The organism is Sphingobium sp., from assembly GCF_035511395.1.
In the GTDB taxonomy this organism is placed as follows: domain Bacteria; phylum Pseudomonadota; class Alphaproteobacteria; order Sphingomonadales; family Sphingomonadaceae; genus Sphingobium.
This window is the reverse complement of record NZ_DATKFP010000441.1, coordinates 1-102,180: the sequence shown is the minus strand read 5'-3', so window position 1 is coordinate 102,180 and position 102,180 is coordinate 1. Positions and strand designations below refer to the sequence as shown.

The following is a 102,180-nucleotide window of genomic DNA, read 5'->3' as shown; positions in this document are numbered from 1 at the left end:
AGCCTGCCTCGCGGTCAGCATCGCCTCCACCTTCAGCCTGCGGCGGCGCTGGCCAGCCCCGCCGACCCCACCGCCCGTGAGCGCGCGATGGCATCGCGACGCCTTCCGCCATGCCTGCCAGGCCGGGGTCGCGCTAGCGCTGTTGGTGGCGCTGGGCGCGGCCTTCGACCTGCCCGCCCTGGCTCAGGGGGCAATCATGGTGATGGCCGTGATGGTCCTGCCGATGGCCGGCATCGGCCAAAGCGGCCTCATCCCGGTGAGCCGCCGCATCCTCCAGCGAACCATCGGCTGCGGCATCGGCGCACTGTTCGCCGCCGCCTTCCTGCTGGGTACGGGTGGATCGCCGGCTCTGCTGCTGATCGGCACCGCGATCGGCGTAGCGCTGGGGCGGCATCTGGAAAATGGCGATCCGGCGCATCGCTATGTCGGCACGCAATTCACGCTCGCGGTGCTGGTGACATTGGTGCCGGACCGGTACGACTCCGTCGAACTCGGCCCCGCGCTGGAACGACTGATCGCCATCTTCGTCGGCATGGGCGTGCTGTTGCCGGTGCTGCTCGTCGGCCATGCGCTGGGCGTGCGCCGGCCGGTCGCACCGGCTCCCATGGAACACGAATCTGGTGGGATATGATGGAATAAATCCTTCTCGGCACCCGTATGCCGGGCATGAATCTTCCCCTCCGATTTTCGACCGACCATAATGTCATCCCCCTGCGCACCGGCTTCACCGGTCAGGAACCGATCCGCGTCGCGCTCTTTTCCGGCAATTATGATTGCGTGCGCGATGGCGCGAACCGGGCACTGAACCGGCTGGTGGCGCATCTTCTGTACCGTGTCGGCATGGAGGTGCGCATCTATTCGCCGACCGCGCCCCTTGCCGCCTTCCAGTCGGTGGGCGACATCTGTTCCGTCCCGTCGCTCACCATTCCGGGTCGTCCCGAATATCGCGTCGCCGTTGGCCTGACGCGCGGCGTGCGGCGCGACCTGGAAGAGTTCGCGCCCGACATCATCCACCTGTCCTGCCCCGACCGGCTGGGACGGCAGGCGCAGAAATATGCGCAGGCGCGGGGTATCCCGGTGGTTGCGAGCCTCCATACGCGGTTCGAGACCTATCTCGATTATTATCGCCTTTCCTTCTTGCGCGGGACGATCGAGCGCTATCTCGACCGCTTCTATAGCGATGCCGACCTGATCCTGGCGCCGACCGCGCCGATCCGCGACGAGATGGCGGCACGCCATGGCGCGGAGCGGGTGGCGGTGTGGGGCCGGGGGATCGACCCGCATGATTTCGCTACGACCCGCCGCGACCCGCTCTTCCGCGCTGCCCATGGCTATGAGGAAGGCGATATCGTCCCGCTCTTCTTCGGGCGGCTGGTGCTGGAAAAGGGGCTGGACGTCTTTGCCGATGCGGTCGCGGCGATCCGTGCGCAGGGCCATCATGTCCGGCCGCTGATCGTCGGCGAAGGCCCGGCCCGGTCCTGGCTGGCGCAGCGCCTGCCCAACGCCAATTTCATGGGCCATCTGAGCGGCAAAGCTTTGGGTCGCGCGGTGGCGAGTGCCGACATGCTGATCAATCCCAGCGTCACCGAGGCGTTCGGCAACGTCAATCTGGAGGCGATGGCATCGGGCCTTGCCGTTCTATCCGCCAATGTGCCGAGCGCCGCCGCGCTGATCGACCATGGCCGCACCGGCCTGCTGCTGCCACCGGCCGACGGACAGGCCTATGCCGATGCGGCGATCGCCCTGATGAATGACCCGGCGCGGCTCGCAGCCATGCGGCAGGCGGCCGCGGAAGAGGCGCGGGGCCATGTCTGGGACGATGTGCTGGACATCGTCGCCCATGCCTATGGCGCGCTGCTCCAGCACCGGCCGTTGCCCTTCACCGCTGTCGAGGCTTGCCCGGCACTGACCGGCACTGGATAAGCGACGGATGGACGAACGGCGCGACATGGAAGCGGACCTGCTGGCGATGCGGCGCTACGCCCGTTCGCTCGCCCGCGACGATCAGGATGCCGACGATGTCGTGCAGGACGCGCTGCTCCGCGCGATCGAGCGCAAGGCCACCTATCAGCCCGAACGCAGCCGCACCCGGTGGCTGCTGGCGATCGTCCACAATGTCTTCATTTCGGGCAAGCGACGGCAGGCGGCCGAGGCGCGCCGCAACGATCGCTTCGCCGAAACCCTGCTGTCGAGCATCGCTCCGCGGCAGGAGGAGCATATGCGGCTGGAGGAGATTGCGCGGGGCTTTGCCGCTCTGCCCGAAGCCCAGCGTGCGCTGCTGCACCTGATCGCGATCGAGGGATTGAGCTATCAGGAAGCGGCTGGCGTGCTGGGCGTGCCGATCGGCACGGTGATGTCGCGTCTGTCACGGGCCCGCAGCGCATTGCGCGAGGATCGAACAGGGAAAGCCGGGTCGCACCTCCGGCTGGTGGGAGGACAGGATGAGCAATGAGGTGAATGCGCTGGAACTCGACGCCTATGTCGACGACCAGCTGGAACTGTCCCGCCGCTTCGTGGTGGAGACGCATCTGTCGCGCAACCCCGATCAGGCAGCGCAGGTCATGGCGGACCTGTCGTCGCGCAGCGCGCTGCGACTGATGGTCCCGCGTCCCGGCGCCATGCCTGATGCGATGGCCGATACGGCGGTGAAGTTGCAGGCGATGCCGCCCCGGCCCGCCCGCCCGTTCTGGCGCCGGTCGCTGCCGGCCGTGGGAGGCATGGCGGCGGCCGCCGGTCTGGCGATGGTCTTCCTGCCTCCCTCCGGACCGCCTGACTATGTCGATTATGCGGTCAATTCGCACCGCATCGCGATGATGCGCGCCGCCATGGTGTCGCAGGTCGAAACACCCCACTACAATGCGCGCGAGATCGCCTCCAACACCCATATCGCCATGCCGCATCTGCCCGAAGAGTGGCGCGTGACCGACGTCCAGCTCTTCCCGACCGAACGCGGTCCGGCGCTGGTGGTGGCGGTAAAGACCGAGGCCGGGCAGAATTTCTCGCTGTTCGCCGTGCGCGATCGCAGCCATGCGCCGGAGCGGCCCGATGCCGTGCAGGAAGGCGCCGAATCCGTCGCCTATTGGCGGCGCGGCGACATGTCCTATGCGCTGACCGGCCGCACCGAACCCCGCCTGATCGACGCCACGGCGGAGGCATTGGCGCGCGACTGGTCCTGAAGGCTGGAGAGGGATCGCGTTAACAGCTATCGCTCTCCCCATGACCCAGAATCATCTCTATCTCGTCGACGGCAGCGGCTATATCTTCCGCGCCTATCACCAGCTTCCGCCGCTCACCAACCAGCATGGCCAGCCGGTCGGCGCGGTCTATGGCTATACGACGATGCTGTGGAAGCTGGCCGAGGAGCTGGGCAAGGCGACCGGGCCGACGCATCTGGCCGTGGTGCTGGACAAGGGGTCGCACACCTTCCGCAACGACATGTACGACCAGTATAAGGCGAACCGCCCGCCAGCCCCCGAGGATCTGGTCCCGCAATTCCCGATGATCCGCGACGCGACACGCGCCTTCTCCCTGCCCTGCATCGAGGAAGCCGGGTTCGAGGCGGACGACATCATCGCCAGCTATACCAGGGCGGCGGTCGCGGCGGGATGGCATGTCACCATCGTCAGTTCGGACAAGGATCTGATGCAGTTGATCCAGCCCGGCGTCGACATGTACGACACGATGAAGAATGAGCGGCGCGGCGCCGACTATGTCATGGGCAAGTTCGGTGTGCAGCCGGAGCAGTTGGGCGACGTGCTGGCGCTGATGGGCGACAGCGTGGATAATGTTCCCGGCGTGCCGGGCATCGGTCCCAAGACGGCGGCCAAGCTGATCACCGAATATGGCGGGCTGGAAGCCGCGCTGGAGGCTGCGCCTTCGATGAAGAAATCGAAGATGCAGGAAAATCTGATCGCCCATGCCGACATGGCGCGGCTGTCGCGGCGACTGGTGGCGCTGCACGATGCGATGGACCTGCCCGAACCGCTCGACGACCTGACGCTGAAGGGGATTCCGCCCGAACCCTTGCAGGCCTTCCTGTCGCACCATGGCTTCAAGACGCTGTTGAACCGCCTCGGCGCGCCCGCCGCCGCCGTCGCGGTGGCCGCGACCGCTGCAATCGCGACCGACAATGCGCCGCCTGCCCCTCCCGCTCCGGCGGACGAACCGGCGATCGACCGCAGCCTTTACGAGACGGTCGTGACCGAGGAGGCGCTGGATCGCTGGATCACGGCCGCCCATGCCGAAGGGCTGGTCGCGGTCGACACCGAAACCGACATGCTCGACTGCGTGTCCTGCGCACTGGTCGGCATCAGCCTTGCCACAGGTCCGAACAAGGCCTGCTACATCCCGGTCGGCCATGGCGGCACCGACATGTTCGCGGAGCGCCCGCAACAGCTCGACAAGGCATTGGTACTCGCCAGGCTGAAGCCGCTGCTGGAGGACGATGCCGTCCTCAAGATCGGCCAGAATCTCAAATATGACCTGACCGTCCTGCGCCGTCACGGCATCGAGATCGCGCCCTATGACGACACCATCGTCATGAGCTTCGACCTTGACGCCGGCCAGTCGCTCGCCGGACATGGCATGGACGAGGCGGCGCGGGTTCACCTCAATCACACATGCATCAGCTTCAAGGAAGTGGTCGGCACCGGCAAGAGCCAGATCAGCTTCGCCGAAGTCCCCCTGCCCCGCGCCACCGAATATGCGGCCGAGGATGCCGATGTCACGCTACGCCTGTGGAAACGGTTCAAGACGCGCGTCGCCAATGAGGGCGCGAACCGCGTTTATGAACTGGTAGACCGACCGCTGGTCGGCGTGATCGCGGGCATGGAGCATCAGGGGATCAAGGTCGATCGCGAAGCCCTGTCTCGACTTTCGGCGGAGTTCACCGCCGGCATCGCCGCGCTGGAAACGGAAATCCACGAGATTGCCGGCCAGCCGTTCGCGATCGGATCGACCCAGCAACTGGGCGCGATCCTGTTCGACAAGCTGGGCTATAAGGGCGGCAAGAAGGGCAAGTCGGGCGCTTACTCCACCGACGTCACCATATTGGAGCAGTTGAAGGCGCAGGGCGCGCCGATCGCGGCCAAGATCCTCGACTGGAGGCAGCTTTCCAAGCTAAAATCCACCTATACCGACGCGCTCCAGGCACAGATCAACAAGGATACGGGTCGCGTCCATACCAGCTACTCGCTGACCGGCGCGCAGACCGGCCGCCTGTCCTCGACCGATCCCAATCTTCAGAATATCCCGATCCGCACCGAAGTCGGCCGCCAGATCCGCCACGCCTTCGTCGCGGAACCAGGAAACGTCATATTGGCGGCGGACTATAGCCAGATCGAACTGCGCCTTGCCGCCCACATGGCCGATGTCCCCGCGCTCAAGGAGGCGTTCGAGGCGGGCGAGGACATTCACAACCGCACCGCGCAGGAACTGTTCGGCGAGGTCAATCGCGACACGCGCGGACGGGCGAAGACGATCAACTTCGCCATCCTTTACGGCATTTCACGATGGGGGCTGGCCGGTCGGCTGGAGATCGGCGCGGACGAGGCGCAGGACATGATCAGCCGCTATTATGAACGCTTTCCCGGCATCAGCATCTACATCAACGAGACGATCGAGAAGGCGCGCGAGCGCGGCTATACCGAGACGCTGTTCGGTCGGAAGACCTGGTTCCCGCGCATCAAGGCGGCGATCCAGCATGAACGACAGGGCGCCGAACGCGCCGCGATCAACGCCCCGATCCAGGGCACCAGCGCCGACATCATCAAGCGGGCGATGGCGCGCATGGGACCGGCGCTGGAGGCGGCTGGCCTACCGAACGTAAAGATGCTGCTTCAGGTGCATGACGAACTGGTGTTCGAACTGCCCGAGGGCGACGTGGAAGCGGCCAGCGCGGTCATTCGTCGCGTGATGGAAACGGCGGCCGAACCGATCGTGAAGCTGAGCGTGCCGCTGGGCGTGGAAATCGGCACCGGGCCGAGCTGGGGCGCGGCGCACTGAAAGCAAAAGGCCGGCCCTCATCAGGCCGGCCATTTTTCAATCGAACAGCTCTTCCAGAAAGCTCTTCTTGCGCTTCTTCTGATAGTAGCGCCCATCGTCCCGGTCCGGCCGGTAGCTTGGCTGGGCAACGGGTGCGGGTTGAGGCGCGGGCGCGCTCGCCTGCGCCGAGCGCTCTATGATCTTGTCCAGTTCGCCCCGGTCCAGCCAGACGCCCCGGCATTGCGGGCAATAGTCGATCTCCACCCCCTGCCGATCCGTCATGGCGAGGCCGACATGACAGACCGGACACAGCATCGCCGACACCGCGGCAGGATCGCGCATTATTCGCGCTCACCCGTCAGGCTGAGCAACATCTGGAACAGGTTAACGAAGTTCAGGTAGAGCGACAGCGCGCCCATCACCTGCATCTTCTGCGCCACCTCATGGCCAGCATAGTAGAAATATTCCGACTTGATGCGCTGCACGTCCCAGGCGGTGAGGCCGGTGAAGACCACTACACCGATGATCGAGATGACCATCGCCATCGCCGACGAGCCGATGAAGAGGTTGATCAGGCTGGCGACGATGATGCCGATCAGGCCCATCATCAGGAAGCTGCCCATCTTCGTGAGGTCACGCTGGGTGGTATAGCCCCACAGCGCCATGGCGAGGAACATGACCGCGGCCGAGAAGAAGGCCTGGGCGATGCTGCCGCCGGTGAAGACAAGGAAGACGCTGCCCAGCGAAACGCCCATTACGGCGGCGAAGGCGTAAAAGGCGGTGCGAGCGCCCGATGTCGTCATCTTTTCGATGCGGAAGCTGAAGAAGAAGACGAAGGCCAAAGGCGCGAAAATCGCTACCCACTTCAAGGGCGTGCCATAGATGGCGGCGGCCAGCGCCGGGGTATTGCCGACAAGGGCGGCGACCAGACCGGTGATGACCAGGCCGATACCCATATTGCGGAAGACGCCCAGCATGTGCGCGCGCAGGCCGGCATCGGTCTGCGCCGTCTGGCTGGCACCATAGCCCGGCATGCGAACGGGATTATTCATGGGTTACACTCACTCCATCCAAATGTGGTTCGAGTGGCCCGGTGCGGTCTCCTGCGGCAACGAGAGGGGGCAAATCACCGCAAAACCAGCACCGGGCTCACCCGATGCGGTCCGACATCGCGACAGGATCAGGGGGATAATCCATGTCGCCAGAGGGGCCCGGCCCGCATCGACAATATCGGGTGGGCAACGCCCGGCCGCAAGGGATCGGCCCGTCCGCAACATTTTATTACAATTGATCGGGCTTTCGGGAACACCGGCCTCCAGGAAGCATTGACCCCTGCCTTGCTTCGCGACATGGCTTGCCACCATGTCCGACGACCAGCATATCCCCGCGCCACTGCGCCTGTTCAACAGCCTGACCCGTTCGATCGAGCCGTTCGCACCGATCGAGGACAATCATGCGCGCGTCTATAGCTGCGGGCCGACCGTCTATAATTACGCCCATATCGGCAATCTGCGCGCTTATGTCTTCACCGACACGCTGCGCCGGACCCTGCTGTGGAAGGGGCTGAATGTCACCCACATCATCAACATCACCGATGTCGGCCACCTGACCAGCGACGCCGATGCGGGCGACGACAAGATGGAGGCGGCGGCCAAGGCCAGCGCAAAGAGCATCTGGGACATTGCGGCGCACTATACCGAGGCGTTCAAGTCCAACATCGCCGACCTCAACATCATTAGCCCAAGCGAATGGACGGTCGCGACCGACTATGTGCCGCAGATGATCGCGTTCGCCGAAAAGATCGCGCCGGATCATTGCTACGAACTGGAAAGCGGCCTCTATTTCGACAGCACGACCGTGCCGGACTATGGTTCGCTGGCCGGCGGGCGCGACGATGCGGCGCACGCCCGGATCGATCCGGTGGCGGGCAAGCGCAACGCTTCCGACTTCGCCATCTGGCGCAAGTCCCCGCCCGGCGAACAGCGCCAGATGGAATGGGACAGCCCGTGGGGCAAGGGCGCGCCGGGCTGGCATCTGGAATGCTCGGTCATGAGCCAGGCGCGCCTTGGCCAGCCGTTCGACATCCATACCGGCGGCATCGACCATCGCGAGATCCACCACCCCAATGAGATCGCCCAGAACCAGGCATATCACCAGGCTTTCCATAGCTGCTGCGGCGAAACCAACGCCGTGGCGGCGGGCTTCACCGGTGCGCGCTGGTGGATGCACAATAATTTCCTCGTCGACCGGCAGGGGAAGATGTCGAAGTCCAAGGGCGCCTTCACCACGCTCTTCAGCCTGATCGACGCGGGCGTGCATCCGATCGCCTATCGCCTGCTCTGCCTTGGCGCCCATTACCGGTCGGAACTGGAGTTCAGCGCGGAGAATCTGGCGGCGGCGCTGACCCGGCTCAAGCGGCTCGTCATGGGGGTGGAAGGACTGAAGGCGCGCGCCGAAGGTGTCACCTGGCAGTCGCCACGCGTCGACTATCTGCGCGCCAACCTGCATCCGAAGCTGGCGCCGCTGTTGGAGCAGTTCGACGCGGCGTTCGCCGACGACCTGATGACGCCGCGCGCGTTGCCGCTGCTGGAAGAGGCCATCGGCATGAAGAAGGTGCCGGTGGACGAGAAATTGTGCCTGATCGCCGCGTTCGACCAGGCGCTTGGCCTCAATCTGCTGACGCTCAATCGCGCCGACCTGCGCATCCAGCCCAAGGATGCGCAGGTCATGCCGGAAGAGATCGAAGCCGAACTGGAGCGCCGGACCGCCGCCCGTGCGGAAAAGGATTTCGCCTTGTCGGACGAGATTCGCGATGCTCTGGTCGCACGCGGGGTCGAGGTAATGGACGGCGATCCGCTGCGCTGGGACTGGCGGCTGACGCTGGCAGGTTGATCGTTACGCCTCCGCGACCATCTTGACGCTGGCCCGCGCGCGACCCAAGAGGGGTGCGGGTCGATTCAAGGAAGCGGGGGTGAGATGAAACTTTCCACGCGCTGGTTGACCGCGTTTGCACTGCTGGCGGTTGCGCCACCGGCTTTCGCCGCGTCGTCCACCTTCTCCACCGACAATCCGCGCTTTGCCCGTCTCTACGCACTGGAACGTCAGGCGTCGGACCTGTTCAACAGCGACGATTACGCCCTGTCGATGTCGCAGAAAACGCGCGACGCCTGGGGGCGGCTGTATGACGCAGCGGCGAAGGCAAAGGCCGGTGGCAAGCCGCATCCGCTGGCCGGGGTCGCGCTGATCAACCTGTCCTCGATGGACCAGATCGACGGGAAGAACCCGGATGCGCTGACCCGGTCGAATAACGGTTTGCGCCTGCTCGCTCCCTTTGCCGACGCCTATCCGATCGCGTGGATGCAGGGGCTGTCGATCAAAGGCTATGTCCAGATAGCGCTGGGCGACGTGGCGGGCGGAGCCGATACGCTGGCGGGGGCGAGCCGCTATATGGACGGTTATATAGCGCGCACCCCCGCGGACAGGATCGACACGGACACGCATATGCTGCGGTCCAACATCGCCTTCACCCACGCGCAGGCGCTGACCCGACTGGGTCGCAATGCCGAGGCGGTCGAGGCGCAGAAGGCCAGCATGGAGGCGCGGATCGCGGCCGCAGGACCGAACAGCGCCGACACGATCGGTTCCTATTACACGTATGCGCAAATGCTCCAGCGCGCCGACCGCGACGTGGAGGCCGAGAAATATGCGCGGCTGGCAGTGGAAATCGCCACCGACCATGTCGATCGCAACCATCCGGGCTATGCCCGTGCGCTGGAGGCGCTGGGACTGTTGCTGTCGCGTACCGGGCGGCGGGTCGAGAGCCTCGACTATCTGCAACGCGCCATTGCCATCAAGCGCGAGACAGTAGGTACGGAGAGCCTCTATTTTCATTTCGGGCTGCAAAATCTGGGATCGGTGCTGCTGCCGCTGGAGCGCTATGCCGATGCCGAGCCGCTGTTTCTGGAGGCCGAGCGCGGCTTTCGCCGGATCGAGGGCGAGAATAGCCCGCAATCGGCGCGCGCGCTGGCTTTTGCCGCCGCGGCAACTCTGGCGGAGGGGCAGCGCGCCGAGGCGATCGGGCGGCTCTATACGGCACTGGCGCGGGTCCGGGCTGGATCGGACAAGGATCGGGACATTGGCCAGCGCGTCTATCCCTATCTGATCCCGGCGCTGATCGAGGAAGGGCGCAGCGCTGAGGCGGGCCGGGCTGCGGGTGCTTTCGCCGCCGAGACCGCGCAACTCGACAACGCGCCGGCGCTGCCCCTGGCGCAGGCTGCGACGCTGTCGGCCTGGACCACGCCCGACCGCCGCGACCTTGGCGAGGCGGCACGGCGGCTGGCCGGCGTGCTGCGCGATGGAGCGGCGATGAACGCCAATGGCGAACTGACCGAGGATCAGCGCGCAGCGCTCGACACCGTGCTTGCCGTTGCAGCGCAGACGCAGGATGCCGCGCTGGCGCTCGACGCCATGGCGGTGCTCGCCGGATCGCGCATCGCGCAGGCGAACCGGTTGGTGGCGCAGCGGCTGGTCGAGGATCCGGCGCTGGCGGCGCGGGTGCGGGGATTGCAGGACCGGGTGAAGGCGCTGGAGACGGCAGATCGTCGGATGCTGACGGCGCTGGCGGTCGATGCTGAGGTCGCGGATGCGCGGGCTGATCGCGCCGCCCTGGCAGTTGATGTCGAGGCCGAGCGCCGCGCCATTGCGCGCGACTATCCCCGTTGGGTCGAAGCGCGTGGCGGGGAGCGGCCCGACCTGGAGACCTTGCGCGCCGGTCTGCGTCGGGAAGAGGCGCTGCTGGCGGTCATGCCGGCCTTTAACAGCGTCTATCTGCTGGCGGTGAGCGCGGATGGCACCCGGATCGAGCGGGCGGAGATGGATCGCGCCGCCATGGTGACGCTGGTCGATCGGTTGCGCGGGTCGCTGACGCCGACGGGCTTCGACCAGGCGGCGGCGCACGACCTGTATCGCCAGATTTTCACGCCGGGCATCCTCGCCACATTGGGCAAGGCGAAGATCTTGCGGATCGTGCCCATCGGCGCCTTCGCATCGCTGCCTTTCGCCATGCTGCCGGAACGGCCCGTTGCCGCCGTGGACAAGAATGTGCCATGGCTGGTCCGGCGCTTCGCGATCAGAGTGCAGCCCGGTTTCGCCATTCATCCGGCGCAAGAAGAACAGATGGCGATGCGCAATCAGATGTTCCTTGGCATCGGCGCGCCCCAGGCCTTTACGGACAGTCAAGACGCGGCGGCTGCGCGAGGCGCGGGCAACTTGTCGGACCTGCCGGTTCTGCCCGGATCGCTGACCGAATTGCGGGCGGTGGCCAAGCGTTTCGGGGCCGGTCATGCGACCCTAATGGTCGGGGCAGAGGCAAATGAAGCCGCACTGCGTACGCGCGACCTGTCAACCTATAACGTAATCCTGTTTGCGACCCACGGGCTGGTCGGCGGCGAGAAGGCGGGGGTGAACGAACCGGCCTTGCTCTTGTCGCCACCGACCGTCGGGAATGGCGGCGATGACGGACTGCTGACGGCATCGGAGGTCGCCGCCATGCGGATCAGCGCAGACTGGGTGATCCTGTCCGCCTGCAACACGGCGGCAGGGGAAAAGGCGCAAGCGGCCCCCTATTCGGGGCTGGCGCAGGCGTTCCGCTATGCCGGTGCCGGATCGCTGCTGGTGTCGCACTGGCCGGTCCGCGACGACGCCAGTGCCTTCGTCACGCTGGAGACGGTGAAGGGCGCGGATCGCGGCCTACCGCGGGCGGTCGCGTTGCAGAAGGCGATGCTGAAGCTGATCGCGTCCCGCCACCCCGATGCAGCGCAGCCCTATATCTGGGCGCCCTTCATGCTGATGGGCCGCTGATCCCGGTTAGAGTCTTTGTTGCCGTGATTTTCGAGTCAGCAGGTGATTTCAGCCGCTTCGAAAGCACTTTAGTGCGCAAGCAGCAACGGGACGCGGGCTGTGCGCAGCATGGCGCGGGTGACGCCGCCAAACATCAACTCACGCCAGCGACTATGGCCGAAGGCGCCCATCACCACCCAGTCGGCATGTAGCGAATCGATCGCTTCGCGCAGCGCAATCTCGATCGGGCGCTCCTTGCGCGGCCAGCTATGCAGTTGCGACTTGATGCCGTGGCGAGCGAGATATTCGGGCGCGCCCGTCGCAGGAAATACAGCCTTGCTCGCTTCCTCGACCGTGACGATGTCGACATTCTCGGCGAGACGCAGCAGCGGCACGGCGGCGCGCAGCGCGGCACAGGATTCGGCCGAGCCATCCCATGCAACCAGCGCGCGCGCGGTAATCGCGACCCGGCGCGCGGCTTGTGGCACTGCAAGAACAGGCGTGCGCCCGCCCAGCGCCAAGTCGGCGACGATCGGCAGCGGGTCCAGACTGTCGGTCCGGCGGCCTTCGGGCAGGGTCGCGACGATGAGGTCGGCAAGCCGCGCGGCGGAGAGCAACCCGCCGATGCTGTCGCCATCCACCTGCCGCCAGTCCCAGGCGATATCTTCCCGGTCGAGGCGGGATTCCACCCGGACACGGAATGCCTCGTCAATGGCGTGGAGTTCGGCCGCGATCGTGGGTGCGAAACCAGACCCGGCATAGACGTCGGCGGCGATCAGATCGGGCATTGGCGTCACCTGGACGCACTGGATATGGGCATTGCAGGCGCGGGCGATGTCGCAGGCCGCCTGGAGGCGGCTGTCAGCGCCGCGGTCGTCGTGGATATGCAGCAGAACCGACTTCATCGCGGATCTCCCGACTCAAAGCCATCGCTTCCCGATACGTCAGGCCTCGCTCCCCGAGGCGCGCCGTCAGGGATAATCCTTATAGCATTTTACGCGGACGAATCCGATCAAAAGCGGACTCAGCCAGCCTCCAGCGCCGCGCCGGCCTCCATCCAGACTTCCTCGGCGGCTTCCAGCTTCTTTTCCAGTTCGGCGCGCTTCACCATCAGCTGGCTGGTGGTCATCTTCGCCTCCACGCCGGTCGCGGTCTTCGGGTCGAACAGCGCCTGGTCGATGCGGCTGCGTTCGGTCGACAAGGCGGTCATCTCGCGCTCGGCCTTGTTGAGTGCGTTCTTGAGTATCTTCTGCTTTTCGCGCCATTCGGCCGCGGCCTTCTTGTCGGCCTTGCGATCGACCTTGGGCGCATCACCGCCGCCGCCATTACCGTCCGCCTTGCGCAGGATGATGTCGGTATAGTCATCGAGCGAGCCGTCGAACGGCTGGGCGGTGCCATTGTCGACCAGCACCAGACGGTCGGCGACCAGTTCGATCATGTGGCGGTCGTGCGAGACGATCACCACCGCGCCGCTATAGTCGTTGAGCGCCTGCACCAGCGCTTCGCGGCTGTCGACGTCGAGGTGGTTGGTCGGTTCGTCCAGGATCAGCAGATGCGGCGCGTCGCGGGTGATGAGGGCCAGCGCCAGACGGGCCCGCTCGCCACCCGACATGGAGCCGACCTTCTGCGTCGCGCGCTCGCCGGAAAAGCCGAAGCGGCCAAGCTGGGCACGCACCGCGCCGGGGGTCGCGCCCCTCATGACGCGGGTCATATGTTCCAGCGGCGTGTCGGTGATGTCCAGTTCCTCCACCTGATATTGGGTGAAGTAGCCGACATTCATCTTCGACGTGGCCTGCACCGTGCCTTCCATCGGCGCCAGCTGCGCGGCGATAAGGCGGGCCAGCGTCGTCTTGCCGTTGCCATTGCGGCCGAGCAGCGCCAGACGGTCGTCGGGATCGATGCGCAGGTTGACGCGGCGCAGGATCGGCGTGTCGGTATAGCCGACCGCCGCCATGTCCATGGTGATGAGCGGCGGACGCAGTTCGGCGGGACTGGGGAAGCCGAAATGCAGCGTCGGATCCTCGATCGCGGCGGCGATGGGCTGCATCCGGGCCAGCGCCTTGGCACGGGACTGGGCCTGTTTCGCGGTCGAGGCGCGGGCGCTGTTGCGGGCGACATAGTCCTGCAACTTCTCCCGCTCCGCCTGCTGCTTGGCGCGGGCGGATTCGAGCTGGGCGAGCCGTTCGGCGCGCTGCCGCTCGAACGCGTCATAGCCGCCGGGATAGAGCGTCACCTTCCCGCCTTCCAGATGGAGGATATAGTCGACCACATTGTTCAGAAGGTCGCGCTCATGACTGATGACGACGACGGTGCCGCGATAGGCCTTGAGGAAATTCTCCAGCCAGAGCGTGGCTTCGAGGTCGAGATGGTTCGACGGTTCGTCGAGCAGCAGCAGGTCCGGCTCGGAGAAGAGCAATGCGGCGAGCGCCACGCGCATCTTCCAGCCGCCCGAATAGCTGTCGAGCGGGCGGCCCTGCATTTCCTCGTCAAAGCCGAGGCCGACCAGGATGCGGGCGGCGCGAGCCGGGGCGGTATAGGCGTCGATCGTCGTCAGCCGCTCATAGATATGGCCGAGGCGGTCGGGGTCTTCGGTATGCTCCGCCTCCGCCATCAGTTCGGCGCGTTCCTTGTCGGCGGCGAGCACGGTGTCGAAAGGGGTCGCCGTGCCCGATGGCGCTTCCTGCGCGATATAGCCGAGACGGGTGTCGCGCGGCATGTCGCACGACCCCTCGTCCGGGTCGAGCTGGCCGATCATCACCTTCATCAGCGTGGACTTGCCCGCGCCGTTGCGGCCGATGAGGCCCACGCGGCTGCGCGGCGGCAGCGCGGCGCTCGCGCGGTCGAGGATGGTGCGGCCGCCCAGGCGCACGGTGATAGCGTTGAGGTTAAGCATGGGGGCGGCCTGTAGCAGAGGTGTAGCGGGTGGTGAAGACATGCGCGGCGCGTTTTGCAGGCGGGTGCGGCGTTGCGAAGTACATAGTGTCGCCGGCAACGCGAAACTGCGGCGGACGCACGGGTGGCATGGATTTCGCAATAGGAGAATTTCTGCGGAATGGCACGCGCCGGGAATGGATCGGCGCGGGATGCCAGGGGCGGACGGTGGGAAAGAGCCGGTCCGGTTATGGCATGAACAGGTGGCTGTAGGACAGAGGGCGGTGGCTGTCCTTCATCCCCAGGGGGCGACGCGCCGGCATCCAGTGTCGGCTGGTGTCGGCGCGCCGTCTGACCGGCAAAGGCGGACCATCCCGCAAGGGAGGATGGCCCGCCTTCGACCGGCTGTCAGTTAGAAGGACGCCTTCGCGCCGATGCGGAACGAACGACCCAGGATCGCGGACTCGCCAACCACGGGGTTGTAGAGATAGGCGCCATAGGTGGTCGCATCGATCGGCGGCTTGTTGTTGAAGACGTTCATGACGTTGGCATAGAGCTCAAACTGGTCGTTGACCTTGAGCGAGCCGGTCATGTCGACGCTGATGAACGACTTCACGCGGCAACCCTGATAGGCGTCGCCATTATAGTTGGTCGGCACCAGGCTACAATCGCCTGCCGTGCCGCCCTGGTCCTCCGCCGAATAGTCATAGCCATCGGTGTAGTAGGCCGTCGCGCTGATCGAACCCCGGCCGAAATCGACCGTATTCTGCCAGCTGCCACGCCATTGCTGCGTGCCCGACCCGGAGGTCAGGTTGAAGTTGCCCAGCGTGTCCACATAATGCTGGACCGTACCATCGGGGAACTCGGTGTTCAGCTTGATGACGTAGGTGGCATCGATCGACGTGGTGAAGGTGATGTTGTCGTTCAGGCGGAACTTGCCCATCGCGTTGAAGTCGATGCCCGACGTCTTGATCGTGTTGGCGTTGATGAAGCTGCCCTGCACGAACGCGATGCGGCGCTGCGCATCGGGATGGTTCTGGTCGACTTCGTCCTGCACGATGGTCACGCCGTCATAGCTGGTCTCGCCGGTCGCATAATAATTGCTGACGGCCTTCGAGAAATCCACCGAGGTGATCGCGCCCGTCTTCTTGATATTATAATAGTCGACGCCGAACGACAGGTTGCTGGTCGGCTGGAAGGTGGCGCCGAGGGTGATGTTGCGCGACTTTTCCGCCTTCAGGTCGGGATTGCCAACAGTCGTCTGACCGAGCGAATAGTTGGTCAGATAGGTGTTGTAGGATCCGTCTGCGTTAAGATGCTGGCTGGTGAAGCTATCCGGCAGCGCGCTCGCCGTCTGGGTCACATAGCCGGTGGTCGGCAGGGCACCCATTTCGGCAAAGCTGGGAACGCGGAAGCCCTTCGAGAAGGTGCCGCGGAACATCAACTCGCGGATCGGCTTGAACTTCGCGCCGAACTTCGGCGAGAAATTGTCCTGGCCGGTCGAATAATGGTCGTAGCGGCCAGCCGCCGTCAGTTCGAGCTGGTCGACGACCGGCGCGCTGACTTCGAAATAGCCGGATTCGACATCGCGATGCCCCTTGGCGCCGAAGGCGTTCAGGCGGAAATAGCGCTCGGTCGGGCCATTATAGTCGGGGTTCCCGCTGGGGTTATTCAGCGATTCGTAACGCGCCGCCACGCCCACGGCGATCTGGAGCGGGCCACCCGGCAGGTCGAACACTTCCTTCGAAATGCTGGCCTGGCCCTGATAGAGCTGGGTCTTGCTGTGGTTGATCTGGGTCGGGGTCAGATAGTCCAGCGTATCCTGCGAGGTCGCCGACGGGTTTATGAAATTATACGAACCGTCCGCGATCACGTCCAGCAGATGCTGGATGTAGACATAGCCCTTGGCCGTGGTCTTCAACTTGGAAACCATGGCGGTACCGTCGACCTGATAATGCCAGTCGTCGCCGAAGTCGCCCTTGATGCCGGCGGCGGCGCGGAAGACCTGGCTGACCGATTCATTATATTCGGTGCTGGTCGGCAGGCGGCCGATGATGGCGGCTTCCTGGCCCTGGGCTGCAAAGGGGTTGTTCGGGTTCAGCGTGCCGTTGGCGGCGTCGCAGGAGACAGTGCCACGGGCGCAGATATAGACCGGCAGGCGCAGCAGGGTGGATCCGGCCGAGGTCGAATAGGCCGAATAATCGATGCCGGCCGGCGCATTGGCGCGGACGGTCGAGGCAAGGCCGGTGTAGGAGGACTTGCTGTTCTCATAGTTCAGCTCGAGATAGGCTTCGCCGCTGTCGCCGACGATCTTGGTGAAGCGACCCGAAATACCCCAGCGCTGCTGTTCCGGCAGCACCTGGTTATAATCATGGGTGATGTCCTGCTGGCAGACGGTACGCGGCGCCGTGGGATTGTCCGCATATTCCTGATCGTTGAGCGTGTAGGGATTCAGGCTGCCACAGCCGGCCGCGCCGTTGAGCAGCTGATAACGCCCGGTGCCAAGGTTGGTCGACGGATCGAACGGACGAACCATGAAGACATTGGTCGCGGTCGACAGGCCGGTGAAGCCGATGCTGGGATCGACGCCATTGGCGATATTGTTCGGACCGCACACGCCGTCATGGCAGATGCCCGACTGGTCGTCGCTATTGTAGGGATAGCCCAGGTCGCGATTATAGACCGCCTTGCTCTTGAGATAATGCGCACTGATATAGGCGTTGAAGCCCTGTTCGGACAGATCGCCATAGCCGTAGGTGGCCGACAGGCGCTGGTTGGCGCCATAGCCCTTTTCGGCGACGCCCGCTTCGGCCTGAAGGTGCAGACCCTTCACTTCGCGCTTGGTGATGATGTTGACCACACCGGCGACCGCGTCGGCGCCATAGGTGGCGGATGCGCCATCCTTCACCACTTCGACGCGGTCGACGATGGCGTCGGGGATGGTGTTGAGGTCGACGAAGTTGCGCGTGCCGTCATCGGCCAGCGGATAGTAAGCGGCACGCAGGCCGTCGAACAGCACCAGCGTCGAGGAGGTGGTGAGGCCGCGCAGCGACACGGCCATGCACCGCCGGCGAAGGCGCCGTTCGCGGAGAAGCCGTTGGTGAGCGCCGGGCCGTTGTTGGCCGCCAGATTCTGGACGCCCTGCTGCACCGTCGTGATGCCACGCACGGCGAGGTCTTCGGCCGTCACGGTGGTGACGGGCGACACGCCCTGCTTGTCAATCTGACGCAGCAGCGATCCGGTAACGACGATCGTGTCTTCAGCCGGTTCAGCCGCCGCCTGTGGGGTTGCATCCTGCGCGAAGGCAGGCGCCTGGCTGATCATGGTCGCAAGAATTGCGGGCGCGACTCCACCTCGCAAGAACGCGATAAATCCAAAGTTCTTCAAAGTTTCCAGTCCCTTATCCGGATCGGCAGAATATATGCTGCCCAAAGCCAACTGCCACGCAGTGCTGCGTCCTCGTGCCGGTTACTCAGACATGATGCAAACCAGTTCGGCTTTAAGACTGGTCCTTTTTCGCAATGTGACGTAATATTGCCACATTGTACAAATGAGAAATGAACGAGAATTTTTCGGTCTATGCACCTGAATTTAAATGAATTTATATTGCTTTACGAGCGGAAAACAATTTTGAGACCTCTGTCCTAAAGGACATGACCCCGAATTTTTTCCAAAAGATGGGAACAAAAGGCACTCGAAATAAAATTCTATATATAAGTAATAAAATTACGTGATTTGGTCATGTTCGAGGCACCGAGTCGGACCAATATGGTCGGCATCATCAGCGCGCCCGTCGTCAACCCGACTCCTTCGCCGCTGCATAAAGTGTGAATTGCGCGTTCAGACCGCCCACGCTCGACTGGCCGACCCACAGGTCAAAGACGCCGGGTTCGGCGAGACGCTGGTTGCGGGCGCCGACGAACTCCAGATCGGTGCGGGAGATGGAGAAGCGGACGGTCTTGCTTTCGCCCGGCGACAGGGTGACGCGCTCCATGCGCTTGAGTTCGCGGATCGGACGGGTGCGGCTGGCGACCCTGTCCCGTGTGTAGAGTTGGACGACCTCGCTGCCCTTGCGCGACCCCTTGTTGGTGATGCGCGCGGTGACTTCGATCGCGGCGTCCCAACGCAACGCGGTGTCGGACAGTTTCAGCTGGTCGATCGCGAACTCGGTGTAGCTGAGGCCATGGCCGAAGGGGAAACGGGCGCTGTTGTCGGTGGTGGCGTAGCGCGCCTTATATTCGGTGCTGCCGCTGCCCAGCACCGGGCGGCCGGTCGACTTGCGGTCATAGTAGAAAGGCTCCTGCCCGCTTTCCCAGGGGAAGCTGACGGGCAGCTTGGCGGACGGGTCGACCTTCCCCAGCAGGATGTCGGCGATGGCGTGGCCGGCCTCGCTCCCCAGGAACCAGGTGGCGAGGATCGCGCCGGCATTGGCGACGCCGTCATGCAGGGCAAGCGCGCGGCCGTGGCGGAGCAGGACGGCAACGGGCTTGCCGGTGGCGACCACGGCGTCGGCCAGCGCCTGCTGCGCCTGCGGGATTTCGATGACGGTGCGGGACTGGGCCTCGCCCGACATGGCCTGCGATTCGCCGATGGCGAGCAGGGTGATGTCGGCGGCCTTGGCGGCTTCGACCGCCGCGGCGATGCCGCCGTCGATGGGTCCGCTGATGTCGCTGCCGCGTGTAACGGTCAGCTTCGAGGCGTCGGGGAGCGCGGCGCGCAGGCCGGTGGCGATGTCGACGCCCTTGTCGGGGTCGCCGTAAAAGGCCCAGGGGCCGTAGAGGTTGCGGACATCCTCCGCAAAGGGTCCGATGAGGGCGATGCTCTGGCCCTTGGCCGGGTCGATCGGCAGGACGCCTTCATTCTTGAGCAGCACCACCGATCGCGCGGCGGCTTCGCGGGCGAGCGCACGGTGGGAGGATGTGAAGATGCGGGTCTTTTCCGCTTCCTCGTTCAATGAGCGCCAGGGGTTGTCGAACAGGCCGATGGCGGCCTTCACATAGAGGATGCGGCGCACGGCGACGTCGATCGTGCCCATGGGGACCGCGCCGCTCTTCACCAGGTCGGGCAGGTAACGGATATAGAGGCCGCTCTGCATCGACATGTCGACCCCGGCCAGCACGGCGAGGCGTGCGGCGTCGCGCGCATCCTCGGCAAAGCCGTGGGCGACCAGTTCCTCGTCGGCGGTATAATCGGAAAAGACGAAGCCGCGGAACTGCATCTCGCCGCGCAATATGTCGGTGAGCAGTTCACTGTCGGCGGTAGCGGGGACGCCGTTGATCTCGTTAAAGGCGGCCATGGTGGTAAGGGCCCCCGCCGCGAACGCCTTGCCGAAGGGCGGGAGATGGGTTTCGCGCAGCGTTTCCTCGCTGATGTCGACATTGCCATATTCCAGGCCCGCGGCGACCGCGCCATAGGCGGCGAAATGCTTGGGGCAGGCGAGCAGGCTGTCGTCCCGGCGCAGGTCGCGGCCCTGGAAGCCGCGGATGCGGGCGGCGGAGAGCAGGCCGGTAAGGGTCACGTCCTCCCCCGCCCCTTCGACCACCCGGCCCCAGCGCTGGTCGCGGGCGACGTCGACCATGGGGGCGAAGGTCAGGTGCAGGCCGGCGGCGGTGGCCTCCACGGCCATCGCGCGGGCGGTGCGTTCGCACAAGGAAGGGTCGAAGCTGGACGCTTCGCCCAAGGGTACCGGGAAGATGGTCTTGAGGCCGTGGATCACGTCTCCGGCGAAGAGCAGCGGGATGCCGAGGCGGCTGTCCTTGACCGCGATCTCCTGCGCGCGGCGGGCGCCCGCGACGCCGATGCCGTTGAAGAGGCAACCGACCCGGCCCCGGCGCACTTCGTCGGTCAGGCGTTTCGCGTCCTGGATGCCGACCTGCGGGTTGGGCGGGTTGAAGGGGCGGAAGCTGTCGGCGAGGCAGGTCATCTGCCCGGCCTTTTCCTCGACCGTCATCTTCGCGATCAGGGCGTCGACGCGCTCGACATCGGTTTGGGCCAGGGCACGGGGCGAGACGCCAAGGGCGAAAGCGCCGCCCAGCGTGCGGATCATGAGGTCGCGACGGTCGATTATCATGCGGGGAAGGAAATAGCCTGCGAAGAATGAACGGAACTTGTCCGGTTAACATCCCGCTGGCGATTTCGCTCCGATGCGGCAAGGCGGCTGCGGTGCCTTGCCCCTGCCCCGCGATGATCAGGCCGAGAGGTCAGGCCTGCGCGAAGAGCTTGGTACCCGCGACGCCGATCACGATCATCGCCATGAAGCCGGCCTGCACCGGGTTCACCTTGTCCCCGAACAGGAAGATGCCGGCGATGATGACCCCCACCGCGCCAAGGCCGGTCCAGATCGCATAGGCGGTTCCGGCGGGCAGATCGCGCATCGCGAGCGCCAGCAGGCCCATGTTGAGGAAGCTCAAGGCGATCGGCACGGCGGATGCCTGCCAGTTGCCGAGCGTCGCGGCCCATTTGAGGCTCAAGGCCCAGCAGATTTCGGTAAAAACGGCAATGCCGAGGATCAGCCACGCCATGCGCGGTCTCCCTTTCGTCTCTCAACGGGCTCGAAAGGGAAGACAGGCCGGCCGGAAACCCGAAAGAGGCGGCATGTCGGGGAAAGGCTTGGTGGACGCACTAGGGCTCGAACCTAGGACCCGCTGATTAAGAGTCAGCTGCTCTACCAACTGAGCTATGCGTCCACACTGGCCTTCATTCCGGTCCTTGGCGGACCGTCTGCATCATGGCCTGATGCAGTGGTGGACAGGGCTGGATTCGAACCAGCGTACGGGAAACCCGGGCAGATTTACAGTCTGCTGCCTTTAACCACTCGGCCACCTGTCCAGTGCCCTACCCGGTGGAGAATTTGCGTTCCCCGCCGCGCTGGAGGCGGCCTAATGGCGAATGGAGACTTGCCTGTCAATGGCCTGATGTGAAAAGAGCGAAATCATGAAAAAGCCTAATCGCTCCACCAAGCCCAAGAGCGCCTTCCCGCGCTTCTACGGGCGCCATGCCGTCATCGCGGCGCTCGCCAACCCGAACCGCATCGTGCGCAAGATCTGGGGCACGCGCGAAGCGCTGGGCCAGCTCGACCTGCCGCCTGTGCTGCCGATCGTCTATTCCGACGTTGCCGACATGGGCCGCATGGTCCCGTCAGACGCCCCGCATCAGGGCATCGTCGCCGAAGTCGAGCCGCTGGACGATGTCTGGCTGGGTGAGGTGCTGGAGGAAGGGCAGGACGACAGGCGCCCGATCCTGGTGCTGGACCAGGTGACGGACCCGCATAATGTGGGCGCGATCCTGCGGTCGGCCGCCGCGTTCGATGCGCTGTGCATCGTGACGCAGGACCGGCATGCGCCGCCTGAATCGGGGGTGCTGGCGCGCGCGGCGTCCGGGGCGCTGGAAAACGTGCCATGGGTGCGCGTGGTCAATCTGGCCCGTGCCTTGGAAGAAATCGCCGAGGCCGGTTACTGGCGCATCGGGCTGGATGGCGACGCAGACACGACCATCGGCCAGGCGATCGGCGAATCGCGCGTCGCGCTGGTGCTGGGCGCCGAGGGCGAAGGGCTGCGCCACAATACGATCGCCCATTGCGACATCATCGCCAAGCTGCCGATCAGCCCGCGCATGGAAAGCCTGAACGTGTCCAATGCGGCCGCCATCGCGCTCTACGCGGCGACGAATCGCTAAACAAAACAAGGGGGAGCATCGATGAGCCGTCTATATCGGATCGCGGGCGCGCTCGCCGGCCTGCTCTCCCTGTCGGCCTGCCTGGTCACGCCGGGCAAGTTCGAATCCACCCTCGACATCCGCGCCGACCGCAGCTTCGCCTTCGCCTACAAGGGCGAGATCCTGGCGTCGGACATGGGCAAGGATGCCATCATGGGCGGTTCGACCTCGACCGACGGCGATGCGCAGGAGGACGAGGCGGAAAATACGCCGACGCTGATGCAGATCGCGCAACAGCAGAAGGAAGAGGATTTCAGCGACGCGGCGAAAGAGGGAACGGGCAAAAGCGACGAGGCGCAGATGCAGGCGATCGCCACCGCCCTGTCGAAGGAAAAGGGCTTCCGGTCGGCCCGCTATGTCGGCAACCACAAGTTCGAGATCGATTATGCGATCAACGGCACGCTGACCCACGCCTTCCTCTTCCCCTTCAACATCGACGCGCAGATCGTGCTGCCCTTCGTCGCGGTGGAGATGCGCGGGGACGATCGGGTGCGGGTGAAGGCGCCGGGCTTTGCCAACGGTTTCGACAAGAGCCAGGGACCGGCCGGCATGGGCAGCAGCGGAGACGACGCGACCAAGGCGCTGAACGGCACCTTCACGCTCACCACCGATGCGGAGATCGTCAGCCAGAATCAGGAAGAGGGCGCGCAGACCGTGCCCGAAGGCAAGCGGATCGTCTGGACGGTCACGCCGCTGACCAGCGACGCGCCCATGGCGACGTTGCGGGTCAGGAATTAGCCAGTAGAGAGGTGAACGATTAGATTGAATCGTTCACCTCTCTATTTGTCTTTTGATTACCGCATTCTGCGAGCCGTCGGCTGTTTCAGCCGACTTCAGAATGCTCTGGAGCCGTTCGTTTCGAGTGTGGTCGAGAAACGTCAAGCACAGCGCTGGCCGCTTCTCGACCCTTCGACAGGCTCAGGACAGGCTTCGCCCGAAGCGAACGGATGCAGAACCAGCCGCTCAGTCTTCCGGTGCGATCGTGACGCGCAGGCCGTCGAGCGCGTCGCTCATCACGACCTGACAGGACAGGCGGCTGGTGTCGTTGCGATGGTCCGAACTGTCGAGCAGGTCATTCTCGTCCTCGCTCATCGCGGGCAGCGAGTCGGCGAAGACGGGATCGACATAGACATGGCAGGTCGCGCAGGAGCAGCAGCCGCCGCACAGGGCGAGCAGTTCGTCAAAGCCGTTGTCGCGAATGACTTCCATCACCGACAGGCCATTGTCGCCATCGACAGCCTGTTCCTCGCCCGAACGGTTGACCACGATCAGTTTCGGCATCTATCCAATCCCCTAGAATTTTCTCCGCCGCTCTGACGAAGAGGAGCGGCGAAATCAAGGGCTGCTGCGCGATCCCATGGTGATGACTGCCGAACAATTGCGCGAAAGCCTCGATGCGATCGCGATTCTGGAGCCGGGTTTCGTGGCGGCGATCGGTCGCGTCGGCTATCCGCAACCGCGCGTGCGGGAGCCGGGATACGAGACGTTGCTGCGCACCATCGTCGGCCAGCAGGTGAGCGTCGCCGCAGCCGCGGCGGTGTGGCGCAAGCTGGAGGCCGAACTGGGCATGGGCTGCACGCCCGATGCGCTGCTGGCGCGCGATTTCGACACATTACGGGCTTGCGGACTGTCGCGGCAGAAGCAGGGCTATGCCCGCAGCCTGGCCGAACTGATCCTGTCGGGCGCCCTCGACCTGCGCGCGCTGCCGGAGGATGACGAGGACGCGATCGCGCAACTGGTGCAGATCAAGGGGATCGGTCGCTGGTCGGCGGAAATCTACCTGCTTTTCGCCGAGGGCCGCCCCGATATCTGGCCCGCCGGCGACCTGGCTGTGCAGATCGAGATCGGTCGCATCCTGGGCCTGCCCGAACGGCCGAGCGAAAAACTGACCCGCGAGGTCGCCGAAGCCTGGCGCCCGCATCGCGGCGCCGCCGCGATCATGGCCTGGCACCATTATAACACCGAGGTTCTCTGACAATGGCACTCCCCCACGCCCGTTACATCGTCCTCGATCATGAGGGCGCATGGAAGATCAATCTGGACAATAAATATTACGGCCCCTTCCCGACCCAGGCCGATGCGGTGGCGACCGCCACAAGCGGCGCGCAGAAGGCGGCCGGCGCGGGCTATCCCGCCTCGGTCCTGTTGATGAAGGGAACCAGTTTCGAGACGTTATGGACCAACGTCCCGGACTGACCCGACCGACATGACAGGGTCTGTCATTTTTTTCGCCGTCGCGGGAACCTGAAGGTCGAAACGGATTTTACTTTCTCCAAGTTCCACAGGCTGAGAGCATGGATAAGAAGGTACTGATCGTAGAAGACGAAATTTTCGTCGCGCTGGAAATCGAGCAGATTGTCGAGGATGCCGGCTTCACTGTCGGCGCGATCGCCGCTGACCGGTGTGCTGCGCTGGAATCGGCGGATTCCTGTGACATCGCGCTGGTCGATCTCAACCTGCGCGATGGGCCGACCGGCCCTCAGATCGGCATCGAACTGGCTCGCCGCTATGGTATCCGGGTCATCTACGTCACCGCCAACCCTTCGCAGATCGGCGAGGCATCGGTAGCGGCATTGGGCGTCATCACCAAGCCCTTCCGCGCGCAGAGCATCTCTGCCGCGCTGCAACTGGCAGCCGAGGACGAGCCGGATCTGGAAGAAACGGAGATTGCGGGCTTCACGCCCTTCCGTCAGCACGGCTCATGGAACGTGATGGAATCCAGAGGCTGATCTCCAGTCCGGCCGGACGCCAGGTCCGCGCCAGCCGCCCGCCCAATTGTCGTTCGACGCTGAGCGTCATCAGCCGGCTGCCGAAGCCTTCCGCACCGGCGGGCGTCACGACAGGACCGCCTTCTTCGCGCCAGTCGATACGGACATCCTCACCCTCTACCGACACATGCAGATGCACCCTGCCGTCCGCGACGGACAAGGCGCCATATTTTGCGGCGTTGGTCGCCAGTTCGTGGAACAGGAGCGCGAGCGGCGTGGCCGAACGGTCGTCGATGCGGGGATCATCCCCGGACAGCAGGATGCGGGTCGCCTGCCCGGTGCGATAAGGCGCGAAAATCTGGTCCAATATGCCCCAGAAATGGCCCTGCCCCTGCCCAATCTGCGGCGCCGATTCAGCGCTGTGCGGACGAACGAAGTCATGGGCGCGGCCGAGCGCCAGGATGCGGTCGCGCAGATCCTCCGCCACGTCGCCGATCGCCGGATGCTGACGCGCCGACAGGCCGATGAGGCCGGCGATCACGGAGAAGATATTCTTGATCCGGTGCGACAGTTCATGCGCGATCATCTCGCGCTCTTCCATCATCAGCCGCTGTTCGTGAATGTCGGTGCAGGTGCCGATCCAGCGCGCGACATTGCCGTCAGCGTCATAGATCGGCAGGGCACGCCCCAGCGTCCAGCGATAGTCGCCGCTATGGTGACGCAACCGATATTCGATCTCATAGGGGTCGCCCGTCGCCAGGCTGTGGCGCCAGCGTTCCCATGCGATGGGCTGATCATCGACATGGAACATGCCGTTCCACCCCTCACCATCGGTCGATCCGACCGGCACGCCGGTATATTCGTACCAGCGGGCGTTGTAATAATCATGATAGCCGTCGGGCAGCGTCGACCACACCATCTGCGGCATGGTGTCTGCCAGCGTGCGAAACATGCGGTCGCTGTCCGCCACGGCGGTAGCATCCAGCCGCTGCTGGATGATCGTGTCGCGGTCGCGGCGGCGTCCTTCCAGTTCCACCATCACCTGTCGTGCCAGCAGGGTCAGGCCCTGTCGTTGCAGCGCCGTCAGGTCGTCGCGCGAAACCGTATCGATGACGCAGAGCGCACCCAGCGGCGCGCCATCGGCATCGACAAGCGGCGCGCCGGCGTAGAAGCGGATATGCGGCGGCCCTGTGACCAGCCCATTGTCGATGAAGCGGGGATCGCGCGTCGCGTCCGGCACGACGAAGATATGTTCGCCCAGCATGGCAAGAGCACAGAAGGAGACGTCGCGGGGCGTTTCCTCCGCGTCAATGCCAATGCGGGCGAGAAAGCGCTGGCGCACATCCTCCACGATGCTGACCAGCGCGATCGGCGCGCCGCACAGTTCGGCAGCGAAGGCGGTGATGTCGTCGAGTGTGCGGAAGCCCCCGGCGTCCAGATCATAGAGCGCAAGCAGCGCCGCCCGATCCGTCGCCAGCCCCCGTCCGTCAGCCATCGCTGACGCGTTCGATGTCCGCGCCGACGGCAGAAAGCTTTTCCTCCAGCCGCTCATAGCCGCGATCGAGATGGTAGACGCGGTTGACCTGCGTCTCGCCGTCCGCCGCCAGGCCTGCGAGGATGAGGCTCATCGAGGCGCGCAGGTCGGTCGCCATTACCGGCGCGCCGACCAGCCCCGACACGCCGCGCACGACCGCCGTGCGGCCGTTGACGGCGATGTCCGCACCCATGCGCGCCAGTTCGGGCACATGCATGTAGCGATTTTCGAAGATCGTCTCGGTCAGCACCGATGCGCCGTCGGCCAGCGTCAGCATCGCCATGAACTGCGCCTGCATGTCGGTCGGGAAGGCCGGGAAGGGCGCTGTCGAGATGGTGAGCGGCTTGAGCTTGCCGTCGGAAGAGACGCGGATGCCGTCCTTGTGTATGTCCACCTGCACGCCCGCGTCCCGCAGCGCGGCGAGGATGGCGTGCATGTCGTCGGCATCGGCGCCGATCAGGTCGAGCGAGCCGCCGGTGATCGCCGCGGCGCAGGCATAGCTGCCCGCCTCGATCCGGTCGGGCATGACGCTGTAGGTCGCGCCATGCAGGCGATCGCGGCCGTGGATCACCAGCTTGTCGCTGCCGATACCCTCGATCTCCGCGCCCATGGCGACGAGCAGGTTGCAGAGATCGACGATTTCCGGTTCGCGCGCGGCGTTTTCGAGCGTGCAGGTGCCCTTGGCGAGCACTGCGGCCATCAGCGCATTTTCCGTCGCGCCGACCGACACGACCGGGAAGGTGTAGATGCCGCCGGGCAGGCCGCCGTCGGGCGCGCTGGCGCGGACATAGCCGGCGGTCAGTTCGATCTTCGCGCCGAAGGCTTCGAGCGCTTTCAGATGCAGGTCGATCGGGCGGTTGCCGATGGCGCAGCCGCCGGGCAGCGACACCCGCGCTTCGCCCGCGCGGGCGAGCAGCGGCCCGAGCACCAGAATCGACGCGCGCATCTTGCGCACGATGTCATAAGGCGCCTCGGTCGAGGTGACGCGGCCGGCGCGCATGGTCATGACGCGGCCGAAATCCTCCGGCCGGGCGCCCTCGATCATGGTCGATACGCCGAGCTGGTTCAGAAGGTGGCCGAAACTGTCGACGTCAGCCAGGCGCGGCAGATTGCGCAGCGTCACCGGCTCATCGGTCAGCAAGGCGCAGGGCAGCAGCGTCAAAGCCGCATTCTTGGCGCCGGAAATGGGAAGGCGGCCGCTCAGTGCTTTGCCGCCGCGAATATCAATGCGGTCCATCGCTCAGGGTTAATAGCGGCAAACGCGCGCCGCGCAAGGCGGCTGAGCGGACGGGACCGCACTCCTGCAACGGACCAACGAAACATTATTGCAATGGGTCACAGGAGATTGATCGAGTTTAGTGCATATCCTGAAAATGCAGCCAAAAGGCAGATGGGGCGTTCTGCCATCGTAACGAGAAATTCTGGAAAAAGGTGTTTTTGGTGGCAACGAGCTGTTTCGCGGAAAGACTGGCCAAGCAGGTGCCCCTGTCGGAAGCGGAAAAGAGCGCACTGGCCCGGCTTGAGGAAAATCCGCGCAAGGTAAAGCGCGGGTCGATGATCCAACGCGTCAACGAGACAGTGACGGAATTGTTCGTCCTGCGCGAAGGACGCGTGATGAGTTTCGTCATCCTGCCCGATGGCAGCCGCCAGATATTGCGCGTCTACTTTCCCGGCGACTTCATCGGATCAGCCAGCACCATCTATAGCAAGGCGCCCGAATCGCTGATCGCGCTTTCGGACGCGATCGTCTGTCCGTTCGACAAACAGGCGCTGCGCCGCCTGCTGGACGAATATCCGCGCGTCGCCGCCCTGCTGTTCCTGCTGTCCAACGCCGAGCGGGTGTCGATGACCGACCGGCTCGCTGCCTTGGGCCGCACCTCGGCGAAGGCGCGCGTCGCCTCCTTCCTGCTCGACATGTTCGACCGACTTCGCGTCACCGACGACAGCATTACTGACAGTTTCGAGCTGAAGCTGACGCAGGAGGAGATCGGCGATTCCATCGGCCTCACCTCCGTCCATGTGAACCGGATGATCCGACAGATGGAGCAGGAAGCACTGATCAGCCGGTCCAATGGGCGGATCACCCTGCTCGACATGGAACGGTTGGAGGATATCGGCCATTATACCAATCGGCACAAGGACATGGATCTGGATTGGCTGCCGATCGGCTGACCCTCATCTGGCGTTTTTGCGCTCCGGGGCGAAGCATGTCGTGCACCGGCGCCAGCAGGTGACGCCGGGCATGGCCAACGCGGGTTGCAGGCCGCGTTCGGGATAGAGGCCGGCCAGGATCGCGGGCGAAACGCCTTCCGGCGCGGCGCGATTGTGGCACATCAGGCAGTTGCGGACATATTTGGCGCGGGTGAGCGCGCTATGATCCTCCTGCGCGCGGACCGGGCCGGGCAGCAGGAGAAGCAGGCCGGCGAGCGCCAGCCGGCGCATCACGCCAGCAGCTCGACATCCCAGTAGAGCCAGTCGTGCCAGCTTTCGTGCAGATAGCCGGGGGGGAAGGCTCGACCATGTTCCTGCAACTGCCAGCTGGTCGGCCGGATCGGCTGAATATGCAGCTTCATCCCCGCTTCCTTCGGGGTGCGTCCGCCCTTTTTCAGATTGCAGGGCGAGCAGGCGGTCGCGACATTTTCCCAGGTCGTGCGGCCACCGGCGCGGCGCGGGACGACATGGTCGAAGGTCAGGTCGCTGGTCTTGCCGCAATATTGGCAGGCGAACTTGTCGCGCAGAAACAGGTTGAAACGGGTGAAGGCAGGATGTTCGGACGGCTTCACATATTGCTTCAGCGCGATCACCGAGGGGATCTTCATCTGAAGGCTGGGGCTATGCACCTCTCGCTCATAGGAGGAGATGATGTCCACCCGATCCAAAAAAACCGCCTTGATGGCAGTTTGCCAGGGCCAGAGGCTCAGGGGATAATAGCTGAGCGGCGTGTAATCCGCGTTCAACACAAGTGCCGGACAATTTTCCGGATGCCGTATGAGGTCGGGATGGTACATAGAAAACCTTCTACCCCCTTGTCGACGCTGCTCATCCAACAGCAACGTGACACCAGCATGACAGCATTAACGAATATCATCCGTCAAGAGCCTGTATGACTCAGCCTGCCGCACCACAGCATATAGTGACCCGCTTTGCTCCCAGCCCCACTGGTAGACTGCATGTCGGCCATGGCTGGTCAGCCTTGCTGGCCATGGACATGGCGCGCGCGGCCGGCGGAACGCTGCGCCTGCGGATCGAGGATATAGACGGCACGCGCAGCCGGCCCGAACATGTCGCGGGGATCATCGAGGATCTGCGCTGGCTGGGCGTGGAATGGGACGGGGAGATCGCCTTCCAGTCGCAGCGGCTGGACAGCTATGACGCCGCGCTGGATCGGCTGCGCGCCATGGGCCTGCTCTATCCCTGTTTCTGCACCCGCGCAGACATTCAGGCGAGCCTGACGGCACCGCACGGACCGGAGGGAGCACTCTATCCGGGGACATGCCGGGGGCTGGATGCAGCGGAGAGTGCGAGGCGGATCGCTGTAGGGGATGCCCATGCCTGGCGGATCGACATGGCGCAGGCGGCGGAGCGTGTGGGGGAATTGCGGTGGGCCAGCCTGTCTTTTCCCGAAGAGAAGCAAGGGGCTTCGACAGGCTTAGCCCGAACGGAATCCGTACAGGCTGATCCCCTTGCCCATGGCGACGTGGTGCTGGCGCGCAAGGATGCGCCGGCCAGCTATCATCTGTCCTGCACGCTGGACGACGCGGCGATGGGCGTGACCCATGTGCTGCGCGGCGACGATCTGCGCGGGGCGACCGACATCCACCGGCTGATCCAGGCGTTGCTGGACCTTCCCTCCCCCGCCTATGTCCATCATCCGCTGCTGGTCGGGCCGGACGGCCGGCGGCTCGCCAAGCGGGACGGGTCGATCGCGCTCGCTGACCTGCGCGCACGGGGGGTGGCGCCGGACGTACTGGCCGCCGACCTGCGCGCCGGACGCTTTCCCATTGGCATAAGGCTCGCAAGGGCATAGGCTGGCGCGATGAACACCGTGCTGGTCATCGCCCTCATCCTCGCCATGATCGCGACTTTGGTCGCGCTGATCCGGGGCATCATCGCCTTCCTCCAGACCACCAAGGAGGATTTGAACGCGCCCGAGGGCAACGGCCCCAGCCCCGCGCGGCTGAAGCAGAACAAGATGATGATGAACCGCATCCTGTTTCAGGCCGCCGCGATCATCATCGTCGCGATCCTGCTGATGTCGAAGGGACATGGCTGACAAGGCCGGTTTGCCAATATGGTCAAGCTGAACAAGATCTACACCCGCACCGGCGATGCCGGCACCACCGGCCTGGTCGATGGATCGCGCCTGCCCAAACATGCGTCGCGGATGCAGGCGGTGGGCGATGTGGACGAGGCGAACAGCGCGATCGGCCTGGCGATCATCGCCATGGGCGCGCGGCCAGAGACGCGCTGGCTGACCACCATCCAGAACGACCTGTTCGATCTGGGCGCGGATCTCGCCACGCCGATCCCGGAGGGCGAAGATGAACCCTGGGCGCTGCGCATCGTCGCAAGCCAGGTGAAGCGGCTGGAAGACGAGATCGACACGATGAACGCGGAACTTGCGCCGCTCGACAGCTTCATCCTGCCGGGCGGATCGCACGCCGCCGCCGCCGTCCACCTCGCCCGCGCGATCGCCCGACGGGCGGAGCGCAGTGCGACCGCCGCCGCAGTCGAGGTCGCGTTGAACCCGCAGGCGCTGGCCTATCTCAATCGTCTGTCCGACCTGCTGTTCGTGCTGGCGCGGCGGTTGAACGACAATGGCGCGGGCGATGTCAAATGGGTGCCGGGCGCTTCACGCTGATCCCGGCGGCGCGTTTCGACTCTCGCGCCGCACAACCTACCCCGTCCGCTGACATTAACCCTGTTTCTTCAGCACCCGTTTAGACGCATCCTCAAAAAGCTGCTCGCGGTCGCAATATAGACGGGGACAGCCGTGCAATTCTATCTCGCAACGTCGTTCATCTTTCCGCGTTCGTTGCGGCTGCGGCTGTTCGCGACCTGCTTCGTTGCGACGCACATGCCGCTGATCGGCTATCTGGCCTGGGGTCTGTCGACGGGCCGGATCGCGCTGGCTGAATTCGTGCTGTTGACGTTGGCGACAGTGGTCGGCACCGCCATCGCTCTGCTGGGCATCGGCGCTATGCTGAGTCCGATTCAGGCGCTGGCCGAGACCCTGCACCGGGGCGAGACGACGTCAGGCGCGCTGCCCGAAGTGGGCGACGTCATCCAGACACTCTATGCCGGATTCCATCGCGCGGCCAACGCCACCCAGGCGCGGATCAACGACCTGCACAATGCCGCGCATGAGGATCTGCTGACCGGCGTCGCCAATCGACGCGGTTTCCTGAGCCAGATCGACGCGCTGCCGATCGATCGGCGCAAGGGCTGCGTTGCGCTGATCGACATCGACTATTTCAAGCGCGTCAACGACCAACTGGGCCATGACGAAGGCGACAAGGTTCTGGGCGCCTTCGCCGCGCGCCTGTCCGCCCAGCTGCGACGCATGGATATCGTCGCCCGCTGGGGCGGCGAGGAATTCGCCATCTTCTTCCAGGACTGCATCGAGGATGAGGTGAGCTGGTCGCTCGCGCGCGTCGCCAGTCGGATGCGCAGCGACCCGATCGGGCTGGTGAGTGGGCGGCCGATCAGCTTTTCCGCCGGCATCTGCCGCTGGAAGGGGGACGATCTGGAAGACGCGCTGCGCCGCGCCGATGAGGCGCTCTATGAAGCCAAGCAGGCGGGCCGCGACCGCATCTGCCGCGCCCAGCCCCTGCTTCAGGAAGTGTGAACTTAGGGGCGATCCGGAACCGCTGGCGCTTTTGTGCGCTTTCTTCCAGAGAACGGCACAACCGTATCGGGAAGGGCATTTATGGCCAGAAGCTGGACGGACGCCCGGCAGGATGATCTGGAAGAGCGCTATCGCGCGGTGCGGGCGCTCAGCGAAGCCTTGGCTGCACCCTTGTCGGATGCTGACGCGACGGTACAGTCGATGCCCGATGCGTCCCCCGCCAAATGGCATCTGGCGCATACGAGCTGGTTCTTCGAGACGTTCGTCCTGCGCGATCATGTGACGGGATATCGCCCCTTCGATCCGCGCTACGCCTTTCTATTCAACAGCTATTATGAGGCGGAGGGCGCGCGCCACGCCCGGCCGATGCGGGGGATGCTGACGCGGCCATCGCTCGCCGAAGTGCGGGCCTATCGCGCACATGTCGATACGGCGCTGCTCGCCGCACTCGGCATGTTGCCGCAGCCCGCACGGGCGCTGGTGACGCTGGGGCTGCATCATGAGCAGCAGCATCAGGAATTGTTGCTGACCGACCTGCTCCATCTCTTTTCGCTCAATCCGCTTGAACCGGCGCTGTTCGAGGCACCGAGCGCCGCGCCGGTCGACTTGCCGGGGCCGCTCCACTGGATCGAGGGCCGGCAGGGACTGGTCGAGATCGGCGAGGATGGGCGCAGCGGCTTCGCCTTCGATTGCGAAGGGCCGCGACACAAGGTGGTGCTGCATCCCCATGCGCTGGCGCACCGACCCATTACCAATGGCGAATGGATCGCCTTCATCGAGGATGGCGGATATCGGACGGCGGCGCACTGGCTGTCGGACGGCTGGGCATGGGTGCAGGCGGAAAAGGTCGATGCGCCGCTCTACTGGAAGCGGGGCGAGCAGGGCTGGACGCGCTTCGGGCTGGACGGGCGCCAGCCGGTCAATCCTGCCGCGCCGGTGACGCATATCAGCCTTTTCGAGGCGGACGCCTATGCCAGCTGGGCAGACGCGCGCCTGCCGACCGAGGCGGAATGGGAAAGCGCGGCGCAGAATGTCGCGGCGGTGAGCGGCAACCAGCTGGACGGCCCCGCCTGCCCCCGCCCCCGGCCGGCGGAGGACAGCGCTGCGCTGACGCAGATGTTCGGCGACGTATGGGAATGGACCGGCAGCGCCTATCGGCCGCACCCCGGATTCCATGCGGCGCCGGGCGCGGTCGGCGAATATAATGGCAAGTTCATGTCCGGCCAGTTCGTGCTGAAAGGCGGCAGTTGCGCTACCCCGCGCAGCCACGGGCGGGCCAGCTACCGAAATTTCTTCTATCCCCACCAACGCTGGCAGTTCACCGGGCTGCGGCTGGCCAAGGATCTCTGAATGCTCTTGACCGACGAAGCGCCTACGCTGACGCGCACCATCGATCCTGCCTTTCGCCGCGACATCATAGAGGGGCTTTCGCGCAGCCCGAAGGCGACCCCGCCTATCTGGTTCTACGATCGACGCGGATCGGAACTGTTCGAGGAAATCACCGACCTGCCCGAATATTATCCCACGCGGACCGAAACCGCGCTGCTGAAAGCGCATGGGGCGGATTTCGCGGCGGCTGTCGGCGAAGGACGCGCGGTGGTGGAGTTCGGTGCGGGCAGCGCGCGCAAGACGCCGCACCTGCTGCGCGCGATTCAGCCCGCCGCCTATGTGCCGATCGACATCAGCGGCGATTTCCTGCGCGTAAGCAGCGCCGAACTGGCGCAGGCCTTTCCCGACCTGCCGGTGCTGCCGCTGGTGGGGGATTTCAACGGGCCGCTGGAACTGCCCAAGGCGGTCGAGGGGCTGCCCCGGCTGGGCTTCTTCCCCGGATCGACGATCGGCAACATGGAGCCGGACGCGGCCGTCGACCTGTTGCGGGCGATGCGGCGGTTGTTGGGCAAGGACGCGATGCTGCTGATCGGCATGGACCGGATCAAGGATCGGGCGCGGCTGGTCGCGGCCTATGACGATGCGGCGGGTGTGACGGCAGCGTTCAACCTCAACCTTGTCGAGCGGATCAACCGCGAACTGGAGGGCGACCTGCCGATTGACGGCTTTGCCCATCGCGCGGTCTGGAACGACGAGAAGGCGCGGATCGAAATGCATCTGGAGGCGGTGCGGTCACTGCATTTCCATGTTGCTGGCCAATGTTTTCGCATGGAGCCGGGCGAGACGATCCATACCGAGAGCAGCCATAAATATGGCCCGCGCGACGAACGGCTGCTGCTGCGCGCGGGCGGATGGGAACCGGCGTGCGAGTGGACCGACGCCGAAGGGTTGTTCACGCTGGTGCTGGCGGAGGCGGGTTAGTCGGTCGCGAGCAGCAGGTCGCGCAGGTCGGTGAGACTGGGCAATATCCGGGCGCAGGCGAGGACCAGTTCCTCGGTCGGAGGTAGCAGGTCGGGGACCATGACCGTGGCGATGCCCGCCGCCGTTGCCGAGCGGACGCCGGCATGGCTGTCCTCCACCGCGACGCAGAAGGCCGGGTCGACGCCCAGCCGGTCGGCCGCCAGCAGATAGGGTTCGGGGTGCGGCTTGGGCCGTTCCACGTCGCTGCGGGTGACGATCACGTCGAAATAGTGAAGCAGGCCGCTCCTTTCCAGCCGCTGCTGCGCATAGGGCGCGGCGGTGGAGGTGGCGAGCGCCATCGGAATCCCGCTGCGCGCCAGATGATCGAGCAGCAGCGGCGCGCCGGGACGCAACGGGATGCCGGCATCGACCGCCGCCTCGAACAGCGCGTCGCTGTCGGCGTAGAAGCGCGCCAGCGGGAAGTCCGGCCCCAGATGCGCCGCCAGCATTCGCTCATTTTCGTCGCGATGGATGCCGACCATCGACAGCAGCAGATCATCCGCCATCGGCCAGCCCAGCGCCAGCCCGGTTTCGGCAAAGGCCCGGCGATGCGCGGCCTCGGTATCGATCAGCGTACCGTCCATGTCGAAGATCACCGCGCGGATCGGGTCCGGCAGGGTCGAGGGGACGGTCGAAGGGGCGGATTGGCGAGGAGAGGAAGCCATGACCGCAATATGGGCGGTCAAAGGTAACGTTTCCATTGCAAAGCGCAGCCGCGCGGTTGCGTGGAGCGGCAGGTGTTCCGCCGGATGCGGTAAGGCGGGCGGAGCGCTATCCGTTTCTCGACAAGCTCGAAACGAACGGAGGTGGAGCTACTCCACCACCCGCGCCGACCAGGTGGTGATCCAGTGCCACGCGCCACGACATTCGCCCATGCTGGTCGCTTCGGTCAGGCGGAAGCGGCTGCCGTCCCAGACATAGGTTTCGCTGCCGCCGCAATCGCCGAGGCCGCGCCCCTTGGCGAAGCTCTGGAGCAGCGATTTTTCCGCGACCCAGCCGGCATTGACCAGCATGGGCTTGGCCTCCTCTTCGCTCCAGCCGGGCTTGTAGTCGAAGCTGGCGAAACGGAAGGCGCGGCGGCCGGCGACGCCGGTGGCGATCACCGGGACCGACGTGAAATTATAGGCGCCATTGCCGCAGGGGACGAGAATCAGCGTCTCGGTCTTCGACAGGCGGTGGAGTTCGGGCGTCTGCGGGCCGCTGCGGATCTCGTCAGTGCAGCCGGTGAACTTGCCGAGCGCGGTCAGTTCCTCGCGCCAGAGCGCGGCAGGCGCGGCCCCCTTGGCGATCAGGGCGCGGCGGATTTCCGGCATGGCGGGCGCGGCGCGCACCGCGAGCGGCCCCAGCGCACCGGTCGCGACCAGCGCCGTGCTGGTGCCGGCGCGTCCCTGCCGCGCGTCCATATAGCGTAGCGCAGCGCCCGATCCGGCGAGCGAGGGACGACCCAGGACGCGATTGCCCGCGCGCACCTCCAGCACGCTGCCGCGCGCCATGGCAATGGCGAGCGCATCGGCCTGCGGACCGCGCAGCGTGGCTTCGCCATCCTTGCTGGGAATGCCGACAACCTTGCGCCCGTCGACGTGGAAGCTGACCTCACCCACGCCCTTGGCGTCGCGGCTGACCCAGACTTCGGCCGCCGCGTCCGGCCCGGCACCGCGTGCCACACCGACCATCACCGGATTGTCCGGCCAGTCGCCACCTTCGGGCAACAGCGATACCGCCTCGCATCGGCTGCGATTGTCGCAGCCGATGGTCCAGTCCTTGTAGGTTTCCAATATGCCGGGTTTGGGCGCCTGCGCAGCGACCATGCCCGACCAACCCAGGGCCGCGATCGCGACCGTGAAAAAAACTTTAGCCCCCATGGGTTAACCATAACGGATTATAAACCCAAGCGGTAGAGGCTCCGTTACGGGTTCATGTCGTTTTGGATCAGAGGCTGAGCATCAAACCCGCCAGCGCCGCGCTCATCAGATTGGCGAGGCTGCCGGCGACCAGCGCCTTCAGACCGAGCTTCGCGATCATCGGCCGTTGGTTGGGCGCGAGATTGCCGGTCACGGCCATCTGGATCGCAATCGAGCTGAAATTGGCGAAGCCGCACAGCGCGAAGGTGATGACGGCGATGGTCGCGGGCGACAGCGCGCCCTGCACCTGGCCGAGGTTGATATAGGCGACGAATTCGTTGAGCACGACCTTGGTGCCGAACAGGCCGCCCGCGATCTGCGCCTCGTTCCACGGGATGTTGAGCAGATACATGACCGGCGAGAAGACGTAGCCGAGCAGCATCTGGAAGCTGAGGTCGGGATAGCCGAAAATACCACCGATGCCGCCCAGAATGCCGTTCGCGAGCGCCACGAGCGCGACGAAGGCCAGCACCATGGCACCGACCGCGACCGCCAGCTTCACGCCGGTCTGCGCACCCTGCGCGGCGGCCATGATGATGTTGGCGGGCTTTTCCTCGTCATGGGTGGCGACGGGCATGGGTTCGCCCGGCGTGGTTTCCGCGTTCAGCACCGCCGGACCGGCCGCGCTGCGGCGGGTTTCGGGCAGGTGGATGTCGTCGTCCAGCGGCAGTTCGGGTTCGCATTCCGGCTCGTCGGGCATCATGATCTTGGCCATCAGCAGCCCGCCGGGCGCGGACATGAAGCTGGCGGCGAGCAAATAATCGATCTTGATCCCCATAGAGGCATAGGCGGCGAGAATGGTGCCCGCCACGCCAGCCATGCCGCTGGTCATCACCGCGAACAACTGCGGCCCGTTGAGGCCGGCCAGATAGGGTCGGATCACGAGCGGGCTTTCGCTCTGCCCCACGAAGATGTTGGCGGCCGCGCACAGGCTTTCGACCTTGGACACGCCCGTCACCTTCTCGATCGCACCGCCGACCCAGCGGACGATGAACTGCATGATGCCCAGATAATAGAGGATCGACACCAGGCTGGCGAAGAAGATGATCACCGGCAGCGCGGCGATGGCGAAGCTGGCCCCGCCGATTTCGGGCTTGGCCAGCGGGCCGAAGATGAAGTTGGTGCCCGCCTGCGCATAGCCGAGCAGGTTGGCGACTCCATGCGACATACCGCCGATAATGGCCCGACCGGCCGGGACATAGAGGACCAGCATCGCGATTCCCGCCTGCAACAGGAAGGCGGCGCCAACGACCCGCGGCTTGATGGCGCGGCGGTTGGAGGAGAGGGCAAAGGCGATGGCAAGGATCAGGAGAATGCCGGCAAGGCCGATGAGAAGATGCATGAAGCGCTTTCGCGGGAAATGACAAACGGCGCGACTATATGGATCGCGACGCAGGGAAGCCAGTGCTTTGCTGTAGTTAGGTGATGCTACAAAGCCGCTACATTGGGCAATCGCCCGGATATATCCATGTTCTACCCGCATCGTCGAGGGTCTGCAAACAGACGAAAAGGCGGAAGCGGGATGACGCAGGGTAGCGAGCTCCATGATCATGGGTTGATGCACGATCTGGAACGGGTGCGCGAACTGGCGCGCGAGAATATCGGGCGGCGGCGGACGCTGCGCCTGCTCTTTTCGGCGAGCGGCGCGGCACTGATCGGCGCATGCGGCGGCGGTGGCAGCTCCGGCAGCAGCAGTTCCACATCTACGGCGACCCCCACGCCGACACCAACTCCGACGCCCACCCCCACGTCGACATCGTCCGGCACCTGCGTCGTCGATCCGGAAGAGACGAACGGCCCCTATCCGGCGGACGGGTCCAACAGCAGCAACGGCAGCGTGGTCAATGTGCTGGACGACACGGGCATCGTGCGCACCGACATAAGGTCCAGCTTCGGTTCGTCGTCCGGCACCGCAGAAGGCATCACGATGACGCTCACCATCACCGTGGTGAACGTCAATAGCAGTTGCGCGGCGCTGGAGGGCTATGCCGTCTATATCTGGCACTGCACCCGCGACGGGCTTTATTCGCTGTACACCGTGCCGGGCGAAAATTATCTGCGCGGCGTGGGCGTGACCGATGCCAACGGGCAGGTGACCTTCACCAGCATCTTCCCCGGCTGCTATGACGGGCGCTTCCCGCATATCCATTTCGAGGTTTATCCGAGCCTGGCGCGGGCGACCAGCTATGCCAATCGTGTGCTGACTTCGCAATTCGCCATGCCGACCGATGCGTGCAACACGGTCTATGCCACCAGCGGCTACAGCAGCAGCAAGACCAACTTCGCGAAGATCACGACCAGCAGCGACAATGTGTTCGGCGACAATAGCTCGGCGCAGGTCGCGGCGATGACGCCGACCATGACCGGCGACATAACGAACGGCTTCACCGGCACGGTGACGGTCGGGCTGGCGATCTGAGGGAAGCCGATATGACAGGAATGGCGCGGATGACTTTGCAGCTGACCCCTTCACCCGATATGCTACCCGCCACGATGGATGGTTCACGCATATTGGTGGTCGATGATGACGCGGACATCCGCGCGCTTCTGTCCGATTTTCTCGAACAACATGGCTTTGCCGTGACGGCGGTGGCGGATGGCGTCGGCATGGACCGTGCGATCGCCATGCAGGATTTCGACATCGCCGTCCTGGACGTGATGATGCCGGGTGAGGATGGGCTGTCGATCCTGCGGCGCCTGTCGGCGCGCGGCGGGTTGCCGATCATCATGCTGTCGGCGATCGGCAGCGATGTCGACCGGATCGTGGGGCTGGAAATGGGGGCGGAAGATTATCTACCCAAGCCGTGCAACCCGCGCGAATTGCTCGCGCGCATTCGAACCGTACTGCGTCGCCATCGCCGGAACGCCGTCGATGAACCGGTTTCAGGAGGCCAAAGGCTGCGCTTTGCCGGTTGGCAGATCGACATGGGCGCACGGCTGCTGACCGATCCCGACAATGTCGTGGTGACGCTGACCGATGGCGAATTCCGCCTGCTGCGTGCCTTCATCGAGCATCCGCGTCGGGTTTTGAGCCGCGACCAGTTGCTCGACTGGTCGGCGGGCAGCGAAAGCGAAAGCTACGACCGCGCGATCGACGTGCAGGTCAGCCGCCTGCGCCGCAAGCTGGAGCGCGGCACCAGGGGCGAAGGTAGCGAGGATCTGGTCCGCACCATCCGCAACGAGGGCTATATGTTCACCGCCGAGGTCCGCACGGCGTGAATTCACACCTGGATCGCCTGAACCCATCGATCCTGACGCGGATCGTCGCGTTGGTCGCCGCGACCCTGTTGCTGGCGCTGGGCGCGATGATGCTGGTCGCCTTTCGCGGTCCGCCACCCCATGCCCGGCCGATGTTCCTGCCCGAGGCGGCGCAACTGCTGCGCGGCGAGGCCGCCCCGACGGCTGCGGCGTGGAGCATAGCGCGCTACCATTCCGATCGCGCGCCCTTGCCAGATGTCGGGCAGGAGGTCGATGGGCATGCAAGTACGCAGATCGCCGGCATGCTGGGTGTGCCGACGCGCGACGTTCGCCTGCTGCGCGAACGCCCGCCCGCTTCGATGCGCGACACCCCCTTGCCGCCTCAGTCTGACAGCGCACGATCAGCCTTGTTCCGCGCCTTCGTCGTCGCGCAGCGCACGGGCGACGGCTGGACTGTCGTCCAGGCCTGGCAGGGCGCCAATTTGCGCTGGTATGGCATCACCCTGTCGCTGATGGCGGGTATCTTCATCCTGCTGCTGCTGCCGGCCTATTGGGTGGCGCGCCGCATCACGCAGCCGATCCGCCGCCTGGCGGAGGGCGCCGCGACCGAGCGGCCCGAACGCGCCGAGCCGCTGCCGCTGACCGGTCCGCCCGAAGTGCGCGCCGTGGGCGCCGCCTATAATCATATGCGCGCGCGCATCGCCGACTATCTGAGCGAACGAACCGCGATGCTGGTGGCGATCGCGCATGACCTGCGGACGCCGATGACCCGTCTCTCCTTTCGCCTGGAGCAGTTGCCCGACGGTCCGCGCGCCAAGGCGCAGGCCGATGTCGAGGAAATGCGGGCGATGGTGACGACCCTGCTCGACTTCATGCGCGAGGGTGCCGATACCGCCGCACGGGTGCGGATCGACCTCAGCGCCATGGTCGAGACGCTGGCCGACGATCTGTCCGACATGGGGCAGGAGGTGGCGGTGATCCGGAGCGACCGGGCCGTGGTGCTGGGCGATGTCGTGGCGCTGCGCCGCTGCATCGGCAATCTGGTCGAAAATGCGGTGCGCTATGGCGGTGCAGCGCGGATAGCCATCGCTGTCGACGGCAGGCAGGCAAGCGTGTCGGTGGAAGATGACGGGCCGGGCGTACCGGACACGACGATCGAGCGGCTATGTGAACCCTTTTACCGGGGCGAAGCTTCGCGCAATCGCGAGACGGGCGGTGTCGGTCTGGGGCTGGCGATCGCACGCAACATCGCCGACAGCCATGGCGGGCGACTGGCCTTTGCCAACCGGACCGAAGGCGGACTGCGCGCCAGCGTCACCTTGCCAATGGCTCGGTAAGAACCTCAAATCCCTTCGAACGCCAACGACAGCCAGGACGCCATAGCATCCATCGCCAAAGGTGAAAGGCGAATGGCCCGGCGGCGGCGGCTGTTGGGCGAGGTATGATGTTCGCCCAGAAGGCCCCTTCGTTCCATGGTACCGACCTGGCCGACGACCGCACTCAGCGACAGCCGCGACTTTTCGCTGAGCTGTTCCAGCGTGAGTGCCTTTCCCTCCAGTTCGCCCTGATACAGCAGCAGCAATATATCCCAGGCCGGATCGGAGAAGAGATTCTGCCCAAACAGCGTTGCCCGCGATCGCCGCGCTTCGAGATAGCGGGCGAGCACGGCCAATTGTTCACTGCCCTCCCCGTCCAGAATTGCGGGTTCTTCCTTGCGGGCATGGAAATTGTTGAGGCACCGTTGCAGTGCGACCACCAGGTCGACCGCCTCCTGGCTGGTCGCCGTGCGTTCAAGCGGGATATGAACGGTCATGAAGCGCCTTCCGGTCGAGTTCGATGCCGATGATGGCGAACAGCAGCAGCGGAATGACCCAGACCGTGCTCAGCCCTTCGTAGATCTTGTCGGAAAAGCCATGCAGCAACAGGGTCGCGATATGGGTCAGCACCGTCATCAGCTGACTGGCCGCAACCCAGATCAGCCAATAGCTGGTGCTGCGGAGCATCAGCCATACCAGGCCGACGAACAGCAAAGTATCGACGATCGTCAGCCAGAATTGCGTGGCATGCCAGGAACCGGCCAGCTGCGCCGGCATGGTCAGCAGCACGCTCAGCAGGAAGACGAGCGTGAACCACCGCCCGTCCCTGCCGCCATAGACCATGGCGAAGGCACAGGCGGAAAGGGTCAGGAGCCAAAAAAAAGCCGCCAGCATCTACATTTCCAGTTGCGGGGGAGAATTATGGTCATGCCAATGCTGGCGGCTCCCCGATCAGGCGACCAGGGTGAGGTGACGCGGCGTTTCGTCCTGTGCGGGCGCATCCATGCCCAGCGGGCAGCCCACGGCAGTCACGGCGATCTGGCTATGTTCGAGACAGCGCGTCAACAGGGCGGTCGCGCGGATCATGTCGCTGCGGCCCTCGATGATCTTGCCGGCACCTTCGTGGATGCGCTGAAGGATACGCTGACTCTCGCTGGCGGTCAGACCCGAACCCTGCGCAGCGGCGATGAAGGCGGTGGTGAGCTGTGCTGCGTCGAGCAGCGCCGTATCCATCGCGGCAAAGGTCTGGCGGGTCTGGTCGGCGACGGCCTGGGTCTTGACGGTATCGAGGTTCAGCACAAGTCTTCTCCTTCGCACGACGCCGTCCGGCGGTGCGTTGTCAGCATGGTCTTTCTGGAAAGATCAACCCAGCGCCTTGAAGGCTCCGGAAATGAGCAGCAGCAACGTGATGACGCCGACACCAGTGAGAACCGCTGCGCGGATCATCGCCAATATGCGGCCATCGGTACTCAGTTCATTGGTCGATCCCCCGAGCGGCGGGCCGAAGGCCAGGATGCGACGCAGGAGAGTGGTTTGCTCCGTCTGCTCATCCGGCCTGTCCGGCTGAGCAAGGGATGACGCAGGTTCGGGATCGGAGGCAAGCGGCTCCGATTGATATATCAATGGCTGATATGCGTCATTCTGGCCGTTTCCAGGCTCGCCCGAGACGAACAGGCGCGCTGCCTCCTTGCGCGACGCGACGCCATATTTGCGCAGGCTGGTGCGCACGCGCTGATCGACCGTATGCTCCGACACATGGAGCTGGCGTGCGATTTCCTTGGAATTGAAGCCCTGCGCGACCAGACGCAGACACTGCTTTTCCCCCTCGCTCAAGGCTGGAAGGGTTGCGACCACTCCACCATTCCTCCTGCCTGAACCCCCAGCTACCGAACCCATCATCGGCATGGGGAGGACCAGCCTTCCATTCATCTCTACCGCCCCCATGGTTGCGATTCGGTTCGCGTCGGATGTCAAAGTGACACGACAACGCACGAAGACGCAATGCGGATGCCGCGAGACGAATCGCTCCGCAACGGACCAAGACGGGCATTGGAGGCCCGGTCCGCATCCCGATTGTGGTTGAGCGACAAAAAAGGCGGGGAAGCTGATGTCCCCCGCCTTTCGGAAAATCAGGCCGCGGCGTTATCCGGGCCGCCCTGAAACATCAGGCGGCCTTGTTCGGGCCGCCCTGAAACATCAGGCGGCCTTGTTCGGGCCGTCCTGAAACATCAGGCGGCCTTGGCGCGGCTCATGCGCTTGCGCTCGTTCGGATCGAGGTAGCGCTTGCGCAGACGGATGGTCTTGGGCGTCACTTCGACCATTTCATCGTCGTCGATGTAAGCGATCGCCTGTTCCAGCGTCATCTTCTTGGGCGGGGTCAGGCGGACGGCGTCATCCTTGCCGCTGGCGCGGAAGTTGGTCAGCGCCTTCGACTTCATCGGGTTGACTTCAAGGTCTTCGGGCTTGGCGTTCTCGCCGATCACCATGCCTTCATAGAGCGCTTCGCCCACGCCGACGAACAGGATGCCGCGATCTTCCAGCGGACCCAGTGCATAGGCATTGGCCTCGCCCGCGCCGTTCGAGATCAGAACGCCGTTCTTGCGGCCTTCGATCTTGCCCTTGTGGGGGCCGTACTTCTCGAACAGGCGGTTCATGATGCCGGTGCCGCGCGTGTCGGACAGGAATTCGCCATGATAGCCGATCAGGCCGCGCGAGGGCGCGGAGAAGGTGATGCGGGTCTTGCCACCGCCCGAGGGACGCATGTCGGTCATCTCGGCCTTGCGGATGTTCATCTTGTCGACGACCGTACCCGAAAATTCATCGTCCACGTCGATGACGACGGTTTCATAAGGCTCGGTCTTGCCGCCATTCTCGTCTTCCCCGAACAGCACGCGCGGACGCGAGATGCCCAGTTCGAAGCCTTCGCGGCGCATGGTTTCGATGAGAACGCCGAGCTGGAGTTCGCCACGGCCGGCGACTTCGAAGCTGTCCTTGTCGTCCGATTCCGTCACCTTGATGGCGACGTTGGATTCGGCTTCGCGGGCCAGACGGTCGCGGATCATGCGGCTCGTCACCTTGCTACCTTCACGGCCCGCCATTGGCGAATCGTTCACGGCAAAGCGCATCGACAGGGTCGGCGGATCGATCGGCTGCGCCTTGATCGGGGTGCTGACCTGCGGATCGGCAATGGTGTTGGCCACGGTCGCGACGGTCAGACCGGCGAGCGAGATGATGTCGCCTGCCTTGGCTTCGTCGACCGGCACGCGGTCCAGGCCCTGGAAGGACATGATCTTCGACGCACGGCCGGTTTCGATCACATTGCCGTCGGCGTCGAGCGCGTGGATCGGCTGGTTGACCTTGACCGTGCCCGACTGGACGCGGCCGGTCAGGATGCGGCCGAGGAAGTTGTCACGGTCGAGCAGCGTCACGAGGAAGCTGAACGGCGCGTCCTGATCCAGCGACGGCGGCGGCACATGGTCGACGATCTTCTGGAACAGCGGTTCCAGCGTTCCTTCGCGGCGCTGGGCATCTTCGCTGGCATAGCCGTTACGACCCGAAGCATAGAGGACGGGGAAGTCAAGCTGTTCGTCGGTGGCGTCCAGCGTCACGAACAGGTCGAACACTTCGTCCAGCACTTCCTGGATGCGCTCGTCGGGCCGGTCGACCTTGTTGACGACGACGATGGGCTTGAGGCCCAGCGCCAGCGCCTTGCCGGTCACGAACTTGGTCTGCGGCATCGCGCCTTCCGACGAGTCGACCAGCAGGATCACGCCGTCCACCATCGAGAGGATGCGTTCGACTTCACCGCCGAAGTCGGCGTGGCCGGGCGTGTCGACGATGTTGATGCGGGTGCCGTTCCATTCGACCGAGGTGGGCTTCGCCAGGATGGTGATGCCGCGTTCCTTTTCCAGGTCGTTCGAGTCCATGGCGCGTTCCTCGACGCGCTGGTTCTCGCGGAACGTGCCGGACTGACGGAAAAGCTGGTCGACGAGGGTGGTCTTGCCATGGTCGACGTGCGCGATGATGGCGATATTACGCAGGGACATGAATCTGCCTTTGGGATCGGGTTCTCCCGGCCGGCACCACGCCTGTCCAGGACTATCGGGCGCGCCACTACAGGAAATGATGCGTTGCGGCAAGTGTGGCGGATTGGGGTGGCCGGCATATGTGGCGGGTTGGACGGCGCCATCCGTCGAACCGCGTGCAAGAGTGAGGAGACGCGCATGACCGACAGCCCGCCTATCAGCCGCCGCACCCTGATGCAGGCCGCTGCCGTCGCCGCGCCGCTGGCGCTGACGCCGCAGATGCTGAGCGCGGCGGGAAAGCCGATGCTACGCGAAGCGATGATCCTCGATCCCGCCATCCGCTATTTCAACGCGGCCAATATCGCCCCGACCTTCCGCAGCGTGGCGGCGATCCATGAGCGGGAGACGCGCGCATTCCAGACCGACCCATCGGTCGAGCGGCGCGCGCTCTATCCCAAGGCCGCCGATGCTCTGCGCGAACGGATCGCCGGGCGGCTGAAGGTCACGGCGCAGGAAATCGCGCTGGTCCGCAATGCGAGCGAGGCCAATACGGTGGCGGTGCGCGGGCTGGCGCTGAAGGCCGGGGATCGGATCATCCTGACCGACCATAATCATCCTTCGACCTGGGACAGCTGGAAGTTGCGGGCAGAGCGCGAGGGGCTGGACCTGCATGTCGTGCCGGTGCCGGTCGAGGCGAAGACGCCGCAGCAACTGTTCGACGGCATCGCCGCCGCCGTGACGCCCGATACCAAAGCGATCTTCCTGTCGCACATGAGCAATATCACCGGCATCGTCTATCCGGTGGCGGAGATCGCGAAGCTCGCGCGGTCGCGGAATATATGGCTGCATGTCGATGGCGCGCAGAGTTTCGGCTGGATGCAGCTGGACCTCGCTGCGCTGGGCGTCGACAGCTATTCGGGCAGCACGCACAAATGGCTGATGGGTCCGCTGGAGGGCGGCATCCTCTATGTGAAGCGCGAGCGGCTGGCGGAATTGCAGCCGATCATGATGAGCCATGGCTATTGGCTGACCGATCCGGCTAACCTGAACACGGCGCAGAAATATGAGATATTGGGCCAGCGCGACGATCCCCGACTGATGGCGGTCGCAGCGACACTGGACGTGCTGGACGGCGTGGGCGAGGCCGCGATCGAGCAGGCGGCGCGCGAACGCGGAGCCTCGATGCGGCAGGCGCTGGCGGGCGTAGCGGGGGCGAAACCCTTCGGCAGCGGCGCGGCGGCGATCACCGGGCCGGTCATCACCGTCGCCTTTCCCGGCCGCGACGTTGCCGCGATGCGCGCGAAGCTGTGGCAGGCGAAGATCGCCACTGCTGCGTCGAAGGTCGGCGGCATGCCGGCGATCCGCTTTTCGCCCCATGTCTATAATAGCGATGAGGATGTGGCGGCGGTGATCGAGGCGCTGCGACAGACGTGAAACCCTTCTCCCCGTCGGAGAGAAGGATACGAAGCCTTGCCGCGTAGCGGCTAGGCGGAGTTGGGCTGGCGCGATGCTGGCTTCTTCTGGCGACGTTGCATCCCCCTCACCCAGCTACGACTAAGGCAGCAAGCTGCCAAGTCTGCGCAGCCCTCTCCGCCGTGGGGAGAGGGATCAAGGCAACCCCTGCTTTACAAAAGCGCAATATCCCTTGCCCCACGGGCCGACCTTTCTATGGTGCGGCCCGTCGCCAATAATATACCATATCGTTGCAAGGAGCCTTCATGCGGTCTGCCGCCATTTTCGCTTTCGCCTCCCTGATCGCCCTCGCCGCCCCTGCTTACGCGCAAAAGGACGCGCCCGACGCCGCCAAGCAACATGCCGACAAGGTCGCCGAGCAAATCGCGGCCAACTGGGCCGGCGCGCCGGTCGAGGAAGTCGCCCAGAGCAGCAAGGGCACGGCCCGCGTGGACGGCAAGTCCATTCCCTACACCCAGACCGCCGGCACGCTCACCATTCGCGACGAAAAGGGCAAGCCGGTCGCGAGCATGTTCTACACCGCCTATACGGCGGCGGGTAAGAACCGCCCCGTCACCTTTTTTTATAATGGCGGCCCCGGTTCCTCCTCGCTCTGGCTGCGCATGGGCAGCTTCGCGCCCGAACATGTCCGCACAGGCAATCCCGAAGCGGTCAAGCCCGCGCCCTTCGACGTCGGCCCGAACAATGACAGCCTGATCGGCAGCACCGACATGGTGTTCCTCGACACGATCGGGTCGGGCTATTCGCGCATATTGGGCGACGCCAAGCCGTCCGATTTCTACAGCGTCGACGGGGATGTGGACGCCTTTGCCAAGGCGATCATCCGCTACACGACGAAGAATGGCCGCTGGGCGTCGCCCAAATATATTTTCGGCGAAAGCTATGGCACGACCCGGTCGGGGGCGCTTGCCTATCAGCTGGAGGATCGCGGACTGGCGCTGAACGGCGTGGTGCTGCTGTCGTCGATCATGAATTACGGCATTCGTCAGTCGGGCTTCGACGCGATCCATGTCGGCTATCTGCCGAGCTATGCCGCGACCGCCTGGTATCATAACCGCGTGCCCGGCGGCCGCCCCGCCAGCCTGGAAGCCTTTGTCGAGGAATCGCGCACGTTCGCCAACGGTCCTTATGCCACAGCGCTGCTCAAAGGGTCCGATATCAGCGCCGAAGAAACCGACCAGATCGCCCAGCAATTGAGCCGCTTCACCGGCCTGTCGGTCGATTATCTGAAGCGCGCCAATCTGCGCGTCAGCCTGTCCCGCTTCCGCAAGGAATTGCTGCGCGACGGACATGAGACGATCGGCCGTTTCGATAGCCGCTACAAGGGCATTGACGCCGACGCGGCGGGCGAGGATCCCGAATATGATCCGTCCAGCACCGGCATCACCGGCCTTTATGTCGGCAGCTTCCTGGATCAGTTGACGAACAAGATCGGCTACAAGACCGACCTCAGCTACCGCCTGAGCGCGCGTGAAGGCGGCGACTTCAAGTGGGACTGGAGCCATACGCCCCCGGAAGGCGGCAAGCAGAATGTTGCGGACGTGACCGCCGACCTCAGCGCCGCGATGCGCACCAACCCGCATCTGCGCGTGCTGTCCTTGAACGGCTGGTATGATATGGCCACGCCCTTCTTCTCGACCGAGCGCGACCTCAAGCACATGATGCTGGAGCCGCAGCTGCGCCAGAACCTCCAGTTCAAATATTATCCGGCGGGCCACATGGTCTATCTGAACCCGGAAGCGCTGCATCAGATGCGGCTCGATATGGAGCGCTATTACGCGGAAGGCGCGCGCTAAACGATGAAAGGGGCGGTGGCGACACCGCCCCTTTTCAGTAGCGCAGCTTGGGATACCAGGTCGGTGGCCGGCCTTCCGGCGTCAGGTCGAGGATCGACCAGAGCGAGGCGATGTCCGGGGCATCGCGCGGGTCTTGCCCCGGATCGGCCATCTCGCCCGTCATCTCGCTCATCCAGAAGAGGCGGATGCCGTCTTCGTCCTTCCGGAACACGACGAGCGCGGGATATTCGCCGTCGGGCTGGAGCAGGCCCAGGTCATTGGCATAATCGTCGCCGATCGTCTGGACGAAGTCGGTGTTGCGCCAGCCCCGCTCCTGCGCGAAGGCGAATTGCCGTTCGACCGGGCTACGGCCCAAAATCTTGTAGGCGACGCGCTGCTTGATGTCGGCGGCGTTGCCGTCGACCGATCCGACCCAGTTGGTACACATCGGGCAGGGCCGCTCCCGTTCCGGGCCGTACATCCAGTAATAGGTGACGAGCACTTGCCTGTCGCCGAACAGGTCGGACAGGCCGACCTCGAACCCCTGTTCGTCCTTGAAGCGATAATGTTTCGCGATCAGCGGTCCGGGTGGCAGCGCCTGACGCTGTTCGACGAGGCGCGTCATGTGGCGGCGAAACTCGATCTCTTCCGCCAGCAAGGCGGTGCGCGCCTCGCGATAGGCGTCGCTTTCGCCGGGGAAGACCGGCTTGCGGCCGGCCGCCAACGTCTCTGCGGGTTTCAGTATCTGGTCCATCCTGCCTCTCCTCGCGCGTCGAACGCGAGGAGAGGCAGGATGGTTCAATGGTCGCTCGCGGCGAAGGCGCCGATACCGGTTTCGGCGCGCACCCGCTGGGCGGGACAGCCTGCCTTGTCGATAGCAGCGCGGGGCGAGGCGTCGAGGCGCGAGATCAGCCAGATGGCGATGAAACCCGCCGGAACCGAGAAGATCGCGGCCGAACTATAGGGGAAAGGCGCCAGCCCAAGTCCGAAGGTGGTGGTCCAGACCGCAGGCGACAGCAGGGTCAGGATGAAGGCGGTCAGCAATCCGATCGTCCCGCCCCAGGCCGCGCCGCGCGTGGTGCAGCCGCTCCAGAGCAGCGACAGGATCAGCACCGGGAAATTGCCCGACGCCGCCAGCGCGAAGGCGAGGCTGACCATGAAGGCGACATTCTGCTTCTCGAACACCAGCCCCAGAAGCACCGCCAGCGCACCCAACGCCAGCGTCGTCAGCCGCGACACGCGCAGTTCGTCCACCGAACTGGCCTGCCCCTGCTTGAACACGGTGGCATAGAGGTCATGGCTGACAGCCGAGGCGGCCGAGAGCGTCAGCCCCGCTACCACGGCGAGGATCGTCGCGAAGGCCACGGCTGAGATGAAGCCCAGAAACGCATTGCCGCCGATGGCGTGGGCAAGGTGGATCGCCGCCATATTGCCGCCGCCGCGCAGCGCGCCCTCCGCATCCAGATAGCCCGTATCCGTCCCCACCAGCACGATCGCGCCAAAGCCGATGATGAAGGTCAGGATATAGAAATAGCCGATCCAGCCGGTCGCCCACAGCACCGACTTGCGCGCCTCCTTCGCGTCCGGCACGGTGAAGAAGCGCATCAATATATGCGGCAGGCCCGCCGTGCCGAGCATCAGCGCGAGACCGAAGGAGATGGCCGACACCGGATCCTTGATGAAATTGCCCGGCGCCATGATGGAGCGGCCACGTTCCGCCGCTTCGCTCGCGCTTGCGCCGTCGGCCAACGCCGCCTGCGCCTTGACCTCCACCGCGCGGGCGAACAAAGTCTCCAGCGAAAAGCCGAACTGCGCCAGCACCATCAGCGCCATGAAGCTTGCGCCGCCCAGCAGCAGCACCGCCTTGATGATCTGCACCCAGGTGGTCGCGCGCATGCCACCGAACAGGACATAGAGCATCATCAGCGCGCCGACGATCACCACCGCCAGAGCATAGGGGAGACCGAACAGCAATTTGATAAGCTGTCCCGCCCCCACCATCTGCGCGATCAGGTAAAAGCTGACGACCAGCAGCGTACTGACCGCCGCGAAGCTGCGCACCGGCGGCTGGGCGAAGCGGTATGAGGCGACGTCGGCGAAGGTGAAGCGGCCGAGATTGCGCAGCCGTTCCGCCATCAGGAACAGCAGGATCGGCCAGCCCACCAGAAAGCCGGTGGAGTAAATGAGGCCGTCATAGCCGTCGTTGAAGATCTGCGCCGAAATGCCCAGGAAGGAGGCGGCGGACATATAATCGCCCGCCATGGCGAGGCCGTTCTGGAAGCCGGTGATGCCGCCGCCCGCCGTGTAGAAATCCGACGCGGTGCGCGTCCGCGCGGCGGCCGCCTTGGTGATCCAGAGGGTCAGCCCAACAAAGGCGACGAACATGGCGATCGCCACCCAGTTGATCGGCTGGCGCTCCGCCTCGCCCTCCAGCGCGGCGGCGAAGGCGGGAGACGGGATCAGCGCGAGCGCGACGAGCCACGCCCTCATGCACCATGGTCCTTGAGGATTTGCGCCATCTGCGCGTCATGATGGCGGTTGGCATGGGCGACATAGAGGCCGGTCAGCGCGATCGCCAGCAGGATCAGGCCAAGGCCGATGGGAATGCCGATCGACGTCACCCCCGCCCCGATCGGCGCGCCCAGCAATGCCTTGTCGAAAGCGATGAGCAGCAGATAGCCGACAAAGGCGCAGAAGATGACGGCCGATAGCCACCAGCCCAGCCGCGCGCGCCGCGCCACCAGCGCGACATAGCGCGGATCGGCCGCAACCGCCGCGATCCGGGCATCTTCCTCTTGCTGCGTCATCCCGCCTCCTCTCCCAATGTCCGGCCATGCTAACCGGCCGTCGAGCGATTGCAATGGCATGGGCGGAGGCTTTATAGCAGGCGGGCAGACTTGCGGCCCGACTGTTTTATGCACATATGACAGTCGATGGCCGATTTGGGCTATTGGGAGATGACATGGCTTCGACCGCGCCGACCGCTACCGCTGACACGCTCAATCTGACGCCGCCCGACCCGGTGCCCGTGGTTGCGCCCGACAAGGCGTCTGGCCTCGTTCCGATCGAGGAGGAGAAGAAGTCGAAGCTGGACGAGAAGGTCGATGCCTTCATCGCCGATCTCGTCGCGCAGGACGCCAATTCGCCGGAATTCGGCGTGCGGGTCGACCAGCTGACCAATATGGGCCGCAAGGAAATCGCGGAAGCCGCCGGCCACTCCAACCGCTTCCTCGACCGGCCGGTGCGCGCGATGGACAGCGATACCAAGGTCGGCGCCGACCTCGCCGAACTGCGCCGCACGGTCGAAGACCTCGATCCGGGCAAGCGCGGCAATTTGCTGGCGCCCAAGAAGCTGTTCGGCATCATCCCCTTCGGCAACAAGATGCGCGACTATTTCGACGGCTACAAGAGCGCGCAGGGGCACATCAATTCGATCCTCGGCAGCCTTGCCAGCGGCAAGGACGTGCTGATCAAGGACAATGCCGCGATCGACGTGGAACGCCAGAATATGTGGCAGACCATGGGCCGTCTGGAGCAGATGATCCATATCAGCAAGACGATGGATGAGCGGCTGGAATCCAAGGCGCTGGAACTGGATTCGACCGACCCGGCCAAGGCCAAGGCGATCCGCGAAAGCGCGCTCTTCTATATCCGCCAGCGCACGCAGGATCTGCTGACGCAGATGGCGGTGACGGTGCAGGGCTATCTGGCGCTTGATCTGGTCAAGAAGAACAATGTCGAGCTGGTGAAGGGCGTCGACCGCGCCAGCACCACGACCGTGGCGGCGCTGCGCACGGCGGTGACGGTGGCGCAGGCACTGGCCGGGCAGAGGCTGGTGCTGGAGCAGATCAGCGCGCTCAACACCACTACCGCCAACATGATCGACCGCACCGGCGAACTGCTCAAGAGCCAGACCGCGCAGATTCACGAGCAGGCGGCGTCGAGCACGATTCCGATCGAGACGCTCCAGCGCGCCTTCCAGAATATCTACGACACGATGGACAATATCGACACGTTCAAGATGAAGGCGTTGGAGAATATGAAGACGACGGTGAACACGCTGTCGAACGAGGTCGAAAAGTCCAAGGGCTATATCGCCCGCGCCGAGGGGCAGGCCCAGGCCGCGAAGGAAGTGCGCGCGGACAATCCCCTGCTGAGCGCGATCGAGGGGTGATGAACGTGCGCCCCGCCCTTTTCCGTTCGCTTCGAGCCTGTCGAGAACTGTTCTCGATACGCCGTCTCGACAAGTTCGACGGCTACTCGAACCGAACGGGTTTGCTGGAGGGCAAGGCATGAGCCGATCCGACCGGGTGCTGGCCGATGCGGAGGCCGTACTGCGCCGCCATAGCGAGCGCGGGCAGAGTCTGTCGACGCGCGCGCGGCAGCGGCGCAATGCCGGGCTGATACGGAAGGTCAAATATGCCTTCTGGGCCGTGCTGGCTGTGGTGCTGGGCAGCGCGGTGGCGGGGTTCATCCTGCCGCTGGGCGTGACCGGCGTGATGATCGCGCTGGGCGTGATGATCGCGGCAGTGCTGCTGATCGCCCTCCTGCCTTCGGAAGGGCGGGTGCGGACGGAAGCGTTGGCACAAAGCGAACTCACCGCCCTGCCGCTCAGGACCGAAATATGGCTGGAGAACCAGCGCAAGGCCCTGCCCGCGCCGGCTGTCACGCTGGTCGACAGCATCGGCGTGCGGCTGGAGACGCTGGCGCCGCAACTGGAGCGGCTGGGCGAGCAGGAACCGGCTGCACAGGAAATCCGCAAGCTGCTGTCCGACCATCTGCCCGAACTGGTGACGGGCTATCAGTCGATTCCCGAACCGCTGCGGCGCGAGGAGCGCAACGGCCGCGTGCCGGAAAAGCAGCTGGTCGAGGGTCTATCCGTCATCGACGCCGAAATCGCGCGGATGACCGAGACTCTGGCGAGCGGCGACCTCGACAAGCTGGCGACGCAGAACCGGTTTCTGGAACTGAAATATCAGGAAGCCAAGGAACTGGGACATTAGTGCCGTCTTGTTCCTGTCATGATCCACCTCACCCTCATCATCGTCGATTTCCTGACGGGCCTGCTCGCCGCCGGCGCCTGGGCCCTGGCGTCAGCCGGCGGCGCGATCGCGGCGGTCGTGGGCGGGGGATTCCTGGGCGTATCGCTGTTCCGGCGATGGCGGCGGAAGGGATAGAGGCGGCCGCTTTCGACCATTTTTTGACGTTCAAGGCGGCGCGATCAGTTCCTGATTGCGGACGGGCCGCCAGCATGTGATTAGCAGTCGTCGTGAATTGGAGTGACCATGGACGAACGGGCGATCCCCCCTGCGGCATTGCGTGACGCTGATGCGTGGGAGCCTCTCCGCGTTTGGATCGCTGAGCAAAAGCTACATTGCTCATTGAAGGTCGGCGTCTACGAAGAAAGTGGCCCAATACCCGAAGACACAGCGTGGGGCATTATACTAGCTGATGTTGCCAAGCATCTCGCAGATGCCCTTGCCAAAGAGGGGCTTCGAAATCGGGATACTGCGCTCCGCGAGATTTTCAGAAGCTTTGCTTCCGAACTAGAGGAACCAACAGCGGCTACGACTGGTAACTTCATCGACTGACGGCCAAGTCTGCGTTTGTATTATTAAAGTCGAAACCTGTCAGTCTCCTAGCCACCCTTTGCTGTCCTCTTTCCTTCTCCGCGTTCTCCGCGCCTCCGCGCGAAAAATTAAGTCATGCGGCAGCACGGAGAACACGGAGGGAGAAAGAGCCTGCGGCCGTTTTTCGATCACTGAAATGCCGATGGAAAGCTGGCGGGATTCCTCCCACCCCGCAAAACCTAGTCGCCCTCCACAACGCGCAGCACCATCGTGTCGGTCAGGGTCCGGTCGAAATGGATGCCGAATCTTTTGCCCAGCACCCACATCACGCGACCGGTGATCGAGAGCGTTTCGCCTTCGATCCGCACCGCGTCGCCGGTGTAGGGAGGCTGCTCGCAATGAGCGAGCGCGCCTGTGGCGGACAGGTCCAGCAGATGCGCGCGCTCGGCGACGCCATGGACCCGCAGCACCACAGGCTCGAACAATTTGAGGCGCACCGCGCGACGCGCGGCGACCAGGGACTCGTTATCAATCATCGTTGATCTCCCCGACTGCACAAATTCTAACGCAGGTGCGAAGTCGGGTGTCCCTATATTTGGACGTTAACCCTGTTTTTCGGGACCAGTGAAGGCGCAGGGTACGATGCTGGCCGGATCGGGCCGTGCCGCAATGCGGCGGAAGCGCGCGAAATAGCCGCCGGCGGTAGGCTTGGGAATCAGCTGTTCCATACGGAAGCCCATCGCCGCCAGTTCGCAGGCGAGCAGGCGCGGCGGCGTGCCATGCTGGTCGGTTGGCCGGTCGGCATCGACCACGATCAGTTCGCCATCCTTCTTGAGCGCGGGGCTGAGATGCCAGAGAAAGGCGTAAGGTTCCGAAATCTCATGATACATATGGACCATGAAGATGCGGTCGAAGCTGTTTTCCGGAAGCCGCGGGTCTTCCGGCGCGCCCAGCTTGACGCTGACATTGTCCCATTTCTCGCGGGTGATGCGGCGGGACAGTGCCTCTATCACTTCGGGCAATATGTCTTCGGCGAGGACTCGGCCCTTGGCGCCGACGCGCTGGGCCAAGCGGACGGTATAATAGCCCTCGCCCGCGCCAAGGTCGGCCACGGTCATGCCTGGGCGAACCTTCGCCCGGTCCATGATGTCCTCCGCTTCGTTGACGCGGTCGCGCGCTTCCTCACTCGACCAGCGGGTCGACACGATCGGCGCGACCGGGCGGTCTGCGCGGGGGAAATCCTGCGCGGCGACGGGGCGCTGGGCCTCGTTGCCGCCGGTCAGCTGATCACAGGCGGCGAGCAGGACAAGCATGCCCGCCAATGCCGCCCGCATCATCAGTCGACATCCTCCACATCGACCTTCTCGCCCGTCACCTTCTGGCTGAGCGCGGCCGCCATGAAGGGATCGAGCGCGCCGTCCAGCACGTCGTCGGGCGAAGTGGAGGTGACGCCGGTGCGCAGATCCTTCACCAGCTGATAGGGCTGGAGCACATAGGAGCGGATCTGGTGGCCCCAGCCGATCTCCGTCTTGGCGGCATAGTCGGTCGATGCCGCTTCCTCGCGCTTGCGCAGTTCGGCTTCGTAAAGGCGCGCCTTCAGCATGTTCATGGCCGTCGCGCGGTTCTTGTGCTGCGACCGGTCATTCTGCGACGCGACGATGATGCCCGACGGGACGTGGGTGATGCGGACCGCGGAGTCGGTGGTGTTGACGTGCTGGCCGCCCGCGCCCGATGCGCGATAGGTGTCGATCTTGAGGTCGCTTTCCTTGACCTCGATATCGATATTGTCATCGATTACCGGATAGACCCACACCGACGAGAAGCTGGTGTGGCGGCGCGCCGCGCTGTCATAGGGGCTGATGCGGACCAGGCGGTGGACGCCGCTTTCGGTCTTGGCATAGCCATAGGCATTCTCACCCTTGAACAGGAAGGTCGCCGACTTGATGCCTGCGGTTTCGCCGGCCTGATAGTCCACCAGTTCCACCTTGAAGCCGCGGCGTTCGGCCCAGCGGCGATACATGCGGCTGAGGATTTCGGCCCAGTCCTGGCTTTCGGTGCCGCCCGCGCCGGCATGGATTTCGAGATAGGTGTCGCTGGCGTCGGCTTCACCGGCCAGCAGCGCCTTGATCTTGTCCTCGTCCGCGCGGTCGGCCAGCGCCTTGAGCGACGCGATCGCCTCGGCGACCATATCCTCGTCGCCTTCGGCCTCCGCCATTTCGATCAGTTCGGCATTGTCGGTCTTCTCGGCCTCGATCGACCGGGTTGCGCCGATCGCGCTGTCCAGCCGGGTGCGCTCCCTCATCACTTCCTGCGCCAGCTTCGCATTGTCCCACAGGGTCGGATCCTCGACGCGCGCATTCAGCTCGTCCAGACGGCGCAGCGCCCGGTCCCAGTCGAGAAAACGGCGCAGCAGATCCAGCGCGGCGTCGATACGGTCGATATATTGCTGCGCTTCGGCGCGCATGATCTTTCTCCACTCTTCCTGTCACGCGACAGGAATATCCCATCTAGAGTGTTTTCGCGTGCAGCGAAAACACTCTAGTCCTTCGGTACCGCATTTCCCGAGCCGTCGACCGTCACCGGCCGACTTGAAAATGCTCGGGCATTCGCCGCGATTTTGTCGAACCGCCGTCCTTCTTGAGGAAATGGCCGTTCGTCAAGCCGTCGGCGAGCGGAAGACTCATGACAATTTGGCGCATATTCCGCCCGCTCCGCGTCACATCCGTTATGTGCATGAAATTTTCAGGACATAACAGCGGCCTAACACATCCTCGGCCCGACTCGTTCCGCAGAGAACGAGCAGCCGGACAAAGGGGGACAGGCTTCACGAAAAGGCTATCCCATGACTCACCCCTCTTCCCGGATCGCCCGCCACAGCCCGGCGGCGCTCTTTCTCTTTGTCGACGCCATGCGCTACTGGAGCGCGGCGCGGCGGTCGGGGCGCCCCGTGCTGGCGAGCCTTCATGCACGGCTTGGCCGGCATGGCTGGGCACAGTTGCTGCCTGCGATCGACAGTCTGCTCGGACTGACGGAAACGATGCTCGGCCGGCGGCTGCGGACCGGGCGCGTGCCGGCATTGTCCGAGGACGAGAATATGCTGATCAACCTGCTACAGGGCCGGCGGACCGCGCCGATCATCCACGCGTGCAGCGACGCGGTCGCCTGCGCCTTTTGCGGGGCGGTACGATCGGTTCAGATATTGATGGATATGGAACTGGGCCGGCCGAAGCAGAAGCAGGCGGCCTGAACGGATAATTCATCCTCCGTTCGCTTCGATCGAAACGAACGGAGGTGGTTACATCACCCTTGCGTCACGCTTTCCAGCACGGCGGCGCGCAGTTCGGGAATGCCCATGCCCTTCTCGCTCGACGTGGCGATGATGTCGGGATGCGCGGCCGGCCGCTTGCGAATCGCGTCGGCGGTCTGCTTGGTGACAGCGACCAGTTCGCTCGCCTTGATCTTGTCGGACTTGGTGAGGACGATGCGATAGCTGACCGCCGCACCGTCCAGCATGTCGAGCATGTCGGTGTCGACATCCTTGATGCCGTGGCGACTGTCGATCAGCACCAGCGCGCGCTTCAAGGCCGCGCGGCCACGCAGATAGTCGTTCACCAGGAAGCGCCACTTCTTCACCAGATCCTTGGGCGCCTTGGCATAGCCATAGCCGGGCATGTCGACGAGGCGGAAGCGCAACGGATCGCCCACGTCGAAGAAGTTGAGTTCCTGCGTGCGGCCCGGCGTGTTGGACGTGCGGGCAAGGCCGTTGCGGTTGGTCAGCGCGTTGAGGAGCGACGACTTGCCCACATTGGAACGCCCCGCAAAGGCGACCTCGTTCACCGCCATGTCCGGCAGATAGTCCAGAGTCGGCGCGGACTTGAGGAAGGCGATCGGGCCGGAGAACAGCTTGCGCGCTTCCTCGATCAGGATGGTGTTGTCTTCTTCTGTCATATCGAAAAAATCCTCCCCTTTTGGGGGGAGGATCTCCTTTTTCCTTATTTCGCTGCCGTCGCCGGGGCGGGCACCGGGTGCTTGCGATACAGCCACCATTGCTGCGCCATCGACAGGCAGTTGTTGGTAATCCAGTAGACCAGCAGGCCCGCCGCGAAGGGCGCCATGATGAACATCATCATCCACGGCATGATCGCGAACACCTGCTGCTGCATCGGGTCCATCTGGGCCGGGTTCAGCTTGAACTGGAGGTACATGCTGATGCCCAGCAGCAGCGCCAGCACGCCGATCGCCAGGAAGGACGGCGGGGTGAAGGGCAGCAGGCCGAACAGGTTCAGGATGTGCATCGGGTCGGGCGCGGACAGATCCTTGATCCACAGCACGAAGGGCTGGTGACGCATTTCGATCGTCAGCATCAGCACCTTGTAGAGCGCGAAGAAGATCGGGATCTGGATGAAGATGGGCAGACAGCCGGCGAGCGGGTTCACCTTCTCCTGCTTGTACAGTTCCATCATCTTCATCTGGAGCTGCTGCTTGTCGTCCTTATATTTCTCCTGCAGCGCCTTCATCTTGGGCTGCACCGCGCGCATCGCCGCCATGCTGGCGAACTGGCGCTGGGCGACCGGGAACATCAGCGCACGGACGCAGAAGGTCAGGCAGATGATGGCCACACCGAAATTGCCGATGACGGTAAAGAGCCAGTGGAGCAGCGCGAAGATCGGCTGTTCGAACCAGTAGAACCAGCCCCAGTCGATCGCGCGGTCGAACAGCTTCACGCCGCCGCGCTCATAGGCCTGAAGCGTCTTCACTTCCTTCGCGCCGACATAAAGGCGCAGGCTCTGCGTCGCCGCCTTGCCCGGAGCGAGCATGGTCGAACCGAGCGCGACGTCAGCCTGATATTGCGTACCGGCGCCCTTACGGAACTGGCCGGCGAAGTCGGCGTCGACGCCGGGCACCAGCGCGGACAGCCAATATTTGTCGGTGAAGCCGATCCAGCCACCCTTGGACTGGAAACTCTGGGTCGACGGTCCCTTGTCCAGATCCTTGTAGTTCACATCATAATTGGCCGCGCCGTTGAACACGCCCATCGGGCCGACATGAATGGTCCAGGTGTCAGGATCCTTGGGTATGCCGTTGCGGCTGATATAGGCATAGGGCTTCACGCCGATCGCGCCGGCGCCGCTGTTCGACACCTTCTGCGCGGCGGTGATCATGTAATTTTCGTCGACCGACAGGCGGATCTCGAAAAGCTGGCCCGCGCCATTGTTCCAGGTCAGCGTAACCGGGCTGGTCGGGGTCAACTCATTGCCCTGCGCCGTCCAGAGCGTGTCCTTGTTCGGGATCTTGAGGCCTTCGCCCTGCCAGCCGAAGCCGGCGAAATAGGCGTCCTGCGTGCCCGAGGGGCTGTAGAGGCGGACGTCGGGCGAATCCTTGGCGATGGTTTCCTTGTAGGTCGGCAGCACGATGTCATCGATGCGCGCGCCCTTCAGGTTGATCGAGCCGACCAGCTTGGGCGTGCGGATCGCGACGCGCGGGCTTTCCTTCAGCACAGTCACGCGATCGCGAATCACGGCGGGGCCGTCGGCGGTGTCGGTGCCGGGCGCGGCGACCGGAGTCGTCTTGCCGCCCTCGATCTTCGTTGCCGGCGGATTGGCGGCCGGGAAGAAATAATGTGAGACATAGGGCCAGCCGAACAGGATGGCCGCGGTCAGCAGCACCGCCAGGATAATATTCTTCTTGTCGTCCACGCTATTTGCGCTCCGCGGTCAATTCGTCAGTGTCAGGGAACCGGATCATAGCCCGAGCCGCCCCATGGGTGGCATCGCATTAGCCGCTTGAACCCCAGCCAGCTACCCTTGATCGCGCCATATTTGCGCACGGCCTGAATTCCATATTCGGAACAAGAGGGAGCATAGCGGCAGGTGGGGGGCAAAATGCGCGAAGGACCAAGCTGCCAGAAGCGCGCGATAAGGATCAGCAGCCGGGCGATCACCGACCCGGTTCCCGATTCGGTCCCTGTTCGGGTTGGCCCTGTTCGGGTCGGCCCTGCTCCGGCGGGCGCTTCGCCGGCTGGCGATGCGGCTTGCCTTTCCGGCGAGCAGAATCGCGCGGCGGATCGATCGGCCGCGTCATGATCTTGCCCAGAGCCTTGGTCAACTCTGTGTGCAGCATGCCGAAATCGCGCTCGATCCCGCCTTCGCGGCCGATCAGCACATGGTCGGCGCCGGCCACGCCATGGACCGGCAGCAATTCGCGCGCCAGGACGCGAAAACGGCGCTTCATCCGGTTGCGGATGACAGCGCCGCCAACTTTCTTGGTGACCGTGATGCCATAACGCATCGCCGGATCGCCGTCGCCACGCTCGCGCACCAGCAGGACAAAGCCCGGCATGGGAGCGCGGCGCCCGCGATTCGCCGCCAGAAAATCCGCGCGCCGGACCATCATGGCCGGCGCGACGACATTTTCAGGCGTTGAAATCAGGCGCTCAGGCTCTTGCGGCCGCGCGAACGGCGTGCGCGAATGATGTTGCGGCCGCCGGGGGTCGCCATGCGGGCGCGATAACCGTGACGGCGCTTCCGAACCAGATTGCTCGGCTGAAAAGTGCGCTTCATCGTTCATTCCTCAAAACAAATAGAGAATCAGGCGTGACAAAAAAGGGCCGCCAAAGAGCGGCCGCAAGTCAGAGGCCGTCCGATAGGGAAAAGGGGTGGGGAAGTCAATGGGCGGGGAATGCAATCCTGAGATCCGTTCGCTTCGAGCGTGTCGAGAAGCGGATGGCGCTGTGCCGGCGTTTCTCGACCGCGTTCGAAACGAACGGCTACTTCTTACTTCCCCCGCGCTGCCGCAACGCCTTCCTTGAGCGCATCGAAACCGACCGCGCCGTTCAGCACCTGGCCGCCGATGACGAAGGTCGGGGTGCCGGTCGCCTGCAATTTCTGCGCGAGGGCGATGTTCGACTGGATCTCCGAATCATATTTGCTCGACGCGATCGCCGATTCGGCTTCCGACCTGGTGATGCCCGCCTTCGCCGCTGCGGCGATGATCGTGTCGCGCGTCACCTTGCCCGCACCATAGAGCGCCTTGTGATAGGGCATATACTGGCCACGCTCGGCCGCGAACAGCGACACCTTGGCCGCGTCGCTGCTGGCTTCCGACAGAATCGGCAGTTCGCGATAGACGACCTTCACCTTCGCGTCGGAGCCGACCAGCTTCGCAAGATCGGGCAAGGATGCACGGCAATAGCCGCATGCATAGTCGAAGAACTCCACCACGGTGACGTCCGCATTCGCCGCCCCTTCCCAAGCGCCGGCATAGGGCGTCTCAAGCGCGCTGCGGCTGGCGTCGATGGTGCCCGACAGGCGTCTGGCCTGGAGCTTTTCGACCGCCTGCGGGATGATTTCGGGATGTTCGAGAATATAGTCGTGAACGATCTTCTCGATCGCCGCCCGATTTGCCGGACTAACGTCGGTCGGGCTGACGGCGGCGGGCGCCTGCACGGCGAGGGCGGCGCCGGCGGCAGCCGCGATGAAGGCGAAACCGCCAAGGGTCATCTGCATGGTCCTGTTGGATAAAGCGGCGCGAAAACTCGGCCGGGTCTGATCTGTCATACTATCTTTTCTTCCGCTGCTGCTCGATCGCCGCGCGCGAGACCATCGCGATATCCTGCGCCCGCAGATAGTCAACCGTGCCGGGCTTCAACCCCTGCATCGCTGCATCGGCGCTGCGCAGCGCCATGGGATATTGCGCCATCATCTCGTAGCGCTCGGCCGTCGCCAGCGCCGCGCGCGGAATGTCACCGCGCCGTTCGTAGACGACGCCCAGCTGATACCAGGCGAAAGGATTTTCCCGGTCGCGCTGCACGGCCAAGCGCAGCACCTGTTCGGCCTCGGCGAAATTCGCCTCATCCTCAGTCGCGATCAGCGCGTGGGAGAGAAGCACGGAAATGAGTGGCTGGTTGGTTATCTTCACTGCTTCGCGCAGTGGCGCGATCGCGTCGGCGGGCTTGCCGCTTTCGAGCAGGATCTGGCCCTTCAGTTCCAGGAAATAGGGATCGTGCGGCACGGCGGTGAGCAGCGCGTTCACCTCGTCCAGCGCCTTTTCCGGATAGGCGCTCTTATGCCAGGCATAAGCGCGGGCGTAATGGGCCGGGACCGACCGGTCGCTTTCGGGATATTTCTGCAAGGTCTGGGTTGGTTCGGACACGAAGCCGATCAGCTTCGCCTTGATCCGCTCGAACCGTGCCTCCAGCTTCGGATCGGGCGGCGTATTCCAGGCCGGATCGACCTCATAGACTTCGCGCAGCACGTTGATGCGCTCGCCCGACAGCGGGTGGGTACGACCGTAGCTGTTGTCCTGCGGAATCGCGAGGCGATACTCCTGATTCTGGAGCTTCTTGAAAAATTCGAGGCTGCCACGCCCGCTGAGACCTGCGACGTGGAGATAGCGCGCGCCCGCAAGGTCGGCCGAGCTTTCCTGCGCGCGGGAAAAGGCCAGGAACTTGGTCATTGCCGCCTGCTGGCCAAGGCCCATGATGCCCATGCCCGCTTCCGCGCCGCCTGCCGCGATCGCTGCCGCGCCCAGCACCAGGCTGAGCAGCGTCACGCCGGTCGCTTCCTTGATGCCCTCACCCGAGCGGATGATATGGCCGCCCTCTATATGGCCCAGTTCGTGCGCGACGACGCCTTGCAACTGGTTCACATTGTCGGCCTGCGCGATCAGCCCGCTATGCACCCAGACATATTGGCCGCCCGCGACGAAGGCGTTGATCTCCGGATCGTTGATGACCATGACCTGGACATTCTTCGGCTCCATGCCGGCCGCCTTGACGAGCTGGCCGGACATGTCGGCCATGAAGGCCTCCGTCTCCGCATCGCGCAGGATCTGCTGGGCCAGCGCCGGGCGGGCCATGAGCGCGAACGACGCCAGCGCCAGGGCGATGCACTGCAAAAATCGGGTCATCGGGCAAAGCCGATGCCATGGCCGCGCTGAACCTGCCGTGAAGGAGGCATGATCGCACGGCCTAAAGAAAAGCGCCGCTGCGCGCCGGTCGGAACCGGAGGAGCAGCGGCGCCTGTTCATTGCGAGCGTCCCGGCGTTACTGGCCGAAAGTGCGCTGCCACCAGCCGCGACGCGGACCGCCCTCGCCTTCCTCGCCAGCCGCGCCTTCCTCGGCCGGCTCGGTTTCGGAAACCAGCGCCTGCACGACCGGGGCAGCAGCTTCAGCCGCTTCCGCCACGACTTCAGGCGCCGGCTCGGCGACCTTCTTCTTGCGCGGGGCACGCTTCGGCTTGGCGGGGGCCGGCTCGGCAACCACTTCCTCGACGGCGGGCGCCGCTTCGGCTTCAGCGGCAGGCTCGGCCACCTTCTTCTTACGGGTGCGCTTGGGCTTGGCCGGCGCTTCGGGCGCAGGCTCTTGCGCAGCGGCGGGCGCCGCGTCGGCAGGCGCCTCGACCGCTTCGGCCGGCGCAGCAGCCTCAGCCACGACTTCCGGTTCAGCCTTCTTGCGCGCACGCGGACGGCGACGGGTCTTGGGCGCCGGCTCGGCGGCTTCCTCGGCTGCTGCTTCGACAGCCGGCGCTTCTTCCCCTACCGGCTCGGCGGCAGCTTCGGCCTCGACAGCCTCGACCGGTTCAGCCAATTCGCCGTCCTCGGTCACGCTCGCTTCGCCGCCTTCGCGACGACGGCGTCCGCCACGACGACCGCGACGACCGCGACGGCGCGCGCCGCCATCCTCGCCCTCACCGGCTTCAGCGGCAACAGCCTCGCCTGCGTCGGCGTCGTCCGCCTCAACAGCTTCGGCCTCGGCATCCTCGCCGGCTTCGGCCTCGTCCTCGGCATCGCCTTCGGTCGCACCGTCGCCACGATTTTCGTCGCGCTGGCCGCTACGACGACGACGGCGACGGCGACGGCGACGGCCACCTTCACGATCCTCGCCACGGTCGCCGCGCTCCTCGCGCTCGGAGGCATCTTCGACTTCCTCGACCTCTTCCTCTTCTTCCTCCTCGGGAAGATCGGCGTCATCCTCTTCCTCGGCGAGCGGGGCGTAGGAGACGACGCGTTCGGGTCGCGGACCGCTGGCCTCGACCGACATGCGCGCGCCTTCGATCTCACCATCAGGCAGGATCACGATCATCACGCCATAGCGCTGCTCGATCTCGTCCAGCTCGCGACGCTTGTTATTGAGAACGTAGAAGGCAGCCTCCTGGCTGGCGCGCAGCGTGATGACGCTGCCGCGACCACGCGCCGCTTCCTCTTCCAGCATGCGCAACGCGCCAAGGCCCGCCGACGATGCAGTGCGGACCAGGCCCGTGCCTTCGCAATGCGGGCACTGGCGGGTCGATGCCTCCAGTACGCCGGTGCGCAGGCGCTGGCGGCTCATTTCCATAAGGCCGAAGCCGGAGATGCGGCCGACCTGGATGCGGGCGCGATCGTCCTTCAACGCCTCCTTCATCGCCTTCTCGACCTTACGGATGTTGGAGTTCATCTCCATGTCGATGAAGTCGATGACGACCAGACCCGCCATGTCGCGCAGACGCAGCTGGCGCGCGATTTCGCGGGCGGCTTCGAGGTTGGTGGCGACGGCAGTCTGCTCGATCCCATGCTCGCGGGTCGAACGGCCCGAGTTGATGTCGATCGACACCAGCGCTTCGGTCGGGTTGATGACCAGATAGCCGCCGGACTTGAGCTGCACGACGGGGTTGTACATCGCCGCCAGCTGATCCTCGACGCTGGCGCGCTGGAACAGCGAGACGGCGTCGGCATATTGCTTCACCCGACGCGCATGGCTCGGCATTAGCAGCTTCATGAAATCCTTGGCGGCCTTGTAGCCATGCTCGCCCTCGACGATCACTTCCTCGATATCCTTGTTGTAGATATCGCGGATCGCCCGCTTGATGAGGTCGCTGTCATTATGGATCAGCGCGGGCGCGTCGGACTTGAGCGTCTGTTCGCGAATCTCATCCCACAGGCGAGCGAGATAGTCGAAGTCGCGCTTGATTTCCGGCTTGGTACGCTGGAGACCGGCGGTGCGGACGATACAGCCCATGGTGGAGGGAAGGCTCATTTCCGCGATGATCGACTTCAGCCGCTTGCGGTCGGCAGCGTTGCTGATCTTGCGCGAAATGCCGCCGCCATGGCTGGTGTTGGGCATCAGCACGCAATAGCGACCGGCGAGCGACAGATAGGTGGTCAGCGCAGCGCCCTTGTTGCCGCGCTCTTCCTTGACGACCTGGACCAGCAGCACCTGACGGCGCTTGATGACGTCCTGGATCTTGTAGCGGCGGCGCAGCGCCATGCGCTTGCGACGCAGTTCGTCGGCGGCGTCATCGCCCTTGCCGCCGCCCCGGCGACGGTTTCCGCCCTTGGCAGCCTCGGGCGCTTCGCCTTCGACATGCTCCTCATCGTCATGATGATGGGTCGCCTCGACGACTTCGACGCCGTCCTCGCCATGATGAGCGTCTTCATCCTCGTCATCATAATCGGCGCGCAGCGCAGCCTCTTCCTCGGCGTGGGCGCGTTCCTCACGCAGCAGCGCCTCGCGGTCCTCGCGCGGAATCTGATAATAGTCGGGATGGATTTCGCTGAAAGCGAGGAAGCCGTGGCGGTTGCCGCCATAATCGACGAAAGCCGCCTGGAGCGAAGGCTCCACGCGGGTCACTTTGGCCAGATAGATATTGCCCTTGAGCTGCTTGTGCTCGGCCGATTCGAAATCGAATTCCTCGATCCGGTTACCTTTGACGACCGCGACCCGGGTCTCTTCCCGGTGGCGCGCGTCGATCAGCATACGCATTGTCATTTATTAATCTCCGGCGTGGGCAGGCTGCGGCTTGGAGCCGCGCCGCCACGCGATAGTGAAGGGACGGCCGGGCGCGCTCCAATGTGGGCGCGGATGTCGGCAACGTCCGGGTTTGAAGGAAAAACTTCGCGTCTGCTGCGTCGGCAGGGCCGGACAAGGCGCCGGGCCGGACCATCCACGCCGCTACGCCCGTGACCGGGGCAAGCGTGGAAGGAAATTCATGCCTCATGCAGCGTCAACCTGTTTGCATCATCGGCAGGGGTGCGATCCCGCGCCCACCGATGCTTATCTCATTGCCCTGAAGGCCCGCCGGATATGGGCGGTCTTTCAGTTATGTGAATGGGTAGCAGCCAAAAACCCCCGGAGCAACGGCTGCCTGAAATATTGTGACAACATCGCCCGCCCCGTCGGCAACGCGATGCCAAATCATACTGAAAATGCCGTTAACCGTCTCGTTTTACGTAGGCAAAAGATGCCGATGCTTAATGCGATATTCAGCGTGGGGACGCTCAAGACGGAATATCGTCATGAAATTTGGCTGGACGGCCAACATGCGCGCGTTGCAGAAACGTCGCATGCTTCAAAGCCTTGCCCTGGCAAGCACGATGATCTTCGCCGCGCCCGGCAGCGCCGGCGGCATTTCCGGCGTCGACGTGCAGGGCGACCGGGTGGTCGTGCGTTTCGACGAACGGGTCGATGGCGCGTCGGCTTTCCTGCTGGACGCGCCGCGCCGGATCGCGCTCGACATCGATGGCGCGCAGATGGGGCGATTCAACTTTTCGCCCGGCAATGGCGCGATTGCGTCGGTGCGGCAGGGACAGCTCAACGACGGCACCGCGCGCGTGGTGTTGGACCTTGCCTCTCCCGCGACGCTCGGCAATGCGCAGATCGCGCCGGACGGCAAGTCGCTGAGCTTCTCGCTGCAAAATATCACCGACAACCGGTTCCGCAGCGAGATCGGCCGGGGCCGCACCCGTTTCGATGCGCCCGCAGACATGGCCGCGCGCCCGCAAAAGCGCCTCCATTCGATCAGCGTGCCGATCCCGGCGGCCGCGCGCGGCGTGGCCCTGCCCCGCGTGCAGGGCGCCAATGACGGCACGCGACCACTGGTGGTCATCGATGCGGGCCATGGCGGCCATGATCCGGGCGCGATCAACCGGGAAAATGGCAAGCGCGAAAAGGATGTGACCCTGGCGATCGCGCAGACGATCCGCGACCAGCTCCTGCGGTCGGGCCGGGTGCGCGTCGCGCTGACCCGCGACGATGATCGCTTCCTTATCTTGCAGGAACGCTATGGCATCGCCCGCAAACTGGGGGCGGACCTGTTCATTTCGGTCCATGCCGACGCGGCCGAAAATAGCGACGCCCATGGCGCAACCGTCTACACCCTGTCGGAGACGGCTTCCGACCGTGAGGCGGCAAGACTTGCCGCGCGGGAGAACAAGGCTGACATCATCAACGGCGTCAACCTCGGCAGCCAGTCGGGCGACGTGTCGTCGATCCTGATCGACCTGACCCAGCGCGAATCGCTCAATATTTCGGCCAATTTCGCCCGGCTGTTGCAACGGGAAGCCGCCCCCTATGTGCCGTTCCGCAGCGCCTATCACCGCTTCGCCTCGCTGATGGTGCTCAAGGCGCCCGACACGCCGTCGGTGCTGTTCGAGACCGGGTATATCAGCAATGCCGACGATGCCGCCTTCCTCTCCTCGCGCGAGGGGCAGGAGAAGATCGCCCGCGGCGTCGCTCGCGCAATCGAGGTACATTTCGCCCGCAAGCTGGCCATGCGCGGCGGCGCGGCGGGAGGATAAGGGCAAGAGTTGCGGCGGCCAGTGTTATCCCCACTGGCCTTGACGACATTTTGACCCTAGAGCCTCTTTCCCATGGAAGAGGCCCGTTCCGAAACCGCCCCGACGTCTACCGCTTATCGCCTGCGCCGCGACGCCGGCGGCTTTCTGGGCCGGCTCCGTCCGCTCTGGGGCCGCCGCCTGTTCCGTTGGGCAGCGATCCTGCTGGGCGGTTTCCTGCTCGCCTGCTTCCTGTTCTGGCTGATCTTCGCGCGCGGCCTGCCCGATGCGGCAACGCTGCTGGAATATGAGCCACCGCTGCCGACCATGGTGCGCGACATCAACGGCCAGCCGGTGCATAGCTATGCCCGCGAACGTCGCGTGCAGTTGCAATATAGCGATTATCCGCCGCTTCTGATCCGCGCCTATCTGGCCGCGGAGGACAAGACCTTCTTCGAACATCATGGCGTCGACTTCCCCGGCTTTGCCGGCGCAGTCTTCGATTATGCCAGCAAGCTGGGATCGGGCCAACGCGCCCGTGGCGGGTCCACCATCACCCAGCAGGTGGCGAAGAATCTGCTGATCGGCGACGAATATTCGCCCACGCGCAAGGTGAAGGAAATGATCCTCGCCTGGCGCATGGAAAATGTCCTGTCCAAGCAGCAGATCCTCGAACTCTACCTCAACCAGATCTTCCTCGGCCGCAACGCCTATGGCGTACAGGCGGCCGCGCGCGCCTATTTCGACAAGGATGTCGCCGACCTAGCCCTGCCTGAAATGGCCTATCTCGCCATCCTGCCCAAGGGTCCGGCCAATTACCGCCCCGAAAGCGAGACCGGCCATGCCCGCGCGATCGATCGCCGCAACTGGGCGCTGGGCGAGATGGAGAAGAATGGCTGGATCACCGCCGCCCAGCGCAGCGCCGCGATCGCCATGCCGCTCGGCACCGTCGCCGCCCATGGCTCTGGTTTCGACGCGCGCGCCGGCGGCTATTATATGGAAGAGGTGCGTCGCCGCCTGATCCAGTTGTTCGGCGAAAAGGCCGATGATGGCCCCAATAGCGTCTATGCCGGTGGCCTGTGGGTGCGCAGTCCATACGACCCTGTGGTGCAGGACAATGTATCGACCGCGCTGCGCAACGGCCTGCTGCGCTTCGACGCCGGGCGCGGCTGGTCCGGGCCGATCGCCCATCTCGATATCGACAAGGGCTGGGAACGCGAACTCGCCGCCAGCTATGTCGACGTCGACTATGCCGGATGGCGCGTCGCGGTGATCATCAGCCGCTCCTCGTCCGACGCGCAGATCGGTTTTGCCGACGGGTCGACCGGAACGTTGCCGGCCGGGTCGGCGCAACTGCCCTACCGCAAGGCCGGCGGCCCCGCTTTCTCGGCGATGAAGCCCGGCGACCTGATTGTCGTCGCGCGCAACGGATCGAGCTGGGCGCTGCGCAACATTCCCGAAGTGTCGGGCGGCATGGTCGCGCAGGAGGTTCATTCGGGCCGCATCCGCGCGATGCAGGGCGGCTTCGATTCGCGCCTGTCCTCCTACAACCGCGCGACGCAGGCGCTGCGCCAGCCGGGTTCGACCATCAAGCCCTTCGTCTATGCCGCCGCGCTCGACAACGGCATGACCCCGGCGTCGATCATCGTCGATGGCCCCCTGTGCGTCTATCAGGGCGCGGGCCTCGGCCAGAAATGCTTCCGCAACTTCTCCGGCGGCAGCGCCGGGCCGCAGACGATGCGCTGGGGCGTCGAACAGTCGCGCAACCTGATGACCGTGCGCGCCGCCAGCCAGACCGGCATGGACCGCGTCGTGCGCACCATCAAGGCGATGGGCATCGGCGACTATCAGCCCTATCTCTCCTTCGCGCTGGGCGCGGGCGAGACGACGGTGGAGCGGATGGTCAACGCCTATGCGACGCTGGCCAATCAGGGCCGCCAGTTCCCGTCCAAGGTGATGGACTATGTCCAGGATCGCCGCGGTAAGGTGATCTGGCCGCAGCGCTGGCGCCCGTGCGACGGCTGCAACATGGCCAACTGGGACGGCAAGCCGATGCCTCGCTTCGGTATGGAGGGCAAGCAGGTGATGAACCCGATGACCGCCTATCAGGTCGTCCACATCACCGAAGGCGTGATCCAGCGCGGCACCGCGACGGTGCTGGCGGACCTGAAGCGCCCGCTGTTCGGCAAGACCGGCACCACCAATGGCCCGACCAATGTGTGGTTCGTGGGCGGATCGCCCGATATCGTCGCGGGCGTCTACATCGGCTACGACCAGCCGCGGAGCCTGGGCGGCTGGGCGCAGGGTGGCCGTATCGCCGCGCCGATCTGGAAGGCGGCGATGGCGCCGGTACTGGAAACCATGCCCAAGACGCCTTTCGTCGCGCCGGCCGGTATCCGCATGGTCGCGATCGATCGCCGTTCGGGCAAGCGCGTCTATGGCGCCTGGCCCGGCACCGATCCCAAGCCCGCCATCATCTGGGAAGCCTTCAAGCCCGAATCCGAACCGCGCCGCTCGATCCGCAAGGAAGAAGCGGAGGAACAGGCCAAGGTCGCTGCCGCCCGTGCTGCATCGGCCATTTCGAGCGGCCGCCGGCGCACCGACGCGGACTTCCTGGAGGGTCAGGGCGGGATTTACTGATCAGGTCGGGGCGACCTGCCCCCGCCTGAATCCTCTCATGATATATGCGTCAGCCTTGATGCATGGGGTTTATGGTCGGCTTACGGCCAAGAGCGGACACCCGATATCCGTTCGGGCTGAGCCCGTCGAAGCCGCTCCCTTTCTTGCAAGCCTTGTTTTTGAAGAGAAAGTAAGGCCCTTCGACAAGCTCAGGACGAACGGAGGTCGGGGAAACTCGACCGTCGACCTTTTGCCCACGCTCATCAGAAATCCAGTTCCGCGCGCCAGCCGACGACGTCGACGCCATAGTCGCTTCGGCCACCGGCCAGGATCGCCGCGTCGGTATAGTCCAGATGCGCATAGTTGATGTTGAAGCGCAGATATTCGACAGGCGTCCAGACCAGCGCCGCGATGATCCCGTTCTGCGTGCCGCCGACGATATCCTTGTCGTTGAGGCTGAGATAATCGTAGCGCAACGTCGCCTGCAACGCCCCCCAACCACCGCTGCCCACCGGGCTGTCGGGTTTCACGATACCGAAAATTCCGTTCTTGTAACCGCGGCTTTCGCCGGTCAGCACATAGCCGACCTCGCCATAGCCACCGAAGAAGGTCGGATCGGCAAGACCCGGCCGCGACACGCGCAACCAGTGCGCCTCGCCCGCCCACCAGAGCGGGCCGCGTTCACCGGCGAACTCCAGCCCATAATGGCTCTCGCCATCGGCCGCGATTTCCGGCGTCGCCAGGAAGCGACTGTTGGCGCTGTGGAGATAGGCGCGCTGGCGGTAGCGCTGGGGATTTTCGCTCAACCGCTGGAAGTCGCGCCAATGGCCCGATGCGGCGAAATGCAGTTGGGTCTTGCCGAGCCTGGGCGCCAGCACGATACGGCCGTCGACACCATAGCTGTTATTCTCATCGCCGCCGTCGGCGCCATCCGAATCGTTGGTCAGCGAATCGGCGCTGTCGGAGAAGATACCTGCCTGCGCCAGTACAATACCGGTGCGATATTGAGCGGACAGGCCCAGCCGCCGTTCGAAACCAAAAGCATCGGTGAAGGCCGCGCGCTCCATCACCGCGCCGCCAGTATCGCTGATCAGTTCGTCCAGCGACTGGAAGGCATTATGGTTGCCGAGGGTGATAAGCCATGGCCCCTTCTCATAAGTGATGAAGGTGTCGACCAGATCGACGCTGTTATCCGACAATTCCAGTTCCAGCTTGTAGCCGAAGCCGCCGCCCAACTGGCCTTCTCCGCCCAGACGCAGGCGGCGCAGTTCGTTGGAATAGCCCTTGGCGCGATCATCGACGCTGTCGGGCGCCATCAGCAGGCCAGCATCATATTGGATGCGCCCCTTCACATGGAAGCTGGCTGCGCCCTTGGTGAAGACCGGCCCGCCCTTCCAACTGACGGCGGTGTCGGATGCCGGCTTGGCCTGCGCCACCTGCACGGCCTTGTCAGTTGTCGTCGGCATCGGTGCGGGAGGCGGGGCCGGCGCGGCGGCCTGCGGCGCGACCGGCGCACTGTTCAGCCGCGCTTCCAGCCGGTCGACCTGCGCCTTGAGCGCAGCGACCTGCGCGCGCAGCGCCGCCGCCTCCGCTTCGCTGATCGCCTGGGCAGCGGCAGGCATGGGCAGCATCAGCAACGCCAGCGCGGTGCCGGCTGCCAGTCGAATGCGGGGCATTGTCGGATTCCCTTTCATATCGGCGACGCCGGTATGAATTTTTTGTTACAAACAGACGTATTATAGATGTCAGTTTCGTGACATCGTCGCTTGTCACGATCCTTGTTGGCGGCAACGCGATGAGCGGCTAGTCGTTGAGCAGACATGGGCGCCTTTTCCCTTCTTCATCGCCATTACCGGCACGGTCTGTCGGCAGGCGCACTCCTGCTCGGTGCCATGCTGGGTGGCTGCTCGGGCGAGGGCAGCGGGCCGGTGGTCGTGAGTGTAGTCGGCGATCGCGACGATTTTGCGAAACCGCTCCAGAACCTCCCCGACCCCGCTGCCAAGCTGATGCTGGAAAGCACGGCGCAGGGGCTGGTCGCCTTCGACGCCAGCGGCGACATCGTCCCCGCCCTGGCCCAGCGCTGGATCGTCGAGGATGACGGGCGCAGCTATATCTTCCGTTTACGCCGGGCTTTCTGGGCCGATGGCACGCGCGTTACCGCACCGGACGTTGCACGCATCCTGATGTCGCGCATCGTCTCGCTGCGCCGGCTCGATCCCGACGGGCCGCTGGACGTGGTGCAGACGGTCGTGCCGATGACCGGCGAGGTGATCGAGATCAAGCTCGCGGCGGCGCGCCCCTTCGTCCTCCAGATGCTGGCGCAACCGCAGATGGGCGTCCTGTCGCGCGATGGCGGAACCGGACCCTATCGCCGCGCCCAGCGGGACAAGGCGTCGCTGCTGACCCCGATCGACCGGTCGAGCGGCGACGATGTATCGGCGGAAGAACCCGTGCCCCCTTCCCAGCTCCGGGTGCTGCGGAGCGAGCGCGCGGCGCTGGCGATCATCCGATTTCGCGAGGGGCAGTCGGCGCTGATGCTGGGCGGACGCTTCACCGATCTGCCGCTGCTGGTGCGCGCAGGAATCGACCGCGACGCCGTGCGCGTCGATCCGGTGCAGGGTCTGCTCGGCCTGATCGTGGTGGGCGAAGGCAAGCTGCTCGACGACGACAATGTCCGCGCCGCGATCAACATGACGATCGACCGGGGCCAGTTGCCGGCCCTTTTCCCGCTGGGCGGGTGGGCCACCACCGAACAGATCGTGCCGTCGCAGCTCGACCTTGGCCGCAATCCGACGCCGCCCGCCTGGGCCGGCCTCTCGATGGAGGAGCGCCGCGCCCAGGCCAGCGCCACCATCACCCGCTGGCGCGCCGACAATGGCGCTCCCCCAACGCTGCGCATCGCGCTGCCCAACGGGCCGGGCGCCACGCTGCTGTTCACCATGCTGCGACGCGACCTTGCCGCTATCGGCCTCGACACCCGGCGCGTCGACATGCGCGCCGACGCAGACCTGCGGCTGGTCGATGAGGTTGCCCCCTATGACAGCGCGCTCTGGTATCTCGGCCGGGTCGGCTGCGCCCGCAAGATCCGATGCAACGACGCGGCCGACGCCCAGTTACAGGCCGCCAGCCTGGCCAGCACCGGCGAGGAGCGCGCAGCACGCATCGCCGAGGCCGAAGCGCTGATGCAGGCGGAAAATGGCTATATCGCGCTGGGCGCACCGGTCCGCTGGTCGCTGGCATCGAAGCGGCTTACCGGCTTCATGGCGTCACCCCGCGCGCGCCACCCATTGAACCATCTCTTCCGCCGCCCCAACTAAGGGGCAAGGAGACTAGAGACGATGGCGCTTTCGCAGGACCAGTTTGATCGCGTGGTGCGGGACATGCCCGGTTTCGGCCGCGACCCCAACTCGATCCGGCGCCGAGTCGAAGCGATGGAGGCGGTGCTGGAGGGACTATTCGTCATTCCCGGCACCAACCGCCGCGTCGGGCTGGACAGCCTCGTCGGCCTGATCCCGGTGGTCGGCGACATCGCCACCGCCGCTATGGGCGCCTGGATCGTCTGGGAAGCCCGGAACCTCGGCATGTCGAAATGGCAGCTGACCCGCATGGCCGCCAATGTCGGCGTCGATACCGTGATCGGGGCCGTTCCCTTCGCAGGCGACATTTTCGACTTTCTCTACAAGTCGAACACCAAGAATCTGCGCATCATCCGCAAGCATCTTGACCGCCACCATCCTTCGACGGTGACGATCGACGGGTAAGCGCGAGTCCTCAGCGCGTGCCGTTGGCCGGCGGCTGTGCGTTGGGATCAAGGTTCAGGAAAAGCCCCGGCTCGCGCTGCGGCGTCGGCGTCCGGGCGGGACGGCGCGGATTGGGGATGTTCGGACCCGGCTCGATCCGCAGATAGGCGCTGTCGGGCGCGCCGCCCTGATGCGCGGGGCAGCGGGTGAACTCCAGCGCCCGGTCCATGCAGAGCCACACTTCGCTCAGCCAGTTGCCGCGCGTGGTGGTGACGCGCATCATGTCGGCCGTCAGCCCCTTGTTGGCGCGGGCGAAGGCTTCGGCGAACTGTCCCACCGTCAGCGTCTTGCGCCGCGCCAGCGCCCCCATGTCAGGGTAGCGCAACGACTGGTAGAAGGCGCGCGACAGGTTGAAATAGAGTTCCGGCTTGGTCGTCATGCAGGTGCCATGTTTCGACCATTCATGCTGGATCAGCTGCGGCGAGGGTGTGTTGCAGAGATTCTGACGGATCACCTCGCGCGGTACCAGGTCGGCCGGACGGCAATATTGCGGCCATTCCTTGCCATAGCCGTCGGGCCACAGGCCATGCAGGGTGAAGCCGAACTTGCCCGTCCTGCCCCCGCACTGAAGGCTGCTGCGGGCCCGCGCGGTCGAGCAATATTGCGGCGACCAGCTGATCGCCAGCGTGTAGCTGCCGATCGGCAGGACGCGCCTGGGTTCCTTGTCGGTCGGCCCTTCCAGCTGGGGCCGGGCGATCTGGGCGGGCATGTGGCACTGCGCGGACTGGGCCAACGCCACGCCGGGCGCGACGATCAGGGCCAGAACGAAGGCTGGGGCGACGAGAGCTTTAAGCATAAGCGAAATCCAGTCCGATGTCGGCGGCGGGGGCCGATTGGGTGAGGCGTCCGACGCTGATATAGGTGACGCCGGTTTCGGCCTTGGCGCGGATCGTGTCCAGCGTGACCCCGCCCGACGATTCGGTCGGTACGCGCCCGCCGATCAGCGTGACCGCGCCGCGCAGGGTCGGCGCATCCATATTGTCGAGCAGCAAATGGGTCGCGCCAGCGGCCAGCGCGGGTTCGATCTGATCGATCCGGTCGACCTCGACGATGATGCGCTCCACGCCTGCGGCCACAGCGCGGCGCACCGCTTCCTCGACCGTTCCTGCGACGGCAACATGATTGTCCTTGATCATCGCGGCGTCCCACAGGCCCATACGATGATTAGTCGCGCCGCCCATGCGGGTCGCATATTTTTCCAGCACCCGCAGGCCGGGAATCGTCTTGCGCGTGTCGAGCAAAGTTGCGCCGGTGCCCAGGATCGCATCGACATAAGCGCGCGTCATGGTAGCGATGCCAGTCAGGTGCTGGACGGTGTTGAGCGCCGACCGTTCCGCCGTCAGCATCGCCCGCGCCTTGCCGCGGATGCGCATCAGGTCGGTGCCCGCCGCGACCCGATCGCCATCCTGATGCAGCAGCTCGATCTCCACATCGGGGTCGAGTGCGCGGAAGAAGGCGACAGCGATCGGCAGGCCGGCCAGCGTCACTGCATCGCGGCTGTCCATCACGCCGTCGAACATGGCGTCGGCAGGGATCACCGCTTCGCTGGTGACATCGCAGCCGTCGGGGCCAAGATCTTCGGCGAGGGTGGCCGCCACAAAGGCATCGAGGTCGAAGCCGGACAGCGAGGATATCTGAGAATCACGGGTCATCGCACGGGGATGTGGCACAGTCGCGTGACGGTTGACACCCCCTCGATTGCTATATAGCCAAATGACTATATAGATGGAGAGCGATATTGTGACTGCAGAGCAGTTGGACCGCATTTTTGGCGCTCTGGCCGACCCGACCCGCCGCGCCATGCTGGCGCAGCTGGCGCATGGCGAATCGACGGTGAACGCGCTCGTCGAACCGTCCGGCCTCAGCCAGCCGACGGTGTCCAAACATCTGAAGATATTGGAACAGGCCGGCCTCGTGTCACGCGGCCGCGCGGCGCAGACCCGCCCTGTCCGGCTGGAGGCCGCACCGCTGGAGGCCGCCGCCCGGTGGATCGACCATTACAAGGCGTTCTGGACCACAAGCTATGACCGTCTCGATACGTATCTACAGGATCTGAAAGGAGAGGATATATGAGCGAAGAACCCGAAAATGTCCGCGCCATCACCATCAGCCGCCTGATTGACGCGCCCGCGCATCTGGTCTTCGCGGCCCATGCCGACCCGGTGCATGTGAAGCGCTGGTTCGGCCCGGTCGGCTGGCCGCTCAGCACATGCGAGATGGATTTCCGCGTCGGTGGCCGCTTCCATTTCCAGATGACCAGCGATGCTGGCGAACTCGGACCACCCTTTGGCGGCACCTATGTGGAAATCGTGCCGAACCTGCGCATCCGCTACGACAACAGCTTCGAAGCGCTTGGATCGCCGGTCATGGTGACGACCCTGAGCTTCGACGAGGATGCGGAGGGGCGCACGCTGCTGACCCATCATACCGCCTTCGAAAGCCAGGCGGTGCGCGACGAATATCGCGGCCTGGGCTTTACGGAAGGCACCGAATCCAGCCTCGACCTGCTGGCGGACGAGGTGCGTGAGATGGTGGCGGAAATGGGAGGGGGCTGATGGCCGCCGGAGCATCTTGAACTAAGCATTCAACAAAAAGCCGTTCGGGCTGAGCCTGCCGAAGCCCTTCTCTCTTTTTCAAGAAGAAGGCCCTTCGACAAGCTCAGGGCGAACGGAGGCGGGTTAGCTCGCCTCAACGCGCGCCGACATCCCCCTGACCCACGGTCCCGCTCGCCATTTCGAGCATCCTGTCGAGGCTCTTCTTGGCGGCGATGCGCAGCGTCTCGTCCATTTCGATGCGGGGCTGGAGGTCGCGGAGCGACAGGTACAGCTTCTCCATCGTGTTGAGCGCCATATAGGGGCAGATGTTGCAGTTGCAGTTGCCATCCGCACCCGGCGCGCCGATGAAATTCTTGTCCGGCACGCTTTTTTGCATCTGGTGGATGATGTGCGGTTCGGTCGCGACGATCAGCGTATCGCCGGGCATGGTCTTTGCGAAGTCGAGGATGCCGCTGGTCGATCCGACATAGTCGGCATGGTCGACGATATAGGGCGGGCATTCCGGGTGCGCAGCGACCGGAGCGTCAGGATGCTGGGCCTTGAGCTTCAGCAACTCGGTTTCGCTGAACGCCTCATGCACGATGCACACGCCCGGCCACAGCAGCATGTCGCGGCCCAGCTTGCGCTTCAGATAGCCGCCCAGATGCTTGTCGGGGCCGAAGATGATCTTCTGCTCCTTGGGAATCTGCGCGAGAATCTTCTCGGCGGAAGACGACGTCACGATGATGTCGCTGAGTGCCTTCACCTCTGCCGAACAGTTGATGTAGCTGAGCGCGATATGATCGGGATGCGCCTCGCGGAACGCCTTGAACTGGGCGGGCGGGCAGCTGTCTTCCAGGCTGCAACCGGCGTCCATGTCCGGCAGCACGACGATCTTTTCGGGCGACAGGATCTTGGCCGTCTCCGCCATGAAGCGCACGCCGCAAAAGGCGATGACGTCGGCATCCGTCTCCGCCGCCTTGCGCGACAGCTCGAGGCTGTCGCCGACGAAATCGGACAAGTCCTGAATCTCGGGCGACTGATAATAATGGCCGAGGATGACGGCGTTGCGCTCCTTGCGAAGGCGGTCGATTTCCGCGCGCAGGTCAGTACCCTGCGGAATCCCGGTGAAAGCGTTCATACCCTGTAACTCCTCGGTCCCATTGCTGGCCCTTTGCCCGCGCCCTAGCGCTGCTGCCGCTTGTTGGCCAGTACCTCATTGATCGGCGTCGTGACGTCCCAGCGCTCCCGCCTGTCGTCCTTGCGTTCCGGCGGGAAGGTGACGAGCACGCGCACGTCGCCATAGCCCATGGCGCCGAGCGGCGCGGCCATGATCTTCGCGATCGCCGCACGACCATATTCGCGCGCCTGCGCCATGCGCTCGGGGGAGCGCGCGGAGGCTTCGGCGCGGGCCTGCGCATGGACCGATGTGCGACGGCTCAGCTCCTCGCCCGCCTCGCGCGTCACGAACAGGCCGCTGGTGCGGACCAAAGTGCGCTGCGCCTCGTCCAGATTGGGCTTGCCCGACGTCACGTCGGGAGCGTTGACGATTAGAGTGCGGCTCTTCTCGTCCCACTCCAGATCGCGCGCCGTCAGTCCGCCCAGATCGACGAAATAATCGACCGAATAGGGCATCTTCACCACCTGATCGGATTTCAGCCAGCCAAAGCCGCGCACATCGCGCGCCGTACTCTGGATCGTGCCGTTCAGTTGCGACACGCGCAGGCTGGCCGAGCCTGAGATCTTCTCCGCGATGATGTTCGTCACCGCCGAGCCGTCATCCTCGACCGCGACCACATAGTCGCGATTATAGCGTTGCCAGCCGACCAGAATCGCCGCGCCGGCCAGCAGAATCAGCAGCGCCAGCGCGACCGGCCCGCCATAGCGTTTCAGCGTATCTGCCATCGCCCGTCCCCGGTGGGCGCGGCAAGGCCACGCCCGTCCAGATCGATCAGGTGAGCCAGCACTGATCGGCCCGCCGCGCCATAGAGGCGCGGATCGACGCCCTTGTACATATCCGCCACCATGTCCGGGATGGCGCTCTCGCCATTACGTTCCAGAAAGCGGAGAATCTGCCCCTCGCGCTGCTTGCGATGGCCCATCATGCCGCGCACCAGCCGCTGCGGCATCTCGATCGGATCGCCATGCGCCGGATAGTAGATCGCATCGGCGCGATCGAGCAGCCGCTGCATCGATCGCATATAGGCGGACATGTCACCGTCGGGCGGCGAAATGACGCTGGTCGACCAGCCCATCACATGATCGCCGGTGAAGAGGACATTCTCCTCCAGCAGCGCGAAGCAGAGATGGTTCGACGTATGGCCCGGCGTCGCCACCGCCTCCAGCGTCCAGCCCTGCCCCGTCACCCGCTCGCCATCGGTCAGGATGCGATCGGGGCGATAATCGGCATCGAAGGCCGCATCGGCGCGCGGCCCGTCATCGTCCAGCGTCAGCGGCGCACAGCCAATCACCGGCGCGCCGGTCGCCTGCGCCAGCGGGCGGGCGGCAGGGCTATGGTCGCGATGGGTATGGGTGCAAAGGATAGCCACCACCGGACGGCCCGCGATCGCCGCGATCAGCGCGGCCAGATGATCCGCATCGTCCGGGCCGGGATCGATGATCGCGACAGCTTGTGCCCCCACCACATAGGTCTGCGTGCCCGTGTAGGTGAAAGGCGACGGATTGGGCGCCAGCACGCGAGCCACCAGAGGGCTGAGCGGCATCAGGAGTCCGGTCGGCAGTTCGGCCGGATCGAAAGGGGTAGCCATGCGTCCCATGTGCCCATTTCCGCGCGGATTTCAAGGGCGCGCGGTGCCGGGCAAAACAGCGTCAGATCGCTGCGATCACCATGCCCCCCAGCATCGTCGGCAGCAACCCGACAGCCAGCACAACCCATGCGGTCCAGCGCTGACGCGTCCACAGCGGTGCAAGGGCAGCCGATGCCGCCAGCGCGATCCCCGGCCAGAGGACGTTATAATAGCGGACCTGCATGATGGTCAGGTCGCCCAGCGCCTGGAAACTCCGCCAGCCGAACAGGAAATGTGCCCCGAACAGAAGGGCCAGACCGACGGCATAGGCCAGACCGATCGACCGGAGCGCTGGCCGGCGCAGTCCGATGGCGGCCAGGACCAGCGGCAGGCACAGGGTCAGTAAGGCGAGAGGGAACGGATAGATGCCCTCCGCCGCCGGCCATTTCAGCACCAGCGCTCTCAGGAAAAAGCCTGCGAAACCGGCCAGATCATAATGCGCGCGCCGGTCGAGCGGGACACGCCATATATCCGCGTTGACCCAAATTAGATGGCCGGTGCGCAGCCAGGTCACAACATAGGGCAACAGGCCGATCAGAATGCCGAACGCAGCGAGCAGGATCATCCGGTCGGTCAGCCGCCGGTCACCCCGCAGCCATCCCAGCCCCAACCAGGTACCGGCCACTGCGCCGAGCGCGATGAAGGCGGTCAGCTTCGTCCAGCCGGCAATCGCCAGAGCCGCCATGATCCACCAGCCAGCGCCGGGCAGGCCCACCATCCCGGCAAGCAGCAGGGCGCCGGCGAGTGCCGACAGATTGTCGTTGTTCACCATCCCGCCGACCAAGGCCGCCTTGGGAAAGCATGCGGTGATGATGGCGAAGGGGGTGATCGGCACGGCCTGCTCCACAAAATGGCGGCGCACCGACAGGACTATCAGCGTCAGCGCGCCGGTCGACAGCAGCACATTGACGATGCGAAAGGGCAGGGGGCTGGCCGTGATCGCCATCAGCGGCGCGAGCAGCGCATAATAGAGCGAGGGATGATTGATATAGTTGGGATTGGCGGACCAGCGCGTCAGATCATCCACTTCCAGTTGCCGATAGCTGCTCCATTCAGGGAACAACTGGAAATGTTCGAACTGGCTGCGGATCACCGACAGATGGGGCAGTTCGTCGATCTGGCTGGGAAAGGGAATCGAGAGCGCCACGCCGAGCGTCAGCGTGAAATAGGCAAGCACGACCAGCCAGGTCGAGAAAGGCAGGCCAAGCCAGCCGGACAGCGCCGGTGCGGCGCGTCCAACCATCGGCGCGCTGATACGATCGCGTCGGCTCGGCTGCTCCAGGCGTTTATCTGCTGCGTTTTCCGAGTCAGCGGGCGATTCCACCTGCTTTGAAAACGCACGAATGTGGGAAATCAGCATCAACCTGCTCTGTCGGATCATGTCTTGCCCATCATATGCAGTATGGCGTTGAAAAATCGTTGCGGAACCATCGACGAAGTTCGCACCGCCACATTCCCTTTGCAGCATGTCTGGCCTATCCTGACGCCATGCCTTCCCTTCTTCCCGAACGCTGGCCCGAACGCTGGCGCCAGCATCTCGCCCTCGACCGGCGGCGGTCGGTGCATACGGTGCGGGCCTATGTGGCGACGGCGGAACGGCTGCTCGCGTTCCTGGAAGAGCATCATGGCCGGTCTGCGGACGCGGCCATGCTGGGCGCGATCGAGCAGGCGGACCTGCGCGCCTTTCTCACCCGTCGGCGGATGGACGGGATTGGCAATCTGTCGGCGGCGCGCGAATTGTCGGCGGTGCGCGGCTTCCTGAAGTTCGTCGGCGGCGACGAGGCGCGGGTGCCGCAGCTCAAGGGACCACGGGTCAAGCGTGGCCTGCCCCGCCCCGTCTCCCCAGACGAAGCGGTGGCGCTGGCCGAGGATATTGCCGAAACCGCGCGAGAAGGCTGGATCGGCGCGCGCGACTGGGCGGTGCTGCTGTTGCTTTATGGGGCGGGGCTGCGCATTGGCGAGGCGATGGGGCTGAAGGGCGACATCCTGCCGCTCGGCGACACGCTGCGCGTCACCGGCAAACGCAACAAGATGCGGATCGTGCCGCTGCTGCCGCAGGTCCGGCAGGCGATCGAAACCTATATCGACCAATGCCCTCACCCGGTCTCACGCGATGAGTCATTGTTCCGCGGCGCGCGGGGCGGCCCGCTCTCCCCCGCCCTCATCCGCCGCGCGGTGCAGGGCGCACGCGGACGGTTGGGCCTGTCGGACCGGACCACGCCGCACGCGCTGCGGCACAGTTTCGCGACCCATTTGCTGGGGCGAGGCGCGGACCTGCGATCGCTTCAGGAACTGCTGGGCCATGCCAGCCTGTCGTCGACGCAGATCTACACGCAGGTCGATGCCGCCCACTTGCTGGACATCTACCGCAACGCGCATCCAAGGGCGTAAAGTCAGAGCCTGTGGATTACCGCATTTTGCGAGCAGTCGGCTTTTCCAGCTGACTTCAGAAACCTCTATAGGGTGCAACGCCGCATCGTGCCACGGCGCAGGGTGAACATGTCGGTGCGCGGATCATAGCTGCGATAGCGATCCCGGCAAGCGCGGACATGACGATACCAGTCGCCCCGGTTGGTCCAGTGGCGCGGCGGCTCGGGCGGGTGCTTCCCCCAGCGATCGTCCCAACGGCCATAGCCATTTCCTTCCCGGCCCGCTTCAGGATGGCTGGCGCCGGGGCGATCGGCTTCGGGATGCGGTGCGACCGGCCGATTACCCTCGGGCCGAACGGGCGCGCCGGGGCCTCGCGCCCGTTCGGCGGACGGATGCGGTGCCGGCTGGGCGGACAGCGCGAGTGGCATGGCGGCGATCAGCATCGTCCCCAACAAGGCCGTCAATCGTGCGGACATAGGAACCTCCTGCGCATGGCGAACAACGTTCGCCAAAACCTGACAGACGCGCAAAGGTTCCGGCCCCGAGCCGTCCCGACTCCGCCCGTTCGCTCGCCATATTTTGCATGAGTCGAGGCGCCAGTTCGCAGCGGGTGATGGTGGGGATCAAGATCCCCTTCTGACAGTCAGCCCCGTGGCCGCCAGGTCGCCAGCCGCCAGAGATAGAGGATCACCGCTCCAACCACGAAGATGGTGGCGGCCGGCCCCACATATTGGTCGATGTCGCGGAAATTCTGCCCCAGCACATAGCCGGCATAGGCCAGGATGATGTTCCAGATCAGCGCCCCGCCCGCCGTCCAGAGCAGGAAACGGACATGTCCCATGCGAAACAGACCGGCGGGTAACGAGATCATCGTGCGGAAGGCTGGCATGAAGCGGAAGACGAAAACGACGATCTGGCCATATTTGCCGAACAGATGGTCAAGTGCCTCGACATCGCGCCATTCCAGAGTGGCCCAGCGGCCATAGCGATCCACCAGCGGCTTAAGACGATGAAAGCCCAGCATATGGCCAACCAGATACCAGAAATAATTGCCGATGGTGGTGCCCACGGTGCCCGCCAGCAGCAGCCATTCCATCGCCATTCGCCCCTGCCCGACGCGGATGCCGCCAATGCCCATGATGAGTTCGGACGGGATCGGCGGAAAGACATTTTCGAGGATCATCAGGAAGAAAATCCCCCAATATCCACCCGAGTCGATCAGGCGGAGAACCCAGTCGGTCATCCGGCCTGCCCCATTATCTCGTCATGCCGGCGAAGGCTGGCATCTCTCTTCGCGCGGATGGGGAAAGAAGAAGCGAGATCCCAGCTTTCGCTGGGATGACCAAGGTAGGCCATTGGACTCAAGCCGCCGCTCGCGCCGCCAGCCGCGCGTCGATCGCGTCCCAGATCATGCCGCCGGTATCGCTGCCGTCGAAGGCATCAATCGACACGATGCCGGTGGGGGACGTCACGTTGATCTCCGTCAGCCATTCGCCGCCGATCACGTCGATGCCGACGAACAGCAGGCCACGAGCCTTCAATTCCGGGCCAAGCGCAGCGCAGATTTCGCGTTCCTTCTGCGTCAGTTCGGTCTTGGCCGCCGATCCGCCGACGGCGAGGTTAGAGCGAATCTCGCCCTTGCCGGGGATGCGGTTGACCGCGCCTGCGACCTCGCCATCGACCAGCACGATGCGCTTGTCGCCTTCCGCGACGCCGGGGATGAAGGCCTGAACCATGAAGGGTTCGACCCACGACGCCTTGAACAGTTCCACCAGCGACGACAGGTTCGCGCCGTTGCTGCCGACATGGAACACCGCCACGCCGCCATTGCCGTAGAGCGGCTTCACCACGATCTCACCATGCTCGGCCAGGAAGCTCTTCACCTCGGCGAGGTCGCGGGTGATCATCGTCGGCGGCATGAAGCGCGCATAGTCGAGCACGAACAGCTTTTCGGGCGCGTTGCGGACGCTGGCCGGGTCGTTGACCACCAGCGTTTCCGCCTGCACCCGTTCCAGCAGATGGGTGGCGGTGATGTAGCTGAGGTCGAAGGGCGGATCCTGCCGCATCAGCACGACATCGACGTCGCGACCAAGATCCAGCATTTCCGGCTCGCCAAAGACGAAATGATCGCCATCGACCTTCTGCACCTTCACCGGCCGCGTCTGCGCCAGTACGCGCCCGTCGCGGAAGGTCAGGTCCGGCGCCAGATAATGATAGAGCCTATGCCCCCGCGCCTGCGCTGCCAGCATGATGTGGAAGGTCGAATCGCCCCCGATCTTGATGCTCTCCATCGGATCCATCTGCACAGCGACGGTCAGGGGGTTGAGTTCGGTCATCTAAAAACCTTCCACTAACGGAATATGGAGCGCTGGGCGGCAGTTATCCCCCATGCCAGACATTGGCCAGATGGCGTGGCGGGCGGCCGGGTGCAAGGAGGATGACGTCGATTCGCATGTCGTCGCCCGCTTTTGCAAGATCGTGCCAGAGCAGTTCCGCCGCCGCCGCGACCCGCGCCAAGCGGCGTTCGTCAATGGCGAGGTCCAGTTCCACTGCGCTCGCCCGCGCCTTCACCTCGACGAAGGCGAGCATCGCGCCTCGCCGCGCGACCAGATCGACCTCGCCAGCGGGGGTGCGCATACGGCGGCCGACAATCTGCCAGCCCTTGAGGCGCAGCCACCAGGCGGCGATGCGCTCGGCCTGCCGCCCGCGCTTTTCCGCTGCCAGCTTTGCGCCGACGGGCTTCCTCACCCCTTCAATTCCATCGCCCGGTCGTAGAGCGTGCGGCGGTCGAGGCCGACTTTCTTGGCTACCTCGCCTGCCGCCTTGGACACCGGCAGCCGAGTCATGGCTTCCAGCAGCGCGGCGTCGGCATCCTCAGCGCTGGGCGGCGGCGCTTCGCCGGGCGGGCCGACGATGACGACGATTTCTCCCTTGGGCGGCGCATCGGCATAGCGGGCGGAGAGTTCGCTGAGCGTGCCGGTGGCCGTTTCCTCGAACGCTTTGCTGATTTCGCGGCTGACTGCGGCCTCGCGATCACCCAAATGCGCGGCCATGGCCGACAGGCTTTCCGACAGGCGCGGGCCGCTTTCATAGAAGACCAACGTCGCGCGCAGCGCCGCCACTTCGTCCAGCGTGTCGCCCCGCGCCTTCGCCTTGTTGGGCAGGAAGCCCATGAACAGGAAGCGATCGGTCGGCAGGCCCGACAGCGTCAGCGCCGCGATCGCCGCGCTGGGACCGGGCAGCGTCGTGATCCTGCGCCCTGCCGCGCGCGCGTCCCGTACCAGCTTGTAGCCAGGATCGGAGATGAGAGGCGTTCCCGCGTCCGACAGCAGGGCGACCGATTCGCCCGCCATCCGGTCGACCAGCCGTTGCCGGACGTTTTCCGCACTATGGTCGTGATAGGGAATCATCGGCCGGTCCGATCCGGCATGGCGCAGCAACCGTGCGCTCACCCGTGTATCTTCCACGGCGACCACATCGGCCAGCCGCAGGACTTCGGCCCCGCGCGGCGTAAGGTCTCCGAGGTTGCCGATCGGCCCCGCCACGATATAAAGCCCGGGTTCAAGCCCTGAATTTCGAGTTTCCATAAGGACGCCAGATGACAGAGACGGATGCCGCCCGGCAAGCCCCCCGGCACACCCCTGTGTTCGCCGCAATGAAAAGGGGCGCGCGGATCGCCTTCATGGGGGCGGCCCTGTTCCTCGCCGCCTGTCAGTCGATCGTGCCCAAGGGGCCGGCGCCGACGACACCCACCGGCCCAACCCAGCCGACCGGCCCCGACGTGACACAAGGCCTGCCCACCGACACCGCGCGGCATCGCGTCGCGCTGCTGGTGCCGATGAGCGGTCCCAATGCCGGGGTCGGCCAGTCTATCGCCAACGCCACCACGCTGGCACTGATGGACACCAAAACCGACAAGGTCCGCATCACCACCTATGACACGGCGCTGGGCGCGGCGGCGGCGGTCAACAAGGCTCTGGGCGAAGGTAACCGCCTGATCCTTGGGCCTTTGCTGGCGGAAGATGCCCGCGTGATCGGCCCGCTCGCGGCACGGGCTAACGTGCCCGTCATCAGTTTCTCCAATGACGCCAGCATTGCCGGAAACGGCATCTACGTCATGGGCTATAATCCCAACCAGTCGATCGAGCGCGTGGTCGGCTTCGCCCGCGAAAAGGGGCTGAGCAATTTCGGCGCTCTGGTGCCGCGCGGCACCTATGGCGAGCGCGCGGGCAATGCGATGCTGCGCGCGGTCGAGCAGGCCGGCGGCACGGTGGTGTCGATGCAGACCTTCGACCGGTCGCCCGCGTCGATCACGGCAGCAGTCAAGAAGTTGCAGGCCTCGTCCAGCTATGACGCGCTGTTGATTGCCGACAGCGGCCGGGTGGCGTTGCAGGTCGCGCCGATCGTGCGGAAGAATGGCGGCGCGACGGCGCGGCTGCTGGGCACCGAACTGTGGAATACCGACACGGCGCTGGCGGCGACGCCGGTGCTGCGCGGTGCCTGGTTCGCCAGCGTATCCGACACGCTCTATCGCCAGCTCGCGACCAAATATCGCGCCCGCTACGGCAATGCGCCCTTCCGCCTTTCCTCGCTCGGCTATGACGCGGTGCTGCTGACGGTACGGATCGCGCAGGACTGGAAGCCGGGCACCCCCTTCCCCAATGCGCGGTTGCGTGATGCCGGCGGCTTTTCCGGCATCGACGGCGCGTTCCGCTTCAACCGCACCGGCGTTGCCGAACGCGCGCTGGAAGTGAGCGAAGTGGGCACGGGCGCGATCAACGTCATCGACGCCGCCCCGCGCGGTTTTGGCGAATAATGTCCTGTCCTTCAAAGGACATGGCGGCATAGACTGGATTGGTCCGTTTCCTTTGGCGAAGCGGACCAACAAAAGGAAACGCCCTCCATGTCCTTGACCGTCCGCATCCTGATCGCCCTCGTCGCGGGGCTAGCCAGCGGCATCGCGCTCGCCGAATGGGGCGGAAGTTGGACCGGAGACTGGGTCGCGGTCGCCCAGCCGATCGGCAAGGCCTGGCTCAACGGGCTGCAAATGCCGCTCATCCCCCTGATCTTCGCCCTGCTCGTCACCGGCATCGCCCAAGCGGCGACCACAGCGCGCAGCAGCGGCATGGCCGGGCGCTCCATTGGCCTTTTCGCCATCCTGCTGCTGGCCTCCTCCTGCGTCGCGGCACTGATCGGGCCACTGATGCTGCATTTCTGGCCCGTGCCCGCGGGTGCGGTCGGCGCACTGGCGGGTTCCGGTCCTGTCACCGAAGTCCCCGATGTGCGCCCCTCGGCCGAATGGCTGCTCGGCTTCATCCCGGTCAATCCGCTGAAATCCGCCGCGGAAGGACAGGTCGTCGCGGTGGTGCTGTTCGCGCTCGTGTTCGGTTTTGCCGTCACCCGCATCGCGGAGGAGCGGCGTGCGCAATTGACCAGCCTGTTCCAGTCGCTCGCCGACGCGCTGCTGGTAGTGGTGAACTGGGTGTTGTGGCTGGCGCCGATCGGTGTCTTCGCATTGGCGCTGGTCGCGGGCGCGCGGTCGGGCCTCGCGACGGCGGGCGCGCTGCTCCACTATATCGGCTTCATCGTGCTGATCTGCCTGACGGTGACGCTGCTGGTCTATCCGCTGGTCATCATCCTGGGGAAGATTTCACCCGGTCGATTCGCCCGCGCGGCCTTCCCGGCGCAGGCCATCGCCTTTTCCACGCAAAGCTCCATCGCCTCGCTGCCCGCGATGATCCAGGCGTGCGACGGGCCGCTGCAAGTGCGCGAAACCAGCCGCAGCGTCGTGCTGCCGCTCGCCATCTCGCTCTTCCGCATCACCAGCCCGCCCGCCAATCTGGGCGTCGCTCTCTATGTGGCGGCAATGAACGGCGTGGCGCTGGGGCCGACCCAGATCGTCATGGGGGTGCTGGTCGCCGCGATCGTCAGCCTGGCGGCGGTGGGCCTGCCCGGCCAGATCACCTATTTCACCACCACCGGCCCCATCTGCCTCGCCATGGGCGTGCCGGTCGAGGCGCTGCCGCTGCTGCTGGCGGTGGAGACGGTGCCTGACATCTTCCGCACCGTGGGCAATGTCACCGCCGACATGGCGACGACGCGGATCATCGATCGGGCGGGGATGACGTCCGACTGATTGTAATCACGGAATCCGGCGCGCTGTCACGATCCTGACCGGGGCTTCCAGCATCTGTCCCTTCATCACCCCTTCGCCCTTCGTCGGGGACTTGGGCGCGATCAGGATCGCCTTTACCACGTCCAGCCCTTCGACCACATGGGCGAAGACGGCAAAGCCGACATTGTCGCCGGCGGCTTCGGGATGCGCGTCCATCGCGGGCATCTTGCCCAGCACAACAAAGAAATCGCCGGTTGCACTGCCCGGCGCATAGCGCGCCATCGACAGCGCGCCGTCATCATGGGTGAGGCCGGTCTGCGTCGTCGGCTCATGCTTGATGGGCGCTAGAATCCGTTTTGGATCATTCTGCGCCCCGCCCTGCACGAAACCATAGTCCGCCGCGCCGACCCCACGATAGAATGCGGTGCCGTCGAGCCTTTTCTGATCGACATATTTGAGGAAGTTGCCCGCCGTGATCGGTGCCTTGTCCGTATGGACGGCGATGACGATCCGGCCCTTGTCGGTTTCCAGCGCAACACGCACGTCAACGGGATTGGATGCGACCGGCTCGGTCTGCGCAAATGCGGGGGACAAGGTCAGGGCGGCGAGGAGGAAAAGGAAAAGCTGGCGAATCATGTCGCCAGCCTAACCGATCATGGCAGAGACGCCAGAGGGACGTCAGCCTTCCAGCTGGCGCAGCAGCGCACGCACGTCGGCATCCATATCGGGATTGCTTTCGCGCAACGCCTCGATCGTCTTCACCGCGTGAATGACAGTGCTGTGATCGCGCCCGCCGAAGATGCGGCCGATTTCCGGCAGCGAGCGGGGCGTCATCTTCTTGGCGAGATACATGGCCACCTGGCGCGGACGGGCGACAGCGCGTGCGCGACGCTTGGAGCGCATTTCGGACGGATCGATCTTGAAATGGGCGGCGCAGACCTTCTGGATTTCGTCCACGGTGATACGGCGGGCATTGGCGCGCACGGCGTCGGCCAGCATCTGCTGCGCGAAGTCGAGATCGATCGAACGGCCGGTCAGCTGGCCATAAGCGACCAGCTTGTTGAAGGCGCCTTCCAGCTCACGCACGTTCGAGCGGATCGAGCGGGCCAGGAAGTCGATCACCGCATCGGGCACCGGCGGATCGCCCGCGACCGCGCGCTTCGATTCGAGGATGGCGAGGCGCAGGTCGAGATCGGCTGGGCGAATGTCCGCGACCAGACCACCGGCAAGCCGCGAGAGAATCCGCGCGTCGATCGCTTCGAGCAGTTGCGGCGCCCGATCGGCGGTCACGACGATTCGCGCGCCCGTATCGATCAGGTCGTTGATCGTGTGGAGAAACTCCTCCTGCGTGGACCCCTTGCCGGCGATGAACTGGATATCGTCGATCAGCAGCAGGCGGGCGGCGCGCAGACGCGCCTTGAACGCCATCGTCTCGTTGGCGCGCATGGCGTTGACGAACTCGACCATGAAGCGCTCTGCCGACATGTAGAGTACCGGTTCTGTCGGCGAATGGGCGGAGAAGGCGGCCGCGATTGCGTGGAGCAGGTGCGTCTTGCCCTGACCGGTGGCGCCATGGATGAAGAGCGGCGTGAAACGGGGCTGCGCCTCACCCGCCATCGCCTGCGCGGCGGAGAAGGCGAGCCGGTTGGTTTCGCCGACGATGAAATCGACAAAGCCATGGCGCGGCAGGAAATTGGAAGCGATCCGGGTTTCAGCCGGCATTGCTGTGGCCGACTCTGCCTGTACGACTTCCAGCAGGCGCGGGCCGGTGGCGTCGGGCGCGCGACGGACGCGCACTTCCCGTACACCGACGCCGGCACTGCGCCATGCCATGCGCAGGCGGTCGCCAAACTGGCCGGACACGAAATTGGCGCTGAAGTCAGTCGCCACGAACAGGTCGAGCGTCTGCGATTCGGGGCAGTAGTCGCCCAGGCGCGCAGGCTTCAGCCACTGGTCGAACAAGCGCGCGCCCAGATCGCGGCGCAGGCCGGCGCGGATGGCAGTCCAGGCAGACTCCAGGCCGGAAGCATCCTGCATATCCATTGCCTGCCGTCCAACCACTGCTGCCTTGTCCTTCATTGTTGTGTCGACCCCCCGATCTCACAGGTTCACACGGCGCAAGCATGGCCATACGGGAAAGCATGTGCTTCCCCGGTCTTCTTGTATCGTCTGACCTAATGACGGCCGCCGGAAATCGATTCGATTGGCGGCCGGAGGATCAAAATAGACAGGGCCGCTTCACCGGATCAAGGCCGACCCGGTTCAAAAAAATGAAATAAAGACGTTGACTCAGCAAACCCGCGGAAAAGCCCGGATCACGAAATTATCATTATTTTTCATAAACTTAAAAATAGGATTTTTGGGTGCAGCGCGTCGAATCGCGGGAATTGCGCGGATGTTCAAAAATGACACAGATGTGAAGGAACGACGAAAAGCCCGCTCCGGCGATCCGGAGCGGGCTTTTTATCTTTCGTTAGCCTTGAAGAGGCTTAGGCGATCGCGCTGACGGCCTTGGTCAGGCGGCCGAACTTGCGGGCTGCGGTGTTCTTGTGCAGCACGCCGCGGGCAACGCCGCGAGCCAGTTCGGGCTGAACGGTCTGCAGCGCCGTGGCGGCGGCTGCCTTGTCACCGGCGGTGATGGCGGCTTCCACCTTCTTCACCAGGGTGCGGATCCGGCTGATGCGGGCGCCATTGATCGCGGCGCGACGCTCGTTGCGACGGATGCGCTTCTTGGCTTGCGGCGTATTGGCCATTCTATTCCTCGGTTCTCGTCAAATCTCGGGAAGAGGCCCGCCGAATTGCCGACATGCCTCGTGAAGGTGCGCCCCTTACAGAGTATCGGGGCATGCGTCAACGGATTCGGGCCACGCTATTTCTGGCATTTAGGGCAGAAGAAGGTGGATCGTCCGCCGTCGACCCGACGTTGGACCGTCCCGCCGCACAGGCACGGCCCGCCTTCGCGCCCGTAGACGCGCCATTGTTTGGAGAAATAGCCCAGCTCTCCATCCGGCCGGGCATAGTCGCGCAACGTTGAACCGCCCGCAACGATCGCTGCCGACAAAACCTCCCGAATCGCCTCCACCAGCAGCGTCAGGCGCGGTCGACTGATCTTGCCCGCAGGCCGAGTCGGCGCGATGCCCGCCATGTTGAGCGCCTCACACACATAGATATTGCCAAGGCCCGCGACGATCCGCTGATCGAGCAGCGCGGCCTTGATCGAGGTCGCCTTGCCCTTCAGCGCCGCCGCGAGGCGCGCAGCGTCGAAATCCGGTCCCAGCGGCTCCGGTCCCATACGGGTAAAAGGAGAATAGGCCTGCCAAGCCTCCGCCCGCACCAGATCAAGCGATCCGAACCGGCGCGGATCGTTTAGCGAGAGAAGATGGCCGTGCCCTGTTTCCAGCAGCAGATGGTCGTGCGCGCCGATCTCCGCCGGATCGATTCGCCAACGCCCCGACATGCCGAGGTGGAAGATCATCATGTCGCCGCGATCGGTTTCGATGAGGCCATATTTGGCGCGGCGGGACAGGCCCGTGACGGTCGCGCCGGTCAGCCGCTGGCGCAGGTCGACCGGAATGGGAAAGCGCAGGTCTGCGCGACGCGGCTCCACCCGCGTCAACACGCTGCCTTGAAGGACGGTGCGAAGGCCAGCGACGGTGGTTTCGACTTCGGGAAGTTCTGGCATGGCTTCCCATGTAAGCGCGAACGGGCAGAGGCAACAGGGGGCACAAGGAGGAAGTTGATCGTCCCCCGCTCCTTCACGCTGGCATGGCGTTGGAACTGCGGCTAGAGCGCTTCATCATGAGCGAAACAGCATCCTTCGGTTATCGCGACGTCGATGCCGCTGAAAAGGCGGGCATGGTCCGCGCGGTCTTTTCCAATGTCGCGGCCAAATATGATCTGATGAACGACGCCATGTCGGGCGGCGCGCATCGCCTGTGGAAGGATCAGTTTGTGCGCCGGGTGAAGCCGCGCGCAGGCGAGCAGATTCTCGACATGGCCGGCGGCACCGGCGACATCGCGTTCCGGATGCACCGGCATGGCGCGCATGTCACCGTGTCGGACATCAATCCCGAAATGCTGGCCGTTGGCGTCGAGCGGGCCCAGAAGAAGGGGTATGACGGCCTGATCTGGTCAGAGCAGAATGCGGAGACGCTGACCTTCGGCGACCGCGAGTTCGACGCCTATACGATCGCCTTCGGCATCCGCAACGTCACCCATATCGACCAGGCGCTACGCGAGGCGAACCGGGTGCTGAAGTTCGGCGGGCGTTTCTTCTGCCTGGAATTTTCCACCACCACCTGGCCGGGCTTTTCGGACGTCTATGACGTCTATTCGCACAAGCTGGTGCCGCACCTTGGCAAGCTGTTCGCAAATGACGCGGACAGCTATCGCTACCTGATCGAATCAATCCGCCGCTTTCCGCCCATGCCGAAGTTCGAGAGCATGATCCGCGAGGCCGGTTTCGTGAACACGAAGGTCGAGCCGATCCTGGGCGGGCTGGTCGCGATTCACAGCGGGTGGAAGATCTGAAGCCCGCATGACCGCTCACATCACGCATCTCTGGCGCCTCGTGAAATGGGGCCGCACGCTGGCGCGGCATGGCGCACTTACGGGCATCGAACGCGATCCGCTGACCCCCTCGCCGGTCCGCCGCCTGGTGCGCGTTGCCCGTTTCGGCGCGCGCGTGCCAAAACAGCCCCGCTATGCCGACGCCTTCCAATCGATCGGCCCGGCGGCGATCAAGCTGGGCCAGACGCTCGCCACCCGGCCCGATCTGGTCGGCGATCATGCCGCTAATGACCTGCTGCGCTTGCAGGACGCCCTGCCCCCCGTCCCGTTCGAGACGATCCGGGCGCAGATCGAAACCAGCTTCGGTCGCCCGCTCGATGCCATCTACAGCCGCTTCGATGAAGTACCGGTCGGCGCGGCGTCGATAGCGCAGGTTCACCGCGCCATCACCACCGACGGGCGCGACGTCGCGGTCAAGATCATCCGCCCCGGCGTGATCGATCAGTTCAACCGCGACATCCAGACCTATGAATGGGCGGCCGCCCATGTCGAGCAACTGGGCGGCGAACTCGCCCGCCTGCGCCCGCGCCTCGTCATCGCCAATATGAAGCGCTGGACCGCGCGCGAGCTGGACCTCCGGCGCGAGGCGGCCTCCGCCTCCGAACTCAGCGAAGCGATGGAGGCGATGCCCGGCTATCGCATCCCCGCCATCGACTGGGACCGCACGACCGGCAAGGTCATGACGATGGAATGGGTCGACGGCATCAAGATCTCCGATCGTGATGCCCTGATCGCGGCCGGCCATGATGTGAAGGATTTGGCCGCGCGCCTGGTCAATGCCTTCCTGCGGCAGGCGATCGCAGAGGGATTCTTCCACGCCGACATGCATCAGGGCAATCTGTTCGTGACGGCGGAAGGCGACATCGTCGCGATCGACTTCGGCATCATGGGCCGCATCGACCGGCGCGCGCGCATGTGGCTGGCGGAGATTCTCTACGGCCTCATCACCGGCAATTATAAGCGCGTCGCAGAGATTCACTTCGAGGCGCAATATGTGCCCGGCCATCATAATGTCGAGGAGTTCGCCACCGCGCTGCGTGCCGTCGGCGAACCGATGCGCGGCAAGCCGGTGCGCGAATTGTCGGTCGGCGGGATGCTGGACGGCCTGTTCGCCATCACCCGCGACTTCGACATGCAGACCCAGCCGCACCTGCTGCTGCTCCAGAAGACGATGGTCATGGTCGAGGGCGTCGCCACCGCGCTCGACCCCGACATCAACCTGTGGGAGACAAGCGGCCCCTATGTGAAGAGCTGGCTGCGCGACGAGCTGGGGCCGGAGGCGAAGGTCGCAGACACGCTGATCGAGAATTGGCGCACGCTCCAGCGACTGCCGGGTCTGGTCAAGCGGATCGAGGAAGCCTTCCCCGAAAAGGGCGGCGCCCCGCCCCCGCCCCCGCTGACCGAGGTGAAGCTGATACGGGTGGGCGGCGGCTGGCGCTACGCGGCGGTGGCGGCGATCGCCGCGGCCGCTGGCGTGCTCGGCTCGGCGCTCCTACATCTGCATCTATGACACAGCGCGTCCTTCTCATCGTCTCCGGCGGTATCGCCGCCTACAAGTCGCTCGAACTGGTCCGCCTGCTCCGCAAGCGCGCGATTGCGGTGCGGGCGGTGCTGACGGAAAGCGCGGCGCAGTTCGTGACGCCGCTCAGTCTGGGCGTGCTGACGGAGGACCATGTCTATGGCGACATGTTCGACCTGAAGGAAGAACGCGAGATCGGACATATCCAGCTGTCGCGTCAGGCCGATCTGGTCGTGGTTGCGCCCGCGACGGCCAATATCCTCGCCAAGATGGCGAGCGGCATTGCCGACAATCTGGCAACGACGCTGCTGCTCGCGACCGACAAGCCGGTGCTGGCGGTCCCGGCGATGAATGTCCGAATGTGGCATCATGCGGCGACCCGGCGGAACCTGGCCCAGCTACGCGCCGATGGCGTGCATGTCATGGAGCCGGACGATGGCGAGATGGCGTGCGGCGAATATGGCAAGGGGCGGCTGCCGGAACCGGAGGCGATCGCGGCGGAGATCGGGCGGCTGCTCCAAGTTCCGTTCGCTTCGAGCGAAGTCGAGAAGTATCTCGCGCAACCGGTTCTCGACACGCTCGAACCGAACGGCATCTTGAAAGGACGCCATATCCTGATCACCGCCGGCCCGACGCATGAACCGATCGATCCGGTGCGCTACATCGCCAATCGTTCGTCGGGCAAGCAGGGCTTCGCCATTGCCGCCGCAGCCGCGCGGGCCGGCGCTCGCGTCACTTTGATTGCTGGCCCGGTGCATCTGCCTACGCCCGCGGGCGTGGACCGGATCGATGTGGAAACCGCCCGGCAAATGTTGTCCGCCGTCGAAGACGCCCTTCCTGCGGACGCTGCGATCATGGTCGCGGCCGTCGCCGACTGGCGCACCGCCGATGCCGCCGATCAGAAGCTGAAGAAGGACGGATCGGGCCAGCCCGCCCCGCTCGCTCTGGTCGAGAACCCCGATATCCTTGCGACGCTCGGTCGTCATGCGCAGCGCCCGGCTTTGCTCGTCGGCTTTGCCGCCGAAACACAGAAAATTGCCGAGCATGCGCAGGCCAAGCTCGCGAAGAAAGGCGCGGACTGGATCATCGCCAATGACGTGTCCGGTGACGTCATGGGCGGCGATGCCAATGCCGTGCAGATCGTCAGCCCCGCCGGCATCGAATCCTGGCCTGTCCTGCCCAAGGGACAGGTCGCCGACAAACTCATCGAAAAGGTAGCCAATGCCCTCTCCTCTCGCCCCGATTGAAATCAAGCTCAAGCGTCTACCCCATGGCGAGGGACTGCCGGTGCCGGCCTATGCCACCGCCCATGCGGCGGGCATGGACGTGGTGTCGGCCGAGGAGATGGTGCTGAATCCCGGCGCGCGGCACCCGGTGGCGACCGGTTTTGCCGTGGCGATTCCCGAAGGCTATGAGATTCAGGTGCGCCCCCGTTCCGGCCTCGCGCTCAAGCATGGCATTACCCTGCCCAACACCCCCGGCACGATCGACGCCGACTATCGGGGCGAGTTGAAGGTGCTGCTGATCAACCATGGCGACCAGCCCTTCCCCATCGCGCGCGGCGATCGCATCGCGCAATTGGTGGTGGCACCGGTGCAACTTGCCAGCTTCGCGGAAGTCGATAGTCTGGACGATACCGCACGCGGACAGGGCGGGTTCGGTTCGACAGGAGTGTGATGCGATGACGATGCTGCTTTCGCTGATGCTGGCTATGGCTCCGGAGGCGGCAACCGCCCCGCCCATGCCGCAGGATCTGGGCAGCGTCCCCGTCATCGACGGCTGGCTGGGCCGAAAGATTTCGCCGCGCTGGTCGGAGGATGTCGCCCGCCTTTACCGTCGCGGCGAATGCAGCGGCGCGGTCAATCATGAAGGATCGCAGCTGCTGGAGATCGACATGCTGTTCCTGCTGTCGAGTGACGGCAGGCCGCTGAAGATCGCGCCGGTCAACGTCCGCTGCCCCGAGGTGGAAAAGTTCGTGAGCAACCGCATCCTTGGCACGCTCAGGAATTCATTCCCTAAAGGCAAAGCCGTGGTGGAACCTGTGGCAGTGGATGGTCGTACCTTGGGTACGGTGCGCAAATCTCCGTACGACAATGATCCAACGGCTCCGGTGTGGATGCGTTCGCAAGTCCGCTTCCTCTGGTCGGACGCACCGTGACGCTGACCGACGACCAGCTTGAACGCTATGCCCGGCATATCGTCCTCAAGGAGATTGGCGGGGCAGGTCAGGCGCGGCTGCTCGGCGCAGACGTCGCGGTGATCGGCGCGGGCGGCATCGGCAGTCCGGCAATCCTCTACCTCGCGGCGGCCGGCGTCGGCACGATCCGCGTGATCGATCATGACACGGTGGCGCTGTCCAACCTGCAACGCCAGATCCTGTTCGGTACCCCCGATATCGACACGCCGAAGGCCGAGGCGGCGATGGCGGCGGTGGCACGGATCAACCCGGACGTGAAGCTGATCCCGATCAACGCCAGAATCGACGGGACCAATGCGGACCTGATCCTGCGCGAAGCCGATGTCGTGCTGGATGGCTGCGACAATTTCGACACGCGCCTGGCGGTTGCGGATGCGGCGCAGCGGCTGCGCATTCCGCTGGTATCGGCGGCGGTCGGGCCGTTCGAGGGGCAGCTTGCTACCTATCGCGGCTGGGATGGCAACAAACCCTGCTATCGCTGCCTGGTCGGTGCGCCGGAAGATGCGCCGGAGCGAAACTGCGCGGAAACCGGCGTGATCGGTGCGCTGACCGGCGCGATGGGCAGTCTCGCCGCGCTGGAGGTGATCCGCGCGCTTGTGCCCTTCGGCACCGACATGGCGGGCAAGCTGCTGATCGCCGATCTCCTTTCCATGCGCTTTCGCACATTGGACGTGGCGAAAGACCCCGCCTGTCCCGGCTGCACGCCGGAACTATGCGAGCCCTGAGAATAGTCGTCGCGACGGCGGAGGCGGAACGGCTTCGCGCCGCATTAGTGCTGGCAGCGGCGCAGGCCGCGCTTGGCGCGGACGCAGCGCTCTTCCTGCAACTCGACGCGGTGACGCTGCTGCGTGCGCCGATCGCGGGACCACGCGATGACGCGCATCGGGCGGCGGGACTGCCGAATTTGGCTGCGCTGGTCGAGGAGGCGTTAGGCCTGGGGGTTGCGATCATCGCCTGCCAGAGCGGCATGGCGCTGGCGGGATTGACGATCGACAGGCTGCCCGCCGGCGTCGAGGTCGGCGGACCAGTCGGCTTTCTCCAGCAGACAGGCGACGACGCGCGGCTTCTTTTCGCCTGAGTTCAACGAATAATGGGCAGGTAGCGCCAGATCTGGCGCGATGTTTCTGCACCGGGCATCGCCTGCGCCGAGACTTCGGGCAAGGTATCGGCACGCAGCACGGGCAGCATGCCGACATGCGCCGCGCCCCAGAAGGCGGCATAGCAAAGCAGCGCGGTCAGCGCGTAACGCATCGCCTTCATCGTGCCAGCCTCCTTTCGGCGCAGGAAACTACCGGTTCCGCACGCCCCCGGCAAGGCGGTTGCGGTCAGAAGCTCTGCCCCCATGGCTTCGCGACCTTGGGATCGGCCTTGCAAGCGCTGCGCAAGGCCTGCCACTGCGTCGCGTCCAGTGCGGGACGATAGCGTGCGTCCTTCGCCACCGCCTGCTCGAATCGCCTGCGGCGGTCGACTGAAAGAGGATGGGACGACAGCCATGTCATCGCCTGCTCGGCGCTACCCGCTTCACCCTTCCCTCCCATGCGCTCGAAGAAGGCGGCGGTGCCGGCGGGCGAGATGGCGGCGGCGCGCATCTGTCCGATGGCGACGCTGTCCGCCGCGCTTTCCGCATCGCGTCCATAGCTGAGCGACAGAACGCCGTTCAGATAGCCGCCCGCATTCCCGCCAAAGCCACCCAGCACGACGCTGAGGCCCAGTTGCCGGACCAGACTGGTCAGCGTGTCACGATGCCGCACATGGCCCAGCTCATGGCCCAGCACACCCGCCACCTCGTCGGGCGATCCGGCCTGCTGCACCAGTCCGTCGAACAGGATGATCCGCCCGCCCGGCAGAGTCACGGCATTGACCAGCGGGATGTTGGCCAGCGCGACCTCACGCGCCTCCCCTTCGGGATCGATCCGCGCCACCAGGCTGCGAAGCGCGGAGTCACCCGCCGGGGTGCGGCAGAAGCGGCCACCAAAATCGCCGACCATCGCGTCGCCCATCCGGTTCTCCCATGCTCTGGGGATCATCGGCGCGACGACGCCGGGGGCTTCGGCGACGCCCCAGATCACCAGCGCAGCAACAACCGTGAAGCCCCCCGCCGCCGGCCAGAAACCGAAGCGGTCGATCCAGCGGCCATAACGCTCGCCCTGGGGCAATTGGCCGGCAATCTCCGGCGGCGCTTCGCCGGAAAAGCCCATGCGCCAGCCGGCCAAATCGCGATGACCGAAGGCGGTGCGTCCACCTTCGGTGCCGATCATCGTGAGTTCCGACCAGGCGACCGGCTCCCCGGCCCAGCCGCTTTCCGGCTCCTCCAGCCGGAACCGCCCGTCGCCGATGCCGACCAGCAGGACATGCCGCCGTACCGCCGTCCGACCGTCATAATGCCAGAGGCGAAAGTCGCTCATGGCTCAGAAGGCGCCCACGTCCAGCGCATCGAGCAGCCCTTCGCCATGGCGCGCGGTCTTCGTCTGCGACTGGGTCAGTTCGTCGGTAAGGATCTCGCCGGTCACGCCCATATGGGTGATGAAGAATTTCCAGTGCCGATATTGCAGGAAGATCGCCCCGATCCCCAGCGTGCAGATGACCAGCGCAATGTCGCCCAGAAACAACTGAAGCCATTGCTTCGTGCTGGCGTAGAAATGAAAATTCAGGCCCGACAGCGACAGCCCATCGACTGCGACACGGAAGAATTTGGCGTAGAAGGCAAGCGCGATCAGACCGAGCACCAGATAGAAGCTGATCGGAATCAGCGCAATCAACAGGATCGCACCGGCCGGCGGCGGCGTTCCTTGCTCAAGCCGTGGCATCATCGGGAATATCCAGATCGCGGCAAAGGCACCGATGGCGACCAGCACGAAAGGCAGCAGGTAGAAAAGCAGGAAGCGCTTGAAGGTCGGCCGATAATCGCCTGCCGACTGGAACATGTGCGGCCCGAAGCTCATCCTGTTCCAGCGCTCGTTCCACAGCGACATCATCGACCAGGGGATGAGCAGGCCCAGCGCCAGGCTGCCGACGAAACTCTTCCACATATAGGAGGCGCCATAGCCGAAGCCCGGATCGTCGCTGCCGCCGCGGATGCCGTGCCACCAGGTGCGGCTGAGCCGATAGCGCAGCGCCCGGAAGCGCGCGAGGCCTGCCATGTAGAAGATCACAAGGAAGGCGAGCATCGTCAATATTCCGGCCAGCCCGGCGCGCCCTTGCAAGACCAGCGCCTGCGCGCCGAACTGGATGAAGAGGAAGGGCAGGCCGATCAAAATAATGACCATCAGGAAGCCGACGAACAATTCCTTGCCCGTCCCCGTCCATTCCAGCCGATCGTCGATGAAGCGGGTATTGGCCCACAGATAGCGCCGCGTCCGCGTCGTCGCCCAGAAGCGATAAACGCCCAGCGTCACGATCGTCAGCAGCAAATTGGTAAAGGCGATCGGCGCATAATCGCGCCAGTCGCCTTCAAAGGCGAAGCCGTCCCGTCCGACTTCCGCTTCGTCCATGTCAATGTCCCCCATAAGCCCCGGAGAAAAGAAGACATTGGTCGAAGCGTCGGTCAAGTCAGAAGGATCGATATTGCTCATTGCCGATGAACCCCAGCTTGGTCACCCCCGACCGCTTGATGTCCGCCAACACCTCATCGACGGTGACGTAGCGGGCGGCGGCATCCGGCTGGAACTGAAGCTCCGGTTCGACCGGCAGCCGGAGCGATGCGGCCAGATATTGGCGCAGCGTCAGCCGATCGACCGCCGCGCCGTTCCAGCGGATCACGCCGCTGGCGTCGATCGTCACCTTGTTCTTCACCGGATCGGGGCGCGGCAGATTCGTTTCGATCGGCGTCTGGGGCAGGTCCACGCCCACGCTATGCGTCTGGATCGGGATGGTGATGATGAACATGATCAGCAGCACCAGCATCACGTCGATCAGCGGCGTCGTGTTCATATCCACCATGGGGGCACCCTGTTCGCCCGATTGGGGTCTTGCGAAGCTCAAAGCCATAAAGTCCCTCCTGAACCTGAGAATATGATATATCAGCACATAAAACATGCACGCGGCAGGGAAACTTGGCAAGTGGCCTTCTATTGACAGTGCGGGCGGCCCATTTAAGGGGAAGGGGCGGCTTTTTCGGGCCGCGCAACCTGAAAATTTCACAGAAAGACTCCCCGTGTCCGCCATGCTCAAGATCACCCTGCCCGATGGTTCCGTGCGTGAAGTCGCGCCCGGCACTACCCCGGCAGACATTGCGGCGGCAATCGGGCCGGGTCTGGCCAAGGCCGCCATCGCCGCGCGCGTCGATGGCGAACTGCGCGACATCGGCCGCCCGCTGGAGCAGGATTCGCAGCTCGCGCTCGTGACGGCAAAGGATGAGGCTGACGCGCTCGAACTGGCGCGCCACGACTTCGCCCATGTTCTGGCCGAAGCGGTACAGGCGCTGTTCCCCGGCACGCAGATCACTTTCGGCCCGTCGACGGACGACGGCTTCTACTACGACTTCGCGCCGGCAGAGCGGCCCTTTACCGAGGAAGACCTGCCCGCGATCGAGGCGGAGATGCGCAAGATCATCGCCGCCAACAAGCCGCTGCGCCGCGAAGTCATCGCCCGCGACACGCTGATCGCCCAGTGGGAAGCCGCCGGCGAGACGTTCAAGGCGCAGTGGGCCGCCGAACTGCCGCAGGGTGAGGAACTGACCGTCTATCATTCGGGCGACGGCTGGTACGACATGTGCCGCGGCCCGCACCTTGCTTCCACGGGCAAGCTGGACCCGGCCGCCTTCAAGCTGACCCGCGTGTCGGGCGCTTACTGGCGCGGCGATCAGAAGAATGCGATGCTGTCCCGCATTTACGGCACCGGCTGGCTCAACAAGAAGCAGCTGGCCGAGCATCTCACGCGCCTCGAAGAAGCAGGCAAGCGCGACCATCGCAAACTGGGCGCGGAGATGGACCTGTTCCACCTTCAGCAGGAAGCGCATGGATCGGTCTTCTGGCACCCCAAGGGCTATCTCATCTGGCGCGAACTGGAAGCCTATATGCGACGCGCCATCGACGCGGCCGGCTATCGCGAGGTCAAGACCCCGCAGGTGATGGACGCCCGCCAGTGGGAACAGTCCGGTCACTGGGGCAAATATCGCGAGAATATGTTCGTGATCCCCGATGAAGTGCCGAACGTCGCGGATGAAGGTCCGCTGGTGTCGGACGATGCCGACTGGATGGCGCTCAAACCCATGAACTGCCCGGCACACGTCCTGATCTTCCGCCAGGGGATCAAAAGCTATCGCGACCTGCCGCTGCGCTTCTACGAAAATGGCTGCTGCCACCGCAACGAGCCGCATGGCGCGCTGCACGGTCTGATGCGCGTTCGCCAGTTCACCCAGGACGATGCGCACATCTTCTGCCGCGAGGACCAGATCGTCGAGGAAGTCCGCGCCTTCTGTGCGCTGGCCGACCGCATCTACAAGGATTTCGGCTTCACCTACTCGATCAAGCTGGCGCTGCGCCCCGAAAAGCGCTTCGGCACCGAGGAAATGTGGGACATGGCGGAAACCGAGCTGCGCAATGCGGTTGCCGCCGCGGGCCTCAACACGCCGGAATATGGCTGGGAAGAATTGCCGGGCGAAGGCGCCTTCTACGCGCCCAAGCTGGAATGGCATCTGACCGACGCGATCGGCCGTACCTGGCAGGTCGGCACGATCCAGTCGGACCGCGTGCTGCCCGAACGACTCGACGCCAGCTATATCGGCGAGGATGGCGAGCGGCACCGCCCGGTCATGCTCCATCGCGCCATCTTCGGCAGCTATGAACGCTTCATCGGCATCCTGATCGAACATTATGCCGGGAAATTCCCGCTGTGGCTGGCCCCGGTACAGGCGGTGGTCGCGACCATCGTGTCCGACGCCGACGACTACGCCAAGGCGGCGGTGGAAAAGCTGCGCGCCGCCGGCATCCGCGCCGAACTCGACGTCCGCAACGAGAAGATCAACTACAAGGTGCGCGAGCATAGCCTTGGAAAGGTGCCGAATCTTCTGGTCGTGGGCCGC

General features: G+C 64.7%; 101 protein-coding genes and 2 tRNA genes. 46 read left to right on the top strand and 57 right to left on the bottom strand.

Translation table 11 applies throughout. The annotated features are described in order from the left end of the window. The 5 genes from VMR39_RS29715 to polA form a co-directional block, all read left to right on the top strand. Positions 1 to 631: FUSC family protein (locus tag VMR39_RS29715; protein ID WP_325422030.1), on the top strand; the 631-nt coding region annotated here is incomplete at its 5' end. Between the two features lie 35 nt (positions 632 to 666). Then, the gene (locus VMR39_RS29710; RefSeq protein ID WP_325422028.1) at positions 667 to 1,923 is read left to right on the top strand and encodes a glycosyltransferase family 1 protein; all 1,257 of its coding nucleotides are present in this window, start codon (positions 667 to 669) and stop codon (positions 1,921 to 1,923) included. A gap of 7 nt (positions 1,924 to 1,930) precedes the next feature. Beyond that, positions 1,931 to 2,452: a sigma-70 family RNA polymerase sigma factor gene (locus VMR39_RS29705; protein WP_325422026.1), complete on the top strand. Its 522-nt coding sequence runs from the start codon at positions 1,931 to 1,933 to the stop codon at positions 2,450 to 2,452. Continuing rightward, complete coding sequence (locus VMR39_RS29700; RefSeq protein ID WP_325422024.1) at positions 2,442 to 3,176, top strand: anti-sigma factor; 735 nt, start codon at positions 2,442 to 2,444, stop codon at positions 3,174 to 3,176. The genes VMR39_RS29705 and VMR39_RS29700 overlap by 11 nt, the downstream gene beginning before the upstream one ends. A 40-nt stretch (positions 3,177 to 3,216) precedes the next feature. Further along, a complete protein-coding gene (gene polA, locus VMR39_RS29695) occupies positions 3,217 to 6,003 on the top strand; it encodes a DNA polymerase I (protein WP_325422022.1) in 2,787 nt (928 codons plus the stop codon). 36 nt (positions 6,004 to 6,039) lie between these two features. Here polA and VMR39_RS29690 read toward each other — a convergent pair whose 3' ends face one another. Together VMR39_RS29690 and VMR39_RS29685 are read right to left on the bottom strand one after the other, a co-directional pair. After that, the gene (locus VMR39_RS29690; protein WP_325422021.1) at positions 6,040 to 6,324 is read right to left on the bottom strand and encodes a zf-TFIIB domain-containing protein; all 285 of its coding nucleotides are present in this window, start codon (positions 6,322 to 6,324) and stop codon (positions 6,040 to 6,042) included. Then, positions 6,324 to 7,034 (bottom strand): Bax inhibitor-1/YccA family protein, encoded by a 711-nt coding sequence (locus tag VMR39_RS29685; RefSeq protein WP_325422019.1) that lies wholly within the window; start codon positions 7,032 to 7,034, stop codon positions 6,324 to 6,326. Before VMR39_RS29685 ends, VMR39_RS29690 begins: the two co-directional genes overlap by 1 nt. A 310-nt stretch (positions 7,035 to 7,344) precedes the next feature. Between VMR39_RS29685 and cysS the strand changes: the two genes are divergently transcribed. Both cysS and VMR39_RS29675 read left to right on the top strand, forming a co-directional pair. Next, the gene (gene cysS, locus VMR39_RS29680; RefSeq protein ID WP_325422017.1) at positions 7,345 to 8,874 is read left to right on the top strand and encodes a cysteine--tRNA ligase; all 1,530 of its coding nucleotides are present in this window, start codon (positions 7,345 to 7,347) and stop codon (positions 8,872 to 8,874) included. An 84-nt stretch (positions 8,875 to 8,958) separates the two neighbouring features. Then, positions 8,959 to 11,841 (top strand): CHAT domain-containing tetratricopeptide repeat protein, encoded by a 2,883-nt coding sequence (locus VMR39_RS29675; protein ID WP_325422015.1) that lies wholly within the window; start codon positions 8,959 to 8,961, stop codon positions 11,839 to 11,841. A gap of 68 nt (positions 11,842 to 11,909) precedes the next feature. On the opposite strand, the gene VMR39_RS29670 is transcribed toward VMR39_RS29675, so the two are convergent. The 8 genes from VMR39_RS29670 to VMR39_RS29635 all read right to left on the bottom strand — a co-directional run bounded on the left by VMR39_RS29670 (position 11,910) and on the right by VMR39_RS29635 (position 21,519). After that, the gene (locus tag VMR39_RS29670; RefSeq protein ID WP_325422013.1) at positions 11,910 to 12,725 is read right to left on the bottom strand and encodes a universal stress protein; all 816 of its coding nucleotides are present in this window, start codon (positions 12,723 to 12,725) and stop codon (positions 11,910 to 11,912) included. Between the two features lie 119 nt (positions 12,726 to 12,844). Further along, complete coding sequence (locus tag VMR39_RS29665; RefSeq protein WP_325422011.1) at positions 12,845 to 14,713, bottom strand: ABC-F family ATP-binding cassette domain-containing protein; 1,869 nt, start codon at positions 14,711 to 14,713, stop codon at positions 12,845 to 12,847. 390 nt (positions 14,714 to 15,103) lie between these two features. Next, positions 15,104 to 17,710: a TonB-dependent receptor domain-containing protein gene (locus VMR39_RS29660; RefSeq protein ID WP_325422042.1), complete on the bottom strand. Its 2,607-nt coding sequence runs from the start codon at positions 17,708 to 17,710 to the stop codon at positions 15,104 to 15,106. Next, positions 17,596 to 18,015, bottom strand: a complete 420-nt coding sequence (locus VMR39_RS29655) for a hypothetical protein (RefSeq protein WP_325422009.1) — start codon at positions 18,013 to 18,015, stop codon at positions 17,596 to 17,598. Before VMR39_RS29655 ends, VMR39_RS29660 begins: the two co-directional genes overlap by 115 nt. A 472-nt stretch (positions 18,016 to 18,487) precedes the next feature. Continuing rightward, the gene (locus VMR39_RS29650) at positions 18,488 to 20,761 is read right to left on the bottom strand and encodes a glycoside hydrolase family 3 N-terminal domain-containing protein (protein WP_325422007.1); all 2,274 of its coding nucleotides are present in this window, start codon (positions 20,759 to 20,761) and stop codon (positions 18,488 to 18,490) included. A gap of 130 nt (positions 20,762 to 20,891) precedes the next feature. Next, entirely contained in the window at positions 20,892 to 21,212 is a 321-nt protein-coding gene (locus tag VMR39_RS29645; protein WP_325422005.1) for a multidrug efflux SMR transporter, read from the bottom strand. 89 nt (positions 21,213 to 21,301) lie between these two features. After that, positions 21,302 to 21,377: transfer RNA gene (locus tag VMR39_RS29640), tRNA-Lys, on the bottom strand. A 55-nt stretch (positions 21,378 to 21,432) separates the two neighbouring features. Continuing rightward, a tRNA-Tyr gene (locus VMR39_RS29635) sits at positions 21,433 to 21,519 on the bottom strand. A 105-nt stretch (positions 21,520 to 21,624) separates the two neighbouring features. Between VMR39_RS29635 and rlmB the strand changes: the two genes are divergently transcribed. After that, positions 21,625 to 22,365 (top strand): 23S rRNA (guanosine(2251)-2'-O)-methyltransferase RlmB, encoded by a 741-nt coding sequence (gene rlmB, locus VMR39_RS29630; RefSeq protein ID WP_325422003.1) that lies wholly within the window; start codon positions 21,625 to 21,627, stop codon positions 22,363 to 22,365. 21 nt (positions 22,366 to 22,386) lie between these two features. Then, positions 22,387 to 23,142 (top strand): hypothetical protein, encoded by a 756-nt coding sequence (locus tag VMR39_RS29625; RefSeq protein WP_325422001.1) that lies wholly within the window; start codon positions 22,387 to 22,389, stop codon positions 23,140 to 23,142. Positions 23,143 to 23,367: 225 nt separating this feature from the next. Here VMR39_RS29625 and VMR39_RS29620 read toward each other — a convergent pair whose 3' ends face one another. Continuing rightward, on the bottom strand, positions 23,368 to 23,685 hold the full coding sequence (locus tag VMR39_RS29620; protein WP_325421999.1) for a 2Fe-2S iron-sulfur cluster-binding protein: 318 nt from the start codon (positions 23,683 to 23,685) through the stop codon (positions 23,368 to 23,370). 76 nt (positions 23,686 to 23,761) lie between these two features. On the opposite strand from VMR39_RS29620, the gene VMR39_RS29615 reads away from it, so the two are divergent. The 3 genes from VMR39_RS29615 (at position 23,762) to VMR39_RS29605 (ending at position 25,133) form a co-directional block, all read left to right on the top strand. Further along, a complete protein-coding gene (locus VMR39_RS29615) occupies positions 23,762 to 24,379 on the top strand; it encodes a DNA-3-methyladenine glycosylase 2 family protein (RefSeq protein WP_325421997.1) in 618 nt (205 codons plus the stop codon). A gap of 2 nt (positions 24,380 to 24,381) precedes the next feature. Next, positions 24,382 to 24,600 (top strand): DUF2188 domain-containing protein, encoded by a 219-nt coding sequence (locus VMR39_RS29610; RefSeq protein WP_325421996.1) that lies wholly within the window; start codon positions 24,382 to 24,384, stop codon positions 24,598 to 24,600. A 98-nt stretch (positions 24,601 to 24,698) separates the two neighbouring features. After that, complete coding sequence (locus VMR39_RS29605; protein ID WP_325421994.1) at positions 24,699 to 25,133, top strand: response regulator; 435 nt, start codon at positions 24,699 to 24,701, stop codon at positions 25,131 to 25,133. On the opposite strand, the gene VMR39_RS29600 is transcribed toward VMR39_RS29605, so the two are convergent. Both VMR39_RS29600 and murA read right to left on the bottom strand, forming a co-directional pair. Next, on the bottom strand, positions 25,081 to 26,607 hold the full coding sequence (locus VMR39_RS29600) for a PAS domain-containing protein (protein WP_325421993.1): 1,527 nt from the start codon (positions 26,605 to 26,607) through the stop codon (positions 25,081 to 25,083). The genes VMR39_RS29605 and VMR39_RS29600 overlap by 53 nt on opposite strands. Then, positions 26,600 to 27,883, bottom strand: coding sequence for a UDP-N-acetylglucosamine 1-carboxyvinyltransferase (gene murA, locus VMR39_RS29595; protein WP_325421991.1), 1,284 nt, complete (start codon positions 27,881 to 27,883; stop codon positions 26,600 to 26,602). The genes VMR39_RS29600 and murA overlap by 8 nt, the downstream gene beginning before the upstream one ends. A 200-nt stretch (positions 27,884 to 28,083) precedes the next feature. On the opposite strand from murA, the gene VMR39_RS29590 reads away from it, so the two are divergent. Beyond that, positions 28,084 to 28,818 (top strand): Crp/Fnr family transcriptional regulator, encoded by a 735-nt coding sequence (locus tag VMR39_RS29590; RefSeq protein WP_325421989.1) that lies wholly within the window; start codon positions 28,084 to 28,086, stop codon positions 28,816 to 28,818. Positions 28,819 to 28,821: 3 nt separating this feature from the next. Here VMR39_RS29590 and VMR39_RS29585 read toward each other — a convergent pair whose 3' ends face one another. Both VMR39_RS29585 and VMR39_RS29580 read right to left on the bottom strand, forming a co-directional pair. Beyond that, positions 28,822 to 29,088, bottom strand: coding sequence for a hypothetical protein (locus tag VMR39_RS29585; protein ID WP_325422040.1), 267 nt, complete (start codon positions 29,086 to 29,088; stop codon positions 28,822 to 28,824). Next, positions 29,088 to 29,654, bottom strand: a complete 567-nt coding sequence (locus VMR39_RS29580) for an HNH endonuclease (RefSeq protein WP_325421987.1) — start codon at positions 29,652 to 29,654, stop codon at positions 29,088 to 29,090. The genes VMR39_RS29585 and VMR39_RS29580 overlap by 1 nt, the downstream gene beginning before the upstream one ends. 95 nt (positions 29,655 to 29,749) lie before the next feature. Here VMR39_RS29580 and gluQRS point away from each other — a divergent pair, with 95 nt between their 5' ends. From gluQRS to egtD, 6 genes are all read left to right on the top strand, one after another. Next, positions 29,750 to 30,673, top strand: a complete 924-nt coding sequence (gluQRS, locus tag VMR39_RS29575; RefSeq protein WP_325421985.1) for a tRNA glutamyl-Q(34) synthetase GluQRS — start codon at positions 29,750 to 29,752, stop codon at positions 30,671 to 30,673. A gap of 9 nt (positions 30,674 to 30,682) precedes the next feature. Further along, entirely contained in the window at positions 30,683 to 30,919 is a 237-nt protein-coding gene (locus VMR39_RS29570) for a twin transmembrane helix small protein (RefSeq protein WP_325421983.1), read from the top strand. Between the two features lie 18 nt (positions 30,920 to 30,937). Beyond that, a complete protein-coding gene (locus VMR39_RS29565) occupies positions 30,938 to 31,507 on the top strand; it encodes a cob(I)yrinic acid a,c-diamide adenosyltransferase (RefSeq protein WP_325421981.1) in 570 nt (189 codons plus the stop codon). Between the two features lie 132 nt (positions 31,508 to 31,639). Further along, positions 31,640 to 32,494 carry a GGDEF domain-containing protein gene (locus VMR39_RS29560; RefSeq protein WP_325421979.1) on the top strand — a complete coding sequence of 285 codons (855 nt, stop codon included), beginning with the start codon at positions 31,640 to 31,642 and terminating at the stop codon, positions 32,492 to 32,494. An 81-nt stretch (positions 32,495 to 32,575) separates the two neighbouring features. Further along, on the top strand, positions 32,576 to 33,844 hold the full coding sequence (gene egtB, locus VMR39_RS29555) for an ergothioneine biosynthesis protein EgtB (protein WP_325421977.1): 1,269 nt from the start codon (positions 32,576 to 32,578) through the stop codon (positions 33,842 to 33,844). After that, positions 33,845 to 34,804 (top strand): L-histidine N(alpha)-methyltransferase, encoded by a 960-nt coding sequence (gene egtD / locus VMR39_RS29550; RefSeq protein WP_325421975.1) that lies wholly within the window; start codon positions 33,845 to 33,847, stop codon positions 34,802 to 34,804. It begins immediately after the preceding gene. Here the strand turns inward: egtD and VMR39_RS29545 are convergent. The 3 genes from VMR39_RS29545 to VMR39_RS29535 all read right to left on the bottom strand — a co-directional run bounded on the left by VMR39_RS29545 (position 34,801) and on the right by VMR39_RS29535 (position 38,086). Next, positions 34,801 to 35,529, bottom strand: a complete 729-nt coding sequence (locus tag VMR39_RS29545; RefSeq protein ID WP_414712619.1) for an HAD family hydrolase — start codon at positions 35,527 to 35,529, stop codon at positions 34,801 to 34,803. The genes egtD and VMR39_RS29545 overlap by 4 nt on opposite strands. Before the next feature lie 126 nt (positions 35,530 to 35,655). Then, a complete protein-coding gene (locus VMR39_RS29540) occupies positions 35,656 to 36,705 on the bottom strand; it encodes a DUF1176 domain-containing protein (protein WP_325421973.1) in 1,050 nt (349 codons plus the stop codon). A gap of 67 nt (positions 36,706 to 36,772) precedes the next feature. Then, positions 36,773 to 38,086: a NupC/NupG family nucleoside CNT transporter gene (locus tag VMR39_RS29535; protein ID WP_325421971.1), complete on the bottom strand. Its 1,314-nt coding sequence runs from the start codon at positions 38,084 to 38,086 to the stop codon at positions 36,773 to 36,775. A gap of 180 nt (positions 38,087 to 38,266) precedes the next feature. Here VMR39_RS29535 and VMR39_RS29530 point away from each other — a divergent pair, with 180 nt between their 5' ends. From VMR39_RS29530 to VMR39_RS29520, 3 genes are read left to right on the top strand one after another with little or no spacing between them, the layout of a single operon-like run. Beyond that, complete coding sequence (locus VMR39_RS29530) at positions 38,267 to 39,163, top strand: intradiol ring-cleavage dioxygenase (RefSeq protein WP_325421969.1); 897 nt, start codon at positions 38,267 to 38,269, stop codon at positions 39,161 to 39,163. 29 nt (positions 39,164 to 39,192) lie between these two features. After that, on the top strand, positions 39,193 to 39,963 hold the full coding sequence (locus VMR39_RS29525) for a response regulator (protein WP_325421967.1): 771 nt from the start codon (positions 39,193 to 39,195) through the stop codon (positions 39,961 to 39,963). Next, positions 39,960 to 41,279 (top strand): ATP-binding protein, encoded by a 1,320-nt coding sequence (locus VMR39_RS29520; protein WP_325421965.1) that lies wholly within the window; start codon positions 39,960 to 39,962, stop codon positions 41,277 to 41,279. Before VMR39_RS29525 ends, VMR39_RS29520 begins: the two co-directional genes overlap by 4 nt. 5 nt (positions 41,280 to 41,284) lie before the next feature. Here the strand turns inward: VMR39_RS29520 and VMR39_RS29515 are convergent, their stop codons facing one another. From VMR39_RS29515 to typA, 5 genes are all read right to left on the bottom strand, one after another. Beyond that, positions 41,285 to 41,755 (bottom strand): ArsR family transcriptional regulator, encoded by a 471-nt coding sequence (locus VMR39_RS29515; protein WP_325421963.1) that lies wholly within the window; start codon positions 41,753 to 41,755, stop codon positions 41,285 to 41,287. Next, entirely contained in the window at positions 41,733 to 42,152 is a 420-nt protein-coding gene (locus VMR39_RS29510; protein WP_325421961.1) for a hypothetical protein, read from the bottom strand. Before VMR39_RS29510 ends, VMR39_RS29515 begins: the two co-directional genes overlap by 23 nt. A gap of 57 nt (positions 42,153 to 42,209) precedes the next feature. Continuing rightward, complete coding sequence (locus VMR39_RS29505; RefSeq protein ID WP_325421959.1) at positions 42,210 to 42,557, bottom strand: hypothetical protein; 348 nt, start codon at positions 42,555 to 42,557, stop codon at positions 42,210 to 42,212. 63 nt (positions 42,558 to 42,620) lie between these two features. Then, positions 42,621 to 43,112, bottom strand: coding sequence for a helix-turn-helix transcriptional regulator (locus VMR39_RS29500; RefSeq protein ID WP_325421957.1), 492 nt, complete (start codon positions 43,110 to 43,112; stop codon positions 42,621 to 42,623). 374 nt (positions 43,113 to 43,486) lie between these two features. Next, the gene (gene typA / locus VMR39_RS29495; protein ID WP_325421955.1) at positions 43,487 to 45,304 is read right to left on the bottom strand and encodes a translational GTPase TypA; all 1,818 of its coding nucleotides are present in this window, start codon (positions 45,302 to 45,304) and stop codon (positions 43,487 to 43,489) included. A 177-nt stretch (positions 45,305 to 45,481) separates the two neighbouring features. Between typA and VMR39_RS29490 the strand changes: the two genes are divergently transcribed. Both VMR39_RS29490 and VMR39_RS29485 read left to right on the top strand, forming a co-directional pair. After that, positions 45,482 to 46,717 carry an aminotransferase class V-fold PLP-dependent enzyme gene (locus tag VMR39_RS29490; RefSeq protein ID WP_325421953.1) on the top strand — a complete coding sequence of 412 codons (1,236 nt, stop codon included), beginning with the start codon at positions 45,482 to 45,484 and terminating at the stop codon, positions 46,715 to 46,717. Between the two features lie 284 nt (positions 46,718 to 47,001). Continuing rightward, entirely contained in the window at positions 47,002 to 48,552 is a 1,551-nt protein-coding gene (locus tag VMR39_RS29485) for a S10 family peptidase (protein ID WP_325421951.1), read from the top strand. 34 nt (positions 48,553 to 48,586) lie between these two features. Here the strand turns inward: VMR39_RS29485 and VMR39_RS29480 are convergent, their stop codons facing one another. The 3 genes from VMR39_RS29480 to VMR39_RS29470 are packed head-to-tail and all read right to left on the bottom strand — an operon-like array spanning position 48,587 to position 51,338. Further along, positions 48,587 to 49,285, bottom strand: coding sequence for a DUF899 family protein (locus VMR39_RS29480; RefSeq protein ID WP_325421949.1), 699 nt, complete (start codon positions 49,283 to 49,285; stop codon positions 48,587 to 48,589). 44 nt (positions 49,286 to 49,329) lie between these two features. Then, the gene (locus VMR39_RS29475) at positions 49,330 to 51,021 is read right to left on the bottom strand and encodes a cation acetate symporter (RefSeq protein ID WP_325421947.1); all 1,692 of its coding nucleotides are present in this window, start codon (positions 51,019 to 51,021) and stop codon (positions 49,330 to 49,332) included. Further along, positions 51,018 to 51,338, bottom strand: coding sequence for a DUF485 domain-containing protein (locus tag VMR39_RS29470; RefSeq protein ID WP_325421945.1), 321 nt, complete (start codon positions 51,336 to 51,338; stop codon positions 51,018 to 51,020). Before VMR39_RS29470 ends, VMR39_RS29475 begins: the two co-directional genes overlap by 4 nt. 155 nt (positions 51,339 to 51,493) lie before the next feature. Between VMR39_RS29470 and VMR39_RS29465 the strand changes: the two genes are divergently transcribed. The 4 genes from VMR39_RS29465 to VMR39_RS29450 all read left to right on the top strand — a co-directional run bounded on the left by VMR39_RS29465 (position 51,494) and on the right by VMR39_RS29450 (position 54,122). Then, positions 51,494 to 52,705, top strand: coding sequence for a toxic anion resistance protein (locus tag VMR39_RS29465; protein WP_325421943.1), 1,212 nt, complete (start codon positions 51,494 to 51,496; stop codon positions 52,703 to 52,705). A 118-nt stretch (positions 52,706 to 52,823) separates the two neighbouring features. Then, a complete protein-coding gene (locus tag VMR39_RS29460) occupies positions 52,824 to 53,534 on the top strand; it encodes a hypothetical protein (RefSeq protein WP_325421941.1) in 711 nt (236 codons plus the stop codon). A gap of 18 nt (positions 53,535 to 53,552) precedes the next feature. Then, complete coding sequence (locus VMR39_RS29455) at positions 53,553 to 53,708, top strand: hypothetical protein (protein ID WP_325421939.1); 156 nt, start codon at positions 53,553 to 53,555, stop codon at positions 53,706 to 53,708. A gap of 108 nt (positions 53,709 to 53,816) precedes the next feature. Further along, positions 53,817 to 54,122: a DUF5076 domain-containing protein gene (locus VMR39_RS29450; protein WP_325421937.1), complete on the top strand. Its 306-nt coding sequence runs from the start codon at positions 53,817 to 53,819 to the stop codon at positions 54,120 to 54,122. Positions 54,123 to 54,340: 218 nt separating this feature from the next. On the opposite strand, the gene VMR39_RS29445 is transcribed toward VMR39_RS29450, so the two are convergent. The 3 genes from VMR39_RS29445 to prfB all read right to left on the bottom strand — a co-directional run bounded on the left by VMR39_RS29445 (position 54,341) and on the right by prfB (position 56,565). After that, complete coding sequence (locus VMR39_RS29445; RefSeq protein ID WP_325421935.1) at positions 54,341 to 54,637, bottom strand: PilZ domain-containing protein; 297 nt, start codon at positions 54,635 to 54,637, stop codon at positions 54,341 to 54,343. Between the two features lie 66 nt (positions 54,638 to 54,703). Further along, entirely contained in the window at positions 54,704 to 55,438 is a 735-nt protein-coding gene (locus VMR39_RS29440; RefSeq protein ID WP_325421933.1) for a class I SAM-dependent methyltransferase, read from the bottom strand. Continuing rightward, positions 55,438 to 56,565 carry a peptide chain release factor 2 gene (gene prfB, locus VMR39_RS29435; RefSeq protein ID WP_325421931.1) on the bottom strand — a complete coding sequence of 376 codons (1,128 nt, stop codon included), beginning with the start codon at positions 56,563 to 56,565 and terminating at the stop codon, positions 55,438 to 55,440. Before prfB ends, VMR39_RS29440 begins: the two co-directional genes overlap by 1 nt. Positions 56,566 to 56,943: 378 nt before the next feature. On the opposite strand from prfB, the gene VMR39_RS29430 reads away from it, so the two are divergent. Beyond that, on the top strand, positions 56,944 to 57,348 hold the full coding sequence (locus VMR39_RS29430; protein ID WP_325421929.1) for a hypothetical protein: 405 nt from the start codon (positions 56,944 to 56,946) through the stop codon (positions 57,346 to 57,348). Between the two features lie 53 nt (positions 57,349 to 57,401). Here VMR39_RS29430 and yihA read toward each other — a convergent pair whose 3' ends face one another. From yihA to VMR39_RS29390, 8 genes are all read right to left on the bottom strand, one after another. Further along, positions 57,402 to 58,049 carry a ribosome biogenesis GTP-binding protein YihA/YsxC gene (gene yihA / locus VMR39_RS29425; RefSeq protein ID WP_325421928.1) on the bottom strand — a complete coding sequence of 216 codons (648 nt, stop codon included), beginning with the start codon at positions 58,047 to 58,049 and terminating at the stop codon, positions 57,402 to 57,404. Positions 58,050 to 58,093: 44 nt separating this feature from the next. Continuing rightward, on the bottom strand, positions 58,094 to 59,797 hold the full coding sequence (yidC, locus tag VMR39_RS29420) for a membrane protein insertase YidC (protein WP_325421926.1): 1,704 nt from the start codon (positions 59,795 to 59,797) through the stop codon (positions 58,094 to 58,096). A 32-nt stretch (positions 59,798 to 59,829) separates the two neighbouring features. After that, a complete protein-coding gene (gene yidD, locus VMR39_RS29415; RefSeq protein WP_179043949.1) occupies positions 59,830 to 60,042 on the bottom strand; it encodes a membrane protein insertion efficiency factor YidD in 213 nt (70 codons plus the stop codon). Next, complete coding sequence (rnpA, locus tag VMR39_RS29410) at positions 60,039 to 60,491, bottom strand: ribonuclease P protein component (RefSeq protein ID WP_325422036.1); 453 nt, start codon at positions 60,489 to 60,491, stop codon at positions 60,039 to 60,041. The genes yidD and rnpA overlap by 4 nt, the downstream gene beginning before the upstream one ends. 35 nt (positions 60,492 to 60,526) lie before the next feature. Beyond that, positions 60,527 to 60,661 carry a 50S ribosomal protein L34 gene (rpmH, locus tag VMR39_RS29405; RefSeq protein WP_031308989.1) on the bottom strand — a complete coding sequence of 45 codons (135 nt, stop codon included), beginning with the start codon at positions 60,659 to 60,661 and terminating at the stop codon, positions 60,527 to 60,529. Between the two features lie 213 nt (positions 60,662 to 60,874). Beyond that, positions 60,875 to 61,657, bottom strand: coding sequence for a DsbA family protein (locus tag VMR39_RS29400; RefSeq protein WP_325421922.1), 783 nt, complete (start codon positions 61,655 to 61,657; stop codon positions 60,875 to 60,877). A gap of 1 nt (position 61,658) precedes the next feature. Next, positions 61,659 to 63,008, bottom strand: coding sequence for a M48 family metalloprotease (locus tag VMR39_RS29395; RefSeq protein WP_325421920.1), 1,350 nt, complete (start codon positions 63,006 to 63,008; stop codon positions 61,659 to 61,661). Between the two features lie 136 nt (positions 63,009 to 63,144). Next, entirely contained in the window at positions 63,145 to 65,844 is a 2,700-nt protein-coding gene (locus VMR39_RS29390) for a ribonuclease E/G (protein WP_325421918.1), read from the bottom strand. Between the two features lie 527 nt (positions 65,845 to 66,371). Here VMR39_RS29390 and VMR39_RS29385 point away from each other — a divergent pair. After that, positions 66,372 to 67,652 carry an N-acetylmuramoyl-L-alanine amidase gene (locus tag VMR39_RS29385; RefSeq protein ID WP_325421916.1) on the top strand — a complete coding sequence of 427 codons (1,281 nt, stop codon included), beginning with the start codon at positions 66,372 to 66,374 and terminating at the stop codon, positions 67,650 to 67,652. 72 nt (positions 67,653 to 67,724) lie between these two features. Then, complete coding sequence (locus tag VMR39_RS29380) at positions 67,725 to 70,268, top strand: penicillin-binding protein 1A (RefSeq protein ID WP_325421914.1); 2,544 nt, start codon at positions 67,725 to 67,727, stop codon at positions 70,266 to 70,268. Positions 70,269 to 70,510: 242 nt separating this feature from the next. On the opposite strand, the gene VMR39_RS29375 is transcribed toward VMR39_RS29380, so the two are convergent. Continuing rightward, positions 70,511 to 71,923: an OprO/OprP family phosphate-selective porin gene (locus VMR39_RS29375; RefSeq protein ID WP_325421912.1), complete on the bottom strand. Its 1,413-nt coding sequence runs from the start codon at positions 71,921 to 71,923 to the stop codon at positions 70,511 to 70,513. Positions 71,924 to 72,067: 144 nt separating this feature from the next. Here VMR39_RS29375 and VMR39_RS29370 point away from each other — a divergent pair, with 144 nt between their 5' ends. Both VMR39_RS29370 and VMR39_RS29365 read left to right on the top strand, forming a co-directional pair. Continuing rightward, positions 72,068 to 73,564 (top strand): ABC transporter substrate-binding protein, encoded by a 1,497-nt coding sequence (locus VMR39_RS29370; RefSeq protein ID WP_325421910.1) that lies wholly within the window; start codon positions 72,068 to 72,070, stop codon positions 73,562 to 73,564. A 21-nt stretch (positions 73,565 to 73,585) separates the two neighbouring features. Beyond that, positions 73,586 to 74,008 (top strand): DUF4112 domain-containing protein, encoded by a 423-nt coding sequence (locus VMR39_RS29365; RefSeq protein ID WP_325421908.1) that lies wholly within the window; start codon positions 73,586 to 73,588, stop codon positions 74,006 to 74,008. Between the two features lie 10 nt (positions 74,009 to 74,018). Here the strand turns inward: VMR39_RS29365 and VMR39_RS29360 are convergent, their stop codons facing one another. After that, a complete protein-coding gene (locus VMR39_RS29360) occupies positions 74,019 to 74,843 on the bottom strand; it encodes a ribonuclease T2 (RefSeq protein WP_325421906.1) in 825 nt (274 codons plus the stop codon). Next, positions 74,836 to 75,699 carry a carboxylating nicotinate-nucleotide diphosphorylase gene (nadC, locus tag VMR39_RS29355; RefSeq protein WP_325421904.1) on the bottom strand — a complete coding sequence of 288 codons (864 nt, stop codon included), beginning with the start codon at positions 75,697 to 75,699 and terminating at the stop codon, positions 74,836 to 74,838. The genes VMR39_RS29360 and nadC overlap by 8 nt, the downstream gene beginning before the upstream one ends. Before the next feature lie 73 nt (positions 75,700 to 75,772). Between nadC and VMR39_RS29350 the strand changes: the two genes are divergently transcribed. Further along, positions 75,773 to 76,120, top strand: coding sequence for a metalloregulator ArsR/SmtB family transcription factor (locus VMR39_RS29350; RefSeq protein WP_325421902.1), 348 nt, complete (start codon positions 75,773 to 75,775; stop codon positions 76,118 to 76,120). Continuing rightward, positions 76,117 to 76,602 (top strand): SRPBCC domain-containing protein, encoded by a 486-nt coding sequence (locus VMR39_RS29345; RefSeq protein ID WP_325421900.1) that lies wholly within the window; start codon positions 76,117 to 76,119, stop codon positions 76,600 to 76,602. The genes VMR39_RS29350 and VMR39_RS29345 overlap by 4 nt, the downstream gene beginning before the upstream one ends. A gap of 133 nt (positions 76,603 to 76,735) precedes the next feature. Here VMR39_RS29345 and nadA read toward each other — a convergent pair whose 3' ends face one another. The 4 genes from nadA to VMR39_RS29325 form a co-directional block, all read right to left on the bottom strand. Continuing rightward, the gene (gene nadA, locus VMR39_RS29340) at positions 76,736 to 77,722 is read right to left on the bottom strand and encodes a quinolinate synthase NadA (RefSeq protein ID WP_325421898.1); all 987 of its coding nucleotides are present in this window, start codon (positions 77,720 to 77,722) and stop codon (positions 76,736 to 76,738) included. A gap of 44 nt (positions 77,723 to 77,766) precedes the next feature. Beyond that, positions 77,767 to 78,486, bottom strand: a complete 720-nt coding sequence (locus VMR39_RS29335) for a DUF4230 domain-containing protein (protein ID WP_325421896.1) — start codon at positions 78,484 to 78,486, stop codon at positions 77,767 to 77,769. After that, positions 78,471 to 79,349, bottom strand: coding sequence for an MBL fold metallo-hydrolase (locus VMR39_RS29330; protein ID WP_325421894.1), 879 nt, complete (start codon positions 79,347 to 79,349; stop codon positions 78,471 to 78,473). Before VMR39_RS29330 ends, VMR39_RS29335 begins: the two co-directional genes overlap by 16 nt. Positions 79,350 to 79,410: 61 nt before the next feature. Continuing rightward, the gene (locus VMR39_RS29325; RefSeq protein WP_325421892.1) at positions 79,411 to 80,631 is read right to left on the bottom strand and encodes a hypothetical protein; all 1,221 of its coding nucleotides are present in this window, start codon (positions 80,629 to 80,631) and stop codon (positions 79,411 to 79,413) included. Positions 80,632 to 80,876: 245 nt separating this feature from the next. Here VMR39_RS29325 and VMR39_RS29320 point away from each other — a divergent pair, with 245 nt between their 5' ends. Then, positions 80,877 to 81,779, top strand: coding sequence for a tyrosine recombinase XerC (locus tag VMR39_RS29320; protein WP_325421890.1), 903 nt, complete (start codon positions 80,877 to 80,879; stop codon positions 81,777 to 81,779). A gap of 65 nt (positions 81,780 to 81,844) precedes the next feature. On the opposite strand, the gene VMR39_RS29315 is transcribed toward VMR39_RS29320, so the two are convergent. From VMR39_RS29315 to rsmI, 5 genes are all read right to left on the bottom strand, one after another. Then, positions 81,845 to 82,234: a BA14K family protein gene (locus tag VMR39_RS29315; RefSeq protein ID WP_325421888.1), complete on the bottom strand. Its 390-nt coding sequence runs from the start codon at positions 82,232 to 82,234 to the stop codon at positions 81,845 to 81,847. Between the two features lie 167 nt (positions 82,235 to 82,401). After that, on the bottom strand, positions 82,402 to 83,001 hold the full coding sequence (locus VMR39_RS29310; protein ID WP_325421886.1) for a DedA family protein: 600 nt from the start codon (positions 82,999 to 83,001) through the stop codon (positions 82,402 to 82,404). A 118-nt stretch (positions 83,002 to 83,119) separates the two neighbouring features. Continuing rightward, positions 83,120 to 84,094, bottom strand: coding sequence for a glutathione synthase (gene gshB, locus VMR39_RS29305; RefSeq protein WP_325421884.1), 975 nt, complete (start codon positions 84,092 to 84,094; stop codon positions 83,120 to 83,122). 43 nt (positions 84,095 to 84,137) lie between these two features. Beyond that, on the bottom strand, positions 84,138 to 84,506 hold the full coding sequence (locus VMR39_RS29300) for a YraN family protein (protein WP_325421882.1): 369 nt from the start codon (positions 84,504 to 84,506) through the stop codon (positions 84,138 to 84,140). Beyond that, positions 84,503 to 85,345, bottom strand: coding sequence for a 16S rRNA (cytidine(1402)-2'-O)-methyltransferase (rsmI, locus tag VMR39_RS29295; protein WP_325421880.1), 843 nt, complete (start codon positions 85,343 to 85,345; stop codon positions 84,503 to 84,505). Before rsmI ends, VMR39_RS29300 begins: the two co-directional genes overlap by 4 nt. 11 nt (positions 85,346 to 85,356) lie before the next feature. Here rsmI and VMR39_RS29290 point away from each other — a divergent pair, with 11 nt between their 5' ends. Both VMR39_RS29290 and VMR39_RS29285 read left to right on the top strand, forming a co-directional pair. Then, positions 85,357 to 86,574 carry a penicillin-binding protein activator gene (locus tag VMR39_RS29290; RefSeq protein ID WP_414712618.1) on the top strand — a complete coding sequence of 406 codons (1,218 nt, stop codon included), beginning with the start codon at positions 85,357 to 85,359 and terminating at the stop codon, positions 86,572 to 86,574. A gap of 87 nt (positions 86,575 to 86,661) precedes the next feature. Continuing rightward, positions 86,662 to 87,894: a dicarboxylate/amino acid:cation symporter gene (locus tag VMR39_RS29285; protein ID WP_325421878.1), complete on the top strand. Its 1,233-nt coding sequence runs from the start codon at positions 86,662 to 86,664 to the stop codon at positions 87,892 to 87,894. Positions 87,895 to 87,900: 6 nt separating this feature from the next. Here the strand turns inward: VMR39_RS29285 and VMR39_RS29280 are convergent, their stop codons facing one another. The 4 genes from VMR39_RS29280 to mutM form a co-directional block, all read right to left on the bottom strand. Next, on the bottom strand, positions 87,901 to 88,509 hold the full coding sequence (locus VMR39_RS29280; RefSeq protein ID WP_325421876.1) for a peptidylprolyl isomerase: 609 nt from the start codon (positions 88,507 to 88,509) through the stop codon (positions 87,901 to 87,903). Between the two features lie 42 nt (positions 88,510 to 88,551). Beyond that, the gene (dnaA, locus tag VMR39_RS29275) at positions 88,552 to 89,952 is read right to left on the bottom strand and encodes a chromosomal replication initiator protein DnaA (protein ID WP_325421874.1); all 1,401 of its coding nucleotides are present in this window, start codon (positions 89,950 to 89,952) and stop codon (positions 88,552 to 88,554) included. Between the two features lie 410 nt (positions 89,953 to 90,362). Continuing rightward, positions 90,363 to 90,626 (bottom strand): 30S ribosomal protein S20, encoded by a 264-nt coding sequence (gene rpsT, locus VMR39_RS29270; protein ID WP_179042194.1) that lies wholly within the window; start codon positions 90,624 to 90,626, stop codon positions 90,363 to 90,365. A gap of 116 nt (positions 90,627 to 90,742) precedes the next feature. Further along, complete coding sequence (gene mutM, locus VMR39_RS29265; RefSeq protein WP_325421872.1) at positions 90,743 to 91,555, bottom strand: bifunctional DNA-formamidopyrimidine glycosylase/DNA-(apurinic or apyrimidinic site) lyase; 813 nt, start codon at positions 91,553 to 91,555, stop codon at positions 90,743 to 90,745. Positions 91,556 to 91,671: 116 nt separating this feature from the next. Between mutM and VMR39_RS29260 the strand changes: the two genes are divergently transcribed. The 7 genes from VMR39_RS29260 to VMR39_RS29230 are packed head-to-tail and all read left to right on the top strand — an operon-like array spanning position 91,672 to position 97,236. Next, positions 91,672 to 92,403 (top strand): class I SAM-dependent methyltransferase, encoded by a 732-nt coding sequence (locus VMR39_RS29260; RefSeq protein ID WP_325421870.1) that lies wholly within the window; start codon positions 91,672 to 91,674, stop codon positions 92,401 to 92,403. 7 nt (positions 92,404 to 92,410) lie between these two features. Continuing rightward, complete coding sequence (gene ubiB / locus VMR39_RS29255; RefSeq protein WP_325421868.1) at positions 92,411 to 93,952, top strand: 2-polyprenylphenol 6-hydroxylase; 1,542 nt, start codon at positions 92,411 to 92,413, stop codon at positions 93,950 to 93,952. After that, positions 93,949 to 95,208, top strand: a complete 1,260-nt coding sequence (gene coaBC / locus VMR39_RS29250; RefSeq protein WP_325421866.1) for a bifunctional phosphopantothenoylcysteine decarboxylase/phosphopantothenate--cysteine ligase CoaBC — start codon at positions 93,949 to 93,951, stop codon at positions 95,206 to 95,208. The genes ubiB and coaBC overlap by 4 nt, the downstream gene beginning before the upstream one ends. After that, positions 95,183 to 95,638, top strand: coding sequence for a dUTP diphosphatase (dut, locus tag VMR39_RS29245; protein ID WP_325421864.1), 456 nt, complete (start codon positions 95,183 to 95,185; stop codon positions 95,636 to 95,638). Before coaBC ends, dut begins: the two co-directional genes overlap by 26 nt. A gap of 4 nt (positions 95,639 to 95,642) precedes the next feature. Continuing rightward, positions 95,643 to 96,119, top strand: a complete 477-nt coding sequence (locus VMR39_RS29240; protein WP_325421861.1) for a hypothetical protein — start codon at positions 95,643 to 95,645, stop codon at positions 96,117 to 96,119. Beyond that, on the top strand, positions 96,116 to 96,883 hold the full coding sequence (locus tag VMR39_RS29235; protein ID WP_325421859.1) for a HesA/MoeB/ThiF family protein: 768 nt from the start codon (positions 96,116 to 96,118) through the stop codon (positions 96,881 to 96,883). The genes VMR39_RS29240 and VMR39_RS29235 overlap by 4 nt, the downstream gene beginning before the upstream one ends. Then, positions 96,871 to 97,236: a DsrE family protein gene (locus VMR39_RS29230; RefSeq protein WP_325421857.1), complete on the top strand. Its 366-nt coding sequence runs from the start codon at positions 96,871 to 96,873 to the stop codon at positions 97,234 to 97,236. The genes VMR39_RS29235 and VMR39_RS29230 overlap by 13 nt, the downstream gene beginning before the upstream one ends. A gap of 2 nt (positions 97,237 to 97,238) precedes the next feature. On the opposite strand, the gene VMR39_RS29225 is transcribed toward VMR39_RS29230, so the two are convergent. From VMR39_RS29225 to VMR39_RS29210, 4 genes are all read right to left on the bottom strand, one after another. Further along, positions 97,239 to 97,418 carry a hypothetical protein gene (locus VMR39_RS29225; protein ID WP_325421855.1) on the bottom strand — a complete coding sequence of 60 codons (180 nt, stop codon included), beginning with the start codon at positions 97,416 to 97,418 and terminating at the stop codon, positions 97,239 to 97,241. 65 nt (positions 97,419 to 97,483) lie between these two features. Then, on the bottom strand, positions 97,484 to 98,563 hold the full coding sequence (locus VMR39_RS29220; RefSeq protein WP_325421853.1) for a M48 family metallopeptidase: 1,080 nt from the start codon (positions 98,561 to 98,563) through the stop codon (positions 97,484 to 97,486). 3 nt (positions 98,564 to 98,566) lie between these two features. Next, positions 98,567 to 99,649 (bottom strand): YjgN family protein, encoded by a 1,083-nt coding sequence (locus VMR39_RS29215; RefSeq protein WP_325421851.1) that lies wholly within the window; start codon positions 99,647 to 99,649, stop codon positions 98,567 to 98,569. 58 nt (positions 99,650 to 99,707) lie between these two features. Beyond that, positions 99,708 to 100,145, bottom strand: a complete 438-nt coding sequence (locus VMR39_RS29210; RefSeq protein WP_325421849.1) for a biopolymer transporter ExbD — start codon at positions 100,143 to 100,145, stop codon at positions 99,708 to 99,710. 175 nt (positions 100,146 to 100,320) lie between these two features. On the opposite strand from VMR39_RS29210, the gene thrS reads away from it, so the two are divergent. After that, positions 100,321 to 102,180 (top strand): threonine--tRNA ligase (gene thrS / locus VMR39_RS29205; protein WP_325422032.1); only part of this gene is annotated, 1,860 nt, incomplete at its 3' end.

What these genes read in the sequence shown, in the direction of transcription:
- VMR39_RS29710 (WP_325422028.1), top strand. Translation starts at nt 667, where the DNA reads ATGAATCTTCCCCTCCGATTTTCGACCGACCATAATGTCATCCCCCTG.
- VMR39_RS29705 (WP_325422026.1), top strand. Translation starts at nt 1,931, where the DNA reads ATGGACGAACGGCGCGACATGGAAGCGGACCTGCTGGCGATGCGGCGC.
- VMR39_RS29700 (WP_325422024.1), top strand. Translation starts at nt 2,442, where the DNA reads ATGAGCAATGAGGTGAATGCGCTGGAACTCGACGCCTATGTCGACGAC.
- polA (WP_325422022.1), top strand. Translation starts at nt 3,217, where the DNA reads ATGACCCAGAATCATCTCTATCTCGTCGACGGCAGCGGCTATATCTTC.
- VMR39_RS29690 (WP_325422021.1), bottom strand. Translation starts at nt 6,324, where the DNA reads ATGCGCGATCCTGCCGCGGTGTCGGCGATGCTGTGTCCGGTCTGTCAT.
- VMR39_RS29685 (WP_325422019.1), bottom strand. Translation starts at nt 7,034, where the DNA reads ATGAATAATCCCGTTCGCATGCCGGGCTATGGTGCCAGCCAGACGGCG.
- cysS (WP_325422017.1), top strand. Translation starts at nt 7,345, where the DNA reads ATGTCCGACGACCAGCATATCCCCGCGCCACTGCGCCTGTTCAACAGC.
- VMR39_RS29675 (WP_325422015.1), top strand. Translation starts at nt 8,959, where the DNA reads ATGAAACTTTCCACGCGCTGGTTGACCGCGTTTGCACTGCTGGCGGTT.
- VMR39_RS29670 (WP_325422013.1), bottom strand. Translation starts at nt 12,725, where the DNA reads ATGAAGTCGGTTCTGCTGCATATCCACGACGACCGCGGCGCTGACAGC.
- VMR39_RS29665 (WP_325422011.1), bottom strand. Translation starts at nt 14,713, where the DNA reads ATGCTTAACCTCAACGCTATCACCGTGCGCCTGGGCGGCCGCACCATC.
- VMR39_RS29655 (WP_325422009.1), bottom strand. Translation starts at nt 18,015, where the DNA reads ATGATCAGCCAGGCGCCTGCCTTCGCGCAGGATGCAACCCCACAGGCG.
- VMR39_RS29650 (WP_325422007.1), bottom strand. Translation starts at nt 20,761, where the DNA reads ATGATAATCGACCGTCGCGACCTCATGATCCGCACGCTGGGCGGCGCT.
- VMR39_RS29645 (WP_325422005.1), bottom strand. Translation starts at nt 21,212, where the DNA reads ATGGCGTGGCTGATCCTCGGCATTGCCGTTTTTACCGAAATCTGCTGG.
- rlmB (WP_325422003.1), top strand. Translation starts at nt 21,625, where the DNA reads ATGAAAAAGCCTAATCGCTCCACCAAGCCCAAGAGCGCCTTCCCGCGC.
- VMR39_RS29625 (WP_325422001.1), top strand. Translation starts at nt 22,387, where the DNA reads ATGAGCCGTCTATATCGGATCGCGGGCGCGCTCGCCGGCCTGCTCTCC.
- VMR39_RS29620 (WP_325421999.1), bottom strand. Translation starts at nt 23,685, where the DNA reads ATGCCGAAACTGATCGTGGTCAACCGTTCGGGCGAGGAACAGGCTGTC.
- VMR39_RS29615 (WP_325421997.1), top strand. Translation starts at nt 23,762, where the DNA reads ATGGTGATGACTGCCGAACAATTGCGCGAAAGCCTCGATGCGATCGCG.
- VMR39_RS29610 (WP_325421996.1), top strand. Translation starts at nt 24,382, where the DNA reads ATGGCACTCCCCCACGCCCGTTACATCGTCCTCGATCATGAGGGCGCA.
- VMR39_RS29605 (WP_325421994.1), top strand. Translation starts at nt 24,699, where the DNA reads ATGGATAAGAAGGTACTGATCGTAGAAGACGAAATTTTCGTCGCGCTG.
- VMR39_RS29600 (WP_325421993.1), bottom strand. Translation starts at nt 26,607, where the DNA reads ATGGCTGACGGACGGGGGCTGGCGACGGATCGGGCGGCGCTGCTTGCG.
- murA (WP_325421991.1), bottom strand. Translation starts at nt 27,883, where the DNA reads ATGGACCGCATTGATATTCGCGGCGGCAAAGCACTGAGCGGCCGCCTT.
- VMR39_RS29585 (WP_325422040.1), bottom strand. Translation starts at nt 29,088, where the DNA reads ATGCGCCGGCTGGCGCTCGCCGGCCTGCTTCTCCTGCTGCCCGGCCCG.
- VMR39_RS29580 (WP_325421987.1), bottom strand. Translation starts at nt 29,654, where the DNA reads ATGTACCATCCCGACCTCATACGGCATCCGGAAAATTGTCCGGCACTT.
- gluQRS (WP_325421985.1), top strand. Translation starts at nt 29,750, where the DNA reads ATGACTCAGCCTGCCGCACCACAGCATATAGTGACCCGCTTTGCTCCC.
- VMR39_RS29570 (WP_325421983.1), top strand. Translation starts at nt 30,683, where the DNA reads ATGAACACCGTGCTGGTCATCGCCCTCATCCTCGCCATGATCGCGACT.
- VMR39_RS29565 (WP_325421981.1), top strand. Translation starts at nt 30,938, where the DNA reads ATGGTCAAGCTGAACAAGATCTACACCCGCACCGGCGATGCCGGCACC.
- egtB (WP_325421977.1), top strand. Translation starts at nt 32,576, where the DNA reads ATGGCCAGAAGCTGGACGGACGCCCGGCAGGATGATCTGGAAGAGCGC.
- egtD (WP_325421975.1), top strand. Translation starts at nt 33,845, where the DNA reads ATGCTCTTGACCGACGAAGCGCCTACGCTGACGCGCACCATCGATCCT.
- VMR39_RS29540 (WP_325421973.1), bottom strand. Translation starts at nt 36,705, where the DNA reads ATGGGGGCTAAAGTTTTTTTCACGGTCGCGATCGCGGCCCTGGGTTGG.
- VMR39_RS29535 (WP_325421971.1), bottom strand. Translation starts at nt 38,086, where the DNA reads ATGCATCTTCTCATCGGCCTTGCCGGCATTCTCCTGATCCTTGCCATC.
- VMR39_RS29530 (WP_325421969.1), top strand. Translation starts at nt 38,267, where the DNA reads ATGACGCAGGGTAGCGAGCTCCATGATCATGGGTTGATGCACGATCTG.
- VMR39_RS29525 (WP_325421967.1), top strand. Translation starts at nt 39,193, where the DNA reads ATGACTTTGCAGCTGACCCCTTCACCCGATATGCTACCCGCCACGATG.
- VMR39_RS29515 (WP_325421963.1), bottom strand. Translation starts at nt 41,755, where the DNA reads ATGACCGTTCATATCCCGCTTGAACGCACGGCGACCAGCCAGGAGGCG.
- VMR39_RS29510 (WP_325421961.1), bottom strand. Translation starts at nt 42,152, where the DNA reads ATGCTGGCGGCTTTTTTTTGGCTCCTGACCCTTTCCGCCTGTGCCTTC.
- typA (WP_325421955.1), bottom strand. Translation starts at nt 45,304, where the DNA reads ATGTCCCTGCGTAATATCGCCATCATCGCGCACGTCGACCATGGCAAG.
- VMR39_RS29490 (WP_325421953.1), top strand. Translation starts at nt 45,482, where the DNA reads ATGACCGACAGCCCGCCTATCAGCCGCCGCACCCTGATGCAGGCCGCT.
- VMR39_RS29485 (WP_325421951.1), top strand. Translation starts at nt 47,002, where the DNA reads ATGCGGTCTGCCGCCATTTTCGCTTTCGCCTCCCTGATCGCCCTCGCC.
- VMR39_RS29480 (WP_325421949.1), bottom strand. Translation starts at nt 49,285, where the DNA reads ATGGACCAGATACTGAAACCCGCAGAGACGTTGGCGGCCGGCCGCAAG.
- VMR39_RS29475 (WP_325421947.1), bottom strand. Translation starts at nt 51,021, where the DNA reads ATGAGGGCGTGGCTCGTCGCGCTCGCGCTGATCCCGTCTCCCGCCTTC.
- VMR39_RS29470 (WP_325421945.1), bottom strand. Translation starts at nt 51,338, where the DNA reads ATGACGCAGCAAGAGGAAGATGCCCGGATCGCGGCGGTTGCGGCCGAT.
- VMR39_RS29465 (WP_325421943.1), top strand. Translation starts at nt 51,494, where the DNA reads ATGGCTTCGACCGCGCCGACCGCTACCGCTGACACGCTCAATCTGACG.
- VMR39_RS29460 (WP_325421941.1), top strand. Translation starts at nt 52,824, where the DNA reads ATGAGCCGATCCGACCGGGTGCTGGCCGATGCGGAGGCCGTACTGCGC.
- VMR39_RS29455 (WP_325421939.1), top strand. Translation starts at nt 53,553, where the DNA reads ATGATCCACCTCACCCTCATCATCGTCGATTTCCTGACGGGCCTGCTC.
- VMR39_RS29450 (WP_325421937.1), top strand. Translation starts at nt 53,817, where the DNA reads ATGGACGAACGGGCGATCCCCCCTGCGGCATTGCGTGACGCTGATGCG.
- VMR39_RS29445 (WP_325421935.1), bottom strand. Translation starts at nt 54,637, where the DNA reads ATGATTGATAACGAGTCCCTGGTCGCCGCGCGTCGCGCGGTGCGCCTC.
- VMR39_RS29440 (WP_325421933.1), bottom strand. Translation starts at nt 55,438, where the DNA reads ATGATGCGGGCGGCATTGGCGGGCATGCTTGTCCTGCTCGCCGCCTGT.
- prfB (WP_325421931.1), bottom strand. Translation starts at nt 56,565, where the DNA reads ATGCGCGCCGAAGCGCAGCAATATATCGACCGTATCGACGCCGCGCTG.
- VMR39_RS29430 (WP_325421929.1), top strand. Translation starts at nt 56,944, where the DNA reads ATGACTCACCCCTCTTCCCGGATCGCCCGCCACAGCCCGGCGGCGCTC.
- yihA (WP_325421928.1), bottom strand. Translation starts at nt 58,049, where the DNA reads ATGACAGAAGAAGACAACACCATCCTGATCGAGGAAGCGCGCAAGCTG.
- rnpA (WP_325422036.1), bottom strand. Translation starts at nt 60,491, where the DNA reads ATGGTCCGGCGCGCGGATTTTCTGGCGGCGAATCGCGGGCGCCGCGCT.
- rpmH (WP_031308989.1), bottom strand. Translation starts at nt 60,661, where the DNA reads ATGAAGCGCACTTTTCAGCCGAGCAATCTGGTTCGGAAGCGCCGTCAC.
- VMR39_RS29400 (WP_325421922.1), bottom strand. Translation starts at nt 61,657, where the DNA reads ATGACAGATCAGACCCGGCCGAGTTTTCGCGCCGCTTTATCCAACAGG.
- VMR39_RS29395 (WP_325421920.1), bottom strand. Translation starts at nt 63,008, where the DNA reads ATGACCCGATTTTTGCAGTGCATCGCCCTGGCGCTGGCGTCGTTCGCG.
- VMR39_RS29390 (WP_325421918.1), bottom strand. Translation starts at nt 65,844, where the DNA reads ATGACAATGCGTATGCTGATCGACGCGCGCCACCGGGAAGAGACCCGG.
- VMR39_RS29385 (WP_325421916.1), top strand. Translation starts at nt 66,372, where the DNA reads ATGAAATTTGGCTGGACGGCCAACATGCGCGCGTTGCAGAAACGTCGC.
- VMR39_RS29380 (WP_325421914.1), top strand. Translation starts at nt 67,725, where the DNA reads ATGGAAGAGGCCCGTTCCGAAACCGCCCCGACGTCTACCGCTTATCGC.
- VMR39_RS29375 (WP_325421912.1), bottom strand. Translation starts at nt 71,923, where the DNA reads ATGCCCCGCATTCGACTGGCAGCCGGCACCGCGCTGGCGTTGCTGATG.
- VMR39_RS29370 (WP_325421910.1), top strand. Translation starts at nt 72,068, where the DNA reads ATGGGCGCCTTTTCCCTTCTTCATCGCCATTACCGGCACGGTCTGTCG.
- VMR39_RS29365 (WP_325421908.1), top strand. Translation starts at nt 73,586, where the DNA reads ATGGCGCTTTCGCAGGACCAGTTTGATCGCGTGGTGCGGGACATGCCC.
- VMR39_RS29360 (WP_325421906.1), bottom strand. Translation starts at nt 74,843, where the DNA reads ATGCTTAAAGCTCTCGTCGCCCCAGCCTTCGTTCTGGCCCTGATCGTC.
- nadC (WP_325421904.1), bottom strand. Translation starts at nt 75,699, where the DNA reads ATGACCCGTGATTCTCAGATATCCTCGCTGTCCGGCTTCGACCTCGAT.
- VMR39_RS29350 (WP_325421902.1), top strand. Translation starts at nt 75,773, where the DNA reads ATGGAGAGCGATATTGTGACTGCAGAGCAGTTGGACCGCATTTTTGGC.
- VMR39_RS29345 (WP_325421900.1), top strand. Translation starts at nt 76,117, where the DNA reads ATGAGCGAAGAACCCGAAAATGTCCGCGCCATCACCATCAGCCGCCTG.
- nadA (WP_325421898.1), bottom strand. Translation starts at nt 77,722, where the DNA reads ATGAACGCTTTCACCGGGATTCCGCAGGGTACTGACCTGCGCGCGGAA.
- VMR39_RS29335 (WP_325421896.1), bottom strand. Translation starts at nt 78,486, where the DNA reads ATGGCAGATACGCTGAAACGCTATGGCGGGCCGGTCGCGCTGGCGCTG.
- VMR39_RS29330 (WP_325421894.1), bottom strand. Translation starts at nt 79,349, where the DNA reads ATGGCTACCCCTTTCGATCCGGCCGAACTGCCGACCGGACTCCTGATG.
- VMR39_RS29325 (WP_325421892.1), bottom strand. Translation starts at nt 80,631, where the DNA reads ATGGTTGGACGCGCCGCACCGGCGCTGTCCGGCTGGCTTGGCCTGCCT.
- VMR39_RS29320 (WP_325421890.1), top strand. Translation starts at nt 80,877, where the DNA reads ATGCCTTCCCTTCTTCCCGAACGCTGGCCCGAACGCTGGCGCCAGCAT.
- VMR39_RS29315 (WP_325421888.1), bottom strand. Translation starts at nt 82,234, where the DNA reads ATGTCCGCACGATTGACGGCCTTGTTGGGGACGATGCTGATCGCCGCC.
- VMR39_RS29310 (WP_325421886.1), bottom strand. Translation starts at nt 83,001, where the DNA reads ATGACCGACTGGGTTCTCCGCCTGATCGACTCGGGTGGATATTGGGGG.
- gshB (WP_325421884.1), bottom strand. Translation starts at nt 84,094, where the DNA reads ATGACCGAACTCAACCCCCTGACCGTCGCTGTGCAGATGGATCCGATG.
- rsmI (WP_325421880.1), bottom strand. Translation starts at nt 85,345, where the DNA reads ATGGAAACTCGAAATTCAGGGCTTGAACCCGGGCTTTATATCGTGGCG.
- VMR39_RS29290 (WP_414712618.1), top strand. Translation starts at nt 85,357, where the DNA reads ATGACAGAGACGGATGCCGCCCGGCAAGCCCCCCGGCACACCCCTGTG.
- VMR39_RS29285 (WP_325421878.1), top strand. Translation starts at nt 86,662, where the DNA reads ATGTCCTTGACCGTCCGCATCCTGATCGCCCTCGTCGCGGGGCTAGCC.
- VMR39_RS29280 (WP_325421876.1), bottom strand. Translation starts at nt 88,509, where the DNA reads ATGATTCGCCAGCTTTTCCTTTTCCTCCTCGCCGCCCTGACCTTGTCC.
- dnaA (WP_325421874.1), bottom strand. Translation starts at nt 89,952, where the DNA reads ATGAAGGACAAGGCAGCAGTGGTTGGACGGCAGGCAATGGATATGCAG.
- rpsT (WP_179042194.1), bottom strand. Translation starts at nt 90,626, where the DNA reads ATGGCCAATACGCCGCAAGCCAAGAAGCGCATCCGTCGCAACGAGCGT.
- mutM (WP_325421872.1), bottom strand. Translation starts at nt 91,555, where the DNA reads ATGCCAGAACTTCCCGAAGTCGAAACCACCGTCGCTGGCCTTCGCACC.
- VMR39_RS29260 (WP_325421870.1), top strand. Translation starts at nt 91,672, where the DNA reads ATGAGCGAAACAGCATCCTTCGGTTATCGCGACGTCGATGCCGCTGAA.
- ubiB (WP_325421868.1), top strand. Translation starts at nt 92,411, where the DNA reads ATGACCGCTCACATCACGCATCTCTGGCGCCTCGTGAAATGGGGCCGC.
- coaBC (WP_325421866.1), top strand. Translation starts at nt 93,949, where the DNA reads ATGACACAGCGCGTCCTTCTCATCGTCTCCGGCGGTATCGCCGCCTAC.
- dut (WP_325421864.1), top strand. Translation starts at nt 95,183, where the DNA reads ATGCCCTCTCCTCTCGCCCCGATTGAAATCAAGCTCAAGCGTCTACCC.
- VMR39_RS29240 (WP_325421861.1), top strand. Translation starts at nt 95,643, where the DNA reads ATGACGATGCTGCTTTCGCTGATGCTGGCTATGGCTCCGGAGGCGGCA.
- VMR39_RS29230 (WP_325421857.1), top strand. Translation starts at nt 96,871, where the DNA reads ATGCGAGCCCTGAGAATAGTCGTCGCGACGGCGGAGGCGGAACGGCTT.
- VMR39_RS29225 (WP_325421855.1), bottom strand. Translation starts at nt 97,418, where the DNA reads ATGAAGGCGATGCGTTACGCGCTGACCGCGCTGCTTTGCTATGCCGCC.
- VMR39_RS29220 (WP_325421853.1), bottom strand. Translation starts at nt 98,563, where the DNA reads ATGAGCGACTTTCGCCTCTGGCATTATGACGGTCGGACGGCGGTACGG.
- VMR39_RS29215 (WP_325421851.1), bottom strand. Translation starts at nt 99,649, where the DNA reads ATGGACGAAGCGGAAGTCGGACGGGACGGCTTCGCCTTTGAAGGCGAC.
- VMR39_RS29210 (WP_325421849.1), bottom strand. Translation starts at nt 100,145, where the DNA reads ATGGCTTTGAGCTTCGCAAGACCCCAATCGGGCGAACAGGGTGCCCCC.